Genomic DNA, 112,840 nt, shown 5'->3' with positions numbered 1-112,840 from the left:
CAGCGTCACGACGTACGCACCCGGCGAGCGGTACACGTGGGTGGCGGTCGACTCGTAGTCCTGCGGGCTGCGGGTCCCGTCGCCCCAGTCGAAGGCGAAGGACGTGACCTCCACGTCGTCGGTGGAGCCGGACCCGTCCGCGGTGACGGTGAGCGGGGCGATGCCGGCCGGTGGGTTCAGGACGAGGTCGGCCACCGGTGGCGCCGACACCGCCGCCGCGGGACCGGAACTGCCGACCAGCAGCGCGGAGGGTACGAGCACCACCACCAGGGCGGCCACGACGGCGGCGATGACGGGGTTGTTCCGGACGGCGGTCGACATGGGGACCTCGATGCGTGTCGGTGTGGCACCGGTGTCCTGCTCGGTCCGGTCCCGGGCGCTGCTGCGGAGAGGCCCGGTCGCCCCGTGCTGGAGCTGCCGTGCCGGGCGGCCGCCGTGTCCGGTGGCGGCATCCCTCGCATCCTGGAGGACGCGGTGTCCCGGGCTCCCGGGTGACCGGGGCAGGAGGAGCGAGCCCCGGTACGCGGCGCGCCGGCTGGATCTGCTCCCCGGTGACCGCCGGTCGCTCGCAGGAAGCGCCGTCGCGGCCGATCGATGTCACCCACAGTGAACTCCCGTGTCACCGGCCGGTCAAGGGACCCGAGCGGTCCGGTCGGGAGCCGCGGAACCGGCCGGAGGCTCAGGCCGGTTCCACGGGCAGCCACAGCTCGGTCGTCGCGACGCCGGAGTCGGCGCTGCGTTCGAGCACCGCGACGATCTCCGGTCCCGGCCGCAGGCGCCAGCGGTTGGAGGGGAACCACTCCGTCGCGGTGGCGGCCCAGGTCCGCTGCAGGGTCTGCGGGTGGGGCCCGGCGCTGCGGAAGGCCGCCCACGCACCGGCCGGCACGTCGATGACGTCCAGCCCTGCGGGGACGGGTGTGCCGTGGTGCAGGGCGACGCCGTGCAGGTAGGTCAGCTCGCTGCCCTCGGCGCGGTCGGGGTCGAGGTCGTCGCAGACCGCGAGCAGGCCCGCGGGTTCGGTCTGGCTCAGCGCCTTCAGCCGCTGGTGCTCCGCTGCGGGCAGGGAGGCGACGTGCTCGGCGATGTGCGGGTTGGTGCCCTGGTGGACCAGGGGCACGCGCGCCGCGCGGCCCACGAGCCGGAAGGCCGGGCGCTGGAGGATGTGGACGTCCACGGGGTTGCTCCCTCTCACGGTCAGGTGGAACGACAGCCGGGGTTGTGTGCGCAGGGGGCCGCCGTCGCGGCGCGCCTGTCCGGGGGCGGTGCCGTGCACCGCCCGGAAGGCACGGCCGAACGCCTCCGTGGAGCCGTAGCCGTGGCGGACGGCGATGGTGAGCAGGTCCTCCTCGCCGCTGAGGACGTCGGCGGCGGCCACGGTCATCCGCCGACGGCGGACGTACTCCGACAGCGGCACACCGGCCAGCGAGGAGAACGTGCGGCGCAGGTGGTGCTCGCTGGTGCCGAGCCTGCCGGCCCAGGCGCCGACGTCGATCTCGCCGGTGAGGTTCTCCTCGACGAGGTCCACGAGCTGGTTGAGCGCTGCGATCACGGGGCCTCCTTCCCGGTGTCCACCCTGGCCCAGGCCACCGCCCGCGCGCCCGACCGTCGCGGCCCGATCCGGTCGGCCGCTCGCGGCGGCAGGGCCGGCCGTGCCCACCCGCCGGAGCCGTCAGCGTCCTGACGGCCCGTGCCGGGCCGAACCCGCCGGACCCGGTGACCCGCGCCGAGCACGGGGAGATGCCGGGTCGAGGCGGGCTGTTCCGCCTGAATCCGCCGCGCCCGCCTCCGGGCCCCACCGAAACGGACACCACCCCGCACCCCGCTCGAAACAATGTCCGGGACGCGATCCGCGACCATTTCTCCTGGAGTTGACAATGCGGAAGCCGGGCGAGAAGACTCCCGGCCAGGCAACATCGGGCTGACGGAAATCTGTCCGCGGCCGGCCACGGCGCCGGACGTGGGTCGCGACGTCGAGCAGGCGGTGCCGGGCGCGCCCGGGGCGACCAGGTGTGGCTCTGTGTCCCATCGCAAAGGAGCGGTGTCGATGGCAACCAACGTGGAAGTCGCGGGGGTCGACGCGGAGGACAGGCGCCGGCCGCTGATGACGAGCGGCAACATCGCCTGGATGAATCTCGGGTTCTTCGGCGTGCAGTTCAGCTTCGGGCTCACCCAGACCGCGGTGAACCCGTTGTTCCTGCTGCTGGGCGCGGATGCGCACAGCCTGCCGATCCTCAACATCGCCGGTCCGATCACCGGCCTGCTCATCCAGCCGTTCATCGGGGCCATGAGCGACAAGACGTGGAGCCCGAGGTGGGGGAAGCGGAAGCCGTACGTGCTCGGCGGCACCCTGCTCATGATCGTCATCCTGTTCCTCTTCCCGCTCGTCTCCGCCCTGTGGATGGCCGTGCTCTGCCTCTGGCTGGTGGACGCCGGGAACAACTCCGCGATGGAGCCGTACCGGGCGCTGATCTCCGACCGGCTGCGCAAGCTGCAGATCCCCAAGGGTTTCCTGATCCAGAGCATGTTCACCGGTGCCGGGGCGGTGCTGGCGAACGTCTCGCTGTACGTGATGCAGAAGCTGGTGACGGGGGCCACCGACGCCAACGTGCCCTACTGGGTCTTCGTCTGCTTCTGGCTCGGGGTGGTCTGCGCCATCGTCACGGTCGGCCTCGCCATGATGAGGACCAAGGAGGTCGAGCCGACCCCCGAGGAGCTGGCGCACATCAAGTCGCAGTCCAAGGGACCGGTCGCCACCATCGCCGAGATCGCCGAGGCCGTGAAGGTGATGCCGATCGGCATGCACAAGATCGGTCTGGCGTTCCTGTTCCAGTGGTACGCGATGTTCATCTACTGGCAGTTCGTGAGCGTCAGCGTCGCCGAATCGGTGTGGAACACCACTCCGGACACCCCCCTGTACGAGGAGGCGGCCGGCTGGAGCGGCCTGATGAACGGCGGGTACAACTTCATCACGATGGTCTCCGCCATGTTCCTGCTGCCGCTGTGCAGTCGCTTCGGCGGCAAGAAGGTGCACGCCGGAACCCTGGCGCTGGCCGCCCTCTCCCTGGCCTGGCTGTCGACGATCGACACGCAGTGGCTGACGCTCCTCCCCATGATCGGTCTCGGCATCTGCTGGGCCAGCATGGTCGGTGTCCCGTACCTGATGGTGGCCAGCATGGTCCCCCGGGAACGGACCGGCGTGTACATGGGAATCCTGAACATGATGATCGTGGTTCCGATGCTGATCCAGACGCTCACCTTCGGCTGGATCTTCGAGAACCTGCTCGGCAGCCACGGGACCAGCGCGATCCTGCTCGCCGGCGTGCTCCTCGGTTGCGCCGCCATCGCCATCCTGTGGGTCAACCCGCCGAGGGCCGACGAGGAGTCCTCGGTCATGCCGCTCGGCGCGCACCGCGACATCACGGTCTACGACCGCGTCATCGTGGGCTCCGACGGCTCCGCCTCCGCCCTGTACGCCGTCGCGAGGGCGCACGAGGTCGCCGCGGCAGCCGAGGCCAGGATCGTCGTGGTCAGCGCGTTCGAGCCGGGCGGTGCCGCACAGCAGCAGCAACAGGTGGACGGCCGCACGCTGCTGTACGGCGAGGAAGCGGCGAGGGCGGCCCTGCGCAGGTCGGTGGAGGATCTCACCTCGGACCGCATCCGCGACGTCGAGCAGGTCGTCGTCGCCGGCGCACCCGCCGAAGCGCTGCTGCGGGTGGCGGCCCAGAACCCGGCCAGCCTGATCGTCGTGGGCAACCGCGGTCTCGGCGCGCAGCCGGGCGAAGCGCTCGGCTCCGTTCCCAGCGAGATCGTGCAGAAAGCCCACTGCGACGTGCTCGTCATCCAGACCTCGGCCCTGTCCGGGCACACCCTGGACGAGGCTGCCGAGCGGGCCCGCCTGGCCGGCAGGAGCGGGACCACCGTGCGCCACACCGCCGAGGGGTAGGAGCGTCATGTCCGGGATCAAGCTGATCGTCGTCGGCGTGGACGGGTCCGACAGCAGCCGAGCGGCCCTGCAGTGGGCCTACGACGAGGCCGCACACCACGGCGCCGCGCTCACCGTGGTCTCCACCTGGCACCCTCCGGCGCTGCCCATGACCCCGCCGTACGGGACGATCCCCCCCGAGGGCTACGGCGACCAGCCCCGGAAGGAAGCGCTGGACCTCCTCGACCGGTTCACGGGTGCGCTCGCGCCCCGGACGCCGGCGGTGGACGTGCGGACGTCGGTGGAGGAGGGGAACCCGGCCGCGGTGCTGATCGAGCGGTCCAGGGAGGCGGACCTCCTGGTGGTCGGGTCCCGCGGTCACGGTGGCTTCGCGGGGATGCTGCTGGGTTCGGTCAGCCAGCACCTGGTGGCCCACTCGGACTGCCCGGTCGTCGTCGTCCGCTGACGCGGCGGTGGCGGGGGGTCCCGGCGCCTCCCCGGCGCCGCCCACGCGAGAGGCCCAGGCTCAGCGATCCTGCCGCTGGCCTGGGCCTCCGTCTGTGGGCGGGTGACGGGAATCGAACTCGCACGAACCGGTGGGCGACGCACGACAAGCTTGCGCTCTAGCGTCGGGGCATGGAGATCGCCGGTGGTGCTGCGCTCCCCCCGCCTCGGCCGGTGCGCGCCCCGCCGGCCGCCCGTCCCGTCCCGCTCGCGGATCGGGCGCTGGCCCCGGACGTCGCCCGGGGGTTCATGCTGCTGCTCATCGCGCTGGCCAACGCCCACCTCTACCTCCGCGGCCACGCCACCGGTCTGCACGGCTACCCGGTGCCGGAGTCGGGCGGGAGGGCCGACCGCGTCGTCACGGCCGTGCAGCTCGCGCTCGTCGACGGTCGCGCCTACCCGATGTTCAGCTTCCTGTTCGGCTACGGGATCGTGCAGTTGGCCCGGCGGCGGGAGCGTGCCGGTGACGAACCTGGTGCGGTGCGCCGCCTCGTGCGCCGCCGCGGCTGGTGGATGCTCCTCATCGGCCTCGTCCACGCCCTGCTGCTCTGGTCCGGCGACATCATCGGCGCCTACGGCCTGCTCGCGGTGCTGTTCGCCGGTTTCCTCGTCGGCTCCCGCCGCGGGGCGGGAGTTCTCTTCGGTGTCGGTCTGGTCCTGCTGGCGATGTTCGCTCTGGTCATGAGCGTCGACGCGAGCGGGTCCGGTGCTCCCACGGCCTCCGGTGAGGAGGAGTCGTACCTCGCCTCGATGGGCCGGCGGGCGGTGGACTGGGGCGTGCAGCTCCTCCTCACGCCGTTCGGTCTCACCGTCCCGGCGCTCGTCGGTGCGTGGGCCGCCCGGCGGAGGTTGCTCGACGAGCCGGGGCGGCACCTGGTGCTGCTGCGGCGCGCCGCCGTGGTGGGCTTGGGCCTGGCCGTCGCCGGGGGCCTGCCGCTGGCGCTGGCCGCGGCCGGCGTGTGGGAGATCGCGCCGGGGTGGCCCTCGTCCGCCATCGGCGCCGCGCACCTCGTCTCCGGCTACGCGGGCGGCATCGGCTACGCGGCGCTCTTCGGGGTGCTGGCTGCGCGTGCCCGGCGAGGTGCGGGGCCGCTGCTGCGGGCGCTGGCGGCGGGCGGGCAGCGGTCGATGACGTGCTACCTCGGGCAGTCGGTGGTGTTCTGCGCGCTGCTGCCGGCGTGGGCGCTCGGGCTGGGCGAGGGCATGGGGGTGGCGAGCGCCTCGGCGCTGGGGGTGCTGACGTGGATGTCGCTGCTGGCGGGCGCGAACGTGCTCGCCCGAGCCGGCCGCCGCGGCCCGGCGGAGGTGCTGCTGCGCCGCCTCACATACGGCCGCGCGAAGGCATAGCGCAGGGTGGCTGTCCTCCCGCAGCGGCGCCGGCGCAGGAAACCGCTGCTGACGAGGGCTCGGTGTGCGGAGGGCGCGGCGCGTCGTGCGGGTTCACACGGCCTCGCGTGCGCTTCGCAGGCGGATGGCGACACGTCAGCGCCCTCCCGGTCGTGCTCTCAGGCACGTAGCGGGCGCGCCGCCTGGGCGCGGGTGGATGCGACGAAGGCCCAGTGTCAGCGATCATGCCGCTGGCCTGGGCCTTCGTGGTGGAGCGGGTGACGGGAATCGAACCCGCGCTATCAGCTTGGGAAGCTGAAGTTCTACCATTGAACTACACCCGCGAGCGCCCACAGGGGACGTCTGGGCCTACTGTAGCCGAGGCTCCGGGGTGCGTGGGCCACCCCCGCACACCCCGCGCCACGGCCCGCCGGTGCCCGCCGCGCGGTGCTCCCCACCCTCCCCGCACCGGGACGGGTACCGTGATCGTGTGCTGCTCTCCGACCGTGACATCCGGGCCGAGCTGGCCAGGGGACGCGTCCGCCTGGACCCCCTCGACGAGTCGATGGTGCAGCCCTCCAGCGTCGACGTGCGCCTCGACCGGTACTTCCGGCTCTTCGACAACCACAAGTACCCGGTGATCGATCCGGCGGAGGAGCAGCCCGAGCTGACCCGCCTGGTGGAGGTGGACTCCTCCGAGGCCTTCATCCTGCACCCGGGGGAGTTCGTGCTGGCCTCGACGCTGGAGCAGGTGACGCTGCCGGACGACGTCTCCGCGCGCCTGGAGGGCAAGAGCAGCCTGGGCCGTCTCGGGCTGCTGACGCACTCGACGGCCGGCTTCATCGACGCGGGCTTCTCCGGGCACGTGACGCTGGAGCTGTCCAACGTCGCGACCCTCCCGATCAAGCTGTGGCCGGGCATGAAGGTCGGGCAGCTCTGCTTCTTCCGGCTGTCGAGCCCGGTCGAGCATCCCTACGGCAGCCCGGGGTACTCCTCCCGCTACCAGGGGCAGCGCGGCCCGACGCCGAGCCGGTCCCACCTGTCCTTCCACCGGACCGAGATCTAGCCTCCCGCCGGCCACCGCGCCGGCGCGGGTGACGAGGAGCTGACATGGGTGTGCTGGGGCAGTGGGTGCGGCAGCTCGGCGGCGACGGGGACCCGGCGCCGGAGGAGCTGGCGGGCATGCACCTGCTCCTGCTGCCGGAGGCGGTGCCGCAGCCGGACATCTCCGCGGCGGTCCGCTGCCGCCATCCGGAGGCGCCCTCCCGCGGCCGGGCCCTGGTGCTGGACGAGCAGGCCGGCGGCGAGGCCGCGCTGCTGTTCGGCGCGGTCGACCTGACCCCGCGCCGGGCGGCGCTGGCGGGCGTGCCGCGCCCGTGGCGGCGGGTGGTGGCCCTGTCGGCGCCGCGGCGGCGTGCGCCGTTCCCCCCGCCGGAGGCGGACCGGGACGGGCTGCACCACGCGTTCCCCGAGGGCCTGCCCACGGGCACCGAGGGCGAGGGGGTGCGGCTGCTGCTGGCCCTGGCGCGGCGCTTCGGCGGGGCGGTGCGCGTCGCCGGGTCCGGGGAGGTGCTGCGGCCGGACCGCTCGCGGACCGTGGACCACCTCGTGCGGACCACGACGTGGCTGGAGCCGGAGGAGCTGCTGGAGGCCCTGGGGGACCTCCTGCCGGACGCGGAGGCCGCGCGCTCGGGCGACCTGGAGGAGCTCGTCGACGGCGGCCCGGTCCCGCTCGGGGAGGGGGACGCCGGGACCGGTACGGGCGAGGGCCCGCCCGTGCCGGAGCCGTACGTCGTCTCCGCCGCCCTGGACGGTGTCGACGTGCTGCTGCTGGTGCACCCGGAGGAGGAGGACCCGGTGCCCGCCCCGACGTCCGCCGGGGGCGCCGGGGTCACCACGTACGAGGTGCGCTGGGACCCCGCCGACGGCGGCGAGCGCTTCGCGGAGGACCCGGGGGAGCAGCACCGCGCCGAGCGGACCCGCGCGCAGGCGGTCGTGGCGCGGGTGAGCGCCGCGGTGCTGGACCGCACCGGGGGGATCATCCTCGACGAGGACCTGCTGCCGGTGGTGCTGGTGGGGCCGCCCCCACAGCGGGGGGCGCGGTGACCGGCCCCCGGAGAGCTGCGGACCCGCTGGCGGCGGCCCCACCGGTGGAGCCGCACGGGCAGCTGCCGGGGCACGTGCCGGTGCGGGTGGGCAGGCAGGGCATCTACGACGTGCGGCGCACCCTCGTCGCCTACGAGCTGCTGTTCCGCGCGCACGGCGGGCAGCACGCGGGGCTGACGGACCAGGACCAGCAGGACCGCGCCACCTCCCAGGTGATCAGCGCGACGTTCGGCGACTTCGGGGTGGACCAGATCGCCGGCTCGATGCCCCTGTTCATCAACCTCACCCGGGGCTTCTTCACGGGGGAGCTGCCCATCCCGTGCACACCCAGCCAGGTGGTGCTGGAGCTGCTGGAGGACATCACCGTCGACGAGGAGGTGCTGGAGGGCCTGCGGGAGCTCCAACGGCAGGGCTACCGCATCGCCGTGGACGACTTCGCCGGTGAGGAACACCGCTTCGACGCCGTGCGCCTCGCGTCCTACGTGAAGATCGACCACTCCGCGACGGGGGAGTCCTTCGAGGAGGTGCTGCGCCTGGCGAGGGAGCTGAACCCGCAGGCGCAGGTCGTCGTGGAGCGCATCGAGGAGGAGGCGGTCTTCGCGGCGTGCCGCGACCTCGGCGTCGACCTCTTCCAAGGGTTCCTGCTGCAGCGGCCGGTGACGCTGGAGCGGACCAGCCTGTCCCCCTCGCAGGTGGTGTGCCTGCGGCTGGTGCGGGCGCTGACCGGCGAGGAGGCGCCCATCGAGGAGATCGAGGAGCTCGTCGCGTCGGACCCCGGGCTGAGCGTGCGGGTGCTGCGGACGGTGCGCTCCGCCGCGCACGGCACCGTGCAGGAGATCACCTCGCTGCGGCAGGCGATCGCGCTGCTGGGGCGCCGGCAGCTGTGCTCCTGGGTGGTGCTGCTGCTGCTGGGCGGGGTGGCCCGCTCGGACCGGGAGCAGTTCGTCCTGGTCCTGGCGCGGGCCGCGGCGTGCGCGCGCCTGGTGCGGCAGGACGTCGACGTCGCCTACACCGTGGGCCTGCTGTCGGGCGTGTCGAAGGTGCTGGGCGTCGGGGCGGGGGAGCTGGTCGAGACGACGGGGGTGGCGCCGAGCGTGCGGGCGGCGCTGCTGGACCACGAGGGCCCGGCCGGCCGGGCCCTCGCGGCGGTCCTGGCGTACGAGGAGGAGGACCCGGCGGGCGTCAGCGCCGCGGGGCACGAGCTGTACGAGGTGTCCCGGGTGTACCTCGCGGCCCTCAGCGGCGCCATGACCTCGGTGGAGGTGGTCACGGAGGGCTCGGCGGCCTGAGCGGCGTGCCCGGCGGGGCGGGGCCGCCACCGGGCACGCCGCCCGGGTGGATCAGGTGGGGCCGTGGCCCATGCCGGGCGGGCGCGCGCCGACGGCCTTGCGGTAGTAGGCGGCGGCCTGCCGCTCGGCGATCAGCCGCGCGATGCCGATGACGGCACCGGAGGCCAGCGCCCACAGCACGGCCTCCTTCCAGCCCACGTCCGGGTCCTCCGGGTTGTCCGGCGGGTTGGTGCCCGTGGCGAGCTTCCAGCCGCGCTTGGTCACCGCGTTGGCGAGGGCGCCGGCGCCGACGGCGGCACCGGTCCCGAGGAGTTTCCACAACATCGCGTTCATGGTCCGCACCCTGCCCTACAGGACATCGGCGAGCCAGCGCAGCACCGGCACCAGCGCGGTGGCCGACAGCGCCAGCATGCCCAGCGCGACGACCAGGGCCACGAGCCGCACCCCGCGGGAGGGTCCGCCGGTGTCCGGGTCGCGCAGCATCCTCAGCACGGTGCACAGCCTCGCAGGAGCACGGCACGGCCTCGCAGGAGCACGGCACAGCCTCGCAGCAGCACGGGGCACAGCCTCGCAGGTCCGGGCCGGTGCCGTCCCGCCACCACCGCGGGACGCCGGGACCGGCCCGGCGTCCGGTACCGTCAGCAGCACGACAGGGGAGCGCCGCGGGGCGCTGAGAGTGCGGGAGACCGCAGACCCTCGAACCTGACCCGGTTAGCACCGGCGTAGGGAGTCGGGCCGTCTCGACCGGGGCTCACGGAGAGCACCCGGTCCCCCTCCTGTGTACCGGGAGGACATGTCATGACCGCGCACACCCCCCAGACCGGCCGGGCGGGCACGCCGCCGGTGGAGCGGGAGGCCGACGGCGGCAGCGTGCTGGCGCGCCGGCCGCTGACGCGCTGGCGGACGGTCGACCTGACCACCGCCGCGATGCTCGGTGCCGCCTTCGGTGTCGTGTTCTGGGGCTGGGACCAGCTCTACTACGCCCTCTCCCCGACCCTGACCGCGCTGTTCCCGCCGGTGACCGCGATCGTCGCCGGCGTCTGGCTGCTGCCCGCCGTGGTCGGTGCCCTCGTCATCCGACGCCCCGGTGCCGCGCTGTTCGTGGAGGTGCTGGCCGCGACCATCGAGGCGCTCCTGGGCAACGTGTGGGGCACGAACGTCCTCATCTCCGGGTTCCTGCAGGGCCTGGGGGTCGAGATCGTCGTCGCCGCGGTGCTCTGGCGCCGCTTCGGCCCGGCCGTCGCGGTGCTCGCCGGGGTGGCCGCGGCGACCCTGGAGGTCACCGCCTGGGAGTGGCACTCCTACGTCGCCGACTACTCCTGGACGTGGAAGCTGCTGTACCTGCTGTTCTTCGCCGTCTCCGGTGCCGTCGTCGCCGGTCTCGGCGGGTCCGCGCTGGTGCGGGCGCTGGCCCGCGCAGGCGCGCTGCGCTCCTTCCCCGCGGGGGCGGAGGCACGCCGCGCCCGCACCGGCGCCTGACGCCCACCGTGCCCGGCGTCCCGGCCCGGGGGGGCACCGGCGGCGCCGCGCTGCGCGTGCGGGGCCTGACGTGGCACCCGCACGGCGCGGCGCGGCCGGTGCTGTCCGGGGTGGACCTGGACGTGGGACCGGGGGAGCGGGTCCTCCTGGTGGGGCCGAGCGGGGCGGGCAAGTCCACGCTGCTGCGGGCCCTGGCCGGGCTGCTCGGCGACCACGAGGGCGACGCGGCCGGGGAGGTGCTGCTCGACGGGGCGCCGGTGCGCCGGGGTGCTGCGGGCCTGGTCCTGCAGGACCCGCTGGACGCGGTGGTCGCAGCGAGCGCCGGGCGGGACACCGCGTTCGGCCCGGAGAACCTGGCCCTGCCGCGGGAGGTGATCTCCGAGCGGGTGGCCGGGGCGCTGCGGGCGGCCCGCTTCCCCCACGGGCCGGGACGCTCGACGTCGGAGCTGTCCGGTGGGGAGCTGCAGCGCCTGGCGCTGGCGGGGGTGCTGGCGCTGCGGCCGCGGCTGCTGCTGCTGGACGAGCCGACCTCGATGCTGGACGCGGCCACGGCGGCGCTGGTGCGGGACGCGCTGCTGGAGGTCGCGGGGGACCGCACGCTCGTGGTGGTGGACCACCACGTGGGGGCCTGGGCGGACGCGGTGGACCGGGTGGTGGCGCTGGACGCCGCGGGGGAGCTGCTGGCGTCCGGCCCGGCGGGGGCGGTGCTGCGGGGGAACGCGGCGGCGCTGACCGCCGCGGGGGTGTGGCTGCCGGGACTGCCCGGGCCCGCCCCGGTGCTCGTGCCGGCGGAGCTGGTGGAGCCCTCGACGCCCGTCGCGGAGGGGACGACGGTGCTGCGGGGGCGGGCCCTGGAGGTGGTGCGCCGCCGCCGGGGCCTGCGGCCGGCTCCGCCGGTGCGGGTGCTCAGCGGGGTCGACGTGGACGTGCCCGCGGGGGCGCTGACGGCGCTGACCGGGGCGAGCGGTGCGGGCAAGTCGACGCTGGTGGCGGTGCTGGCGGGTCTGCTGCGGCCCACCGGCGGGGAGCTGGCGGCCGCGGCGGGGCTGGCGCGGGGCGCGGGGGCGCACCCGTGGCGGTGGACCTCCCCGCAGCTGGCGGCCCGGGTCGGCTGGGTGCCGCAGCACCCCGAGCACGGGTTCGTGGCGCACACCGCGCGCGAGGAGGTCCGCGCGACCCCGGAGGTGCTGGGGCAGGGGGAGCGCGGGCGGCGGCGCGCGGACGCGCTGCTGGAGCTGGTCGGGCTCGCGGGGCGGGCGGACGTCGAGCCGCACTCGCTCTCCGGCGGTGAGCAGCGCCGCCTCGTGCTGGCCGCCGCCCTCGCCGCGGGGGCGGGGGTGCTGGCGGCGGACGAGCCGACGGTGGGGCAGGACCGCGGCACGTGGGCGCTGGTGGCGGGGGCGCTGGCGTCGGCGGCCGCGGCGGGTGCCGCGGTGGTGGCGGCCACCCACGACGGTGCGCTCGTGCGCGGGGCGCGGCACCGCGTGCACCTGGACGCGGGGTCGCTCGCGGCCCCCGGTCGGGCGGAGGCCGTGGCGTGAGCGCGCCCGCCGTCGCAGCTCGCGCCCGCACCCGGCTCGTCGCCCGGTGCGGGCCGCTGTCGCTGCTCGCGGTGTCCCTGGCCGCCGCCGTCGGGGCCCTGTTCGTGGACTCCTGGCGGGTGGGCCTCGTGGCGCTCGGCGTGCAGCTCGCGCTGGCCCCGTTCGCGGCCTCGGGGGTGCGCGCCACGCTGGTGCGCCTGGTCCCCCTCGGCATCGGCGCGCTGTCCGTGGCGTGGTCCACGTGGCTGCTGGGGGAGGGCGGCCCGGACCGGCTGGAGGTGGCGGCCGGGGCGGCGCTGCGGATCGTCGTGCTGGTCCTGCCCGGCGCGCTGCTGCTCGGCTGGATCGACCCGAGCCGGCTGGGGGACCACCTGGCGCAGCGGCTGCGGCTGCCCGCGCGGCCGGTGGTGGCGGCCTCGGCCGCGCTGCAGCGGTTCGAGTCCCTGCACGAGACGTGGGACTCCCTGGCGCGGGCGCGGCGCGCGCGGGGTCTGGGGCCCTCGCGCTCGCCGGTGCGGCGCGCGGGGTTCTTCGCGGCGATGACGTTCGGGATGCTGGTGGCGGCGCTGCGCTCGGCGGAGCGGATGGCCGTGGCGATGGACGCGCGGGGTTTCGCGGACTGCTCGCGGCGGACGTGGGCGGAACCGGCGCCGTGGACGGGGGCCGACTCGGCCCTGGTGGCGGTGGGGGCGCTGGTCGCGGCGGTCCCGGCGGTGGCGGGCGTCCTGCTGCCCTGAGGGTGCGGCGCCTACGATCGGACGGGGTGCACCGCGACGACAGGGGGCCACGTGATCGGCACAAGGCTCGGGGCGGCGCTGGCGGGGCTGGTGGTCCCGGTGCTGCTGCTCACCTCGTGCGGTGGCCCCGCCGGGGAGGGCGAGGAGCGCAGGGGCACCGTGGGGATCGCGATGCCCACGCGCACCTCGGAGCGCTGGGTCGCCGACGGCGCGAACATGGTGGAGCAGTTCGAGGCGGCCGGGTACGCCACGGACCTGCGCTACGCCGAGGACGACATCCCCGCGCAGCTGGAGCAGGTCGGGGCGATGGTCGAGCGGGGCGTGGAGGTGCTGGTGGTCGCGGCCATCGACGGCCGCAGGCTGGCGCCGGTCCTGGAGCGGGCGCAGGAGGCGGGCATCCCCGTCATCTCCTACGACCGCCTGATCCTGGACTCCCCGAACGTCGACTACTACGCCACGTTCGACAACCTGCAGGTCGGCCGCCTCCAGGGCGCCCACATCCGCGACGCCCTGGACCTGGACACCGCGCCGGGCCCGTTCGAGCTGGAGGTCTTCGGCGGCTCCCCGGACGACAACAACGCCTACTTCTTCTTCCGCGGGGCGATGGAGGTCCTGCAGCCCCACCTGGACTCCGGCAGGCTCCGCGTGCGCAGCGGGGAGGTGACGATGGAGGAGTGCTCGACGCTGCGCTGGTCGGGGCGGACCGCGGGGGAGCGCATGGCGCGGCTGCTGGCGGAGCACCACGCCCGGCCGGGCGAGGAGGTCGACGCGGTGCTCTCGCCGTACGACGGCATCAGCCGGGGTGTGCTGGAGGCGCTGCGGGAGGCGGGGTACGGCACGCCGGGCAGGCCGCTGCCGGTGGTGACGGGGCAGGACGCGGAGCTGGAGTCGGTGCGCTCCATCGTCGCGGGGGAGCAGGCGCAGACCGTCTACAAGGACACCCGGGAGCTGGCGAGGGTGGCGGTGCGGATGGCGACGGCCACCCTGGAGGGGCGCCGGCCGCCGCTCAACGACGAGCGGACGTACGACAACGGCGTGAAGGTGGTGCCGTCGTACCTGCTGCCGCCGGTGTCGGTGGACCGCTCGAACTACCGGCAGGTCCTCGTCGAGGGCGGCTACTACACGGCGGAGCAGGTCGGCGGCTGAGGGCCCCGGTGGTGCCGCCCCGGTGGTGCCGCCCGGTGGCGGGGACGTTCGGCGCGTGGCGCGCCGGCGTGTCGGGGCGGAACGTCCCCGTCGGGCTCGGCCGTTGCCTTGGCGGGGACGTTCCGCGGGCGGCGCGCGGGCGTGTCGGGGCGGAACGTCCCCGTCGGGGACAGGGCAGCAGCCAGGGCAGCCAGGGCAGCAGCCAGGGCAGCCGGGCAGCGTGCGGCCCGGGTGCGCGCGGTCAGGGTGGGACCAGGGTGGGACCAGGGTTCGGCCGGGAACACGGGGAGGCCACCGCCCGTTGAGTTGAGCGACACCGACTCAAGACCACTGAGGCTCCGCTTGACAAGGCCGGAGGCCCGTGGAGACTTGAGCCAGGAACGCTCAAGCGGCCCGCCGGGCCGCTCCACCAGCTCGACCCGAAGGAGCACGCACCATGGCACGAGCCGTCGGCATCGACCTCGGCACCACCAACTCCGTCGTCTCCGTCCTGGAGGGCGGCGAGCCCACGGTCATCGCCAACGCCGAGGGCGGCCGCACGACCCCCTCCGTCGTGGCCTTCGCCAAGAGCGGCGAGGTCCTCGTCGGCGAGATCGCCAAGCGCCAGGCCGTCACGAACGTCGACCGCACCACCCGCTCGGTCAAGCGCCACATCGGCACCGACTGGAACATCGGGATCGACGACAAGAAGTACACGCCGCAGGAGATCAGCGCCCGCATCCTGCAGAAGCTCAAGCGCGACGCGGAGAGCTACCTCGGCGAGTCCGTGACGGACGCCGTCATCACCGTCCCCGCGTACTTCAACGACGCCCAGCGCCAGGCCACCAAGGAGGCCGGTGAGATCGCGGGCCTCAACGTCCTGCGCATCATCAACGAGCCCACCGCCGCGGCCCTGGCCTACGGCCTCGACAAGGGCAAGGAGGACGAGCTCATCCTCGTCTTCGACCTCGGCGGCGGCACGTTCGACGTGTCCCTCCTGGAGGTCGGCAAGGACGAGGACGGCTTCTCCACCATCCAGGTCCGCGCGACGTCCGGCGACAACCACCTCGGTGGCGACGACTGGGACCAGCGGATCGTGGACCACCTGCTGCAGAAGGTGAAGCTCACGACGGGCATGGACCTGTCCAAGGACAAGATCGCCATGCAGCGCCTGCGGGAGGCCGCCGAGCAGGCGAAGAAGGAGCTCTCCAGCTCCACCGCCACCGGCATCTCCCTGCAGTACCTGTCGATGACGGAGAACGGCCCCGTCCACCTGGACGAGCAGCTCACCCGCGCGCAGTTCGAGCAGCTGACCTCGGACCTGCTGGAGCGCACCAAGAACCCGTTCCACCAGGTCATCAAGGACGCCGACGTCTCCCTCAAGGACATCGACCACGTCGTGCTCGTGGGTGGTTCCACCCGCATGCCGGCCGTGGCGAACGTCGTGCGCGAGCTGACCGGTGGCCGCGAGCCCAACAAGGGCGTGAACCCCGACGAGGTCGTCGCCATCGGCGCGGCCCTGCAGGCCGGTGTCCTCAAGGGCGAGCGCAAGGACGTCCTGCTCATCGACGTGACCCCGCTGTCCCTCGGCATCGAGACCAAGGGCGGGATCATGACCAAGCTGATCGAGCGGAACACGGCCATCCCGACCAAGCGCAGCGAGGTCTTCACCACCGCCGAGGACAACCAGCCGAGCGTGCTCATCCAGGTGTTCCAGGGCGAGCGCGAGCTGGCCCGGGACAACAAGCCCCTGGGCACCTTCGAGCTGACCGGCATCGCCCCCGCCCCGCGCGGCGTGCCGCAGATCGAGGTCACGTTCGACATCGACGCCAACGGCATCGTGCACGTCAACGCGAAGGACCGCGGCACCGGCAAGGAGCAGTCGATGACCATCTCGGGCGGCAGCGCGCTGTCCAAGGAGGACATCGAGCGCATGGTCCGGGACGCGGAGGAGCACGCGAACGAGGACAAGCAGCGCCGCGAGGAGGCCGAGGCCCGCAACCAGGCCGAGGGTCTCGTCTACTCCACCGAGAAGTTCCTCAAGGACAACGAGGACAAGCTCCCCGCCGAGGGCCGCACCGAGGTGGAGAACGCCATCGCCGACCTGCGCAAGGCCCTCGCCGGCACCGACGCGGAGGAGATCAAGGCCAAGACCGAGGCGGTCGCCCAGGCCAGCCAGAAGCTCGGCTCGGCCATGTACGCGAACGCCGAGGGTGCCTCCGCCGGCACGGCCGGTGCGGGCGCGGCCGGTGCGGGCGCCGGGACGCCGTCCTCCGACGACGACGTCGTGGACGCCGAGGTCGTCGACGACGAGAAGGACCGCTGATGGCGGAGGAGACCGGCACCCGCGAGGACCAGGAGCAGCCGGGTCCCGTCGTGCGGGACCGCCGCCGCCTGGACCCGCAGACCGGGCAGGTGCGGGAGGAGCCGGCCGGCGCGGCCGGCTCCCCCTCCCCGGAGGAGCCCCTGGCGTCCTACCCGGCGGACGTGACCGCCGCCACGGAGGCCGCCTCGGTCGACCTGCTGGCGGCGCAGACCCTCGCGCAGGAGCGGCTGGAGGACCTCCAGCGGCTCCAGGCGGAGTACGTCAACTACCGCCGCCGCGTCGACCGCGACCGGGACGTCGCCCGCGACAGCGCCCTGGCCGGTGTGGCCGAGTCGCTGCTGCCGGTGCTCGACGACATCCACCTGGCCCGCCAGCACGGGGACCTGTCCGGGCCGTTCGCCGCCATCGCGGACAAGCTCGAGGCCACCCTCAAGCGGTTCGGGCTGGAGCGCTACGGCCAGAACGGGGAGCCGTTCGACCCGGCGGTGCACGAGGCGCTCATGCACGCGCACTCCGACGAGGTGGAGGTGGCGACGTGCACGCAGATCCTCCAGCCGGGGTACCGGTTCGGGGAGCGCGTGCTGCGGCCGGCCCGCGTCGCGGTCGCCGACCCGCAGTGACACGCAGCGGTCGCCGGACCGCGGTGAGGGACGGCGGTCGCCGGACCGCGGGAACGAGCGAGGACCACCGGGCCGCCAGGGTCCGGGGAACCGGGAGGAGGGGACGCGTATGAGCATGCAGGACTGGGCCGAGAAGGACTTCTACGACGTGCTCGGCGTCCCCCACGACGCCGACGCGGCCACCCTCAAGAAGGCGTACCGGAAGAAGGCGCGGGACCTGCACCCCGACGCCCGGCCCGGCGACGCCGACGCGGAACGGCGCTTCAAGGAGGTCGGTGAGGCGTACTCCGTCCTGTCCGACCCCGACAAGCGCCGGCAGTACGACGGCATCCGGGCCATGGTCGGCGGGGGCGCGCGGTTCACCGCCGGCGGGCCCGGCGGCGCCGGCCCGGGTGCCGGGTTCGAGGACCTGCTCGGCGGGCTGTTCGGGCAGGGCGCCGGTGGCGCGGGCGGGCGCGTGCGGTTCGGCACCCCCGGTGCCGGACAGGGCGCGGGGTTCGAGGACCTGCTCGGCGGGCTGTTCGGGCAGCAGGGCGGGTTCGGCCCGGCGCCCGGTGGTTACGGCGGCACCGGGGGTTTCGCCGGACCCGGCCCCGCCGGCGGCGGTTTCGGGACCGGTGCCCCGGCCCGCGGCACGGACCTGGAGGCGACCTGCCGGGTTCCCTTCCGGGATGCCCTGGAGGGCGCCACGGTCACCCTCAAGGTGCCCGACCCGCGCGGTGGGCCCGTCCGCACCCTCACGACCCGGCTGCCCGTCGGGGTCCGCGACGGCCAGCGCGTCCGCCTGCGCGGCAAGGGCCTGCCCGCCGCGGGCAGCGGTCCCGCCGGTGACCTGCTCGTCACGGTCACCGTCGAGCCGCACCCGGTGTTCCGGCGCGAGGGCGACGACCTGCGGATGACCCTGCCCGTCACGTTCCCCGAGGCCACGCTCGGCGCCACGGTCGACGTGCCCACCTACGACGGCAGGAGCGTGCGGGTGAAGATCCCCGCGGGGACCCCGACCGGGCGCTCCCTGCGCGTGCGTGGCCAGGGTGCCCGCCGGGCCCGGTCCGACGACGCGCACGGCGACCTCCTCGTCACCGTCGAGGTCGTCGTCCCGCAGCGCCTGGACGACGAGGCCCGCCGGGCCGTGGAGGCGTTCGCCGAGGCGACCGCGCAGGACGACCCCCGCGCCGGGCTCGCGGAGCGGGCCGCGGGCTGAGGAGGGACGGATGCACGACGACGACGCCCCGGTCTTCGTCATCTCCGTGGCCGCCGAGCTCGCGGGGATGCACCCGCAGACGCTGCGGCAGTACGACCGGCTCGGGCTCGTCTCACCGCAGCGCGCCCCCGGCCGCGGCCGGCGCTACTCGGCCCGGGACGTCGCACGGCTGCGCGAGGTGCAGCGGCTGTCCCAGGACGACGGCGTCAACCTCGCCGGCATCAAGAGGATCATGGACCTGGAGAAACAGGTCGAGCTGCTGACCGACCGGGTCCACGTCCTCGCCGAGGAGGTCGTCCGCCTCCGGCAGGCGTCCGGCAGGGTGTTCGCCGCCGGCGCGGCGGGCGACATCGTCGCCACCACCGCGGGGCGCCGGCCCCCCTCGCCGGCGCGGTCCCGCGCGCTGGTGCTGTGGCGGCCGGGGCTCGTACCCGGCGAGCGCAGGAGCTGAGCACGACAGGACGGCCCACCCCCTCCGGAGGGGGTGGGCCGTCCTCGTCGTGTCCGCCGGGTGGGCGCGGGTGCTCCGCGTGGTCCCCGCACCGGACGGGGGGACGTCAGAAGTCGAACTCGTCGATGTTCGCGGCGTCGAACGTGGTCGGGGGCCCGAGCACGACCTCGCCGTCGGCGCCGATCGTGTACTCCCCGAGCCGGCCCGCCTCGAACGTCTCGCCCTCCGCGCCGGTGATCCGCCCGGCGGCGAGCGCGGCGCCCGCGTGGGCCGCGAGGTAGCCGATGTCGGCGGGACTCCAGAGGGCGAACTCCTTCACCGTGCCGTCCTTGACGTACTCGCGCATCTGGTTGGGCGTGCCGAGGCCCGTGACGGCCACCTCGCCCTTGTAGTCGCTGGTGGAGATGTAGCGGGCCGCGGCCGAGATGCCCACGGTGGTCGGGGACACGATCGCCTTGAGGTTCGGGTACTTCTGCAGCAGCGCCTGCGTCTGGGCGAACGACTTCTGGTCGTCGTCGTCGCCGTAGGCCACCTCGACGAGCTTCACGGCCGCGTACTCCGGCTTGGCGAGCTCCTTCTTCATGACCTCGATCCAGGCGTTCTGGTTCGTGGCGTTCGCGGTCGCCGAGAGCACCGCGACCTCGCCGCCGCCGGACAGCTCCAGCGCCTGCTGGGCGAGGGTCTGCCCGATGCCCTCGGTGGTGGCCTGGTTGATGAACACGTCGCGGCAGTCGGGGCTGGCGTCGGAGTCGAAGCTGACGACCTTGATGCCCTTGCCGCGGGCCTGGTTCAGCGAGGGGCACACCGCGTTCGGGTCGTTGGCGGCGATGTTGATGACGTCCTGCTGCTGCTGGATGAGGGTGTTGATGTAGCTGACCTGGCTGGAGGCGCTGGCGTCGTTGGGGCCGACGAGGCTGTACTCGCCCTTCAGCTCCTCCACGCCCTCCTCGCCGCCCGCGGCCGTGATGTCGCTGTAGGGGTTGTTCAGCTGCTTGGGCAGGAAGGCGATCTTCAGGCCCTCGGGGATCTCCGCGGACGGGTCGGCGGAGGCCGCGGCCGAGGAGGACGCCGGGGGAGAGGCCGGGGCGGGCTGCTGTCCCTGGTTCTCCCGGGTGGTGCCACCACCGCAGGCCGTCAGGGCCACGGTCAGCCCGAGGCTGCCGGCGAGGACGAGGGTGAGGCCACGGCGAGCGGGCATGGTGTTCCTCCAGTTCTGCGCCCCGGGTGGGGCGTCGGCGCGCGGCGTCGTCGGTGGCGCCTGGCGTGGTGGGTGCGGGTGGCGCTGTGCGGCGGAGAGGTGGTCAAGTGGCCCGGGCCGCCCGGGCGGCTGCACCCCGTCGGCGCACGGCGCGCAGGACGTTCGGCGCGAGGACGGAGACGATGAGCAGGCTGCCGGTGACGACGGTGAGCGCCTCGTTCGAGACGTTCTCCAGGCGCAGCGCGTTCTGCAGCGACGCGAGCAGGACGACGGCGGCGACCACCCCGGGCAGGGTGCCGCGGCCGCCGAAGATGGACACGCCGCCGAGCAGGACCGCGGCGACCACGGCCAGCTCCAGCCCGACGCCGTTGTCGGCGCGTGCGCTGGAGTAGCGCAGCGCCCACAGCACCCCGGTGAGCGCCGAGACCACCCCGGACAGGACGAAGAGCGAGAACTTGATGCGCAGGGTCGACAGGCCCGCGAACCGCGCGGCGGTGTCCGAGGCCCCGGTCGCCACGATCCCGCGCCCGGTGGGGGTGGCGTGCAGGGCCACGCCGAAGGCGACGGCGGCGACCACCAGCGGCAGCAGCAGGTTCGGGACCCAGCCGCTCCCGGTGGCGCCGCCGACCGTGCCGGTGACCCAGCCGGTGTAGGCGAGGGGGAAGTCCGCCACCGCGGTGCTGCCGAGGACCACGTAGGCGAGGCCCCGGTAGAGGGCCAGCGTGCCGATCGTCACCGCCAGGGACGGCAGCCCGACGACCGTGGTGAAGAAGCCGTTGACGGCGCCGAGCACGGCGCCGAGCACGAGGCACAGCGGGATGATCGTCTCGATCGCCATGCCGCCCACCCACAGCGACCCCATGACGGCACCGGTCAGGCCGAGGGTGCTGGCCACGGACAGGTCGATCTCACCGGTCATCACGATGAGCGTCATGGGCAGCGCGATGAGCAGGACCGGGGCGATGTCCAGGAGCAGGAACACCGCGTTGCCGGCGTTGCCGAAGCCGTCCACCGTCAGCGAGGCGACCACGAGGACGAGCACGGTGAGCGCGACGATCGAGGCCTCCCACGAGGCCAGCGCCTGCAGGCGACCGGGCCGGGCGGGGCGCGGCGCCCCCCCGGTGGCAGCGGTGCTGCCGGGGACCTCAACGGCCATGGGAGTTCCTCCTCCGCAGCTGCGCGGCGAGCCGGGTGGTGAGCACGCGGTCGGTCGAGATGGCCAGCAGGATGAGCGCGCCGACGATGGCCTGCTGCCAGAACTGCTCGATGCGCAGCACCGGCAGGGCCGAGTTGATGACGGTCAGCAGCAGGGCACCGAGGGCGGCGCCCCACACGGTGCCGCTGCCGCCGGTCACGACGACACCGCCGACGACGGCCGCGGCCACCACGGTCAGCTCGTACCCGGTGCCCGCGGCGGCGTCCACGGTGCCGAACCGCGCGGCGTACAGGGCGCCGGCCAGACCTGCGAGGGTGCCGGAGACGACGAAGGCGGTGAGGAGGCGGCGCCCGACGGGGATGCCCGCCAGCACCGCCGCGTCCGGGTTGGACCCGATCGCGTACAGGTCGCGGCCGGCGCGGTAGCGGCCCAGCACGACGCCGGCGGTGACGAGCACGACGACGGCGACGAGGACGAGCAGGGGGATCCCGAGGATCGATGCCGTCCCGAACGCCAGGTAGCTCCGGGGCATCTCGTCGGCGGTGATCTGCTGGCCGCCGGTCCAGGAGAACGCGATGCCGCGGAAGACGTACATCGTCCCCAGCGTGACCACGAGCGCCGGTACCCCGCCGAAGCGCACGAGGACGGCGTTGAGGAGCCCGCACGCGGCGCCCACGAGCATCGCCAGGGCGATCGCGAGGACGACCGGGGTCCCCGGCGCGCTCTGCAGGAGGCTGCCCGCCGCGTACGCCGACAGCGCCAGCACCGACCCGACGGAGAGGTCGATGCTGCGGGTCACGACGACGATCGTCTGGCCCACCGCGAGGATCGCCAGGATCGCGGTGCCGAGGGCGATGTCCCGCACGCTCTGCCCGGAGACGAACAGGGGGTTCGCGCCCGCCGTCACCGCCACGAGGACGACGAGGGCCAGGACGATGCCGAGGGAGCGGGCCCGCAGGACCCGTTCGACGGGCGAGGTGCCGGGCGCGGCGGAGCCGGGGGCACCCTGCCTCGGCTGCGCGGTGGCGGTGCTCACGCCGCACCCCCCAGGAGGGTGTCCTGGCCGGTGGCGGCGAGCATGATGCTGCGCTCGTCGGCCTCGGCCCGGGGGATGTCGGCGGTGATGCGCCCCTCGTGCATGACGAGGACCCGGTCGGCCATGCCGAGGACCTCGGGGAGCTCGGAGGAGACCATCACGACGGCGAGCCCTCCGGCGGCGAGCGAGGAGATGAGGCGGTGCACCTCGGCCTTGGTGCCCACGTCGATCCCGCGCGTCGGCTCGTCGATGAGCAGGACCTCCGGGTTCGTCGAGAGCCACTTGGCCAGGACGACCTTCTGCTGGTTCCCGCCCGACAGGGTGCCCACCGGGTCGGTGATCCGGTGGAACCTCGTCTGCAGCCGGCGGGTCCACTCGGACGCCGAGGCCCGCTCGCTCCTGCCGGTGAGCAGCCCGAGACGGGCGAGCCGGCGGGAGCGGGGCAGGGTGGTGTTGCGCTCGATGGACATCTCCAGGACGAGCCCCTGCTGGCGGCGGTCCTCGGGGACCAGCGCGAGACCGGCGGCCATCGCGGCGCGGGGGGAGCCGAGCCGCAGCGGGCGCCCGGCGACGCGGACGGTCCCGGTGTCGGCCCGGTCCACCCCGAAGACCGCCTGCACGACCTCCGAGCGTCCCGCCCCCACGAGCCCGGCCAGCGCCACGATCTCCCCGGCCCGCACGCTGAACGAGACGTCGCGGAACCAGCCCGCCCGGGTCAGGCCCTCCACCTCGAGGACCACCTCCCCGGGGGTCACGTCCTGCTTGGGGAAGAGCGTGGTGACGTCGCGGCCCACCATGCGCCGGACGATCTCGTCGACGGTGAGGTCGGCCGTCAGGTCGGTGGAGACCCACGCCCCGTCGCGCATCACGGTCACCCGCCGGCACAGGGCGGTGATCTCCTCGAAGCGGTGGGAGATGAACAGCACCGCGGCCCCTGCCGCCGTCAGGCCGCGGGTGACACCGAAGAGGCGCTCCACCTCGTGGCCCGACAGGGCCGCGGTGGGCTCGTCCATGACGATGACGCGGGCGTCCAGCGAGATCGCCTTGGCGATCTCCACGAGCTGCTGGTCGGCGATGGACAGGCCGCGCGCCGGGCGGGAGGGGTCCACCGGCGCGTCCAGGCGGCGGAACAGCTCCGCCGCCTGCGCCTCCATGGCGCGGAAGTCGACGGCCCCACCCCGCCCGCGGGGCTGGCGTCCGATGAAGATGTTCTCCGCGACCGACAGGTCCGGGAAGAGCGTCGGCTCCTGGTAGATGATCGCGATGCCGGCGGCGCGGGCGTCGGCCGGGCCGCCGAGCACCAGCGGGGCGCCGTCGAGGACGACCTGCCCGGTGTCGGGGCGGTGGACGCCCGCGAGCACCTTCACGAGGGTCGACTTCCCGGCGCCGTTCTCCCCGACGAGGCCGTGGACCTCGCCGGCGTAGAGGTCGAGCCGGCCGTCGCGCAGTGCGCGGACCGCGCCGTAGGACTTGCCCACCCCGTGCAGCGAGAGCAGGGGGGTGGACTGGGGTGCGGCCACGTTGCCTCCCGTGAAACGATTCAGTGAGCGGAACGCTAGACCTCCGCCCCGGGAGCGTCAAGCACCGTTCCTGCATCGTCGTACAGCGCGCCGGTGCGGTGCCCCGCCGCGGTCCGTCCCGGTCCGCGCGCCGGAACCGGTTGTGCCCGAGGAGGATCGCCCGACCTGCCCGTTCCCGTCCGCCGCCGCGGCCGTCGCTGCTACCGTGACCGCCCCTCCACCCCCTCACCAGGGAGCGCGATCGATGGTCAACCGGGTGTTCCTGCTGGCCCGCCGTCCCGACCTCACCCCCGAGCAGTTCAGCGACTACTGGAGGAACGTCCACGGCCCGCTCGTCGCGGCCGTCCCCGGCATCACCGGCTGCGTGCAGCACCACGCCACCGAGGAGGGCCCGTACGACGGGGTCGTCGTCCTGGAGTACCCGGACGAGGACGCCGTCGCGGCCTCCGAGGCGAGCCCGCAGTGGGCCGCCGTGATCGAGGACTGCGCGAACTTCCTGGACCTGGACCGGATGGGCGGCATGCGCGTCACCCTGCACACCGTGGTCTGAGCCGGGGGGCTCACCGGTTCCCGTCGCGGCGTGCAACATCCCGGCCCCTCCCCGCGTCTGCAGGGGGCGCCGACACCCGGCGCGGGGGAGGACGGGATGGCACGGGACGACGACTGGGACGAGGCCCTCGGCCGCGCGCTGGGCGCGGCGGGGCAGGAGGACCCCCGGACCGACGTGGACCGGCTCCTGGCAGGTGCGCACCGGCGGGCACGGGTGCACCGGGGACGGCGGCGCTCGACGCTGCTCGCGGTGGCCGCCGCGGCGCTCGTCGCGCCGTTCGGGCTCCCGGGTTCCTGGCCGGTGCCGGAACGCTCCGGGCCCCTGGTGACCCAGCCGGCCACCACGCCCGCACCGCAGGAGCGCCGGGCCGGGCTGCTCGCGGACGCCGACGTCCGGGCGGTCCTGCCCGGGTTGCTGCCCGTGGGCCGGACGGAGGGCGTGCCGTCGCAGGTGCCCGCCGGGCTGTGCGACGACGGCCCCGTCGACGCCGGCGGCGTGGTGCTGCGCGACCTGGGCGGGATCTGGGCGGCGCCGCACCCGGGCGGCACCGTCCTGCCGGAGGGCGTGTCCGAGCGGGTCTGGGTGTTCTCCGACCCGGCCGCCGCGGAGGGCTTCCTGCACCAGGTCCGGGTGGACTCCGGCGCGTGCCCGCACGAGGCGCAGGAGTCCGGGGTGTGGCAGTACGACGACACGGAGAACTACCCCGCCGCCGACGTCGTCGCCGGGTTCGCGCCCGCCCTCGCCGACGGCTCGGCCTGGAACACCGCCGCCCTCCTGCGCGAGGGCGAGGTCGTCGTGCAGGTCCACGCCACCGTGGGCGGGGACCAGACCCGTGCTCTCGACGCGCTGCGCGCGCTGTCCGCCCGGGCGCTGGAGCGGGCGACGGCGGTGGCACCGTGACCGCCGTGACCTCGCGGGAGGCGCGGGAGGCGCGGCCCGCCCCGGGGTTCGAGGAGTTCGTCGTGGTCCGCGGGCCCGCCCTGCTGCGGATCGCCCGCGGGCTGCTGCGCGACCCCGGGGCCGCCGAGGACGTCGTGCAGGACGTCCTCGGGCGGGCACTGCTGCGCTGGGACCGCATCAGCGCCACCGACGACCCCCGCGCCTACGTCAACCGCATGGTGGTCAACGCCTGCACGTCCTGGTGGCGCACCGCCGCCCGCCGCGAGCGCCCCGCCCGCGCGGACCTGCCCGACGTGCCCGACCCGGCGCGCCGCCCCGAGGACGTGCTGGCCGACCGCGACCTGCTGCTGCGGGAGCTGCGCAGGCTGCCACCCAGGCAGCGCGCCGCGCTGGTGCTGCGGCACTTCGAGGGCATGGGCGACGAGGAGATCGCCGCGGCGCTGCAGGTCAGCGAGGTCACCGTGCGCAGCAACGCCTCCCGCGGCCTGGCCGCGCTGCGGCGGGCACTCGTCGGCGGGGCCTGAGCGCCGCGCCGCTCAGCGCCGCGGCGGGACCTCGACCACGTCCAGGTCGGAGGCCACCACGACCTCGGTGTCCCCGCCCGCGTCCCGCACCGCCAGCGTCGCCTCGGCCACGAACTCCCCCGGGTCCGGGTAGCGCTGCGAGAAGTGCGTCAGCACCAGGCGCCGCACCCCCGCCGCGGCCGCCACGGTCGCCGCCTCGCGGGCCGTCATGTGCGCGTACCGCTGCGCCAGGTCCGCGTCCCGGTCCAGGAACGTCGACTCGCACACCAGCAGGTCCACGCCCCGCGCCAGCTCCTCCACCGCCGGGGACAGCCGCGTGTCCATGACGAACGCGAACGACTGCCCCCGCCGGCTGACGCTCACGTCCGCCACCGTCACCCCGCGCAGCTCGCCCAGCTCGGCGAGGAGGCGCACGTCCGGCCCGCTCACGCCGGCCGCCGCGAGCAGCTCCGGCACGAAACGGCGGCTCGGCGGCTCGTCCAGGCGGTACCCCACCGCGGGGACCCGGTGGTCGAGGTAGCGCGCGCTCAGGCGGGCACCGGCGACGGTGGCGACCTCCACGTCCTGCCCCGGGGCCGGGTCGCAGCCCAGCACCTCCACGTCGAGGGAGACGTCCGCGACGGCCACCAGCGCCCGCAGGTGCTCCACGGCGTGCACCGGCCCGTGCACCGGAACCCGGCGCGTCACCCCCTCCAGCGCCATCCGCGCCAGCACCCCGGGCAGGCCCAGGGCGTGGTCGTTGTGGGCGTGGGTGACGCAGATGCGCCCGATGCGGGTCACGGAGACACCGGCGTGCACCACCTGCCGCTGCGTCCCCTCCCCGGGGTCGAACAGGACGCCGTCCCCGTCCCAGCGCAGCAGGTAGCCGTTGTGGTTCCGGGTACGGGTCGGTGCCTGGCTGGCGGTGCCGAGGACGACGAGCTCGCGTGCGGACACACCGGAAGCATCGCAGGGGCCCCGGACGGCCGGTGCGACCCGCCCCGGCCCCGCGGGCTCAGCGTGCGGGGGCGGCCCCCGGCAGGCCCCGGGCCGCCAGCCGCGAGCGGACGTCCGCGACCGCACCCGCACCGAAGACGTCCCGGTGCACGTCGATGACGCACAGGCCCCGGCCGGCGACGGACACCCCCTCGTCCCCGTCCAGGGGCAGCGCCCCGACCACCTCGTCCCACGCGATGAGGTGCTGGTCCCCGTCGGCGTCGCGCAGCCCCAGCGCCTCCTCGCCCAGCACGAGCTGCCGGCGGGCGCCCCTCGCGAACAGCCGCGCCAGCGCGTTCGGCCGGTAGCTGCGGCCCGCCGGCAGCTCCCCGCCCACCCGGCACCACGTCCGCTCCGCGATGCCCCGCCCCCGCAGGTGCTCGCCCTGCGGGACGGTGACGAGGGCCCCGCGCCGCGCCCCGGCCAGCACGTCCGCCACCTGCGCGGCCGTGACCCCGCGCACCTGCGCGGCCAGCTCGCGCACCGGCCGCAGCCGCGCGCCGGCCACCGCGGCGGAGGCCGCGCGGGGCGCCTCCGCCTCCAGCACCTCCGGGTCGGCGGGGTCGGTGCGCCGGAGCACGCCCCCCACGGCGTGCGCCAGCTCCCCGGCGGCCGGACCCCGCTCCGCCAGGTCCGCCAGCTCCGCCCACACCAGCCCCGCGACGTCGCTGACCCTGCCCTCCCGCGCGTCGACGGCGACGCTGACCAGGTCGCGCCCGCCCACCGCGAGGACCTCCACCCGCACCGAGTAGCTCAGGCCGTGCCGGGTGCGGGCCACGTCCTGCAGCCGGTCCACGAGCACGTCCACCGCCACCACGGCCACCGGGTCCTGCGCGTCCTCCACCTCCAGCAGCAGGCCGACGCCGCCGTAGGGGCCCTGCACCCACTGCGGGCCGTCCTGCTCCCGCGCCGGCGGGTCCGTCCGCACCGGCCGCCCGCCCCGCGGCAGCGGCAGGCGCAGCCCCTCCGGCAGCGGGCCCACGACCGCGACGGCCGCGTTGCCCGAGACGAACCACCGGCGGGCGTGCGCGAGGACCTGCTCCGGTGTCAGCGCCTCCGGCCCCGCGCCGCGGGTCGCGGCCAGGCCGGGGCCGGCGAGGCCGTAGCGGGCCGCCCACGCCGCGGCCATGGTGAGGTCCGCCCCGGCGCAGTCCTCCGCGAGGAGCACGCCGACCTCCCGCTCCACCCGCTCCAGCGGCAGGTCCCCCAGCGCGCGGCACACCGACTCCAGGAACGCGCCGACCTCCTGCGGGCGGCCGGTGGCGTGGAAGACGGTGCGGTCGACGTCGACGCCGGCGTTGCTGTCGAGGTGGGACCTCGGCAGCGTCCCCATGGCCAGGTGCTCGACGAGGTGGGTGACGCCCACCTGCATGAAGGTCTCGTCCCGCAGGCCGACACCGACCAGGAGCGCCGCGGTCGTCCTCGCCGGGCCCTCCGCGTGGAAGACCCGGACACCGTCGACGAGCAGTTCACGCACCCGGGCACCGTAGGTACTCACCGCTCCCGGCGCAGGGGTTCGCCCGAACGTCACCCGCACGGGCGACCGCCCGTCGCGGCCGGGCCCCTCAGCCCTCAGCCGCCGTGCCGCCGCACGGCCGCCGCGATGAGCCGCGCGGCCTCCCGCAGCTGGTCCGGGCCGGTCGCGGCGTACCCGAGCACGAGCCCGGGCGGCCCGGGCCGCAGGCGGTGCAGCGACAGCGGCTGCACCCGCACCCCGCCCGCCGCGAGGTCGGCGACCACCGCCGCCTCCACCGCGGCCGCGTCCCCGGTGCCCGCGCCGCCGGGGCCCGCGTCCTGCGCCCCCGGGTGCCCGGGCAGGGTGACGAGCAGGTGCAGCCCCGCGGGCACCCCGTGCACCCGTGCGCCCGGCAGGTGCTCGCGCAACCCCGCCAGCAGCGCGTCGCGCCGCGCGCGCTGCCGCTGCCGCACCAGGCGCAGGTGCCGCTCCAGCGCACCCGAGGCCAGCAGGTGCGCCAGGACGAGCTGCGGCAGCACCGGGCCGCAGATGTCGCTGGCGTGCCTGGCGGCCACCAGGTCCGCCCGCAGGTGCGCCGGCGGCACGAGCCAGCCCAGCCGCAGGCCCGGCGCCAGGGTCTTGGACGTGCTGCCGGTGTGCGCCACCAGCTCCGGGGCGGCGGCCTGCAGCGCGGGCACGGGCCGGCGGTCGTAGCGGTGCTCGGCGTCGTAGTCGTCCTCCACGACGAGGCCCTGCCGCGCCGCCGCCCACGCCAGCAGCTCCTGCCGCCGCCGCGGCGCGAGGACCACCCCGGTGGGGAACTGGTGGGCCGGGGTCACCACGGCCGCGGCGACCGGCGCCCGCTCCAGCTCGGCGACGTCCAGGCCGTCCGCGTCGACGCCCACCCCCACGGGGGCCAGCCCCCAGTGGGCGAGCTGGTCGCGGGCGCCGCGCGAGCCGGGGTCCTCCACGGCGACCCGCTCGTGCCCCCGGGCGCGCAGCACCTGCCCCAGCAGGGCGAGGGCCTGCGCCACACCCGTGACGACGAGCAGCTCGTCGGGGCCGGTGCGCAGGCCCCGCGTGCGGGCCAGCCAGGCCGCGAGCTCCGCCCGCAGCACGGCGCTGCCACGGGGGTCGCCGTAGCCGAGGTCGCGGGCGGTGGCGGTGGCCAGGACGGCGCGCTCGGCCCGCAGCCACGCCGCGCGCGGGAACGCGGCCAGGTCCGGGACGCCCGGCCACAGGTCCAGCCGGGCCGGGTCGGTGCGCGGCGCGCCGGGGTCCGGGGTCCGCGCGGGCGCAGCGCCGGGAGCGGAGGGCGGCGGCGCGGGGGCACCCGGTGACGTGACGCGCGTGCCGGAGCCGACGCGGCCGGTGACCAGGCCCTCCTCGCCGAGGCGCCGGTACGCCTCCACCACGACACCGCGGGAGGTCCCGAGGTCCCGCGCCAGCGTGCGGGTCGCGGGCAGCGCGGTGCCCACCGCCAGGCGGCCGTCGAGCACCGCGGCGCGCAGCGCGGACGTCAGCCAGCCCGTCAGCTCCCGGCCCGGCACGTGTGCGGCGTCGAGCTGCAGGAAGTCCGCGCCGCCACCGGGGCGGTCGATCGGTCCACCGGACGGGGCGGTCATTGGTCCTTCATACCGGACCGATCGGGCTCCAGGATCGGGACGTGACCCTCACCGGCGACCGCCCGCACCGCCCTCCGGACATCCCGCCGCACCGCCCCCCGGACATCCCGCCGCCCCGCCCCCCGGGCGCCCCGCCGCAGCCACCGCCGGGCGGCGCCCTCGTGGCCGCCGTGCTGGCCGGGGCGGGGGCCATGGCGTTCGTCGGGGGCAGCACCGGGGTGTCCGCCGTCCTCGCGGACGCACCGCTCGCCGCGGCGCAGGCCCTGCGCTACGCCGTCGCCTGCGCGCTCCTCGTGACGGCGGCCCGGCTCGGCGGCCGGGTGCTGCGCCGCCCCCGCGGCGCCGAGTGGGCCTGGCTCGCCGCCGTCACCGGCACGGGACTGGTCCTGTTCAACCTCGCCCTCGTCCGCGGCTCCGAGCACGCCGACCCCGCGGTGTTCGGGGTCGCCGTGGCCGGCGTGCCCCTCGTCCTGGCCCTGGCGGCGCCCCTGGCGCAGCACCGGCGCCCCGCGGCGCGCGCGGTCCTCGCCGCCGGGGTCGTCACCACCGGCGCCGTGCTCGTGGAGGGCGCCGGGCGCAGCGACGCCACCGGGCTGCTGTGGGCGGTGCTCGTGCTGGCGTGCGAGGTGGGCTTCACGCTGCTCGCCGTACCCGTCCTGCGCCGGCACGGGCCGTGGGGGGTGTCCGTGCACACGACGTGGATGGCGGCGGCGGGGTTCGGGGCGTGGGCGCTCGCCGACACGGCCCGCCACGGGAGCGACGCGGCCCTGCGGCTGGGCGGGGCGCACCTGCTGGCGGTGGCGTACCTGGCCGTGGCCGTCACCGCCGTGGCGTTCGTGCTCTGGTACTCCAGCGTGCGCGCGCTGGGCGCGGGCCGCGCGGGACTGCTCACCGCGGTGGCGCCGGTGTCCGCCGCGCTCAGCGGGACCGTCCTGGGTGGGCCGCTGCCGGCCGCGCCCGTCTGGGCGGGCATCGCGGTCGTGGGGCTGGGGCTGGCGCTCGGGTTGCGGGCGGCCCGGCCCGGGCGCTCCTGAGGACGCCGGCGGGCCCGCGGGCAGACCTCGGGCGCGCAGGTCCCGGGCGGGCAGTCTCAGGCGTGGAGCGCGCCGCCCCCGCGGGAGCGGCGCAGCGAGCGGGCCACGAGGCGGGCGCCGCAGGCCGCGAGGAGCGCGAGCAGCAGCGCCCCGCCGAGGCGCAGCACCAGCGGCCCGCGCCCGCGGTCCACCGCCACCGCCTCGCGGACCGGCTCCTCGCCCAGTGCACCGGCCGCGACCTGGAGCCTGCCGGCGCCGAACTCGCCGGTGACGGGCAGGCTGCTCACCGGCGCGGAGGCCCCGGTCCCCACGTCGAGGACCTCGATGCGCAGGGCGCCGGCGTAGGAGACCTCCTCCCCGCCGGTGTCCGGGCGCGAGAGCAGGACGCGCCCGGGGCCCGCCCAGCCGAGGAAGCTGCTGCCCCCGCCCGCCGGGGGCAGCGCGCCGGGTGCCGCCCCGGGGTCCACCGGGACCAGCGCGAGCGGCCGGACACCGCAGGTGGAGAACCCGGGACCGCAGTACCCGGCGACACCGGTGCCCGTGGTGAGGGCCCGCCCGTCGGGGGTCCAGGCGCCCGGGCCCGCCAGGCGCTGCCCGGCGGGCACGCCGACGTGCTGCCGCGGGGTGCCGGTGCGGTCGAGCACCAGCACCTCCGGGTCGGGCACGGAGACCGGCGGCGCGGCCGGGTCCTGCCCGGCGGGATACCCGTCCCCGACCGCCTGCACCGCCACCCGGGTGCCGTCGGGCGACCAGGCCGCGACCGCCACCGGGGCCGGGGCGTCGGGGGTGCTCACGTGCCCGGTGCGCAGGTCCAGCAGGTGCAGCGCCGTCGCCCCCGACCCCGGGGGCGACGCGGCAGGCGCCACGGTCACCGCCAGGACGGCGCCGTCGGGGGACAGCGCGAGGGGTACGACGCGCCCCGCGCCCGCCAGCGGCCAGGTCCGCACCCGCCCGGTGGCGAGGTCCTGCACCGCCACGTCGGCCGTGGCCGCGCCCCAGGTGCCGACGGCGACCGTCCGCCCGTCCGCCGAGAGCAGCATCGGGGCCGGGTCGCCCTGCGCGCCCTCCCCGGCGCGGCGCTCCGCGAGGTCGACGCGGCGGTAGGTGTCCGCCGTGGCGCCGACCGCGACGGCCTGCGGGAAGTCCACCAGCTCGACGCCCCAGCCGTGCTGGAAGAGGGCGACGGCCGGGCCCGCCGGGTCGTCGGAGACGCTGCCGGTGCGGTGCGAGTAGCCCGCGAACCGCTCCGGCAGGCTCGCCGGGCCCGGTGGCGGGGCGGTCGGGCCGGACGGCAGGAGCGCCACGAGCAGCCCCACGCCCAGGGCGGTGACCCCCGCCGCACGTCCCGGCCGGTTCCGGCCACCCGCCGCGAGGACCCGGCCCCAGAGGCGGCTCCCGGCGAGCAGCAGGTCGGCGCGCTCGGCGGCGGTGGCGCGGTGCCGGCCGGGTGCGGCGGCCTGGAGCAGGACCGCGACCAGCTCGTCCTCGCGCTCGCGCCGGTAGCGCGGCGGGTACCAGCGCAGCACCCGCCGGTAGGAGCGCTCCAGGGGCGACGGTGCGCCGCTCACGCCGGCCGTCCCCGCAGGCCGGCGGCCGGGCCGAGCCGCCGCAGCGCCGCCTCGGCCTGGGCCCGCCGCCGCTGCGCCTCGGCCGCCAGGCGCTCGGCGCCCGTGGCGGTGAGGCGGTAGTAGCGGCGCAGCCGGGAGTCCACGACCTCCTCGCGGTCCACCTCGACGAGCCCCTCCCCGGTGAGGCGGTCCAGGGCGCCGTAGAGGGTGCCGACGCGCAGCACGACCGCGCCTCCGGAGAGGGCCTCGACGTCCTTGAGGATCCCGTAGCCGTGCTGAGGGCCGGTGGCCAGGGCGGTGAGCACCAGGAACGAGGGTTCCTGCAGTCGTCTGCTGGTCACGCCGCGACGATACTTCCGTCACCGGAGCATCCGCCAGGGCCGCGGCAGCCCTTGCGGACCACGCCGCCCGGCTGCTGGGCTGGGCGCCGACGGGCAGGGCTACCACGGGAGGCCGGTGTGACGATCCTCGTGACCGGTGCCACGGGCAGCGTCGGGCGCCTCGTGGTCGACGAACTGCTGGTCCGCGGCGCGAGCGGGGTGCGGGCCCTCACCGTGAACCCCGCCCGCGCGGCGCTGCCGCAGGAGGTGGAGGTCGTGGTCGGCTCCGTGCGCCGGCCGGAGGGGCTCGGCCCGGCCCTGCGCGGCGTGGAGCGGATGTACCTCGCACCGGCCCCGGACACCGCACCGCAGGTGCTCGCCGCCGCCCGCGAGGCCGGGGTCCGGCTCGTCGTGGACCTCTCCGGGGAACCGGAGAGCTGGTGGGGCGGGGTCACCCGCGCCGTCGAGGCGTCCGGCCTGCCGTGGGTGCACCTGTGGCCCGGGGACTTCGCCGAGAACTGCCTCGTGTGGGCCGCGCAGGTCCGCGGCGACGGGTGCGTGCGGGAACCGTGGCCCGAGGCGGCGAGCGCGCCGATCGCCATGCGCGACGTGGCCGCGGTCGCGGCGGCGGTGCTGCTGTCGGCAGAGCCGTCACCGGGAGGGCACGAGGGGCGGGCGTACGGGCTCACCGGCCCGCAGGTGCTGACCCGCCGCGAGATGGTCCGCCTCGTCGGCGAGGCACTCGGGCGGGACGTGCCGTTCGTGCAGGTCGGGCGGGACGAGGCCGTGGCGCTGCTGGAGCCGGTGATGGGGGAGGGGGCCGCCTGGTACCTCGACGAGGCGGTCGGGGCGTACGGGCAGCACCCGCCGGAGGCGAACCGGCTCGTGGAGGAGCTGACCGGCCGGCCCGCCACGACGTTCGCGCGGTGGGCGCGGGAGCACGCGGACGCCTTCCGCTGAGGACTGTGCCCGGGTGGGGCTGTGCCCGGGTGGGGCTGTGCCCGGGTGGGGCTGCTCCTGGGTGGAGGCTGTTGCTGGGGTGGGGCTGCTCCTGGGGCGGGGCTGCTCCTGGGGCGGGGACGTTCGGCGCGGACACGCCCGCGTGTCGGGCGCAGAACGTCCCCGCCGCCCCCGGGTGCACCCGCCCGCACGGCTGGGAGTCCTCCTGGTGGGCTGCGCCACAACGGGTCCACCGGTGCGGGAACAGGCGCCAGGATGGTCGTGGAGGGATCGCCGTGCAGGTTGTCGCCGACCCGGTCTGGCCCGTCGTCGTCCTGGCGCTGGTGCAGCTCGCCGATGCCGCGCTCTGCGTGCGGCCGGCGGACTTCGTCCGCCGGTGCCTGGAGGACGTGCGCTTCCCGCGCCGGTTCTGGCGGGTGCTGCCCGTGCTCAAGGTCGCCGCCGCGGCCGGGCTCCTCGCGGGGTTGTGGATCCCCTTCCTCGGGGCCCTCACGTGCGCCGCTCTCGTCGCCTACTTCCTCGTCGCGATCACGATGCACGTCCGGGCCCGGGACCTCGGGCGGAACCTGTTCGTCAACGCCACCGGGATGCTCCTCCTCTGCGCCGGCACCTGGGTCGTGAGCTTCGCCTGACGGGTGGACCCGGGCGTGTCCGCCGCGCGGCTCGCGCCGGTGCCGCAGGCGGGGTTCCCGAGGGAGCGGGACGGTGAGGTGCGGGCCTGGCGGACCACGGCGGGCGGGCGACGTGCGCGCCGGACCGCGCACGCGCCGTCGTCCCGGCGGGCGGAGCGGGGAGGCGGGCTGTAGGAACTGCGGGTGAGCACACTCTCCACACGCCCGGGCGGCCCCGGCCTGCAGCGCGCCATCAGCGGCAGGCTGCTCTACCTGTTCATCCTCGGCGACGTCCTGGGAGCCGGGATCTACGCCCTCGTGGGGGTGCTGGCGCAGCGGGTGGGTGGTGCCCTCTGGATGCCCCTGCTGGCCGCGCTGCTGCTCGCCCTGCTGACGGCCGCCTCCTACGCCGAGCTGGTCACCAAGTACCCGAAGGCCGGTGGTGCGGCGGTCTTCGCCCAGCGCGCCTACGGCCGTCCGCTCGTCTCCTTCCTCGTGGGTTTCTCCATGCTCGCGGCGGGCGTGACGAGCGTGGCGGGTCTGGCCCTGGCCTTCTCCGGCGGCTACCTCTCCGAGCTCGTCGACGTCCCGGTCCTGCCCGCCGCGCTCGTCTTCCTGGCCGCGGTGGCCGTGCTCAATGCCCGCGGCGTCAAGGAGTCGCTGCGCGCCAACGTCGTGATGACGGTGGTCGAGGTGAGCGGGCTCGTCCTCGTCGTGGTCCTGGCCGCGCTCGTCCTCGGGCGCGGTGACGGCGTGCCGGGCCGAGCGCTCCAGTTCGCCGGGGACAGCTCCCCGGCACTCGCCGTGCTAGGTGCCGCCGTCCTCGCCTACTACTCCTTCGTCGGGTTCGAGACGTCGGCGAACATGGCGGAGGAGGCGATCGACCCCAGCCGCACCTACCCGCGCGCCCTGTTCGCGGGGCTCCTCACCGCGGGTGTGGTCTACGTGGCGGTGGGCCTGGCGGTGTCCACGGCCGTGGCGCCGGAGCGCATCGCGGGTTCCGACGGCCCGCTGCTGGAGGTCGTCGCCGTGGCGGACGTCGGGATCCCCGGGTGGCTGTTCGCGGTCGTCGCGCTGGTGGCGGTGGCCAACGGGGCGCTGCTCACCTCCCTGATGTGCAGCCGCCTGACGTACGGCATGGCCACGGAGGGCCTGCTGCCCGCGGCGCTGGCGACGGTGCTCCCGCGCCGGCGCACGCCGTGGGTGGCGATCGTGGTGACCACCCTCGTCTCCATGGCCCTCGTGCTCAGCGGTGACCTCGACACCCTGGCCGCCACGGTCGTGCTCCTGCTGCTGTTCGTCTTCATCAGCACCAACGTCGCCGTCCTGGTGCTGCGGCGCGACCACGTGGAGCACCGGCACTTCCGGGCACCGACCGCGCTGCCCGTGCTGGGGGTGCTGTCCTGCGTGGTGCTGCTGACGCAGCAGGAGGCGGGCGTGTGGGCACGGGGCGGTCTGCTGCTCCTGCTCGGGGTCGTGCTCCACGGGCTGTCGCACCTGGCCGCCCGCCGGGCGCGCCGCTGAGGACGTCCGGCGGACCCGCGCCCACCTCGAGGCCGCCCACGGACCGCCGGGCCGGCGCACGACGGGCCGGGCGGAGCGGGCGGCGAGCCGGGCCGCCGGCTCACGTCCGGGGCCGGTCCTCCCGCCCGGCGGCGGCCTCCTCGGCCGCGGCCTGCACGACCGGCAGCACGGCCTCGGCGATCAGGGCGTAACCCGCGCCGGAGGGGTGGAACCGGTCGGCGCTGAACAGGGCCGGGTCGGCGGCGAAGGCGGCGGTCACCGCGGGGCCGGGGTCGGCGGTGCGGGCGCCCTCCGCCGTCGCGGCGCGGGCCTGCGCCGTGCGCAGGACGGCGCTGGCCGCCTGCACGAGGCCGCGCAGGGCCGGTGGGACGTGGGCGACCACGCTGAGGTCGGGGGCGGGCACGACGACGACCCGGGCTCCGAGCTCCCGCAGGGCGCGCGCAGCCCGGCCCAGGGCGGCCGCCGCCTCGTCCGGCGGCACCAGGTGCCTGAGGTCGTTGCCGCCGATGACGACGAGGGCGACATCGGGCCGCCACGGGGCGGCGGTGGACACCTGGGCCGCCAGGGCCTCGCTGCGGGCGCCGGGGACGGCGAAGACCCGGGCCTCCGCGGGCAGTCCCGAGGCCGACAGGGCGGCGGCCAGCCGCGGCGCGAGCGTGTCGGCGGCGCGGGAGGCGCCGGTGCCGGCGGCGAGGGAGTCCCCGAGCAGGGCCAGGCGCAGTGCCACCTGCACCAGTCAACCCCGGGGGGGCGCCGCCCGCCCACCCGGGGCGCGGGACGGGAGCAGGACGGGAGCGGGACGGGACGGGGACGTCGCGCGGCGCAACGCCCGCGTGTCGCCCACGGAACGTCCCCGCCCCGGGGCCGGGTGCTCCCCGGGTTCGCACCTGAGCCACCGATGCGTCACCATGTTGAGCGGAACAAACTCAACTCTGGAGCGTTGTACCGGACAGCCGTCCACGTCACCGCCGCAGAAGGGAGAACCCGTGGACCTGAAGCTCACCACCCGCGCGCAGGAGGCCCTCTCCGACGCCGTGCACCGCGCCACCACCGCGGGTCACGCGCAGGTCGAGCCGCTGCACGTGCTCGCCGCGCTCCTGGAGCAGGCGGGCGGTGTCGCGGGCGTCCTGCTCGACAAGCTCGGCGCCGACCGCCGCGCCGTCCTCGACCGGGTCAAGGGCGCCCTGGCCTCGCTGCCCAGCGCGTCCGGCTCCGCCGTCGCCCAGCCGCAGCTCTCCCGTCCCGCCCTGCAGCTCATGCAGTCCGCCGGGGACGAGGCGCGCGCCCTCGACGACGCCTACGTCTCCACCGAGCACCTCCTCCTCGGCGCCGCCGCCGGGCAGTCGGCCGCCGGGGAGGCGCTGCGCTCCGCCGGCGCCACCCGCGACGCGCTCCTCGACGCCCTGCCGTCGGTGCGCGGCGGGCAGAAGGTCACCACGCCCGACCCCGAGGGCACCTACCAGTCCCTGGAGAAGTACGGCGTCGACCTCACCGCCCAGGCGCGCGAGGGCCGGCTCGACCCGGTCATCGGCCGCGACTCCGAGATCCGCCGCGTCGTCCAGGTCCTGTCCCGGCGCACCAAGAACAACCCGGTCCTCATCGGTGAGCCGGGTGTCGGCAAGACCGCCGTCGTGGAGGGCCTCGCGCAGCGCATCGTCGCCGGCGACGTGCCGGAGTCGCTGCGGGACAAGCGGCTGATCTCCCTCGACCTGTCCGCCATGGTCGCCGGGGCGAAGTACCGCGGGGAGTTCGAGGAGCGCCTGAAGGCCGTGCTGGCGGAGATCCAGCGCAGCGAGGGCCAGATCGTCACCTTCATCGACGAGCTGCACACCGTCGTCGGCGCCGGTGCCGCCGAGGGCTCCATGGACGCGGGCAACATGCTCAAGCCCATGCTCGCCCGCGGCCAGCTCCGCCTGGTGGGCGCCACCACCCTGGACGAGTACCGCGAGCGCATCGAGAAGGACCCCGCCCTGGAGCGCCGCTTCCAGCAGGTCTACGTGGGCGAGCCGAGCGTGACCGACACCATCGCCATCCTGCGCGGGCTGCGGGAGCGCTACGAGGCGCACCACAAGGTCGCCATCGCCGACTCCGCCCTCGTCGCCGCCGCGGCGCTGTCCGACCGCTACATCAGCGGCCGCCAGCTCCCGGACAAGGCCATCGACCTCGTCGACGAGGCCGCGTCCCGGCTGCGCATGGAGATCGACTCCTCGCCCGTCGAGATCGACGAGCTGCGCCGCGCCGTGGACCGGATGCTCATGGAGGAGCTGGCCCTGGCCAAGGAGGCGGACGACGCCTCCCGCGACCGGCTGGAGACGCTGCGCGCCGCCCTGGCCGACAAGCAGGAGCAGCTCGCCGCCCTCACCGCCCGCTGGGAGGAGGAGAAGGCCGGGCTCAACCGCGTCGGCGAGCTGAAGCAGCAGATCGACGAGCTGCGCTCGCAGGCCGAGCGGCTCCAGCGCGAGGGCGACCTCGGCCGCGCCAGCGAGATCCTCTACGGGCGCATCCCCGGCCTGGAGCGCGACCTCGCCCAGGCCCAGGCCGCCGAGTCGGCCGGGACGCACAAGCCGATGGTCGCCGACGAGGTCGGCCCCGACGACATCGCCGAGGTCATCTCCGGCTGGACCGGCATCCCCGCCGGCCGGCTGCTGGAGGGGGAGACGGAGAAGCTCCTGCGCATGGAGGAGGTCCTCGGCTCCCGGCTCGTCGGGCAGCACCGCGCCGTCGGCGCCGTCTCCGACGCGGTGCGCCGCTCGCGCGCGGGCGTCAACGACCCGGACCGGCCCACCGGCTCGTTCCTGTTCCTCGGCCCCACCGGCGTCGGCAAGACGGAGCTGGCGAAGTCCCTGGCGGACTTCCTCTTCGACGACGAGCGCGCCATGGTCCGCATCGACATGAGCGAGTACTCCGAGAAGCACGCCGTCGCCCGTCTCGTCGGTGCACCTCCCGGCTACGTCGGCTACGAGGAGGGCGGCCAGCTCACCGAGGCCGTGCGGCGCAGGCCGTACTCCGTGGTGCTGCTGGACGAGGTGGAGAAGGCCCACCCCGAGGTGTTCGACGTCCTCCTGCAGGTCCTCGACGACGGCCGGCTCACCGACGGGCAGGGCCGCACCGTGGACTTCCGCAACGCGATCCTCGTGCTGACCTCGAACCTCGGCTCGCAGTTCCTCGTGGAGCCCGGGCTGTCGCAGGAGGCCAAGCACGAGGCCGTGATGGCGGCGGTGCGGGCGTCGTTCAAGCCGGAGTTCCTCAACCGGCTCGACGACGTGGTCGTCTTCGACCCGCTGTCCACGCAGGACCTGTCGTACATCGTGGAGCTGCAGGTGCAGCGTCTCGCGAGGCGGCTGTCCGACCGGCGCCTGACGCTGCGGGTCACGGACGCGGCGAAGGACTGGCTGGCCCTCACCGGGTACGACCCCGCGTACGGCGCCCGGCCGCTGCGCCGCCTCGTGCAGCGCGAGATCGGCGACCGCCTCGCCCGCTCGATCCTGTCCGGCGAGGTCCGCGACGGCGACACCGTCGAGGTGGACGTCCAGCCCGGCGCGTTCGGCATCGAGCTCTCGAAGGAGGGGGACGCGCCCTCGCGGGAGGCCGCCGGCGCCAGCCTGGGCCTGGTGGTCCGCCGCGCGGAGCAGCCGGTCGGCGCCTGACGGGCGGCTCTCGACGGTCGCCGTCCGACGGCGCTGAACGCGGAACGGCCCCGGTCCTGGTGGACCGGGGCCGTCCGTCGTGCGGGGGTGCGGGGCCTCGCGGCCGTGCGGGGCGTCAGAGGGTGCGGGCCCGGGGGTCCCAGTCCTCCGGCAGCGCCGGCGGCACCTCGACGGTGCTGGTCACCTCGACGGGAGCGCGGTTCTCCGAGGACTCGATCGCCGACTGCATGACGTCCAGGACGTGGAACGCCAGCTGCGCCGAGGCCCGCTCCGGCACGCCCGCGCGGATCGCCCGCGCCAGCTCCAGCACGCCCGTGCCGCGGGTCGTCGTCGAGCCCTTCGCGGGGAACGTCACGACCTCGTCGTCGCCCCGGTGCACGAGGACGTCGCCCTCGAAGGTGTTCGGGTCCGGCACGACGAGGGTGCCCTCCACGCCGGCCACCTCGAACTGCGTGCGGTTGACCTTGGAGTCGAAGCTGTACACGCTCTGCGCGCTCTGCCCCGACTCGAACTCGAGGAGGACGCCGACGTGCGTGGGCACCGTCACGTCGAACTCCTGGCCCGCCAGGGGACCGGAGCCGATCGTGCGGGTCGGCTTCGCCTTCGACGCCAGCGCCGTGACCCGCTGGACCGGCCCGAAGAGCTGCACCAGGGCGGTGATGTAGTACGGGCCGATGTCGAACAGCGGCCCGGCGCCCTCCTGGAAGAGGAACGCGGGGTTCGGGTGCCAGGACTCCGGGCCGGGGCTCTGCAGCAGGGTCAGCGCGGTCATGGGCGTGCCGACCTCACCGGCCTCCAGCAGGCGGCGTGCGGTCTGGATGCCCGCGCCGAGGAACGTGTCCGGCGCCGCGGCCGCCCGCAGGCCCGCCGCCTCCGCCGCCTCCAGCAGCTCCCGGCCGCTGTCGCGGTCCAGGGCGATGGGCTTCTCGCTCCACACGTGCCTGCCGGTGGCGAGGACCTGCCGGGCGACCTCGACGTGCACCTTCGGGATCGTCAGGTTGACGACGATCTCGATGGCGTCGTCGGCGAGGAGCTCCGCCACCGTGCCGGAGCCGGGCACGCCGAACTTCTCCGCCTGCGCCCTCGCCCGCTCGGTGTCCAGGTCCGCGACGAAGCGCACGTCGAGGTCCGGGAAGGAGGTGAGGTTCTCCAGGTACTGGTTGCTGATGACGCCGGCGCCGATGACGCCCACGCCGACGGGACCCGTGCGGGGAGTGCTCATGCCAGCCCCTCCGCGGTCAGCCAGGCGAAGCTGTCGGCGACGGCCTGGAACCGGTCGTCGCGGGAGTCGTCGAGCTCCACGACGCGCAGCGCGTGCGGGGCGGCCTCGACGATCCGGTGCACCGGCAGGGAGCCGCGGCCGACGGCCACCTGGTCCTTGGTGTCCTTCGTGGCGGGCCCGTCCTTGACGTGCAGGGCGACGACGCGCTCGCCGAGGCGCTGCAGCAGGGCGACGGGGTCCTGCCCGCCGACGGCCACCCAGTAGGTGTCGACCTCCAGGGCGACGGCGTCGTCGAGGTGCGCGGCGAGGACCTCGAAGGCGGTGGTGCCGTCGAGGACGCTCTCCAGCTCGTGGGCGTGGTTGTGGTAGCCGACCCGCACGCCGTGGCGCTCGGCGATGCGTGCCGCGGCGTTGAGCTGCGCGGCGACCTCCTGCACGTCGGCCACCGAGGTCCAGCGCTCGGCGGGGACGTGCGGGTCGATCACGGTGCGCACGCCGAGGCGGGCGGCGGTGGCGAAGACCGCGTCGAGCTCGTCGTCGGACCTGCCCACGAAGAGCTCGTGGGTGGTGGGGGCCGACAGGCCGGTCTCGCGCAGGGCCGGCGCGAGGGCGTCGGCGTGCGCGGTGAGGCCGAACGGCTCGACCTGGGTGAACCCGATGTCCGCCAGGCGCCGCAGCGTCCCGGGCAGGTCCTCGGTGAGTGCTTCTCGGACGGTGTAGAGCTGTACGGACAGCTTGGTTCCGGTCACGCTTCTCCCTGGAACGGTGGGTTGTCGCTCGGTACGGCCCTGTGCCGAGGGGTCAACGCCGGCCGGGTCAGGAGCGGAAGGGTCACGCTAGCGCGCGGGTGAGAGCGATCTCGCCGGGGCCAAGCGTACAACTTAACCGTTTAAGCCGGGAACCGTGCCGCATCCGGCGCGGGGCGTGCGCGGGAGGTCAGTGCGGGACGCGCTGCCCGGGCACCGAGCGCAGGTCCACCGGCAGGCCGCCCACCGCGCGCGAGCGCGAGCGCCGCCACGCCCCCAGCAGCGACTCCACCGCCTCCGGGTCGCCCGCGCAGCCGAAGATCCCGCGCCCGAACACCCGTGCCGCCGTGCCGATCTCCCCGTGCCAGGCGAACGCCTCCCCGAGGAACAGGTGCACCTCCGCGTTGCCCACGTGGTCGGCCGCGACCCGCTCCGCCAGCTCCCACGCCTCCGCGGCACGCCCGCACGCCAGCAGCGCGGAGACCACGTAGCAGCGGGTGTCCGGCGGCACGTCGTCGCCCATCGACACGGCCCGCTCCGCCAGCCGCAGCGCACCCTCCGCGTCGCCCGCGTACACGCGGTGCTCGCTCGCGGCCACCAGCAGGCGGGCCGTCGAGACCGAGTCGTCGGGCTGGGGGGTGCACGCCCAGGCCTCGAAGAGGTCCGCGAGGGCCTGCTGCGCGCGGGAGTCGAGGGAAGCAGCCACCTCGGCGTCCTCGACGTCACTGCTGGTCACGGGTTGGCGCACGTGAGCGACAGTAGTGAGCGGCCGCTCCGGAGTCGCGCTCCGCTACCCGTTCGGCGCAGTCACGTGCGCGGGGCTCCACCAGGTGCCGGAACGGGCGCTCCGGAGGGTGCCGGAACGGGTGCTCCAGCGGGTGCCGGGCGCCCCGCGGCAGGCCCGGCCGGGTGCTCAGGCGGACAGCTCCACCACGACCGGGGCGTGGTCCGAGGCGCCCTTGCCCTTGCGCTCCTCCCGGTCGATCCGGGCCCCGCTCACCCGGGCCGCCAGCGCCGGCGAGCCCAGGACGAAGTCGATGCGCATGCCCTGGCGCTTCGGGAAGCGCAGCTGCTGGTAGTCCCAGTACGTGTAGACGCCCGGCCCGGGTGTGTGCGGGCGCACCACGTCGCGGAAGCCCGTCTCCTCCAGGGCCCGGAACGCCGCCCGCTCCGGCTCCGAGACGTGCGTGGCGCCCTCGAAGACCGCCACGTCCCACACGTCCTCGTCCAGCGGGGCGATGTTGAAGTCCCCGCACAGCGCCACCTGCGCCGCCGCGTCCTGCGCCAGCCACCGCTCCCCGCCGGCGCGCAGCGACTCCAGCCACGCCAGCTTGTACGGGTAGTGCGGGTCGTCCAGGCCGCGGCCGTTGGGGACGTACAGGCTCCACACCCGCACCCCGCCGCACAGGGCGCCGACGGCCCGGGCCTCCACCACCGGCGGGTCCCCGAACGGCGGGCAGTCCTCGGCGAACGTCCGCTGCACGTCCTCCAGGCCCACCCGCGACAGCAGCGCCACGCCGTTCCACTGCGACAGGCCGTGGTGGGCGACCTCGTAGCCCAGGTCCTCGAACACCTGCGCCGGGAACTGCGCGTCCTTGCACTTGGTCTCCTGCAGGGCCACGACGTCCACGTCGCTGCGCTCCACCCAGGCGGCGATGCGGTCGACGCGGGCGCGGGCGGAGTTGACGTTCCAGGTGGCCAGGCGCACGGCGGTGAGGCTACCCGCGTGCTGCGACAGCGCCTCCCGGAGCGCCCGCGCCGCTCCCGCCCTGCTCCGGGTCCGGGCGCGTGGACGGTCGCCCCCCTCCCGCCCTTCTCCGGGTCCGGGCGACGAGCAACCGGTTTCTTGGCGCCGAGACCCGGAGAAGGGCGGGGGTGCGANGGCAGGGTGGGCGGGCGCGACGGCGGCCGTCGGGCGCGCTCAGGCCGTCCAGGTCGCCGGCCGCCGCCGCCCGGCCCCGTGCCGCGTCCCCGAGCGCAGCTCCTCCACCCAGCCGTGCAGCCGCCGCACGAGCGCCGGGTACTCCTCCTCCGCCGGCGTGCACGGCAGCCGCAGGAACCGGTCGTGCGTGCCGCCCAGCCCGAACCGCGGCCCCGGCGCCAGCCGCACCCCGTGCCGCGCCGCCAGCTCCGCCAGCGCCGTGCTCAGCGGCGCGCCCAGGTCCACCCACAGCACCAGGCCCCCCGCCGGCGGCGTCACCCGCCAGTCCGGGGCGTGCTCCGCCAGCGCCGCCAGCGCCGCCGCCCGCCGCCCGCGCAGCACCGCACGCCGCTGCGCCACCAGCTCGTCCGCGCGCGCCAGCACCGCCACCGCCAGGAGCTGGTCCAGCACCGGGGAGGCCAGGTCCTGGCCGCCGCGCACCGTGGCCAGCCGCCGCACCACGTCCTCCGGTGCCCGCACCCAGCCCGCCCGCAGCCCCGCCCACACCGACTTGCTCAGCGAGCCCACGGTCAGCACCCGGCCCGGCGCCGCGAGGGCGGCCAGCGGCGGCGGGGGGTCCCCGTCGAGCAGGTCCACGAACGTCTCGTCCGAGACCAGCGTCGTCCCTGGCAGCGCCGCCAGCAGCTCGCGCCGCTGCTCCACCGAGGCCACCAGCCCCGTCGGGTTCTGCGAGTCCGGGGTCACGTGCGCCAGCACCGGTGCTGGGCCGGGTGCCGGCAGCGACCACCCCTCCGCGCCCACGGGCAGCGCCACGGGACGCGCGGCCCGCGCCAGGGCCGCGTCCACCACCGACGGGTAGCTCGGCTGCTCCACCAGCACCCGCGCCCCCGGCCGCGCCAGCGCCCGCAGCACCAGGTCCCAGCCGTGCAGTGCGCCGGAGGTGACCAGCACCTGCTCCGGGCCCGTGGGCAGGCCCCGCGCGCTGAGCCGCGCGGCCACCGCCTCGCGCAGGTCGGGCAGGCCCATCGGGTGCAGCCCGTGCCCGGCCATGGCGGACGGCAGGGCGTCGGCCGCCTCGTGGGCCAGCTCGGCCAGCACCGAGGGCGCGGGCAGCGCGGCCACCGCCAGGTCCAGCACCGGCGCCCCGTCCGGCGCGGTGCCGCCCGGATCCGGCGCAGAGCCCGGCACCACCGGCCGCACCGCCCGCGAGTCCGGCAGCGCGAGCGTGCTGCCCGCTCCGCGCCGGCTGCGCACGAACCCCTGCTCGCGCAGCACGTCGTAGCCGGCGGTGACCGTGGTGCGGCTCGTGCCCAGGGCGGACGCCAGGTCGCGCTCGGAGGGCAGCCGGGCGCCGGAGGGGATGCGGCCGTCGAGCAGCAGCGCGCGCAGGCCCGCCGCCAGGCCCGCGTAGGCCGGGCCGCGCCGCAGCCAGGGGTGCAGCATCCGCGCGGCCTGTGCGGGGGCGAGGGTGTCCACGGTTCCTCCCGGAGCGTGCCGCCAGGCCAATCGGTGAGGATTGGCTCTGTCCTGACCAGGCCAATGCTGGCACGGTCGGAGCATGAACCGCGTCCTGCTGCCCCTGCCCGGCGACCGCCTGCCGCTGCGGACGGGCGTCCTGCTCGCCGGCCTGGTCCTCTTCGGGGCCAGCGACGCGATGCTCCTGCTCGCCGGCCTGGGGGCGCCGCCGTGGACCGTGCTGCACCAGGGCCTCAGCCGGAGCGTGGGGCTGCAGGTCGGCACCTGGGCGATCGTCGTCGGTGCCCTCGTGCTGCTGGCGTGGATCCCCATCCGCCAGCGGCCCGGCGTCGGGACGCTGGCCAACGTCGTCGTGGTGGGCCTCGCGATCAACGCCACCCTGGCCCTGGTGCCCGCCCCCGGCGGCACCGCCGGGCGCGGCGCGTTCCTCCTCGGCGGCATCCTGCTCAACGCCGTGGCCACCGGCGCCTACATCGGCGCCGGGCTCGGGCCCGGCCCGCGCGACGGGCTCTCCACCGGCATCGCCGCGCGCGGGCACTCCCTGCGCACCGTCCGCACCCTCGTGGAGGTCACCGTCCTCGCGCTGGGCTGGTTCCTCGGCGGCACGGTCGGCGCCGGCACGGTGCTCTTCGCCCTCGCGATGGGGCCGCTGACGCACCGCACGATCCCCGCCCTGCGCCTGGCGCCGCGGCCCCGCCCGGCCGGGCCCGAGCCGCTGGCGGCGTGACCGCCCGGCCGGCGCCGCCGTCCTGACCGCCCATCTCCGGGTCCGGGCGCGCGGACAGGTCGGATCCGCGCCCGGACCTGGAGATGGGCGGGGAGGAGGGTGCCCGGGAGCGCCCGGACCCGGAGATGGGCGGGGAGCGGGGGGCCCGGGAGCGCCCGGACCCGGAGATGGGCGGGGAGCGGGGTGCCCGGGAGCGCCCGGACCCGGAGATGGGCGGGGAGCGGGGGGCCCGGGAGCGCCCGGACCCGGAGATGGGCGGGGAGGAGGGGCGGGGCCCGCCGGGGGAGCGCCGCGGCGGTCCGGTGAGCGGGTGCCCGGCCGGCGCTCCCGCGGCAACTACGCTTCGGCACCGTGAGCGCCTCTCCCGCACAGCCCAGCGCCTCCCCCTCCACCACCGACGCCGGCACCGCGCGCGAGCGCCTCGCCGCCCTCGTCGCCGAGCGCGCCGTCGTGCGCGGCCGGGTCACCCTCGCCTCCGGCAAGGAGGCCGACCACTACGTCGACCTGCGCCGCACCAGCCTCGACGGCGAGGCCGCCCCCCTCGTCGGGCCGGTCATGCTCGACCTCGTCGCGGACTGGGAGTTCGACGCGGTCGGCGGGCTCACCCTGGGCGCCGACCCCGTCGCCCTGGCCATGCTGCACACCGCGAACGCCGCGGGCTGGGCCGCGGCGCACGGGGGGCGGCCCCTGGACGCCTTCGTGGTCCGCAAGGCCGAGAAGACCCACGGCCTGCAGCGGCGCATCGAGGGCCCGGACGTCGCCGGGCGCCGCGTGCTCGCCGTGGAGGACACCTCCACCACCGGCGGCTCCGTCCTCACCGCCGTGGAGGCGCTGCGGGAGGCGGGCGCGACCGTCGTCGGTGTCGCGGTGATCGTCGACCGGGACACCGGCGCGCGCGAGCGCGTGGAGGCCGCCGGGCTCGAGTACCGCGCCGCGTTCGGGCCGGCCGACATCGGGCTGGGGGCCTGAGACCGTGGACACCACCGGCACCGTCGTCCTGATCGTCGTCCTGCTCCTGCTGCTGCTCCTCCTCGCCTGGGGGCTGACCACCCGCTCCGCGCTGCAGCGGATGCGCGAGCTCGCCACCGGCGCCGCCGCGCAGGTCGAGCGGCAGCGCACCCGCCGCGACGAGCTGCAGGCCGCCACCGCCGCGGCCCCCGACGACACGGGGGCGCGCCGGGCGCTGGTGGACTCCCAGCGCCGCCTCGACGGGGACGTCGCCTTCCACGTCGCCGGGGTCCGCGCCTACAACGCCCGACTCGGCAAGGCGCCCGCCTCCCTGGTGGCCTCCGTCGCCGGGCTGCACCCGCTGCCCGAGCCGGACGTGGCCGCGCCCGCGGTCGTGGCACCCGCCGAGCCCCGTGCCGCCGAGCCGCGCGCCGCGGAGCAGCGTGCCGCCGAGCCGCAGGCCGGGGGTGCCACCCGTGCCGCCGAGCCCCGTGCCGCCGAGCCGCGCGCCGGGGGTGCCACCCGCGCCGACGCGCCGCGCGACTGAGAGCCCCTCAGCCCGTCGGGCCCGCGCCGTCCCCGGCGGCCGCACGGGCCCGGCGCGCGGCCCTGCGTGCGACGCCGCGCCGCACCAGGGCCGCCACCGGCCCGACGAGGGAGGCGAGGATCGCCACGGCGGCCACCACGTACGCCAGCGTCTTCAGCCACGGCACCGAGTGCGTGGCGTACCCCGTCAGCGTCAACCCCGTCGCCCACAGCAGCGCCCCCACCACGTTCGCGCTGAGGAAGCGCCCGTACGGCATGCGCGCCGTGCCCGCCACGATCGGCGTGAACGTGCGGATCCACGGGAAGAAGCGGCACGCCACGACGGCACCCCAGCCCCAGCGCTCGTAGAACGCCTCCGCCTTCGGCAGGTGCCGCGCCGCCCTGCCCGCGCGCCGCAGCAGCCAGGGCCTCCCCAGGCGCCGCCCGCTCCAGTAGCCCACCGCGTCGCCGAGCACCGCCGCCACCGTCACCCCGACCACCAGCACGGGCGCCGACAGCGGGCTGCCGTCCTCACCGGCCAGCAGCCCCGCCGTGAACAGCACCGTGTCCCCGGGCAGGAAGAAGCCCAGCAGGATGCCCGACTCGGCGAAGATGATCCCGAAGACCACCGCGTAGAACGCCAGCGCGCCCACCCCGGCGAGGTCCCCGGACAGCACGCCGGTCAGCCAGTCCGACACGGGCCGGGCCCCTCAGCCGTCCGCCGGTCGCCGCGCGCCCCGGCGCAGCGCGGGGGGCTCGTCCCGCAGCGCCTCCAGCTGCTCCCGCTGCGCCGCGTCCAGCCGGCGGGGCCGCGCCGCGGCGAAGTCGTAGGACACCAGCGCGGTGCTGGCCCGCAGGTACACCGGCCCGGTGCCCGGCTCGCGGACCTCGTAGCCCACCTCGAAGCTCGCGCCGCCGACCGCGTGCACCCACAGGTCCACCGCGACCGGCTCCGGGCGGTAGTCCAGGGTCGCGAGGTACTCCACCTCGTGCCGGGCCACCACCATGCCGGTGGCGAGCATGCCCTCACCGCCGGAGCCCAGCGGCTGGCTGAACACGCGCACGCGCGCCTCCTCCAGCACGCGCAGCAGCTCCACGTTGTTGACGTGCCGGTAGGCGTCCATGTCGCCCCAGCGCAGGTGGATGAGCAGACGCCGACGGGCCACGGCCCCATCCTGCCCGGTGGGGTCCGCGGCCCGTCGTGGTGGTCCCGCTCGTCAGGGGCGCGTGACGTCCTCGTGCTCGCCGGCCCTGCCGCCGCGCACCTCGTCGCGCACGTCCGGGACGACGTCCGCGACGACGTCCGCCACCGAGGTGTGCTGCGCGGTCCTGCCCGCGGCCCGGTTGCGCAGGTGGGCCTTGAGGACCTCGACCACGACGGGGAGGACGGAGACGGCCACGATGAGCAGCAGCCCCGCCTCGATGTTCTCCTTCACGAACGGGATCCCGCCGAGCAGGTAGCCCAGGATCGTCACACCCGTCGCCCACAGCACCGCGCCCACGGCGCTCCACACGAAGTACACCCGGCGCGGCATGCGCGCGGCGCCCGCGGTGACCGTGATGAAGGTGCGGACGATCGGCACGAAGCGGGCCAGCACGATCGCGCGGGCCCCGTACTTCTCGAAGAAGGCCGACGTCTTCTCCACGTGGTGCTTCTTGAAGAAGCGCGAGTTGGGCCGCTCGAACACCGCCGGCCCGGCCCGGTGACCGATCTCGTAGCCGACGACGTTGCCGAGGAACGCCGACAGGGTCAGCACCACGCACGCCACCCACAGGGGCAGGGTGATGTACCCGCTCTCGATGAACATGCCCACCGTGAACAGCAGCGAGTCACCGGGCAGGAAGAAGCCGATGAGCAGGCCGCACTCGGCGAAGACGATGAGGACGGCGGCCCAGAAGGCGTGGTCACCGAACTGCCGCAGCAGCGAGTCCGGGTTCAGCGCGTCGGGCAGGAGCGCCGGCATCGCGGCCGGTGCGGCGGCGACCACGGAGGACGCCAGGTCGGCGACGGGCAGGCCGGAGAGGAGGGGCACCCACCCAGGGTAAGCGGCGCGCCCGACAGGTCCTGTGCGGTTCGTGCGGAGATCCCCGGAACGGCGGAGGGCGCGGCGGCGACGCCCCGGGCTCCGGGCGGGGCGCCCGCCTCAGCCCGACGGGTCCCGCGGCAGCGCCGCCAGGTCCAGCACGAACGCCGCCGCGGAGCCGTCCGGCGCCACCAGCCGCGGCGCCCGGCCCGTCCCCGACGTGCGCCGCAGCACCTCCAGCAGGGCCCGCACCCCCGCGCTCGCCAGGTGCGTCACCCCGCCCAGGTCCACCACCGCCTCCGCCGCGCCGCCGCGCGCCACCCGCAGCACCTCCGCCTCCAGCAGGTCCGCGCCGCCGGCGTCGACCGCGCCCCGCACCCGCAGCACCGGCGGGGTCGCCGCCAGCAGTTCCAGCCGCAGGGCGTCCCCGGCCGGTTCCGCCCCGGGCCTGCCGCCGCGGCTGCCCGAGCCCACCGGCCTGCGCACCGTGCGCCGGAACGACACGCACGTGCCGGCACCGGCCCGCTCCAGCACCAGACCGGAGCCCACCGCCGAGATCATGCTGAGCCCGCGGCCGGAGTCGCCCGGCACCGCCCCCGGCGGCGCCCACGTCCCGTCGTCCTCCACCCGCACCGCCGCCGTGCCGTCCGGGCACAGCTCCAGCGTGGCCCGCACCCTCCCCGCCGGGCTCCCGCGGTAGGCGTGGGCCACCGAGTTCGCCAGCGCCTCGCTCACCCCCAGCTCCAGCGCCAGGACGTCCTCCTCCACCACGCCCAGCCCCGCCAGCCACCCCCGCACCCGTCGGCGCGCCACGGACAGCGACTCCGCGAGCGCGGGCAGGTCCAGGCGCAGCGGGGCCACCGGGTCGCGCAGCTGCGCGGCCAGGACCGTCACGTCGTCGTCGCCGCCGCGGCGCCCCAGCAGCTCCACCGAGTGCGCGCACACCCGCGCCGCCGACGGCGGGGTCCCCCGGGGCAGGGCGCGGTCGGCGGTGGCGTCCGCGGCGACCCGCGCGAGCGCCGCCAGGCCCTCCTCGTACGGGCGCCCGGGCCGCTCCACCAGGCCGTCGCTGAACAGCACGAGGACCTCCCCGGTGCGCAGCCGCGCCGTCCCCGTGCCACCCGCCACGCCCGAGCCGAGCGGGCCGCCCCCGGTCGCCGCGAGGTGGCGGCTGCCGTCGGGGCCGGTCACCAGCGGCGGCGGGTGCCCGCGCGTGCTGTACTCCACGTCGCCCGTCGGCGGGTCCAGCACCGCCACGCACACGGTGGTGCCGACCGCCCCGGGGATCCGTCCTGCCGCCGCCTCCAGGTCGGCCAGGGCCTGCCCGAGACCCGCGCCGGCGTGCAGCCGTTCCGCGAGCACCGCGCGCAGCTGGCTCATGACGGCGGCCGCCGCCACCCCGCTGCCGACCACGTCGCCGACGACCAGCGCGAGCCCGCCGGAGCTCCGGACCAGGGCGTCGTACCAGTCGCCGCCGGCGGCGTGCTCGGCCGCCGCCACCCGGTAGTGCGCGGCGAGGTCCGCGCAGGGCAGCACCGGCAGCGAGCGCGGCAGCAGCGCCTCCTGCAGCTCCGCCACGACGTCCAGCGCCCGCCGGTACAGGCGCCCGGCCTCCGCCGCCGCGCCCAGCGCCCGCCGCCGCGCGGGGGCCTCGCCGGTCACGTCGTCCCCGTGCAGCACGACCCCCCGGGCGGCCCCCGAGGCGTCGTGCCAGCGGGTGAGGGTCCAGCCGGGGAACGGCTCCTCCGGCTCCCCGTCCCCGTCGACGTCGCCCTGCGGGCCCCAGGCGTCGGCGGAGGACGGGGAGCCGGTGCGGTAGACGTCGTCGAGCAGGCCGGACAGGTGCCGGCCGCGCAGCCCGGGCCAGACCTCCTCCGCGGTGCGGCCGAGGACGCCGGGGCGGGAGGACAGGGCCCGGGCGGCGGCGTTCACCGCGACGACGCGGTGCTCCGGTCCCTCGAACACCCACCACGGCCCGGGGGCCTCCTCGAAGGCGCGCGCGACGGCCCCGGGGTCGTCGCCGCCGCTCCCGCCGTCGGGCACGTGCCACCTCCGCTGGTCGCCCGGCACGGCGGCCGCCGCACCGGCAGTGACCGGGCCGTCAGCCGCTGAGGGCGCGGGGCAGGCTCGGGAAGAGCGTCAGGCCGTGTGCGGTGGTCAGGCCGGGTCCCGGGGCGCTCGGCGCGACGATGCGCAGCGGGGTGGCCGCCGCCTCGCACCGCCGGTTGGCGACCGCGAGCATGGCGATCCCCACCGACCCTAGGTGGGTGGCCTCCCGCAGGTCCACCACCACCGGCGCCGGGGCGCGGCCGGCGGCGACGAGGTGGTTCAGGGCGGCGGAGAACTCCGGGGCCGTCGACAGGTCGACCTCCCCGGAGACGCGCAGCACGGGGATGCGGCCCTCCGTGGACAGCAGCGTGCGGAGCCTCTCGCGCCGGTCCTGCGGGCTGCCGTCCCCGTCGGTGTCCGCCCGGCTCCCGTTCCGGCCGCCGTTCTGGTCCTGGTCCTGCCGGCCCGTGAGCATCCCGGAGATGACGTCGTCGACGCGGGCGCGGGCGGTGGGACCGAGGTCGAGGCCGTCCCGGACGGCGTCGAGGAGCTGCTCGGCGAGGGTCGTGAGCTTGACGTTGCCGCGCTGGGAGGCCCACCGCAGGAGGCTGAAGGCGTCGTCGCCGCTGGTGCGGTAGACGACCATGAGCACACCCTTGGCCTGGTCGATGATCTCGCGGGAGGCCAGTGCGCGGGTGACGTGCCAGTTGGCCTGGTCGGCCACGGCGCGCTGCTGCTGGCTCGTCACGTCGACCACCCAGCCGCGCACCACGTCGCCGGCCCCGTCGCGCTCGCCGTCGGGCTGGTCGCGCTCGCCGTCGAGCTGGTCGGGGTCCTCGCCGAGCCAGGTCACCCAGCGCTCCTGCCCGCCCGCGTCGACGAGGCGGTTCAGGCACGCGAAGGGCCGGCCGTCGCGCAGGTGCCCGTCGAACAGCGACTGGAAGCGCGTGCGGTCCTCGGGGTGCTGGTGGTGGGTCACGAGGGCCGCCGTCGGCACCACCTCGCCGGGCGCGAAACCGAACAGCTCGTACATGCCCTCGGACCACCACCACTGCCCCGCCGAGCGGTCGTAGCGGTACCGCCCGATCGGCACGGACACCTCGGCCCCCACCTGTGCCTCCCCTCGAACCCCCCGGTCCAGGGAGGCGACCCCTCCCGCGGCGGGCCGACGGAACGGCTCGGAGGTGGAGGGGGTGGGGGCTGGCTGCTCAACGCCCGGCGCTGCCGCCTGGCTGACCCGTGTCCACCTCGGGGCGTCCATCGGGTGGGTCAGGCGCCAGACGACTCTAGACCATGGTGCCGACGCGCCGCCCCGGGGTGGAAGCGCGTTCCGCCGGCACGCCGGACCGAGGGGCAACGTCCATGGATCGCCCCGCGACCGGGTCGGCACAGGCCGTCCGGAGCCCGCCCCCGGACCGCGTCCGGCCGCCTCCCGGCCACCGCCACGTCACCGCGGTACCCCGGCGTGCGGGCGGCCGCCCGCCGCGGCATGGTCGCCCCCGTGCCCGGAGCGCCCGGGCCGCGGCCGCGTTGCGCGGCACGGGGAGGAGGCGGACGTGCCCGGGTGGATCGAGGCCGCCGGCTGGGGCCTGCTGGGCGGCTCCGCGCTGCTCGTCGGTGCCGCCCTCGCGTGGGCGGTGACCGTCCCGCCCCGCGTCGTCGCGGGGATCATGGCCTTCGGCGCGGGCGTGCTCGTCTCCGCGCTGGCCTTCGACCTGACCGCCGAGGCCGCGGAGAGCGGCGGCCTCGGCGCCACCGTCGCCGGGTTCCTCGGCGGCGCCGTCGCCTACGTCCTCGCCAACGTCGCCCTCGCCCGGTCCGGGGCGCGGCACCGCAAGCGCTCCGGCGGGCAGCAGCCGTCGGAGGAGGAGGCGTCCGGCAGCGGCGCCGCGATCGCGGTGGGGGCCCTGCTCGACGGCGTGCCCGAGTCCGTGGTGCTCGGCGCCAGCCTGCTGGGCGGGGGCGGGGTGAGCACGGCGGTCGTCGCGGCGGTGTTCATCTCCAACGTGCCGGAGGGGCTCTCCAGCGCCGCGGGCATGAAGCGGGCGGGCCGCGGCGCCGGGTACGTGTTCGGGGTCTGGGGAGGCATCACGCTGGCCAGCGCCGTCGCGGCGGGCGTCGGGTACCTCGCCCTGGGCGGCGCTTCGCCCCGCACGGTCGCGGTCATCACCGCCGTCGCGGCCGGCGCCATCCTCACCATGATCGCGGACACGATGATCCCCGAGGCGTTCGAGCGCACCCACCTGGCGACCGGGCTGATCACCGCGCTGGGTTTCCTCACCGCCTTCGCCCTCGGTCACGCCGGGGGCTGAGCGGCCCGCGGGAGCAGCCCGGCGGAGCGCTCCCGGCGGTCCGTGCGAGCATCGGGCCGTGCCACGGCAGGACCCCTCCCGGCGCCCCGCGGGCGCGGTGCGGCAGGGCGTCGCCGTGGGCGTCGCCACCGGCCTGTACGGCATCTCCTTCGGCGCGCTCTCCGTCGCGGCGGGCCTGTCCGTGGCCGAGACCTGCGCCCTCAGCCTGCTCATGTTCACCGGCGGCTCCCAGTTCGCCTTCGTCGGCGTGGTGGCGGCCGGCGGCTCCGGTGCCGCCGCGACGGCCGGCGCCGCGCTGCTCGGCGTGCGCAACGGGTTCTACGGCCTGCGCCTCAGCCCCCTGGTCCGCCCGCGCGGGTGGTGGCGGCTGCCGGCCGCGCACCTGACGATCGACGAGTCGGCGGCCGTGGCCACCGCCCAGGACGACGAGGACGAGCGGCGCCGCGGTTTCTGGGCGGCGGGGCTGTCCGTGTTCGTGTGCTGGAACGCCCTCACCCTGGCCGGTGCGCTGCTCGGGGACGCCCTGGGCGACCCGGGCCGCTGGGGGCTGGACGGCGCGGCGGCCGCGGCGTTCCTCGCGCTGCTGTGGCCGCGGCTGCGGCGGCGCAGGGCGCGGGCCGTGGGGGCGCTGGCCGCGCTGGTGGCGGTGCTGCTGGTGCCGGCCGCCGCGCCCGGGGTCCCGGTGCTGGCCGCCGCCGTGGTGGCCGCCGCCGCGGCGCTGCTCACCGGGCGCACCCGGCGGGGGCCGCGGCGGCGCGGGGTGCCGCGGTGACGGGCTGGCTGCTCCTGGCGTGCGCGGTGTGCGCGGCGCTGAAGCTGGCGGGCTGGCTGGTGCCGGCGTCGGTGCTGGCCGACGAGCGCGTCGCGGACGTGGTGGACCTCGTGACCGTGGGCCTGCTCGCGGCGCTGGTCGCGGTGCAGACCGTGGGCGGCGCCGGCGGGCTGGTCCTCGACGCGCGGCTGGCGGCGCTGGTGGGGGCGGCGGTGGCGCTGGCGCTGCGCGCGCCGTTCGTCGTGGTGGTGCTGGTGGGCGCGGCGGTGGCGGCGGGGTGCCGGGCGCTGGGCTGGGGCTGAGCGGCAGGACGGGCGCACCCGGCCGTCCCTAGGGTCGGGACATGCTGGTCGTGGAGGCGGTGCACCGGCGCTTCGGGGCGCGCACGGCCCTGGACGGCGTGAGCCTGACGGTGCCGCGGCGGCGCACCGCGGAGCTGCTGGAGCGCCTGGGGCTGGCGCAGCGCGCCCGCGAGCCCCTGGAGTCGCTGTCCCTGGGGAACCAGCAGCGGGTGCAGATCGCCGCCGCGCTGGTGCACGACCCGGAGCTGCTGGTGCTGGACGAGCCGTTCAGCGGCCTGGACCCCCTGGCGGTGCAGGCCGTGGCGGAGCTGCTGCGCGAGCGCGCCGCCGCCGGGGTGGGCGTGCTGTTCTCCAGGCACCAGCTGGACCTGGTGGAGCGGCTGTGCGACGAGCTGGTGGTGCTGCGCGCGGGCCGGGTCGTGGCGGCTGGGGAGCCGGGGGTGCTGCGCCGGGCCGGTGGGGCCGCGCGGCACGTCCTGGAGGTGGACGGGGACCTCGGGTGGCTCGCGCGGGTGCCGGGGGTGCGGGTGGTGGAGGTGTCCGGGGGCCGGGCGGTGTTCGAGCCCGCGGCGCCGCACGTCGCGCAGGACGTGCTGGCCGGGGCGCTGCGCCGGGGGCCGGTGCGGGCCTTCGCGCCGCTCCTGCCGACCCTGGGGGAGCTGTTCGCGGAGGTGGCGGGGTGAGCGCCGCCCGGGGGGTGCGGGGGGTGCGGGGGCTGTGGTGGCTGGTGGCGCGCCGGGAGGTGGCGGTGCGGGTGCGCGACCGGGGGTTCGTGGTCTCCACGCTGCTGATGCTGGCGATCGTGCTGGGCGCGGTGCTGGTGCCGCAGCTGCTGGCCGGTGGCGTGCAGCGGTACGAGGTGGCGGCGGTCGCGGGCACGGCGCCCCTGCTGGCGGGGGGCGGGGACGGCGCGGGCGGCGCGGTGGTCGCGGTGCGCCGCGTGCGGGACGTGGCCGGGGCCGAGGCCCTGGTGCGCGCCGGCTCGGTGGACGCGGCGCTGCTGCCAGGTGCCGCCGGGCGGGTGGAGCTGGTGGGGGACGGGGCGCTGCCGCCGGGGCTCGTGGCCGCCGTCGCGGAGCGGGCGCGGGAGGCGCAGGTGCTGGCGGGTCTCGCGGAGGCCGGGGTGCCCCGGGAGCGGGCCGCGCGGTTGCTGGCGACCCCGGCGCCGGCGCAGCGGCTGCTGGCGCCGGGGGCGGTGGACCCGGCCACGGTGCTGCTGCTGGGCCTGGCCTCCGCGGTCCTGTTCTCCCAGGTGGTGCTGGTCTTCGGCTTCGGCTTCGCCATCGCGCAGAGCGTCGTGCAGGAGAAGCAGACGCGGGTCGTGGAGCTGCTCGTGACGGCGGTGCCGGTGCGCCTGCTGCTCGTCGGGAAGATCGTGGGCAACGGGCTGCTGGCGCTGGGGCAGCTGGCGCTGCTGGTGGCGGCGGGGCTGGCGGGGGTCGCGCTGGGCGGCTCGGGGGCGCTGCGGGACCTGCCGGCGCTGCCGGTGGCGGCGCTGTGGTTCCTGGTGTTCTTCGCGGTGGGCTTCGCGATGCTGTCGTGCCTGTGGGCGGCGGCGGGGGCGATGGCCAGCCGGCTGGAGGACCTGACGTCGACGGCGACGCCGGTGCAGCTCCTCGTGCTGGTGCCGTTCTGCGCGGCGGTGCTCGTGCAGGATCCTGGTCCGGTGCAGACCGTCCTGTCCTACGTGCCGCTGTCGTCGCCGCTGGTGATGCCGCGGCGGGTCCTGTCGGGCGACGCGGCGGCGTGGGAGCCGTTCGCGGCGCTGGCGCTGGTCGCGCTCACGGCGTGGGTGCTGGTGGTGGTGGCGCGGCGGCTCTACGAGAACTCGCTGCTGCGCACGGGCCGGGCCCTGGGGCTGCGCGCGGCGTGGGCGCGGCCAGAGTGAGCGGGGAGCCGCACGGGGTGAGCGAGCAGGACGGGCTGGACGCCGTGCCCTCCCGGTCCGGCCCGCCCGGCGGGCCCGACCCCGGCGCGGAGCGCGTGGTGGGGGTCGGGCCGTGGCCGGGCGGGCCGGCCGCGTGGCCCGGCGATGCCCGTTTCGACCCCGAGTTGCTCGCAACGGGCGACCGCCGGAACGTCGAGGACCGCTTCCGGTACTGGTCCAACGAGGCGATCGTCGCCGAGCTGGACCGGACGCGGAACGCCCTGCACGTGGCGGTGGAGAACTGGCAGCACGACGCGAACATCGGCTCGGTCGTGCGGACCGCGAACGCGGTGAACGCCGCGGGGGTGCACGTGGTGGGCCGCCGCCGCTGGAACCGGCGCGGCGCGATGGTCACCGACCGCTACCTGCACGTGCGGCACCACGCGGACGTGGGGGAGCTGGCCGCGTGGGCGCGCGGTGCAGGCCTGACCCTGGTGGGGATCGACAACGTGCCCGGGTCGGTACCCCTGGAGACGTTCGACCTGCCCCGGGACGCGCTCCTGCTGTTCGGTCAGGAGGGGCCGGGGCTGTCGGCCGAGGCGCTGGCGGAGTGCGCCGCGGTGCTGGCCATCGGCCAGTTCGGCTCCACCCGCTCGATCAACGTGGGCGCGGCGGCGGCGGTGGCGATGCACGCCTGGGTCCGCCGGCACGTCTTCGGCCAGGTGCCGTAGCACTCCCCGGCGCCGCCCCGCCCGGCGCGGGGACGTCCTGCCGCGCGACACCGGGGTGTCGCGCCCAGGACGTCCCCGTTCCCGCGGGGTGGGTGGGGCTCAGGGCAGGCGCAGGACCTGGCCGACGCGGATGGCGCCGGGGTTGGCGCCGATGACGTCGCGGTTGGCGTCGTACACCGCACGCCAGCCGCCGCGCACGCCGTTGCGGGTGGCGATGCGGTACAGGGTCTCGCCGGGGGCGACGGTGTGGGTGCGGGCGCCGGCGAGGTGTGCGGGCGCCGGGGCGGGGGCCGCCGCGGGAGCGGGGGCCGGCGCCGGGGCGGGGGCCGGGCGGCCCAGGAGGCGGGCCTCGGCGCCGACCGGGTCGGCCGCACCGCGCAGGCCCAGCTTGCGGGAGCACGAGGGCCACGCACGCCAGCCCTGGCGGGCCAGGGTGCGCTCGGCGACGACGATCTGCTGCTCGCGGGTGGCGCGGTCGGCGCGGGGGGCGAACTGCCCGCCGCCGAAGGCGTTCCAGGTGCCGCGGCTGAACTGCAGGCCGCCGTAGTAGCCGTTGCCGGTGTTGATGTGCCAGTTGCCGCCGGACTCGCAGCGGGCGAGGCGGTCCCACTCGGACTCCGCCGCGGCGCTGGCGCTGCCGGCCGAGGAGACGATCATGGTGGCCCCGGCGGCGCCGGCGGCCAGGGTGAGGGCGCCGCGGCGGGCGAGGGCGGCGGTGACCGGCGCGGACTCGGCGCGGTGGCGGGGGGTGTGCTTGGGGGTGCGGGCGCGCGGGAACGCAGACATGACGGATGACCTCCAACGCCTGCGAGGTCAGCTGTCGGGTTCGGGTCGAAGGTTGTTGACCCGGCCGCCGGGAGGCGGCTTCACCCCGAGGACGCACCGCAAGCGGTGTGTCCGAGGAACCTGTGGGTCCCCCGCTCCTGCCCGTTCTCGACTCCTGTGCCGGTCGCGGCGGGCAGGACTCGGCGTGTCCGCGACCGTGCCCCGTCGTCGACGGGGCAGGGCGAAGGTAACAAGTTCGCAAGGATCCGTACACATCGGAGACGTTTGTCACACCACGACTGCGCACAGTTGACAAGCGGTGTGACGGACGGGGCGCGTGTGGGGACCGACCCCCGCGCGCCCCGACCGGTCCGCTCCCGGTGCGCCGTGCGGCCGCTCAGCGGCCCCGCGCGGCCCCGCGCGGCCCGACGGGCCCGTCGGCCGCCTCCGACTCCGCCAGCAGCTTCACCACGGCGTCCTGGATGCGCGGGGTGAACGACGAGGCCTTCTCGCCCGGCACGCCCCGCAGCGGCTCGCCGAAGCGCACCGTCACGCGGGGGCGGCCCGGTGCCGGCCAGTTGCGCCTGGGCGGCATCGCCTCGTACGTGCCCCGCAGCGCCACCGGCACGACGGGCACGTCGTTCTCCAGGGCGACGTACGCGGCGCCCTTCTTGAACTCCCGCAGCCTGCCGTCGTAGGAGCGGCCCCCCTCGGGGAACCAGATGAGGTTCCAGCCCTGCGCCAGCAGGTCCGCCGGGGTGCTGGAGACACCGCCCCGGCGCTCCAGCGGGAAGGTGCCGATGACCAGGCCCGAGGCCGTGGCGCGCCACCACACGTCGAAGAAGTAGTCGGCCGCGGCCGCGGCCGCCGTGCGCCGGCGGCGCCTGCCCGGCAGCGCCCGCAGCAGCACCGCGGTGTCCAGGTGCGAGGAGTGGTTGGCGACGATCACGACGGGGCCCTCGATGCGGTCGAAGACGTCCGCGCCGAACACGTCGGTGGCCACCTCCGCACGCAGCACCGGGAACAGCAGCCCCCGCTGCAGCCCGGTGCGCACCGCGGTCGCCGGCCGGGTGCGCACCCAGTCGTTGGAGTGCACCCGCTTCGGGCGCCGCTCACCCCCCGGGCCGCCGGGGCCCGCGGACCCGCCCGCACCCGGCGACCCGCCCCGCAGGCGCTGCACGAGGGCCAGCAGGCGGGAGGGACCGGGCGTCGACATCAGCATGGTCATCGGCGGGCCTCCTCGCCCTGGGCCGTCGCGGCGGCCGGTGTTCCCGCAGCGGCGGTGTGTGTCTCGGCCGCGTCCGCGGCGCGTGGGGTGGCACGGGGCACGCCGCGCATCCAATCACGGAACCCCCGGCGGGGCCGGTCGCCGCCGCGCGGGCGGCGACCGGGCCGCCGCGGGACCGGTCGCGGGGTCAGTCGCGGCCCGCCAGGATGCGCTGCGGCAGGCGCAGCCGGCTGCTGGAGGCGTCCGTCGTCCAGTCCACCACCGGCCAGCGGGCCGCCCGCGCCGCCCGGAACAGCGGCACGTCCGGGGACACCGCCGCCGGGGAGCCCACCGTGCGAAGCAGCGGCAGGTCGGAGTGGGAGTCCGCGTAGGCGTGGCCGGCGGCCAGGTCCGCGCCCTGCGTCTCGGCGTACCGGCGCAGCCACGCCGCCCGCGACTCGCCCACCAGCGGCGGGGAGGTCAGGAAGCCCGTCGCGCGCCGGCGCCCCTCGCCGTCCAGCCGCTCCTCCAGCTCCGTGCACACCACCTCGTCGAACAGGCCCGTCAGCGGCCGGGTGATGGGCCGCACGTCGCCGGTCATGAGGATCGTGCGGTGCCCCGCCTCGCGGTGGGCCGAGATGCGGCGCAGCGCGTCGGAGCTGATCTGCGCGAGGAGCTGCGGGCCCACCACGTCGTCCACGTACGCCTCGAGCTCGTCGAGGTCCACGCCGGCGTAGCCGCGGAACAGCGAGCGCAGGAAGCTGCCGCGGTCGCGGCGCTCGGCGCCGATCCACCCCGGCAGGCGGCCGCTGATCCGCGCGAACTCCCGCACCCGCGCGCCGGCGTCGAGCTGGGACAGGCGCAGCTGCAGGTACGTGTCCACGACGGTGCCCGGCTTCAGGGTGCCGGCGAGGTCGAACACCGCCAGCACGGGCGCGTCCCCCTCCGCCACCGGCCTGAGGGGGCGCAGCCCCGAGGCGGCCTCGCCCTCCTTGCGGCGGCGGCGGATCTCGTCGTACTTGCGCATCTGCGCCGTGACGGAGGGGCAGTGGATGTCCTCCACGTACTCCCGCCAGTCGATCACCGCGGTGTCGAAGCCCCACGCGTCCACGTCCGCCGGGTCCAGGGAGCGGTGCAGGGCGAGGGTGTTGTCGTCCGCGAAGCGCAGCTCGGCCTGCGTGTAGACCTGGTACAGCTCCATGTAGCGGCGCAGGAACTCCAGCTGGCGGCGCTGCTTGTCGAGCTTGCCGGCGGTCTCGCGGGCCCGGCGGCTGCGCGGGGCCACGCCCAGGGCGCGGTCGGCCAGCCGCAGGGCCAGCTCGCCGCGCACGAGCTGCTTCTCCACCTTGTCGGCGCCGGGGAAGGCCCACACCGGCAGCTCGGCGGGAGCCCGGTCGAACGGGTGCCGGCCGAAGTAGGCGCGGATGTGCTCGTACAGCGTGCGCAGCGTCACGGGGTTCCGGGCGCCGGAGCTGACGTGGTAGTACGCGGGCGCACCCAGCGCCGGCGGCGTGGCGGCCACCTTGAGGATCGCGTTGACGACGTGGTCGATGGGCACGACGTCCATCACCGAGTCCGGCGCGGCGGGGAACTCCGGCAGCTCGCCGCGGCCGTAGGCCAGGATGATCGGCTCGGCCATCTTGAAGCCCTCGATCCACCCCGGGTGCGGGTGCTTCAGCGCCGACTCGATGATGCTGGGCCGCACGATGCTCGTGGGGACGACCGGCGCGGAGAGCTGCTCGACGACCCGCTCGCCCATGGCCTTGGTGAACGTGTAGACGTCCGTCCAGCCCAGGGTGCGGGCGCGCTCGCGGCCGGCGGCCTTCTGCTGCTCCACCACCCACTCGCAGCGGCGGCGCTCGGCGTCGGCGGCGGCGGTCAGCGGCCCGGCGTGCCCGTGCTCGCGCTCGGCCTCCCGCAGGAACCGCGTCAGGTGCTCCTGGGTGCGGGAGAGGTCCTCGATGCGCGCGGCGACCCGCTCGGCGGCGGCGGTCTCCACGGACCGGTCGACGGTGTGGTCCACGGCGCGCTCGGGCACCGAGCCGCGTCGGCGGCCGCCGACGTAGGCGGTGGAGATGTGCACGTAGTGGATCTGCGAGGCGGTGCGCCCGTCGGCCTCCAGCACGCGCTGCACGAGGCGCTCGGTGCCCAGGACGTTCGTGCTGAACGCCTCCTGGATCACCGGGTCGAAGGAGACGTCCCCGGCGCAGTGGATCACCACGTCGAGGTCGCCGGGCAGGGCGGGGACGTCGTCGAGGTCGGCCTCGAAGACCTCCAGCCGCTCGGCGAGGACCCGGTCGGCGTCGAGGCCCGCGAAGATGGGCTTGCGCAGCAGCTTGCGCATGCGGTCCTCGCCGGACTGGCCCGGCTTGGGGCGGACGAGGGCGACGACCCGGGTCCCGGGCAGGTCCACGAGCAGGCGCTGCAGCAGGGCCTCGCCCACGAATCCGGTGACACCCGTCAGGAAGAGGCGCTTGCCGTCGAGCTCGTCAGCCAGTCTCACGAGGAGGAATCCAACCACGTCACCGGGACGGGGCCGTCCGCCCGCGGCGCCGCCCGGACCCGTCCGGGTGGTGCCGCGCGGCCTGTCCGCGTGACACGGGGGGACGCGGGAGGCCAGGATTCGCGCGGGGCGGCCAGGCAGCGGCGCCCCCGTCGCCACGGCGGGTGCGGCGGCGCCGCGCGCTCACAGGGTCGTGGGCGCACGGGGCCACGGGCCGGCACCGCCGGGCGGCGCGGACCGCACGAGGAGGCGGCTGTGTCCACGACCACCAACCCACCCGGGGGCGGCACCCCGACCCCACCCGGGGGCGGCTCCCACACGCCCGGCGGGTCCGGCCCCGCCGGCGCCCCGTCGAGGCGGCGGCCGACGGCGGGGGGCATCGCGCTGTGGACGGCGGTGTCCCTGCTGGGCGCCACCGCCTGGACCGTGCTCGCCCTCTCGCGCGGGGAGCGGGTGTCGGCGCTGTGGATCCTGTTCGCGGCGCTGGCGTCCTACGCGATCGCGTACCGGTTCTACGCGCGGTTCATCGCCACCCGCGTCCTGCAGGTCGACGACCGGCGCGCCACCCCGGCCGAGCGGCTGGAGAACGGCCTCGACTACGAGGTGACCGACCGCCGGGTGCTGTTCGGCCACCACTTCGCGGCCATCGCGGGCGCCGGGCCGCTGGTCGGGCCGGTGCTGGCCGCGCAGATGGGCTACCTGCCCGGCACGATCTGGATCGTCGTCGGCGTCATCTTCGCCGGTGCTGTGCAGGACATGACGGTGATGTTCTTCTCCCTGCGCCGCGACGGGAAGAGCCTCGGGCAGATGGTGCGCGAGGAGATCGGCCCGGTGGGCGGCGCCGCGGCCCTCGTCGCCGTCTTCGCCATCATGATCATCATCCTGGCGGTGCTGGCGCTCATCGTCGTCAACGCCCTCGCCGAGTCCCCCTGGGGTGTCTTCTCCATCGCGCTGACCATCCCGATCGCCCTGTTCATGGGCCTGTACCTGCGGGTGCTGCGGCCGGGCCGGGTCCTGGAGGCCACGGCGATCGGCGTGGTGCTGCTGCTGCTGGCGATCGTCGGCGGCGGGTACGTGGAGCAGCTGGGCCTGGCGGAGAGCCTGACCCTGTCCAAGGAGGCGCTCGTCGTGGCGCTCGTCGTCTACGGCTTCGTCGCCTCGGTGCTGCCGGTGTGGCTGCTGCTGACCCCGCGCGACTACCTCTCGACGTTCATGAAGATCGGCGTCATCGTCCTGCTGGCCGTCAGCCTGCTCGTGGCGCGGCCGCTGCTGGCCAACGACGCGGTGAGCCCCTTCGCCCTGTCGGGGACGGGGCCGGTGTTCGCGGGCTCCCTCTTCCCGTTCGTCTTCATCACCATCGCGTGCGGTGCCCTCTCCGGTTTCCACGCGCTGATCGCCTCCGGCACCACGCCGAAGATGATCCAGAAGGAGAGCCAGGTCCGGCTCATCGGGTACGGCGGCATGCTCATGGAGTCCTTCGTCGCCATCAGCGCGCTCATCGCCGCCTCGGTCATCGACCAGGGCGTGTACTTCGCGATGAACTCCCCGGCCGGCGCCACGGGTGGCACCCCGGAGTCCACGGCGCAGTTCCTCGCCGGCATCGGCATCAGCACGACACCGGAGACCCTGGCCAGCACCTCCGCGGCCGTGGAGGAGCAGATCATCTCCCGCACCGGCGGGGCGCCGACCCTGGCGCTCGGCATCGCGCAGATCTTCTCCAGCGCCTTCGGCGGCACGCTGATGGCGTTCTGGTACCACTTCGCGATCATGTTCGAGGCGCTGTTCATCCTCACCGCCGTCGACGCCGGCACCCGCGTGGGCCGCTTCATGCTCCAGGACACCGTCGGCAACGTGTGGAAGCGGTTCGGCGACCTGTCCTGGCGCCCGGGCACCTACCTCGCCAGCGCCGTCGTCGTCGGGGCGTGGGGGTGGTTCCTCTACCTCGGCGTCACCGACCCCCTCGGCGGCGTCAACCAGCTCTTCCCGCTGTTCGGCATCGCCAACCAGCTCCTCGCGGCCATCGCGCTGACGCTGGCGACGACGCTGCTCATCAAGCACGGCCGGGCGAAGTGGGCCTGGGTGCCGGGGATCGCGCTGGTCTGGGACCTGGTCGTCACGATGACGGCCAGCTACCAGAAGATCTTCTCCGACAACCCCAAGATCGGGTACTTCTCGCAGGCCTCGCTCTACCGCGACACCCTGCAGTCCCAGGGGCTGCTCGCCCCGGCGAAGACGCCGGAGCAGATGGAGCAGATCATCCGCAACTCCACGATCAACGGGTTCCTCCAGACGCTCTTCGCCCTGCTCGTGGTCGTGGTCCTGGTCAACGCCGCCGTCGTCGTCGCGCGGGCGCTCAAGGCGGGTTCCCTGCCCACCACGGAGGTGCCGGCGGTGGAGTCCCGCATCGTCGCCCCCTCCGGGCTGTTCCCCACCGCCGAGGAGAAGCAGGCGATGGCGCGGCAGCAGGAGACGGCACTGCGGTGAGCGCGCTGCTCCGGCTCCTGCGGGGGGTGCGCTGGTACGCCCGGGCCCTGGCGGGGGAGACCCGCTGGGACGAGTACCTCGCGCACTGCACCGAGCACGGCCACGAGCCGGTGTCCCGGCGGGAGTTCGAGCGCACCCGCGCCGACGCCGCCGCGGCGCGCCCGCAGTCGCGCTGCTGCTGAGCAGCACCCGCAGTCGTACTGCTGCTGGCCGCAGCCGTGGTCCCCGCCCCCGCCCCGGGAGCGGGGACCACGCGCGTGCGGGGCGGGGGAAACGGCCGGGCAGGTCCGGGCGGGCGTGCCGTATCGTCGCCACCCGTCCCGGCGGGCCCCGTCGACCGGTCCCGGTCGGGCGCCCCGGGCCCGAGATCGGAGGATCGTGAAGGTCGAGGCGACGCCCCCGCGCGGCTTCCGGGACCTGCTGCCCGCCGACGTGGCGCTGCGCTCGCAGGTGCTGGGCACCATCACCCGCGCCTACACCGCCGCCGGGTTCCAGCAGGTGGAGACCCCCGCCGTGGAGGCGCTGCACCGCCTGCAGTCCGACTCCGGCGGCGAGAACGAGAAGATGCTCTTCCGCATCCTGCGCCGCGGCCTCGACGAGGACGCCCCCGTGCTGCCGGCCGACGCGTGCGACCTCGGCCTGCGCTACGACCTCACCGTGCCGCTGGCGCGGTACTACGCGGGCAACCGGGCGCAGCTGCCCAGCCCGTTCCGCAGCCTGCAGATCGGGCCCGTGTGGCGCGCCGAGCGCCCGCAGAAGGGCCGCTTCCGCCAGTTCGTGCAGTGCGACATCGACGTCCTGGGGGAGGCGTCGGTGCTGGCCGAGGCCGAGCTGTGCGTCGCGACGCTCGGCGTGCTCGGCGAGCTGGGCCTGAGCGGCTGCGTGCTGCGCGTCAACGACCGGCGGATCCTCGCGGGGATGCTGGAGACCGCCGGGGTGTCCGCCGCGCTGCACGGGCGGGTCCTCGTCGCGGTGGACAAGTACGACAAGGTCGGCGCCGAGGGCGTGGCCGCGGAGGTGCGGGCCCTGGCGGGGCTGGAGCCGGCGGCGGCCGAGGCGGTCGCCGCGCTCGTGGCCGGTTTCGCGCCCACCGGCCCCGGTGGGGCGCTCATGCCCGCGGGCGCACCGGCCGAGGCGGCCGAGGGCATCGCGGTGATCTCCGACGCGGTGCGCCGCCTCGTCCCGGGCGCCGCCGTCGTCTTCGACCCCACGCTGGTGCGCGGCATGGGCTACTACACCGGGGCGATCTTCGAGGTGTCGCACCCGGCCTCCCGCAGCTCCATCGCGGGCGGCGGGCGCTACGACGGGCTGATCGGCAAGCTCGGCGGCGTGGACGTGCCCGCGTGCGGGTTCTCCCTCGGCTTCGAGCGGATCATCGAGCTCGTCGACGCGGCGGCGCTGCTGCCCACCCCGCGGGTGCTGGCCCTGCTGCACGAGGACGCCGGGGCGGTGACGCTCGGGCTGCTGCGGCAGCGCCTCGTCGCCGAGGGCTGGACGGTGCGGGCGGTGCGCCGGGCCAAGAACGTGCGCCGCCAGCTCGACGAGCTGCGGGCCGCCGGTGCGACCCACCACGTCTCGGTGCGCGGGGACGACCCGGAGCAGGAGCTGCCGCTGCGGGAGTTCGCCGGGGCCTGAGCCCCCGGCCGCGCCCCGTCCCCCCGCCTGGTCCCCCCGCCTCGTCCTCCCGCCCCGTCCTCCCGCCCTTCTCCGGGTTTCGGCGGGTTCGACGGTGCCTGTCGTCGCCCATCTCCGGGTTTCGGCGGGCTCGACGGTGCCTGTCGTCGCCCTTCTCCGGGTTTCGGCGGGCTCGACGGTGCCTGTCGTCGCCCTTCTCCGGGTATGGGCGGGCCGGAGTGGTCTCCTGGCCGCCCGTACCCGGAGATGGGCGGGCGGGCACTCCCGCGTCCCCGCCCACACCCGGAGATGGGCGGGCGGGCACTCCCGCGTCCCCGCCCACACCCGGGGATGGGCGACGACGACACTCCCGCGTCCCCGCCCACACCCGGGGACGGGCGGGCCGGGGTGGCTCCCTCCCCGCCCGGGCCCGGAGGAGGGCGCGTCGGAGCCCCCGGCTAGCGTCCGCCGGGTGCTCGGCTCCTCCCACGCCACGACCGGTCTCGCCGCCGGCGCCGCCCTGCTGCCCCTGGCGCCCGTCGCGGGCACCGCGGAGCAGCTGGCCTGGGTCGCGGCGTGGGGCGGTTTCGCGCTGCTGCCCGACCTCGACCAGGGCGGCATCGACTGGCGCCGGGGCCTGCCGCGGCTGACCGGCTCGACGGTGGCGACCATGTGGGGGCCGGTCACCACGAGCCTGTCCGGTGCGGTGTCCCGCCTCGCGCGCGGGCACCGGCAGGGCACCCACGACGTCCTCCTCGCCCCGCTCGTCTTCGGCGGGATCACCGCCCTGGCGGCGCTGTGGCAGTGGACGGCGATCGCGGCCCTGGCCCTGGCCCTCGGGATGGCGCTGCGGGCCTGCCACGCGGTGATCCCCGGCCGGGTGGAGACCACGGTCGTCGGCAACGCGGTCCTCTCCTGGGGCCTGGCGTGGTGGCTGACCACCCGCGAGCTGGGCGAGGTGACGTGGCTGCCGTGGGCGGTGGCCGGTGGTGTGGTCGTGCACATCCTCGGCGACCTGCTCACCCGCGGCGGGGTGCCGGTGCCGCTGAGCTGGCTGGGCCGGCGCCGGCGCGTGTCGCTGAACCTCTTCCGCACGGGCTCACCGGTCGAGCACCGCCTGGTCGTGCCGCTGGCCTCGGTCGCGGCGGTGTGGCTGGTGCTGCTGCACACGGGGGCGTGGGCGCGGGTGACCGGCTGACGGCCGCGCGGAGCGCGGCACCGGCTGATCGGGCAGGGTGTGCCCGTGGTGGAGATGTCCCGGGAGGAGTTCGAGGCGGCCGTCGCCGACGCCCTCGACGCCGTGCCGGAGGAGCTGGCGCGCGCCATGAGCAACGTGGTCGTCCTCGTGGAGGACTCCCCGCCGCCGGAGCAGCCCCCGGACCTGCTGGGGCTGTACGAGGGCACGCCCCTGACGGAGCGGGACTCCTGGTGGGCCGCCGGGGCGCTGCCCGACCGCATCACGATCTACCGGCTGCCGACGCTGGCGGTCTGCGAGGACGCCGAGGAGGTCGTCGACGAGGTGCTCACCACCGTCGTGCACGAGATCGCGCACCACTTCGGCATCGACGACGAGCGGCTCCACGAGCTGGGCTGGGGATGAGCACACCGATGAGCACACCGATGAGCACACCGATGAGCGCACCGGTGGGCGGGGGCGCGCACCCGCCCGTGCGCTGGCTGCTGGTCGCCGCGATGGCCGCCGAGGCCGTCCACCTGCCCGCCCGGCACCCCGCGGTGCTGGACGTGCTCGTCACCGGCATCGGCAAGGTGAACGCCGCCTCCCGCCTGGCGCACCGGCTCGCGCGGCTGGAGGCCACCGGAGGTGCGGAGGGCGTGGGCGTCCTCAACGTGGGCACCTGCGGCGGGCTGCGCGACGGCGTGCGCGGGGTGCTCGCGCCGTCGGAGGCGTGGGCGTGGGACGTCGGGCGCGTCGCGGTGCGCGCCCTGCCCGGCGAGGTGCCGCGGGAGTCCTACCCGCTGGTGCGGGGGGACGGCAGCACGATCGCCACGGGGGACTCCTTCGTCGCCGACGGGGCCCGCCGGGAGCTGCTGGCGCAGCGGGCGCACGTGGTGGACATGGAGTGCGCGGCGCTGGCGCAGACCTGCGCGCAGAGCGGGGTGCCGCTCGCGGCGCTGAAGTGGGTGAGCGACACCGCCGCCGAGGGCGCCCTCACCGACTTCGCCCGCCTCCTCGACCGCGGTGCGCGCGAGCTCGGCGCCGCCGTGCAGGCCTTCCTCGACGCACCCGCCTGAACCCGCACCCGCCTGAACCCGCGCCCGCCCGGGCCCGGACCCGCAGGCCCGTCGCCGCGCCCGGCCGCGCTCAGCGCAGCCCGGGGACCTTCGACTCCGCCTTCACCCGGTACATCTGCGCGTCGGCCTGCTCCAGCAGCTCCGCGGCGGTCGTGGTGGCGCAGTCGCTCAGGCTCAGGCCGATGCTCACGCCGACCCGCACCTCCTCGCCGGAGTGCAGCGCCACGGGGGAGCTGACCGCCGCGCGGATGCGCCCGGTGATCGAGTCCGCGGCCGCCGGGGAGTCCAGGTCCTCGCAGAGGATGACGAACTCGTCCCCGCCGAGGCGGCAGACGGTGTCGGCCGGGCGGACGCTCTCCCGGATGCGGGTGCCGATGACCCGCAGCAGCTCGTCCCCCGCCGCGTGCCCGTACGTGTCGTTGACCGGCTTGAAGCCGTTGAGGTCGCAGAACAGCACCGCCAGCGGCCGGCGGCTGCGGCGCGCACGGTTGACGGCCAGCTCCAGGTGGTCCATGAGCAGCACCCGGTTGCCCAGCCCGGTCAGGGGGTCCTGCAGCGCCAGCGCCGCCAGCCGCTCCGTCTCCGCGTGCCGGTCGGTGATGTCGGCGGTCTGGGTCACGGCGTAGTACGGGGTGCCGTCGGAGTGGGTCACGACGGCGGTGGACACCGACACCCACACGACGCGGCCGGTGGCGTGCAGGTACCGCTTCTCGTACGTCACCGAGCCCGCGCCCTCGGACAGCAGCTGCTCCCGCGCCTCCTCCTCGCGCTGGAGGTCGTCGGGGTGCGTGAGCTGCTGCACGCTCATCGTCAGCAGGTCGGCCTCGCTGCGCCCGAGCATCGCGCAGTACGAGTCGTTGACCCGCAGGACGCGGCCCTCCCGTCCGGGGGTGAGGTCGGTGAGGACCATGCCGACGGGGGAGCGGTCGAAGGCGTGGCGGAAGCGCTGCTCCGCCTCGCGCAGCTCGTCGGCGGCCTCGCGGGCGTCCGTGACGTCGCGCAGGACGCTGATCGTGCGGTCCAGGGCGCCCGTGACGTCGCGCACGGCGACGGTGACGCACTCGGCGATGCGGGTCGCGCCGTCCGCGCGGCGGAACAGGAAGTCGCCCGTCCACAGGGGGTGGGACTCCAGGTGCAGGTTCACGGCGCGGCGGCGCGCCTCCTGCGTGGCGGGGTCCTCCAGGCCGACGCCAGCGTCGCAGCCGCCGAGGAGCAGCACCTCCCGCGGGAGACCGGTCATGTCGGCCATCGCGGGGTTGCAGTCCAGCAGGGTCCCGTCGGCGGAGATGATGAGCACGGCGTCGTGGATGGCGTCGAACACCGCGGCCTGGCTGCGCAGCTGCTCCTCGACGTAGCGCTGGCGGGTGATGTCCTGCACGTGCCCGACGAGGTGCTGCGGCTCGCCGTGCTCGTCGCGCACGAGCGCCACGGCGGCCTCGACCCACACGGTGTACCCGCCCGCGTGCAGGTACCGCTTCTGCAGGGCGTAGTCGTCGACGTTCCCGGCGACCAGGTGCTCGACGAGGCCGACCTCGCCCTCCACGTCCTCGGGGTGGGTGATGTCCTGCCAGGTGCGGGTGCGCAGCTCCTCCTCGCTGTAGCCGAGGATGCGGCGCAGCGCCTCGTTGGAGTGCAGGAAGGTGCCGTCGAGGGCGGTCAGGACGATGCCCACGGGGGCGTTGTCCAGGGCGAGGCGCCAGCGGGTCTCCGCCTGCTCCAGCCGGACCCGGGTGCGGCGGCGCTCGGTGACGTCGTGGAAGACCGCCACGGCCCCGTGCAGGCCGGCGCTGGTGTTCAGGGGCCGGCCGGAGACCGCCAGGACCGTCTCGGCGCCCTGCCCGGTGTCGCGGAGGAGGACCTCGACATCGTCGGTGCTCTCCCCGGCGATCGCGCGGGCCAGGGGGGTCTCCGAGCGGCGGAACCGGCTGCCGTCGGGGTGCAGGACGCGGTAGCCCTCCAGCCAGAGGGCGGGGTCCTCGCAGGTCCCGGCGGGGTCGAGCACGGCCCGGGCGGCGTCGTTGTGCAGCAGCGGGCTGCCGTTCTCGTCGACGACGACGACGCCGTCGCTGATGCTGTTCATCACGGCGCCGAGCAGGGCGCTCTGCTGGCGGGCCTCGGCCTCCGCCGAGCTCAGCATCGTGTTGAGGGCCTCGAGGGCGTTCTGCTGCTCGCGGCGGCCGGAGACGTCGCGCAGGAACGCGTGGCACCACCAGCCGTCCCCGACCGCGAGGGTGCTCAGGGACATCTCCACGGTGAGGCGGCGGCCGTCGCGGTGCAGGGCGGGCAGCTCCAGGGTGCGGGCGGTGAGGGAGCGCTCGCCGGTGGCGGCGAAGCGGGCCATGCCGCGGCGGTGCGCCTCGCGCAGCTCCTCGGGGACGATCAGCTCGGCGAGGTCGCGGCCGACGGCCTCTGCGGCGCGGAAGCCCAGCATCTGCTCGGCCGCGGGGTTCCAGTGGGTGACGGTCCCGGTGGTGTCGGTGGCGACGAAGGCGTCGGGGCTGGCGGCGAGCATGGCGGTGAACAGGTCGCCGCCGTGCTCGCCGGCCGGCCCGCTCCGCCCGTCCGCCTGCCGCCCGGCGGCGCCCAGGACGTACCGCACGGCGACGGCGGCGAGCGCGAGGTGGACGAGGAGGAGGCCGCCGAGGACGGCGAGGGGCAGGGCACCCGTCAGCGGGGTGCCCGTGAGCTGGGTGCCGGTGGTCGCGGGGGTCCCGGCGGCGAGGGCGACGAGGACACCGGCGCCGGTCGTGGCGGCCCCGGTGAGGGCGGCGAGCAGCAGGGCCCCGCCGCGCGCGGGCAGCGCCGAGGCCGGGGCGGCGCACCGCACCCGGGGAGTCGGCTCGTCCGGCATGCAGGTGTTGTCGTCCCGGACGGGGCCGCACTTGACGGCCGCCGCGCGCCGGGGCGCCCGGGCGGGGCGACATCACCCGCCCGGGTGTGCGGGCGGGGGTGCGCGGTGACCCGGCGGTGACCCGGCGGTGGCTCAGACGAGCGGGACGACGTCCGCGATGGTGTCCACCACCCGGTGCGGCCGGAACGGGAAGCGCTCGACCTCCTCGCGCCGGGTGGAGCCGGTGAGCACCAGGAACGTGCGGAGCCCGGCCTCGATCCCGGCGACGACGTCGGTGTCCATCCGGTCGCCGATCATGGCGGTGGACTCCGAGTGCGCCTCGATGCGGTTCATCGCGGAGCGGAACATCATCGGGTTCGGCTTGCCGACGAAGTAGGGCTTGGCGCCGGTGGCCTGGGTGATGAGCGCCGCGACGGAGCCCGTGGCCGGCAGCGGCCCCTCGGCGGAGGGGCCGGTGACGTCGGGGTTGGTGGCGATGAACCGCGCGCCGCCGCCGATGAGCCGGATGGCCCGGGTGATGGCCTCGAAGGAGTAGGTGCGGGTCTCGCCGAGGACGACGTAGTCGGGGGCGGTGTCGGTGAGGATGAACCCCGCCTCGTGCAGGGCGGTGGTGAGCCCGGACTCCCCGATGACGTAGGCCGAGCCGTTCGGCATCTGCCGGGACAGGAAGTCCGCCGTGGCCAGGGCGGAGGTCCAGATGGCCTCCTCGGGGACCTCCAGGCCGCTGCGCGAGAGGCGGGCGGCGAGGTCGCGCGGGGTGAAGATGGAGTTGTTCGTCAGCACCAGGAACCGCCGCCCGGTCTCGACGAGGCGGGAGAGGAACTCCGCCGCACCGGGCAGGGCCCGTTCCTCGTGGACGAGCACGCCGTCCATGTCGGTCAGCCAGCACTCGATGCCCTGCTGCTCGCCCTGCGGTCCGGACACGGGTCTCCTCGGCTCGTCGGTGCGCTCCCGGCCGCTGGTGCGGCCGCTCACGGGGTGTCCCAGCCGTCGAGGACGGCGCGGGTGCCGGACAGGCCGAGGCGGGTGGCGCCGGCCTCGATCATCGCGCGGGCCTGCTGCGCGGTGCGGATGCCGCCGGAGGCCTTGACCCCGAGGCGCCCGCCGACGGTGGCGGCCATCAGGGAGACCGCGTGGACGCTGGCACCGCCGGCGGGGGAGAAGCCGGTGGAGGTCTTCACGAAGTCGGCCCCGGCGTCCTCGGCGGCGCGGCAGGCGCCCACGATCGCCTCGTCGGTCAGCGCGGCGGACTCGACGATCACCTTGAGGACGCCGGGGGCGGGCACGGCGGCGCGCACGGCCAGGACGTCGCGGCGCACGGCCTCGAAGTCCCCGGCGAGGGCGGCGGCCACGTCGATGACCACGTCGACCTCCTGCGCACCGGCGGCGACGGCCTCGGCGGCCTCGGCGGCCTTGACGACGCTCGTGTGCTTGCCGGAGGGGAAGCCGCAGACGGTGGCGACGACGAGGCCGGTGCCGTCCACGGGCAGCATCGAGGGGGAGACGCAGACGGCGAGGACCCCGAGGTCGCGGGCCTCCTCGCACAGGGCGGCGACGTCCGCGGCGCTCGCGTCGGGCCTGAGCAGCGTGTGGTCGACGAGGCGGGCGACGTCGGCGCGGGTGAGGGCTGCGGTCACGGCGCGATCCTGCCAGGTGGCCGCCCGTGCCCGTCGGCGGCGTGCCCGTCGGCGGCGCACCCTCCGGTGCCGGAGCGTCCGGGAGTACGCTCCGGCGACCCGGACCTCCCACCGCGTGACCGGATCCCGACGGGGGAGCCGCCCCGGTGGCCGCCGGCCCCGCCGGAGGGGGTGTGCGGTCCGGCCGGGGCACAGGGGCCGTGCGGCACCGGCAACCCGGCGCACGCCCGTGAGGCCCGGGATCCCGGACGAGCCGCGGCGGACGGCCGCCGGCTCGGGGAGGGGCCGTGCGCCGGCGCCCGGGCGCGGGCGGGGCGAGGGGAGGACAGGCACGTGAAGGCACCCCAGCGGGCGGTCGAGGTCCTCGTGGAGCTGGCGGACACCCTCGTGACGCCCTTCGACGTCATCGAGATGCTCCAGGTCCTCGTCGAGCGCTGCGTCGAGCTGCTCGACATCGACGCCGCCGGGCTGGTCGTGCCGGACGACGGCGGCCGGCTCCAGGTCGTCGCCGCCTCCTCCGAGGAGGCGTTCGTGCTGGACCTGCTGGAGCTGCAGGGGGAGGAGGGCGGCCCGTGCGTCGTCTGCTTCACCACCGGCGAGCAGCAGGTGAACCTCGGGCAGGCGGAGCTGGTGGCGCGCTGGCCGGTCTTCGCCGAGGCCGTCGGCAGGGCCGGTTTCCGCTCGGTGCACTCGCTGCCGCTGCGGCTGCGCGAGGAGGTCGCCGGGGCCGTCAACCTCTACTGCGCGCGGGCGCAGCGGCTGGAGCCGCAGGACGTGGCCCTGGGGCAGGCCCTGGCCGACATGGCGACCATCGCGATGCTGCAGGAGCGGGCGCTGCGCCAGCGGGAGATGCTGGCCGAGCAGCTCCAGCACGCCCTCGGCAGCCGCGTCCTCATCGAGCAGGCCAAGGGCGTGCTCGCCGAGCGCTACGGCACGGACATCGACACCGCGTTCCACGTGATGCGGGCGCACGCGCGGCGCACGGGTCACCGCCTGACGGACGTCGCGCGCGTCGTCGCCCACGGCGGGCAGCTCCCCCTGGGGCCGGTCCGCTCCTGAGCAGACCATGAAGTGCTAGCCCGCAGTGCACGACTGCTCTACGCTGAGTGTGCACTCGCTGCCCGAGACCCCGGTGGCCCTCCCTCCAGCCACGACTCCGGAGTCCACCGTGCCCGAACGCCGCCCAGCGCCGCCCGCACCCCCGGGCGGCGCGGCGTGAACCAGCAGCGGCTCACCGCAGTCCTCGCCGAGTTCGCCCGGACCCTCCTCACCGACTACTCGGTGGAGGCGATCCTGGAGCACCTGGTGCTCCGTGTCGCGGAGGTCGTGTCGGTCAGCGGCGCCGGCGTCGTGCTCCTCGAGGGGAGCAGGCCGCACTTCGTGGCCGCCACCGACTCGGTGCTCCCGCAGGTGGAGACCCTCCAGGACCTCTACGACGAGGGACCCTGCCTGGAGGCCTGCCGCACGGGCCAGCCGGTCCTGGTGCCCGACCTCACCCGCGACGAGCGCTTCCCCCGCTTCGCGCCGGCCGCGGTGGCCGCCGGGCTCGGCGCCGTCTTCACCTTCCCCCTGCGCTGCGAGGGCCGGCTCCTGGGGGCGCTCGACCTGTACTGCTCGGACCCCCGCGAGCTCACCGGCGCGGAGTTCGGCGCCGCCCAGCTCCTCGCCGACGTCTCCGCCGCCTACGTCGCCAACGCCCGCTCCCGCGTGGAGGCGCACGCCACCGCCACCGAGATGGAGCGGCGCAGCCTCCACGACCCCCTCACGGGGCTGGCCAACCGCGCGCTGCTGCTGGACCGGCTGACGAGGGCGCTGCTCCTGGCCAAGCGCTCGCAGACCTCCGCCGGGGTGCTCTTCGTCGACCTCGACGACTTCAAGCGCGTCAACGACCACCACGGCCACCACGTGGGCGACGAGCTCCTCGTCGCGGTCGCCGGGCGCATGCAGGGCGTCCTGCGCCCGGGGGACACCCTGGCGCGCCTGGGCGGGGACGAGTTCGTCATCGTCTGCGAGGGGCTCTCGGGCGCCGGGGAGCTGGACGGCGTGGTCGCCCGCGTGGTGGCCGCGTTCAGCCGGCCGTTCCGCATCGCCGGGCACGACCTCGACGTCAGGTCCAGCATCGGCACGGCCGTGGGCGGCGCGGCGGACGAGGCCCCGCACCAGCTCCTGGAGGCGGCGGACCGCTCGATGTACCTGCACAAGGGACCCGGCCCGCACTCCGGGACCGGCCGCGGCGTGCGCGGCCCGGGGCCGCGGGGTCGCCGGCCCCTGTTGGAGCACGAGCTGGGCGAGGTGATCGCCGACGGCTCCCTGCGGCTGGCCTACCAGCCCGTGGTGGACCTGGCCACCGACACGTGGCTGGGGGTTGAGGCCCTGGTGCGCTGGCCGCGGCGGCTCGGCGGCGACGACGTCGGCGCCGCGGACATCGTGGCCGCCGCGGAGCGCGCGGGGCTCATGGTGCCCCTGGGGGCGTGGGTCCTGGCCCGCGCCTGCGCCGACGTGCGCAGCTGGCAGGACGTGCCCGGCGCGCCGACCGGGGTCTCCGTCAACGTCTCGACGACCCAGCTCGCCCACGCCGCGTTCGCCGACATCGTGCAGGACGTGCTGCAGCGCAGCGGGACGGCGCCGGGCGACCTCTGCCTGGAGATCGCCCGGCCGCGGGCGGTGGAGGAGGTGCCCGCGCAGGCGCTGCGCACCGTGGGCCGCCTGCGGGAGGCGGGGGTGCGCATCGCGGTGGACGGCTTCCTCGACCGGCGCAGCGCGTTCGGGCCGGGGGCGCGGATCCCGCCGGACGTCGTGAAGATCGGGCGCCCCTACGTGGGCGACCTCGGCCGCGAGCCGGTGGGGGAGGCGGTGGTCACCTCGATCCTGAGCCACTGCGCGCGCATCGACGTGCGGGTCATCGCCGAGGGCATCGAGACGACCGGGCAGCTGCGGCGGCTGCGGGACCTGGGGTGCCTGGAGGGGCAGGGCTACCTGCTGGGCCCGCCCCGCTCGCTGGAGGAGCTGCGCCGCGACCTGGTCTCGGTGGGGGACCCGGCCCCCGGCGGGTGAGCCGCCCGCAGGACGTCCCCACCCCGGGTGCGCGGGCCGGTCGCGGGGACGTTCAGCGCCGCGACGCCGGCGCGCCGCCTGCGGGACGTCCCCGCGGCGGGGGACCGGTGTGCGGCACGGCGTACCGGACGAGGACGAGGTGCGCGCACCACGCCACCGTCGCGCCGAGGTAGAGGACGAGCAGCGCCGCGAACGCCAGCGACAGCCGGCCGCTGCCCGTGGCGGCCGCGTGCACGGTCAGCGCGCAGGCCGCGGCGGCGAAGGCCAGGGTCGCCGCACCCAGGCCGAGGACGTCGTCGCGCAGCCGCCGGCGCAGCTCCGCCTCGTGCTCCGGGGACTTCCAGTACGCGGGGGAGGGCACGTTCACCAGCTGCAGCGGCACGCGCGCCGTCAGGGCCGCCAGCCCCGCGAACAGCCCGGCGAGCAGCGCCGCGACGAGCGCGTCGGCGAGGAGGAGCTCCCCGCGCTCGCCCCAGCGGTCGGCGTGCAGCCCCGCGCCGAAGTGCAGCGGGACCCGCTCGGGCAGGACCACGGCGGCGACGGCGAGGACCACGGCGTGCAGGAGCGCGCTCGCCAGGAAGGCCGCGCGTGCCATGCCGCCAGCCTGCCACCGGCGCGGCCCGCGGCGCACCCCGTCGCGAGGGTTCCCGCGGACCCGGTGCGGCGGTGCAACCCCGGCCCCGCCCGGCGCGTAGAGGAGGGCAGGAGGTGGTCCGGTGCGCGAGGACCTGGAGGCGTCGTTCGACGCGTTCGCGGCGGCGGCGATGCCGAGGCTGCGGCGGCTGGCGTACGCGTGGTGCCGCGACTGGCACCGCGGCGACGACCTGGTGCAGGACACCCTGGAGCGCCTGTACGCGGCGTGGCCGCGGGTCCGGCAGGACGGGGAGCCGTTCGGTTACGCCCGCACGACGATGCTGCGGCGGCTGCTGTCGGAGGAGCGCAGGCCGTGGCGGCGGCGGGAGGTCGGCGGGTTCGTCGCCGGGCCCGGTGACCCGGCCGCGCGGGGCGCCGACCCGGTGGTGGGCCTGGACCTGCTGGAGGCGCTCGCCGCGCTGCCCCCGCGGCAGCGGGCGGTGTTCCTGCTGCGCTACGTGGAGGACCTGGACGTGGCCGAGGTCGCGGACGTGCTGCGCTGCAGCGAGGGGACCGTGAAGAGCCAGGCCCACCACGCCCGGGCCGCCCTGCGCGCGCGGCTCGGCGACGCCTACGACACCGCGCGCGCGGCCGGAGCCGGCAGCGGCGGGACGGGAGGACGACGGTGAACCGCAGCGTTGACGGGACCCGGGACCGCACGGGGGAGGGGCCGGAACCCGACGGGCTGACCCGCGCGGTGGCCGCCGCGGTGGCCGCCACCCCGCTGCCGCCTCCGTTGGTGAACCTCGCCGGGGTCCGCCGCCGGGGCCGCGCCCGCCGCACCGCGCGGCGGGCCGCGGTGGCGGTGCCGGTGTGCGCGGCGCTGCTGGCGGCGGGCGGGCTGGCGTGGCAGCAGCCGTGGCAGCAGGGGACCTCGACCGCCCCGGCGGCGCCGGTGCCGGCGGACGGCGCCCCGGCGGCGCCCGACGCGGACGGGCCCGCGGGGTCGTGGATGATCACGGACGGGGTAGTCGTCGCGCTCGTCGAGGCCGACCCGGCGTTCCCCGGCGAGAGCCCGCCGAGGACCGAGCTGTCCGTCGACGGGACGGACCCGGCGGTGTACACCGTCGTCGTGGACGACCCCCGGCAGGGCCCGGGCACCCGCGTGGTCGTCACCCTGGAGGACGCTCCGCCGCAGCGCGGGGGGGACAGCGTCCTGCGGGAGGTGACCTGCGGGACCGCTCCCGGGCCGGAGGTGGTCTCCTGCGAGCACGAGGTGCTGGCCGAGGGGGTGCACGTGGTGACCGAGGAGCGCCGGGTGGCCCCGTCCTCCGGGGAGGGGCAGGAGGTGGACGTCCCGTCCGCGCGGGCCGTCCACCCCCGCGGCCGGGTGCTGCGCGCCTCGGCCTACCTGGCCGACGACGCACCGCCCGGCAGCCGCCCGAGCTTCACCGCGGCACAACTGCGCACCGTCGTCCTGCACCCCCGGCTGGTCCACGTCGACCTCCCGTGAGGGCCCGGGCGTCCCGTCCCGGGGCGGCGGTGGGACGCAACTACAGTCGTGCCGTGCCGGGAGACCCCGACGAGCGCGAGGCGTGGCGGGAGCGGCGGCGGGAGGCGGCCGACGCCCACGCCGCCGCGGCCGAGCGCGCGTGGGCGCGCGAGCACGGGCGGGCGCGGGAGCTGCTCGTGGGGTTCGTGGCGGAGCTGCGCCGGCGCGGGGTGGCGCCGGTGCCGCTGGAGGCCAGGGCGGGCGGCGCGCGGCTCCGCACGGACCTGAGCGGCTGGTACCTCAAGCGCGACCGGAGCCTCGCGGTGACCCCCGAGGGCGACTACTACGTGCTGGCCGTCGCGCTGGACCTGCCCTCGCGGCTGCGGGCGCGGCTGCGCGGGGTGCACCTGGAGCCGACGGACCCGCCCCTGCAGGTGGGGCGGGGGGCGAGGGACGGGGAGTCGGTGGAGCTGGTGGAGCTGCTGCGGATGCGGCTGGCCGAGGTGGCGGAGGGTCCGGGCCGCTGAGGCGAGGGGTGCCGGAGCCAGAAACATCACTGTGCGTATTTCCAGGAGTTGCTTGCTGTAGTGACCCCAATGGGTGAACCTGAATCACGGACCGTGACGACGACGCCGGTCCGTCACTCGAACGGGGAAACCATGAAGTCGCTGACGCGTGCCGTTGTCACGGTGGTGGGCACCACGGGCCTGGTGCTGGCGGGAGCGCTGCCCGCGCAGGCCGCCGGGACCGTGGACACCGGTCCTGCCGAGCGCGGGAAGAGGATCGAACGGCCCGTGGTCGTCGCCTCCGGCGGTGTCGGCAGTTCCCTGCGCACCGTCGCCGACACCTCCGGCGCGCAGCGGTTCGTCGTCGACCACACCCTCGGCACGTGGGGCGGGCAGACCTACGTGCACTCCGCCCTCACCGGCAGGGTGACCATCGCGTGCTTCCGCGACGGCGCGCCCGTGGCGGGGACGGTCACGTCGCTGGGTGAGCGGACCGTCGGCACCGTCTCCCCCGGGCGCGGGCAGGCCAGCTACGTCGACTACGTCTCCCTCGACCCCGTCGCCCCCTCCGCCGCCACCACCCGCGGCACCGCCGACGTGTTCCACGAGGCGATCTGGCGCTCCGCGCAGGGCGCACCGGGAACGCTGACCTGCCCCGAGGGCTCCACGGCCGACTTCCACACCTGGCGGGTCACGCGGCTGGAGTCCCGCCGCTACACCGACGCCACCGGCGCCCTGACCGGTTCCACGAGCCGCCGCGTCCAGGGCACGCTGTCCCTGCGCAGCCCCGCCTGAGGAACCGGCCGCGTCCGGCCGCCCCGGGTCAGGAACCGCCCTGCGCGCTGAGGTAGAGGCGTCGCACGACGTCCTCGACGTCCGGTTCCTCCACCGCCAGGTCCCGCACCGCCGCGCGCCGCGACACCTCCGCCAGCACCGCCGCGGCCGTCGCGCCCTCCCCGAGCGCCAGCCGCTGCCGCGCACCGCCCGCCTCCGCGGACACCAGCGTCGTCCCCGGCACGTCGCGCAGCTCCGCCGCGGGGCCTTCGAGGTCCACCACCAGGACCCGCTGCGCACCCACCCGGCGCACCAGCCCCGGCAGGTCCCCGGCGTAGGCGAGCCGGCCGGCGTCCACGACGAGCACCCTGTCGCACAGGCGTTCCACGTCCCGCATGTCGTGGGTCGTCAGCAGCAGGGTGGTGCCGTGCGCGGCGCGCTGCTCGCGCAGGAACACCCGCAACCGCTCGCTGGACAGGACGTCCAGCCCGATCGTGGGCTCGTCCAGCAGCAGCAGGGGCGGGGAGTGCAGCAGCGCCGCCGCGACCTCCCCGCGCATCCGCTGCCCCAGCGAGAGCTGCCGCACGGGCGTGCCGAGGAACCCCGCCAGGTCCAGGCGCTCGACGAGCTCCTCGCGCCTCGCCGCCACCGCCGGCGCGGGGAGGCGGTGGATCGCGCCGAGCAGCCGGAAGGAGTCCGCGAGCGGCAGGTCCCACCACAGCTGGGAGCGCTGCCCGAACACCACGCCGATCGAGCGGGCCAGCTCCCGGCGGCGGCGCACCGGGTCCAGGCCGCACGTGCGGACCGTCCCGGAGGTCGGCACGAGGATCCCGGTCAGCATCTTCACCGTCGTGGACTTGCCCGCCCCGTTGGCGCCGATGAGCCCGACGGACTCCCCGGCCCCCACGGCGAAGGAGATCCCGTCGACGGCGGCGCGCACGGTGCGCTCGCGCCGCAGCCGCCCGGCGCGCCGGTGCACGACGTACTCCCGGCGCAGGTCGCGCACCTCCACCAGCGGGCCCGCCGAGGACCCGTCCCCCCTCACGACCCCGCCCCCGTGTAGTGCCGCACCCCGCTGCGCCACACCAGCAGCGCCACGCCCCAGGAGGCCAGCGCGAACAGCGGCCCGCACCAGCCCAGCCACGCGGGCGTCCCGGGCGGGCCGGGCAGCTCCAGCAGCGCCAGCACCGGCAGGTACGCGGTGGCGGTGGCGGGCACGACGTACGTGAACAGGTACCGCAGCCCGCTGCCGTAGGCGGCGGCCGGGAACTGCGCGGCGAAACCGCCGCCGTAGGTGAAGGAGTTCACCACCTCCCGGCCCTCGACGAGCCAGAACTGCAGCGCGGCGGCGACGACGAACAGCGCGGCGAACACCGCGGCGCCGGTCAGCGGCGCGCTCGCGAGCAGCACCACCTTGGCGGGGGTCCACTCCACCCCCGCGCGCGGCAGGACCACCACGAGGACGGCGACGGCCATGCCCACCCGTCCCAGGCGCCGCAGGGACACGTCGCTCGTGACGAGCTGGCCCAGCACGGAGGCGGGGCGCAGCAGGAAGGCGTCGAGCGTCCCGGTGCGCAGGTAGGTGGGCAGCGTGTCGACGTGGCCGACGACCATGTCGGCCAGCGCGAACCCCGCGTTGGCCACCGCGAAGACCAGCCCCGCCTGCCACGGGTCCAGGCCGCCCAGGGTGCTGACGTGGGTGAACAGGACGTACACGGTGACCAGCTCGACCAGGCCGAAACCCGTGTCCGCCAGCACGGCCACCGCGAACGAGGAGCGGTACTGCAGCTGCGAGCGCAGCCGCGAGGCGATGATCGCGGGGTAGGGGGAGCGGACGCGCTCAGCCACCCTGCACGACCAGCCTGCGGGTCCCCGCGGCGAAGGCGGCGCGCCCGGCGAGCAGGAGCACCACGAGCCACAGCACCTGCACGCCCACCGCCGACAGGGCCTCCGCGCCGGCCAGGCGGCCGGTGAGGACGTCCACCGGCGTCTGCAGCATCGAGGGGAACGGCGTCGCCAGCGCCACGGCGCGCAGCCCGTCCGGGAACCAGTGGACCGGCAGGGACAGGCCGGTGAGCACGAGGGCCAGGACGGTGTAGAGGGCCAGCGGCCCGCGCACGTCGAGCAGCCTGAACGCCAGGCAGTTCACGATCCACTGGGCGGCGAAGGAGACCGAGGCGGCGAGCGCCAGCGCCACGATCCCCAGCAGGTAGGCGGAGGGGGCGTCCGGCAGGACGAGGCCCGTGACGAGGGCACCGACGAGCAGGGGCGGCCCGCCGCGCGGCAGCAGCGTGAACGCGGCCCGGCCGAGGTCGGCGGCCCACGCCGCGAGCTGGGGGTCCACGGGCCGGGCGAGGTCCACGGCGACGTCGCCGCTGCGGATCCGCTGGGCGAGGTCGTCGCGGCCGAAGACGGCGACGGGGGAGATGCACGCCTGGCTGACCCAGGCGTACGTGGCGGCCTGCGCGGCGTCGTACCCGGCGACGGAACCACCGGCGGCACCGACGGTCGCGGCGACGACGGCCGCCTTCAGGAGGCCGAAGACGACGTTCGCGGCGGCGCTGGCGACCATGGCGAGCCGGTAGGAGGACCAGCGCCGGAACCCGGCCGCCGCGAGGGCGGGGTAGGGGCCGGCGGACACGATGGCCGATGCTATCCAGCGCGGGGCCCCGCCTGGGGTTCCGCTCCGGCCGACCGCAGGGAGCCCTCCGTGCCGTACTTCGTCGCCACGTACACCTACACCGACGACCCCGCCGCCCGCGACGCCGTGCGTCCCGCGCACCGGGAGTTCCTGGCGCGCTTCGCCGGGGAGGAGGGCCTGCCGGAGGTGGTGCTGGTGCTGTCCGGTCCCACGGACGACGGCGGGGCGGTGCTGGTGTTCGAGGCGACGTCCCCGACGGCGGTCGAGCGCGTCCTGGACGCCGACCCGTTCACGACGGAGGGCGTCGTCGCCTCCCGGCGCGTCGTGGGCTGGAACCCGGTGCTGGGGCGGCTGAAGGACCAGGTGGGGTTCCTGGGGCTCCCCGGCTGACCGGCCGTCACGGCGGCGGGGCCGCAGGTCCGTTCGGGTGCAGGCATGACCCTGGAAGAGTGACGTTCTGTCACAACAGTGATGCGGGGTGTCAACCTCGGGGTGACCCGCCCACCACCCCGAGGAGTTCCGCCATGGCCCAGCACCGCACCCGCACCGACGAAGGCTTCACGCTCGTCGAACTGCTCGTGGTCCTGGTCGTCCTCGGCGTCCTCGCGGCGGTCGCCGTGCCCGTGTACCTCGGCCAGCGGGGGCAGGCGTGGGCGACCGCCGCCGCCAGCGACGCCCGGCAGGCCGCGACGATCGCCGCCACCGCCTCGCCGGACGCCTCCTCCTTCGCCGCGGTCGCGCTGCGGGAGGACACGCAGATCGCGGCGCTCGGTGCGCCGTTCGACGAGTTCCGCCGTTCCGCGGGCGTCCGCACCGAGGTGCTCGCCGCCCCGACCGACGCGGCCACCGGCGCGCCCGCCGGGTTCTGCGCGGTGGCGTTCCACGAGCGCGCCGGGACGTTCGCGCTGCACGACAGCGTCGACGGCCCGCTCGGGCGGACGCTGCGCGCCGCCGACGTGGCCGGCCTCGGCACCTCCCTGCCCGCCACGGCTCCCTGCGCGCGGACGCAGGCCGGGTGGGCGGCGTTCGTCGCCTCCGTCGCGGGCGGCGGGAGCACGGGCGGCACGGGTGCGACGGGCGGCACGGGTGCGACGGGCGGCACGGGCGGCAGCGGCGCGACGGGCGGCAGCGGCGCGACGGGCGGCAGCGGCGCGACGGGCGGCAGCGGCGCGACGGGCGGCAGCGGCGCGACGGGCGGCAGCGGTGCGACCGGTGGCAACGGTGCGACGGGCGGCGCGGGTGGCAGCGGCGCGACCGGTGGCAGCGGTGCGACCGGTGGCAGCGGTGCGACGGGTGGCAACGGTGCGGCCGGTGGCAGCGGTGCGACGGGCGGCAACGGCGCGACCGGCGGCAACGGCGCGACGGGTGGCAACGGCGCGACGGGCGGCGGGAACGGCAAGGGCGGCGGCAAGCAGGGCTGACGTCCGGTGGCTCTCCGTCAGTGCAGTCCAGCTGCACGTGAGGTGCCGGGGCGGACGGGCGGAGCCGCGGGCCCACGGGGGTGACGTGGGCCGGGGAGGTGCCCGGGCCGTTGCCACGCTGGCGGGCCACGTCCCCGTCCCCCGGGAGAACCACCCGTGCACCACCCGACCGCACCCCGCCCGACCGGACGCCCCACCGGACGCCCCACCGGACGCCCTGACGAGGGCACCACGCTCGCCGAGCTCCTCGCCGGCGTCGCTGTCCTCGGCGTGCTCGTGACGGCGGCCGTCCCCACCTACCGCGGGGCCGTCGACCTGGCGCTGTCGACCGCGGCCACCAGCGACGCGCGGCAGGCCGCGACGATCGCCGCGGCGGCCGGGCTGGAGGGCGGCTCGCCGGTGCCCACCACCGTCCTGCTCGACGACGAGGCCGTCATCGCCGCGCAGCCGTCCCCGTTCGACGAGTTCCGCCGCTCCGGGGGCGTGAGCACCCGGGTGTGGACGGTGCCGGAGCACGGCGGCACGCGCGCGCCCGCGGGTTTCTGCGTCGTGGCCCACCACTCCGCCGCGGGCACCTTCGCGCTCTTCGACAGCGTCCACGGGCTGGTCGGCCGGGCGCTGGAGCGCGCACAGCCCGGCCGCGCCGTCCCCGCACTGCTGCCCACCTCGCCCTGTGCGCGCACCGCCGCGGCCTGGGCCCCGTTCGTCGCGCCGCCCGCGCCCGGGGGTGGCACCGCCTGAGCTCTCGCGGGACGTGGGGCGCGTCACCCGGGCGGCCCGCCGGGGATGCCCTCGGCACCCCCGGGTGCTTGCGACACTGGGGGTGTGACCACCCACCCGTCCTCCGCCCCCGCCGGTGCCCCCGGCCCCGTGGAGGTTCCCGTCGCCCCCCGCTCGCGCGACGTCGCCGGCACCGGCAGCGGCCCCACCGCCGGCGCAGGCCGGGAGCTGGAGGACCTGCGCCGCCGCCTCGCCGCCGCGCTGGGCCCCGGCGGCGGGTCGCAGGTGGACGTCTCCTCCCGCCGCCGCGCCGAGTACACGACCGACGCGTCGAACTACCGCGTCGTCCCGCGCGCCGTGCTCTTCCCCCGCTCCGCCGACGACGTGGCCGCCGCGTTCTCCGTGTGCCGGGAGCTGGGGATCCCCCTCACCAGCCGCGGCGGCGGCACCTCCGTGGCGGGCAACTCGATCGGCCCCGGCGTCGTGCTGGACTTCTCCCGGCACCTGAACCGCGTCCTGGACGTCGACCCGGCCGGCCGCTCCGCCGTCGTCGAGCCCGGCGTCATCCTCGACACCCTCCAGCGGCACGCCCGCCCGCACGGGCTGCGTTTCGGCCCGGACCCGTCCACGCACGCCCGCTGCACCCTCGGCGGCATGATCGGCAACGACGCCTGCGGCCCGCACGCCCTCGCCTCCGGGCGCACCAGCCACAACGTCGTCGGGCTGGAGGTCCTCGACGGTCACGGCCGCCGCTTCGGCACCGACGCCCCGCCCGCCGAGCTCGTCACCGCGCTGGAGCGCGTCGCCGCGCAGCACCTCGCGACGATCCGCACGCGGTTCGGCACGTTCGGCCGGCAGGTGTCCGGCTACGCGCTGGAGCACCTGCTGCCCGAGAACGGCGGCCCGCGCGGCACGAACCTGGCGCGGCTCCTCACCGGTTCCGAGGGCACGCTCGCGACGATGCTGCAGGCCACGGTGCGGCTCGTGCCGGAGGCGCCCGCCACCACGTTCGTCGTGCTCGGCTACGCGAGCATGGCCGACGCCGCCGACCACGTGCCCGCGCTGCTGGAGCACTCCCCGCAGGCCGTGGAGGGCATCGACCGCCGCCTCACCGACGCCGTCGCCCGCCGCGGCGGTTCCGTGGAGGGCCTGCCCCGCGGCAACGGCTGGCTGTTCGTGGAGATGGGCGGGCAGACCCCGGAGGAGTCCCTCGCCGCGGCCCGCACGATGGTCGCCGGCTCCGGCGCCCTGGACTCCGTCGTCATCGCCACCGCCGCCGACGCCCGCAAGCTGTGGCGCATCCGCGAGGACGGCGCGGGGCTGGCGGGCCGCTCCCCGGAGGGCCTGCCCGCCTGGCCGGGCTGGGAGGACGCCGCGGTGCCGCCGGCGCGGCTCGGGGCGTACCTGCGCGAGTTCGACGCCCTCATGGCCTCCCACCGCGTCGACGGCCTGGCGTACGGGCACTTCGGCGACGGCTGCATCCACGTCCGCATCGACTTCCCCCTCTACGAGGACGGCGGCGCCGCGCGCACGAGGGCGTTCCTGGAGGACGCCGCGCGCCTCGTGGCCTCCCACGGCGGGTCGCTGTCCGGGGAGCACGGTGACGGCCGCGCCCGCGGTGCGCTGCTGCCGCTGATGTACGACGCGGACGCGATCGCCGCCTTCGAGCAGGTCAAGGCCGCCTTCGACCCGGCGGACCTGCTCAACCCGGGCGTGCTGGTGCGCCCGAACCCGCTGGAGGCGGACCTGCGGGTTCCCGCGGCCCGGCCCGCGGTGGAGATCGGCACCCGCACGAAGCTCCAGTTCGCCTACTCCAAGGACTCCGGGGACCTGACCCGCGCGGTGCACCGCTGCGTGGGTGTGGGCAAGTGCCGCGCGGACTCCGGCGGCGTGATGTGCCCGAGCTACCTGGCCACGGGCGACGAGAAGGACTCCACCCGGGGCCGCGCACGCCTGTTGCAGGAGATGGCCAACGGGACCCTCGTGACGGACGGGTGGCGCTCCCCGGAGGTCCGCGAGGCCCTGGACCTGTGCCTGTCCTGCAAGGGCTGCTCGGTGGACTGCCCCGCCGGGGTGGACATGGCGACCTACAAGTCGGAGTTCCTCGACAAGCACTACAGCGGGCGCCTGCGCCCGCTCTCGCACTACTCCCTGGGCTGGCTCCCGCGCTGGTCCAGGATCGTCGCGCTCGCCCCGCGGGTCGTCAACGGCCTGCTGGCGCTGCCGCCGGTCGCGCGGCTGGCGAAGCTCGGCGCGGGCGTGGACTCCCGCCGGCCGCTGCCGCGCTTCGCGGAGCAGACGTTCCGGGCGTGGTTCGCGGCCCAGGAGGCGGGCCGGCGGCTGCGCAGCGGCGGGGAGCCGGTGCTGCTGTGGGTGGACAGCTTCACCGACCACTTCACCCCCGAGGTCGGCGTGGCGGCCGTGAAGCTGCTGGAGCACCTCGGCTTCTCCGTGCGGATCACGCGGGAGCGGGTGTGCTGCGGTCTGACGTGGGTGTCCACCGGTCAGCTCGACGGCGCCAAGCGGCAGCTGCGGGCCAGCCTGGACGCCCTGGGCGACGACCTCGACGTGCCGGTCGTGGGCCTGGAGCCGAGCTGCACGGCCCTGCTGCGGGAGGACGCGGCCGAGCTGCTGCCCGGTGACGGGCGCGCGCGGGCGCTGCACGGCCGGGTCCGCACGGTGGCGGAGCTGATCGCCGAGCGCCGCCCCGACTGGCAGCCGCCGCGGCTGGACACCGCGGCCGTGGTGCAGCCGCACTGCCACCAGCACGCCGTGATGGGCTTCGGCGCGGACCGGGCGCTGCTGGCGAAGGCGGGCGTGGAGGCGGAGGTGCTGTCGGGCTGCTGCGGCCTGGCGGGCAACTTCGGCGCCGAGGCGGGGCACTTCGAGGTGTCGGAGAAGGTGGCCGAGCACAAGCTGCTCCCCGCGCTGCGCGCGCACGAGGACGCCCCGTTCATCGCGGACGGCTTCTCCTGCCGCACGCAGGCCGAGCACCTGGGCGGCCGGACGGGGGCCCGCTACGGACGGCACCTCGTGGAGCTGCTGGCCGAGGCGCTGCCGGAGGACTGAGCGCCGCGGGGGAGGCGGGGCGGACCCCCCGCCTCCCCCGCGGAGCACGGCCCGAAACCCGCGTGACGAACGTTCACCCGTTCGCCGCACCCTTGGGGCGGAGACAGTGGTGACGCGTACTCCCCGATGCACAGAACACACACCTGGTTCTCGTTGCAAAGGGTCCTCCGATGTCGATGCCGTCCCGCGTTCCCGCCCGTTCCCGCCTCGCCGCCGTCCTCACCTCCCTCGCGCTCACGTCCGTCGTGACCGCCGGCGCGGTGGTCGTGCCGGCCGCCGCCTCCCACGCGGCGACCGTGAACCCGTGGATGAGCTACGCGGGCGTCAGCATCAGCAACACCACCGTCCCGGCGGACGTGCTGCCCGTCACCACCATCACGGCCGTCGCCTACGACAGCGGGATCTACACGGTCGGCGGGGTGGAGAAGGGCCGGATCACCTCGGTGACGACGACCGCGGACAACGACTACGTGGGCACCGGCGCGGTGGACCTGCGCGGCCTGAGCGGCACGGTCACCCTGTACGCGAAGCTGTACCGCGGCAAGTACGTCGTGCAGAACGTGCAGAAGAGTTTCCGCGTCGCCGCCACGACCACCGCGACGCCCACCCCGACGCCGACCGCGACTGCGACGCCGACTGCGACGCCGACCGCGACTGCGACGCCGACCGCAACCCCGACTGCGACGCCGACCGCGACTGCGACGCCGACCGCGACGCCGACTGCGACGCCGACTGCGACGCCGACCGCGACTGCGACGCCGACCGCGACGCCGACTGCGACGCCGACTGCGACGCCGACTGCGACGCCGACCGCGACCGCGACGCCCACCGCGACCGCGACCCCGACCGCCACCGCCACCGCGACCGCGACCGCCACCGCGGCGCCGGCCGCGACGCCCACCCCGACCGCGACGTCCACCACGCTGAACCCGTGGATGAGCTACGCGGGGGAGACCCTGAACCGCGCGAACGTGCCGGGGACCGTCGTCGACATCACCACGCACACCACCGTCCCGTTCGACTCCGGCGTCTACAGCATCAACGGGGTCGTGCGCGGGCAGATCACCTCCGCCGCCTTCGGTGTCAGCGGCTACTGGTCCGGCCGCGGCGCGGTGGACCTGAAGGGCCTCAGCGGCTCGGTGACGCTCTACGCCAAGCTCTACCGCAACGGCCTGGTCGTGCAGAACGTGTCCAAGGGCTTCCGCGTGATCCCGACGGTGGAGAGCCCCATCCCCGCCGGGTACCCGACCGCCGCCACCACCGGCGTGCCCGCCGGCACGGTCCTCGTGCCCTCCGGTGACCTGTTCATCACCACCCCCGGCACCGTGGTCGACGGCTACGACATCCGCGGCTGCGTCACCGTCCGCGCGGCCAACGTGACGATCCGGAACTCCCGCATCACCTGCACCCGGCCCGGCACGATGCTCGCCGTGGCACTGCAGGCCGCGCCCGGGTTCCTCCTGGAGGACTCCGAGATCGACGGCGGCGGTGTCACCAACGTCGCCGTGGGCTGGTCCGACTACACCCTGCGCCGCGTGAACATCCACCACACCTGGGACGGCCCGCGCCTGGGCAGCAACGTCACCGTCGTCGACAGCTACATCCACGACGTCGTGCGGGACGAGTCGATCCACCCGGACGGCATGCAGTCCACCTCCGGCACGAACATCGTGGTGCGCCACAACACCATCGACCCGCGCACCCCGGACTCCGGCGACTTCATGAACGCCGCCGTCCAGCTCGGGTCGGAGACGACGGGCCTGCTCAAGGACGCCCTGTTCGAGGACAACTTCCTCAACGGCGGCAACTACTCCGTCAACGTCCGCTGCGACACCACCGTGCAGAACGTCGTCTTCCGCAACAACCTGTTCGGCCGCAACAACCGGTACGGCGCGGCGATCGCCCCGGCGTCCGTGGCCTTCACCGGCAACACCTGGCGCGACAACGGCGGCGCCATCACCGTCGCCCCCTGCGTCTGACCCGCACCACCAGCACGAGGCGGGGACGTGCCGGTCAGGACCCCGCGACCTCCCGCAGCGCCGGGATGATCTCGGAGGCGGACACCCGCAGGAACTCCTCCTGGTGCTCGCCGCCGATCTGCACGAGCGCGAGGTCGGTGAACCCCGCCTCGAAGAAGGCCCCCGCGGCCTCGGCGATCGCCCCGACGTCGTTCCCGCACGGGATCTGCCCCGCCACGTCCTCGGGCCGCACGAACTGGGACGCACCGGAGAAGCCGGCCGTCGTCGGCAGGTCCGCGTTCACCTTCCAGCCGCCCGCGAACCAGCGGAACTGCTCGTGCGCCCGCTGCACCGCCGCGTCCCGGTCGGCGTCCCAGCACACGGGGAGCTGGCCGACCTTGCGGGCGGGGGCCTTGCCGCTGGCCTCGTCCCACATCCGCCCCAGGGACTCCTCCGGCTCCACCGCGACGAGGAAGTCGCCGAGCGGGGCGAAACGGGGCGCGGACTGCGGCCCGGAGACGGCGATGCCGATGGGCACCCGCTGCTCGGGCAGGTCCCACAGCCGGGAGGAGTCCACCCGGAAGTGGTCCCCGGCGTAGGTCAGCAGGTCCCCGTCGAACAGCGCGGAGATGATCTCCACGGCCTCCTCGAGCATGTCCTGCCGCTCGTCCACCGCCGGCCAGCCCATCCCGACGGTGTGCTCGTTGAGGTTCTCCCCGGAACCCAGGCCCAGGGAGAAGCGCCCGCCGGAGAGGATCTGCACGGTCGCGGCCTTCTGGGCCACCACCGCGGGGTGGTAGCGCATCGTCGGGCACGTCACGTACGTCATCAGCTCCGCGCGGGACGTCACCTGCGTGACCGCACCCAGGACGCTCCACGCGTAGGGGGCGTGGCCCTGCGACGTCAGCCAGGGCGAGTAGTGGTCGGAGAAGACGATCAGGTCGTAGCCGGCCTCCTCCGCGGCCGCGGCGTCCCGCACGAGCGCGCGGGGGCCGGCCTGCTCGCCCATGCAGGTGTAGCCGATGCGGCGCTGCACGCCTGTGGTGGCGCCGGTGGTGGCGCTCACGTCAGGCCCCCGCCGTGTGCACGGTGGCCGCCGCGTGCGCGGCGTGCTCGACGAGCGCGGCGCAGAACGCGTCCAGGTCGTCGGGCCTGCGGCTGGTGATCAGGGGGCCGGGGCCGTTCGTGTCGACGACGAGCTCCTCGTCCACCCACTCCGCGCCCGCGTTGCGCAGGTCGGTGGCCAGGCTCGGCCAGGAGGTGACGCGGCGCCCGCGCACGGCGCCGGCCTCCACGAGGGTCCACGGCGCGTGGCAGATCGCCGCCACCGGCCGGGTGGAGGCGGTGAACTGCTCCACGAACGCCACGGCCGCGCGGTCGGTGCGCAGGGCGTCGGGGTTGGCGACGCCCCCGGGCAGGACCAGCGCGGCGTACTCGCTGACGGAGGCGTCGGAGACGGGCAGGTCGACCGGGAACGTGTCGCCCCTGTCGAGGTGGTGGAAGGCCTGGACCTCGCCGGGTGCGGTGGAGAGCAGGACGGGCTGCCCGCCCGCCGCGGTGACCACCTGCCACGGGGCGGTCAGCTCGACCTGCTCGATGCCCTCCGGTGCGACGAGGAAGGCGACCTTCGTGCCGTTCAGCTGCGCATCGCTCATGGCCGCAACGCTGGCACGCGGGCACCGGCCCGCAACCCGGGACGCCGGGGCGCTCCCCCGCGGAGGGGCGCTCGTGCCAGGATCGGTCCCGCCAGTCCCGCCGTCAGCAGGAGACCTCACATGCCCATCGCCACCCCGGACGCCTACGCCGAGATGATCGACCGCGCGAAGGCCGGTGCCTTCGCCTACCCGGCGATCAACGTGTCCTCCTCGCAGACCCTGAACGCGGCCATCCGCGGGTTCGCCGAGGCGGAGAGCGACGGCATCGTCCAGATCTCCACCGGCGGCGCGGAGTACGTCTCCGGCCCGACCGTGAAGAACATGGTGACGGGGTCGCAGGCCCTGGCCGAGTTCGCGCACCACGTCGCCAAGGGCTACGGCGTGACCATCGCCCTGCACACCGACCACTGCCCGAAGGACAAGCTGGACTCCTTCGTGCGCCCGCTGCTGGCGATCTCCCAGGAGCGCGTCGCCTCCGGGCGCGACCCGCTGTTCCAGTCCCACATGTGGGACGGCTCCGCGGTGCCGCTGGAGGAGAACCTGCGCATCGCCGAGGAGCTGCTGGAGGAGTCCGCGAAGGCGCGGACCATCCTGGAGATCGAGGTGGGCGTCGTCGGCGGCGAGGAGGACGGTGTCGCCCACGAGATCAACGACAAGCTGTACACCACCGTCGAGGACGGCCTGGCCACCGTGCGCGCGCTCGGCACCGGGGAGAAGGGCCGCTACCTGACGGCCCTGACCTTCGGCAACGTGCACGGCGTCTACAAGCCCGGCAACGTCAAGCTGCGCCCGGAGATCCTCCAGCAGATCCAGCAGGAGGTCGGCGCCGAGGTCGGCAAGGACAAGCCGTTCGACCTGGTCTTCCACGGCGGCTCCGGCTCGCTGCTGGAGGAGATCCAGGCCGCGGTCGACCACGGCGTCATCAAGATGAACATCGACACCGACACCCAGTACGCCTTCACCCGCCCCGTCGTGGAGCACATGTTCCGCAACTACGACGGCGTGCTGAAGGTCGACGGGGAGGTCGGCAACAAGAAGCAGTACGACCCGCGCGCGTGGGGCAAGTCCGCCGAGGCCGGGATGGCCGCGCGCATCGTGGAGGCCTGCCAGCACCTGCGCAGCGCCGGCACGACGATGGCCTGACGCCCCCGGGCGANNCGCGTCCGGCTCAGGCCGGCTCGGGCCCGGGGTCGGCGGTCTGCGCCGGCGAGGGCTCCTCGTCCACCACGTCGAGGAGCTGGACGATGTTGGTGGTCTCGATGAGGAAGCGCACCACCGCCGGCGGGCGGATCAGCGTCACGCGCCGTCCCCGCGAGCGCGAGGCCAGCCGCGCCAGGAACGCCAGGCCCGTGGAGTCCATGAAGGTCACGTGGTGCGCGTCGACCTGCAGGGGGCGGCCGGAGGACAGCGCGTCCTCCGCGGCCTCCAGCAGGTCCGGCCCCAGCTCCGCGTCGATCTCGCCCGTCAGCACGACCCGCGTCGCGCGCGGCTCGTAGAGCACGTGGACGGAGCCGGGGTCCACAGCGCGGATCTCCGGCCGGCCGTCCGCACTGCCCTCGCCCGGAGGCGTCGTCTCCCTCGCCATGTCCCCTCCGCCACGCGCTCGCGACAGCGGTGCCACGCCCGGACGAGCCGCCGTGCCCCCGCCGCGGCCCGCGCACGGACGCGCGTGCCGCAGCCGCACGGTAGAACATGGGGGCCGGTCGTGGGAAAGCGGCCACCTCCAGCGGTGCGCGGAGGCTCGCACGGGCGAGGAGTGACGGAGTGGTTGCGGAGCGCATGGAAGCGCCCGAGGTGGTGGGGCGCGAGGTCCCCCCCGCCCTCGCGGTGCTGCGGGCCCGTGCCGCGGCCGACCCGGCCGCCGCCGACATCGCCCTCGTCGTGACGGACCCCCGCCGGCCGGGCAACCCCCTGGTCTGGGTGAACGAGGCGTTCACCCGCACGACCGGCTACACCGCCGCCGACGTCCTGGGCCGCAACTGCCGCCTCCTGCAGGGCCCCGGCACCGACCCCGGGGCGGTCGAGCGGCTGCGGCACGCCGTCGAGCACGGCGAGGCGGCGACCGTCACGCTGCTGAACCACCGGGCGGACGGCACCCCCTTCTGGAACGAGATGTCCCTGACGCCCGTGCGGGACGCCGCGGGTGAGGTCGTGAACTTCGTGGCGGCGCTCAGCGACGTGAGCGAGCGCGTGCGGGCCGAGGGCGAGCTGGAGCGCGCCCACGGCGCCGAGCGGCGGGCCCGGGCGCAGCTGTCGCTGCTGCTGGAGGTCGGCGGGGCGGTCGCGGGCCTGGACCCGGCCGCCGCCCTCGGGGAGCTGGCCCGCCTGCTGGCCGGCGACGTCGTCGACTGGGCCGTCGCGCTGCGCGCGGACCCCGACATCGAGGTCGTCGCCGTCACCGGGTCCCTCGCGGGCGCCGCGGACGGGCTGACCGGCCGCCGGCTGCCCGCGGAGGCCCGCGAGCGGTGGAGCCCGGACCCCCTCACGGCGCTCCTGACCGGCACCGGCCCCGCCGCGGTGGACCTGGACCTGGACCGGCTGCCCTCCGCCCAGGAGGGCCCCCTGACGTCGTGGCTGGGCAAGCTCCTGGCCGCGCACGTCTCCGGCCGCGCCACGGTGGTGGCGGTGGCCGGCCACCACACGGGCACCGGCCGCGGGGGCGTCTTCGGCCTGCTCGCCGTCGGCGCCCACCGGGGACCGGGCCCGCAGGCCGCCGGGGGCGCCCCGCGGGCGGTGCCGGGCGGGGCGGGTGAGCGGCGCGCGGCGGCGCCGCCGGGCCCCGAGGACGCGGCGCTCGTCGCGGAGGCCGTCCGCCGCACCGGCCTGGCCCTGGAGAACACGCGCCTGCGCGCGCGGGAGAAGGCCCTCGCGGAGGCGCTGCAGCACAGCATGCTGCCGCAGGGCATGAGCGTGCAGGGCCTGGACGTGTGGGCGCACTACGAGCCCCACCACGACCACGCCCAGCTCGGCGGCGACTGGTACGACGTGCTCCAGCTCGCCGACGGCGTCGCGGGCGTCGTGATCGGCGACGTCGTCGGGCACGACGTGGAGGCGGCGGCCGCGATGGGGCAGATGCGCTCGGTGGTGCGCACCTACGCCGCCGGGCTCGACCAGCCCGGCAGCGTCCTGCAGCGCGTGGACCGGATGGCCACGGCGATGAGCGTGCCCCGCATGGCGAGCGTCGTGTACGCGGTGCTGCGCCGCCTCGACGACGGGGACTGGGAGCTGTCCTGGTCCAGCGCCGGGCACCTGCCCCCGCTGCTGCTGCGCCCCGCCGCAGCCGGCAGGCGGGCGCGGGTGGAGGTGCTCAGCGAGGCCACGGGCACCCTCGTGGGCCTCGGGGACCGGCCGCGCCCCACCCGGGAGCGGTCGCTGTCCCCGGGCGACGTGGTGGTCTTCTACACCGACGGCCTCATCGAGCAGCGCCAGCGCCCGATGCGCGACGGCCTGGGGGCGCTGGTGGCGGCCCTGGAGGGCGCCACCGCCGACGACGCGGCCGCGCTCGGCGCGGAGCTGGTGGAGGCGCTGGGGCAGGCACCGGAGGACGACAGCGCCGTCGTGGTGGTGCGCGTGCCGCACCCGCCGGCCGCGGGCGCCCCCGGCCCCGGCGGGCCGCGCCGGCGCAGCTGGGAGCTGCCCGGGGAGCCCTCGTCCATCGGCAAGGCCCGGCACGCCACGCTGCGCGCCTGCGCGGCGTGGGGCCTGGCCCTGGGGTCCCGCGCGGAGATCGTCGTCTCGGAGCTGGTCGCCAACGCCGTCCTGCACGGCTCGGGCCCGGTGGACCTGCGCCTGGCGGAGACCGCGGGCGGCCTGCGGATCGAGGTGGAGGACCGCGACCCGGTGGGCCCGCGCGTGGTGGCCCCGCGCCCCGACGGCGGCGGGGGCCACGGCATGCGCCTCGTGGAGCAGCTGGGCCGCTGGGGCTGGGCGCCGGTGCGGGGCGGCAAGGTGGTGTGGGTGGAGCTACGGTCGACCCCGCCGGGCGAGCAGCCCGGCCCGGCGGGCACCTAGCGGCCCGCCCGGCCCCGCACGCGAGAGGACACCACGGTGGCCCACCCGCCGCACGGCAGCCTGCTGCCCGGACCGCCCCCCACGCACCTGCCCGCCGACCCCGCCGTCACGGACGCCCTGGCGCAGGGCACCGACCCGGAGCAGGTCGCCGCCGCGCACCCGGCCTCGTCGCTGGCGTGGGCGCTGCTGGCCGAGCGGGCGCTGGCGGAGGGCGAGACGATCACCGCCTACGCCTTCGCCCGCACCGGGTACCACCGCGGCCTGGACGCGCTGCGCCGCTCCGGCTGGCGCGGCGCCGGGCCGGTGCCGTGGGCGCACGAGCCGAACCGCGGGTTCCTGCGGGCGCTGGCGGCCCTCGGGCACGCTGCGGCCGGCATCCGCGAGGACGAGGAGGCGGAGCGCTGCCGCACGTTCCTCGCGGACTGCGACCCCGAGGCCGCCCGGGTCCTGGGGCGGTAGGGGTGGCTCGACCGCCGGCTCCCGTCGTGGTGGTGGGCGCGGGGATCTCCGGGGCGGCGTGCGCGCGGGTGCTGACCGGCGCCGGGGTGCCCGTGCGGGTGCTGGACCGCGGCCGGGTCCCGGGCGGGCGGATGGCCTCGCGGCGCCTGCCCGTGCCCGGCGGGGAGGGGGTGCGCCCGGTGGACACCGGGGCCCGCTACCTCACGGTCTCCGACCCGGCGTTCGCGGCGGTCGTGGACGGGTGGGAGGCGCGCGGCCTGGCCCGCCGCTGGACGGACCGCTTCGCGGTGGTGACGGGCGCCGCCCGCGACGGCGTGCGCGGCGGGGAGGTGCGGACCGGGCCGGTGCGCTGGTCCTCCCCGGCGGGCATGCGCGCCCTCGTGGTGGACCTGCTCGCGGGCCTGGAGGTGGAGCAGGACCACGACGTGGAGACCGTGCACACCGGCCCCGGCGGCCCGCTCGTGGACGGCGAGCCCGCGGCGGCGGTGGTGCTGGCCATGCCCGACCCGCAGGCCGGCGACCTGCTGCCCGCCGGGGTCGCGGCCCGCCTGGGCGTGGGGCAGCGCTGGGACTGGGAGCCCTCCCTCGCGGTGTGCGCGGGCTGGGGGCGGCGCTGGTGGCCGGAGCTGGACGGGGTGTTCGTCAACGGCTCGCCGGTGCTGGCGTTCGTGGCCGACGACGGCCGCCGCCGCGGGGACGGCGCGCCCGTGCTGGTGGTGCACACCCCGCCGGAGCTGTCGGAGGACCACCTCGACGCCCCCGACCGCGCGGCGGAGCCGGTGCTGGCGGAGCTGGGCCCGCTGCTGGCGGGGACGCCGACGCCGGAGCCGGAGTGGGTGAAGGTGCAGCGCTGGTCGCTGGCCCGGCCCGCGCAGCAGCACGAGGAGCGCTTCGGGTACGACCCCGCGGCGCGCGTGGGCGTGTGCGGGGACGCGTGGGGGCCGGCGTCGAAGGTGGAGACGGCGTACCTCTCCGGCCGCGCCCTGGGGGAGGAGCTGCTCACCCGGCTGGTGTGAACCCGCCGCCCGCACGGGCCCCTCCACAGGTGCCGGGTGCCCGGCACGCGTGCGGGTAGGCTCTTCCGGGCCCCGCGGCGGCCCCGGAGGACCCCGGGCGCCGGCGCACGCAGGGGCCGGTGCGCGCGGGACGGTCGCGCAGTCCACCCAGAGGGAAGCAGGGGATCTCATGCCCGCGATCGTGCTCGTCGGTGCCCAGTGGGGCGACGAGGGCAAGGGCAAGGCGACCGACGCGCTCGGCGCGCGGCTCGACTACGTCGTGAAGTTCAACGGCGGCAACAACGCCGGGCACACGGTCGTGGTGGGCAGCGAGAAGTACGCCCTGCACCTGCTGCCCTCGGGGATCCTCACCCCGGGTGTGACGCCGGTCATCGGCAACGGCGTCGTCGTCGACCTGTCGGTGCTGTTCTCCGAGATCGACGGCCTCACCGCCCGCGGGGTGGACTGCTCGCGCCTGCTGGTCTCGGCGAACGCGCACGTCATCGCCCCGTACCACCGCACCGTCGACAAGGTCACCGAGCGCTTCCTCGGCAAGCGCCGCATCGGCACCACCGGCCGCGGCATCGGCCCCACCTACGCCGACAAGATCAACCGGGTGGGCATCCGGATCCAGGACCTCTTCGACGAGAGCATCCTGCGGCAGAAGGTCGAGGGGGCCCTCGACCAGAAGAACCACCTGCTGGTCAAGGTCTACAACCGCCGCGCGATCACCGTCGACGAGGTCGTCGACGAGCTGCTCACCTACGCCGAGCGCCTGCGGCCCATGGTCCGCGACACCGCGCTGGAGCTGGTGCGGGCCCTGGACCGCGACGAGATGGTGCTGTTCGAGGCCGGCCAGGCCACGCTCCTGGACATCGACCACGGCACGTACCCGTTCGTGACGTCCTCCAGCGCGGTCTCCGCGGGGGCCTGCACGGGCAGCGGTGTGCCGCCGAACCGCATCGACCGGATCATCGCCGTCGTCAAGGCGTACACCACGCGCGTGGGGGAGGGGCCCTTCCCGACGGAGCTGCTCGACGCCGACGGGGAGCGCCTGCGCGCCGAGGGCCACGAGTACGGCACCACGACGGGCCGGCCGCGCCGCTGCGGCTGGTACGACGCGCCCATCGCCCGCTACGCCGCGCGCGTCAACGGCGTGACGGACTTCGTGCTGACGAAGCTGGACACCCTGACCGGCTGGGAGCGCATCCCGGTGTGCGTGGCGTACGACGTGGACGGCGTCCGGCACGACGAGATGCCCATGTCGCAGTCGGACTTCCACCACGCGCGGCCGGTGTACGAGTTCCTCGACGGGTGGACGGAGGACATCTCCGGAGCCCGCTCGATGGACGACCTGCCGAAGGCGGCGCAGCGCTACGTCGAGCGCATCGAGGAGATGAGCGGGGCGCGGATCTCCGCGGTCGGGGTGGGCCCGGACCGCGAGCAGACCGTGGTGCGCCACGACATGCTCGGCGGGTGAGTCCCGCGCTGCGGGCGGCGCCCCTGGACGAGGTGCCGCCCCGCACCCTGTACGCCGTGCTGCGGTTGCGGGTGGACGTGTTCGTGGTGGAGCAGGACTGCCCCTACCCGGAGCTGGACGGCCGCGACGCCGAGCCCGGCGCGCTGCTGCTGTGGGCCGAGGCCGAGGCCGAGGCCGAGGACGGGGCCGAGGACAGGGCCGGGGCCGGGGCCGAAGCCGGGGCCGGGGACGGGGCAGGCGAGGGCCGCGGTGCGGTGCTGGGCACGGCGCGGCTGCTGCGGGAGCCGGGCGGTCGCGCCCGCATCGGCCGAGTCGCCGTCGCGCCCGCCGCGCGCGGGGCGGGCCTGGCCGGGCTGCTGCTGGAGCGGGCGCTGGAGCTGGCGGGGGACGTCGACGTCGTGCTGGACGCGCAGAGCCACCTGGTGGCGCTGTACGCCCGGCACGGGTTCGCGGTGGCCGGGCCGGGGTTCGTGGAGGACGGCATCCCGCACGTGCCGATGCTGCGCCGGGCCTGAGCTCGCGCCGGGCCCTGGGCTCGCACCGGCCCTGGGCTCGCGCCGGCCTTCATCGCGGGGACGTTCCGCCCGCGACACGCCGGCGTGCCCGCGCACAACGTCCCCGCGACGGCCAGGTCCCGCGAGCGCGGGGACGTCGCGTCGCGCCACGCCGGCGTGTCGGCTGCAGAACGTCCCCGCGACGGCCCGGTCCCCGCGACGGCCTGGTCCCCGCGACGGCCCGGCCCCCGCGAGCGCGGGGTTCGGTCCGGTGCCGGTCCGCCGCGGTTCACCCGGGGTTCGCCGGTCCGTGCGCGCCCGCTCCTACCGTCGGTCGCGTGCGAGCCCGACGACTCCTCCTCCCCGCCGCCCTCACCGCTGCCCTGCTCGGTGGGACCGCGCCCGCCGCGGCAGCACCGCCGGAGCAGTACCCGGTGCTGCAGATGAACCTGTGCCTGTCCGGGCTGGCCGGCTGCTACCCGGGCACGCGGTACCCGGCCGTCGTGGACGAGGCCGTCGCGACGATCCGCGCCGTGCAGCCGCGCGCGGTCACCCTGAACGAGGCGTGCAGCGGTGACGTGGAGCGGATCGCCGCGCAGACCGGGATGGAGCACCGCTTCGCCACCGTCCTGTACCGCGGCGCCCCGCTGCCGTGCGTGAAGCCGGGTGGGCGCGGCGTCTTCGGCAACGCGGTCCTGGTCGGCGACCGGATCACGGGCTCCGAGGACCGCGCGTTCACCGCGCAGCTCGGCGCGGAGGAGCGGCGCTGGCTGTGCGTGTCCACCGACGCCGGGGTCCGGGTCTGCACCTCGCACCTGAGCGTGGCCGGCACCGAGGCGCAGGCCGCGACGAACGAGGCGCAGTGCGCCGAGCTGCGGGAGGTCCTGGCGGCCGGGCCGCGGCGCGAGCCGGTCGTGTTCGGCGGGGACGTGAACCGGCAGGACGGGTGCGCGCCCGCGGGTTCCTGGACGCTGCGCGACGACGAGGCCACCCAGGCGCCGGGGATCCAGCACGTCTACGGCAGCCGCGGCGGGCTGCTGCAGCCGCACGCGGAGGTCGTGCCCCTGACCTACACCGACCACGACGCCCTGGTGGCCCGCACGCGGCTGAACCCCGCGGCCGGCACCCGCTGAACGCCGCGGCCGCCGCCCGCTGACACCCCTGCTGCACGGCGGCCGAGGAGCGCCGCCGCTGCACCGGGGAGCGGCGGCGCGCCGCGCGGGCGGTGCAGCGGGAGTGTCACCACACCCCACCCGGGAGGGTGCTCAGCGCCCTGCGCCACCACCCGCGTCGTCCTCCTGGATGAGGATCACGGTGTTGCCGTGCGGGTCGTCGAGGGTGAACATCGGCGGCGCGAAGTCGGTGTGCAGGACCTCCTGGTGCGGGGCGCTCCCCGCCGCGGTCAGCGCCCGGTGCGCCCGGTCCGCGTCGTCGGTGGCGTAGCGCACGCCGATCGGCAGGCCGCCGTCGCGGGTGAGGAGCGCGATGCCGACGGGTGAGCCGGGAGGGGCGACCTCCACCCACCGGGCGCCGGGCCAGATCTCGACGTCGGCGCGCACCTCGCAGCCGAGGACGTCGCGGTAGAACGTGAGGGCCTCGTCCTGGTCGGGAACCTCGACCGAGACGCTCGTGACACGGGTGACGATGCTCATGCCGGTCAGACCCCTCGCCGGCGGTGGGCTCATCGCTGCCGTCGGGAGCGGCCCGCGGCCCCGGACGGCGGGTCACCAGGGGATGGGCCCGTCGTCGTCGAAGTAGCCGCCGCTGGGGCCGCCGTCGGGCAGGGTCGCGAGCCGGATCGCGATGGCCGCGCCCTGCTGCGGGGTGCGGGTGCCCCGGAAACCGTTGAGGTCGGTGGCGACGAAACCGGGGCAGGCCGCGTTGACGAGGATCCCCGTCCCCCGCAGCTCCTTCGCGTACTGGACGGTGAGGGCGTTGAGGAACGTCTTCGACGGCGAGTAGGCGGCGGAGAGCGGCCCGGTGTCCGACCCCGGCGCCGACTGCCGGGTGAGGGAGCCGACGCCGCTGGACATGTTCACGATCCGCGGGGACGGCGAGCGCAGCAGCAGCGGCAGCACCGCGTTGGTGACGCGCAGGACCCCGAGCACGTTGGTCTCCACCACCTCCCGGATCGTCGCGGGGTCCACGGTGGTGGGGGTCTGCGGCATCCCGCCGGTGATTGCGGCGTTGTTGACGAGCACGTCGAGACCGCCGGCGTGCTCCTCGACCAGGCGGGCGGCCGCGGCGGCGCTCGCGTCGTCGGTCACGTCCAGCGGCACGGCGAACGCCTCCGCCCCGTCCGCGCGCAGTTTCGCCACGGCCTCCTCGCGGCGCCGCGCATCGCGGGCACCGACACCCACCCGGTGGCCGAGGGCGCCCAGGCCCGCCGCGATCTCGTACCCGATCCCCTTGTTCGCGCCGGTCACCAGCGCGGTCCGCTTCTCGCTCATGCCCGCGATCCTGGCTGCGGCCCCGCTCCCGCGGCCAACACCGATCGGGTGGGCGGCGATACCGCACGGGTATCGACGCGCCTCGGGAGGGATACCGTGGCGGCGTGGAGACGCGGGAGCTGCGGTACTTCGTCGCCGTCGCCGAGGAGCTGCACTTCGGCCGGGCCGCCCGGCGGCTCGGGATCGCGCAGCCTCCGCTGTCGCGGGCGATCGGCCTGCTGGAGCGGCGGCTGGGGGCGACGCTGCTGGAGCGCTCCAGCCGCGCCGTCGCCCTGACGGAGGCGGGTGCGGTGCTCCTGCGGGAGGGCCGGGCGGCGCTGGAGGCGGTCGAGGCCGCCGAGCGCCGCACCCGGCGTGCCGCCGCGGCCGTCGGCGGCAGGGCGGAGGTCGTCCTGGTGACGAAGGCGGGCGCGTCCGGCGAGCTGCTGGCGAAACTCCTCGACGCCTACGCCGCCGAACCCGGGGCGGCCGGGGTCGAGGTGCTCCTGTGCGGGATCGGCCAGCAGGGCGGGATCCTGCGGGACGGTCGCGCCGACGTGGCCCTGCTGCACCTGCCGTACGACTCCACGGCCGGCCTCGACACCGAGGAGCTCCGCACGGAGGGGCAGGTCGCGCTCCTGCCCGCGGGGCACCCCCTGACGGCCCGCGGCTCCCTGCGGGCGGCCGAGGTCGCCGGCCTGTCCGGTCTTCCGCTGCCGCGCTGGCCGGGCCCGGACGGGACGTACCCGGACGGCCCGGGGCCCGAGGTCCGCGACCACGCGCAGCTGCTCCAGCTCATCGCGCTCGGGCGCACCTGCGCCGTCCTGCCGGAATCGGTCCGGGGCCTGCTGCGCGACGACGTGACCGCCGTGCCGGTGCCCGACGCCCCGGCGGTCACGACGGTCATCGCGTGGCCCCCGCACAGCCGCTCCCGGGCCGTCGCGGACCTGGTGCGGACCGCGGTGCGCCTGTGACGGGACCGGTCCGCGCCTCCTGCCCTGCGCGGGCGGGGGAGGGGTGACACGGTGGGCCCGGACCGGCACCCGCGCCGACCCCGACCAGGAGCCGCCCCCGTGAGCACCCCCGACGCGACCACCCCCGACGCGACCACCCCCGACGCGACCACCCCCGCTGCCGCGGCCGCGCTGCGCGCCCTGGGCGCCGAGCGGTTCGTCTCCCTGACGACGTTCCGCCGCGACGGCACCCCCGTCCCCACCGCCGTCTGGGTGGCGCCCGACGGCGACGGCCTCGTCGTCACCACCCCGGCCGGCAGCGGCAAGGTGAAGCGGCTGCGCAACGACGGGCGGGTCGAACTCCGTCCCTGCGACCGCACCGGCCGCGTCGCCGACGGCGCCGCGGTGGTCGCGGCCCGGGCGCGGGTGCTGGGCCCGGAGAGCGCCGAGCGCCGCCGCGCCGACCTGATCCGGGCCAAGTACGGCGCGGAGTACCGCGTGGTGGTGGTGGTGGAGCGTCTCGTGGGCCTCGTCCGGCGCGTGCGCCGCGGCGCCTCCCCGCAGCGGCGGGACCGGCTGATCCTGCGCCTCGCCGCCGCCTGAGCCGGCGGGCGCTCCTACCTGCGGGGCCCGCGGCGCACCCGGAGGAACCAGACGAGGCCCGCGAGGACGTGCATCGCGGCGAGCGTCACCTGGGTCCCGGTCCCGGCGGCCGTCGAGAACGGGGCCGGGGTGGTTGCGAGGCCCACGACGAGCCCGGCGATCGCGAGGGCCGTCCAGGCCCGGGGTCCCCGGTTGCGCAGCACCAGCAGCAGCAGCGCCCCGGCGGCGAGCCCGACGAGGGTCGCCACCACGACGTGGACCACCCCGATCGTCTGCGCCGCGGCACCGGGCTGCCGGACGACCATGTCCGCTCCCGCGAACCGGCCGGCGACGAGCGCGATCAGGTTGGCGGTCACGGCGAGCGCGGCGGTGGGGACGAGTCCCCGCAGGACGTCGACCGCCCGGAGCCCCTGCCTCGGCGGTGCGCCCGGGGCGGTGGTGGCGCTGGAGGACGTGGACATGGTGGACCTCCTGAACTGTTGAGCACATCAAGTGATGTTCGAGGCTCCCGCAGATCGTTGAGGACGTCAACCACCGCGCTAGGGTCGTCCCATGGCTCTCCCACCGGCCGGCCCGACGCTCGAGGAGGCCAAGGCGCTGACGATGCGGCTGTACCGCGTCGCCGACCTCGCCCGGGCCGACTTCACCGCCGTGGTGGGTGAGCTCGGGCTGACCTCCCTCCAGGCGCGNGTCCTCCTGCAGCTGCAGGAGGACGCGCCCATGCGCGGCCTCGCCGAGCAGCTGGGCTGCGACGCCTCCAACGTCACCGGCATCGCCGACCGGCTCACCGCCGCAGGTCTCGTCGAGCGCGTCGAGGGCCGGGACCGGCGGGTGAAGCTCCTGCGGCTGACGCGGGAAGGTGCCCGGGTGCGCGCGCAGGTGGCCGAGCGCGTCGCCTCGGGGGCGACGGTCACGGCGAAGCTCGACGCGACGGAGCGGGCGCAGCTCACCGCGCTGCTGGACAAGCTCCTCGCCTGACGCCCCGGGGGCCGTCCCGGCGGCTCAGCTCCCGGCGGAGGCCGTGAGGACGGCGAGGTCCAGGCGGCGCTCCACCACGGCCAGGGCGACGTCGCGCAGTCCCTGCCCGTGGTGGCGGGCGTGCCTGCGCAGGACCTGGAACGCGGCGTGCATGTCCGGGGCGCCCTGCTGGGCGAGGACGCCCTTGGCCTGCTCGATGACGACGCGGCTGTCGAGGGCCTGCCGCAGCTGCGCGCCCAGCTCGGTGCTCTGGCGCAGGTTGCGCTGCTGGAGGATCGAGATCGTGGCCATGTCGGCGAGCGCCTGCGCGAGCAGGACGTCCTCCGGGGGCAGCGCGCCGGGCCGGTCGCGGAACAGGTTGAACGCGCCGACCGTCTCCTGCCGCAGGCGCATCGGCACGGCGTGGACGGAGCGGAAACCGTACTCGTAGGCGCCGGCCTGGAACTGCGGCCACCGGGGGTCGTGCGCGGCCACGGGGCTGATGTCCTCCATGTCCACGGCGACACCGCTGGTGTAGGCCTCCGTGCACGGACCCTGGCCGGTGCGCAGCTGCAGCAGCTCCAGCAGCTCGGAGGCCTCGCTGGTGGAGGCGATCGTCTCCAGCCCGCCGCGCGGGTCGCGCAGCACCAGGCCGGCGGCGCTCGCGTCGAGCAGTTCCACGCCGCGCTCGGTGAGGGTGTGCAGCATTTCGACCAGGTCGTAACCCTTGACGAGGGTGTCGGCCAGCTCCACGAACACCTGGGAGACCAGGGACTCACGCGACGCGGCCGTCATCGGATCAGCCTAGACGGCCGTCGCGGTGCGGGCCGGTCGGCCGCGGCGCCGGGTCCGTCACCGGTGCTCGTCGAAGCGCAGGCGCCGGGCCACGACGTCGCGGGCGACCTCGCGCATGGACCTCTCCTCCGAGAAGGCCCGGGCCCGCAGCAGCGCGAAGGCCTGACCGGCGTCGACGTCCAGCTGGGCGAGGATCATCCCGGTAGCCTGGTGCACCTCGCGGCGGGAGTGCGCGTGCTGGTCGTGCCAGCCCTCCGCGTCGGTGCCGACCTCGCCGATCAGCCGCGCCAGGACCACGTCGGCGAGGGCGGCGGCGAGGGAGGAAGCGGCCGCGATCTCGTCGTCCCGCAGCGGTCCCGGGGTGCTGCGGTACAGGTCCAGGGCGCCGATGCCGACGGATCCCACGCTCAGCGGGAAGGCGAAGAGGGCCGCCGCACCCGCCTCACCCGCCGCGGTGGTGAAGACCGGCCAGGAGGAGCCCTCCGCACGCCGCACGTCCGGCACGAGCACCGGGCGGTAGGAGTCCAGGGCCTGCCAGCAGGGTCCTTCGCCCAGGTCGAACTGCAGCTCGTCGAGGCGGGCCGCGACCGCGTCGCTGGCGCACACGGTCGAGGGGTTGCTCGTCGTGGTGAGCACGGAGACCGCCGCGCCCGTGACGGGCAGGACGTCCACGCACGGAGCGCACAGGTCCCCGGGGTGCCGCGCCGCCCGGATCGCCGCCCGCGCCGCGCGCAGGGTGTGGCGCTCACGCACGACCGGTACCGCCCGTGCGAGCGGCGCGCCGGGGGAGGGGGCCCGCGCGCCGGGAACGCGTGCGGTCTGGGCGCACGACGGCGGGGGCGGTCACCGCTCTGCGGACAACGGATGAGCGGACAACGGATGAGCGGACAACGATCTCGCCAGGCCTTCGGTCGCCGTGCTCGGGGCCGTGCACCGGGACGCGTGCTGCACCACTGGGCCGGGAACCGCTGGAGGCGCCACGTCGGGTGGCGTCCCGGTGCCGATCCTACGCCCGCGCGCCCGGACCGGGCCGGTGGAGCCCCGTTATCCTCGCGCCATGGCCTGCCGGATCAGCGAACTGGTTCTCGACTGCCGCGACCCGCACGCCCTCGCGGAGTTCTGGTGCGCCGTCCTGGGTTTCGTGGTGCTCGACGAGGAGGACGGCGCGGTGGAGATCGGGCCCGCCTCCGGGTTCGGCGGGGCGCAGCCGACGCTGATCCTCTCCCCGTCCCCGGACCCCCGGCAGGCCAAGCTCCCGCTGCACCTGGACGTCAACCCCACCGACCGCGACCAGGACGCGGAGCTGGAGCGGCTGCTGGCCCTGGGGGCGCGCCCCGCCGACGTGGGGCAGGGGCCCGACGTGTCCTGGCACGTCCTCGCCGACCCGGAGGGCAACGAGTTCTGCCTGCTGCGCCGCCGCCTCGACCCGCTCTGAGGGCACCGGCTCCCACCGTCGCGGCCCCGCCCGCGCGGAACGGGCGGGGGACCACCGGACCCGGCGGGTCTCAGTCCTCCGCGGTGGCGGTGCGGACCGTCAGCGAGTCCAGGTAGGAGCTGACGTTCGCGCGGACCTGCCCGACGGTGTCGCCGCCGAACTTCTCCAGCACCGCGTCCGCCAGCACGAGCGCCACCATCGCCTCGGCGACGACCCCGGCGGCGGGCACGGCGCACACGTCGCTGCGCTGGGCGATGGCCTGGGCCTTCTCGCCGGAGGAGGTGTCCACGGTGTCCAGGGCGCGCGGCACCGTGGAGATGGGCTTCATGGCCGCGCGCACGCGCAGCACCTCCCCGTTGGACATGCCGCCCTCGATGCCGCCCGCGCGGTCGGTGCGCCGCCGCACGACGAGCCCGTCGGGGCCGGTGCCGTCGTCGACGCGCTCGATCTCGTCGTGCGCGGCCGAACCCCGCCGGCGGGCGGTCTCGAAACCGTCGCCGACCTCGACGCCCTTGATCGCCTGGATGCCCATGAGGGCGGCGGCCAGGCGCGCGTCGAGCTTGCGGTCCCAGTGCACGTAGGAGCCCAGGCCCGGCGGCAGGCCGTGCACGACGACCTCCACGACACCGCCGAGGGTGTCGCCCTCGGAGTGCGCGGCGTCCACCTCGGCGACCATCGCGGCGCTGGTGGCCGGGTCGGTGCAGCGCACCGGGTCCGCGTCGACGCGCTCGCGCTCGCCCCGCCCGGGCCAGGTCCCGCCGGGGACCTCCACGGTGCCCAGGGACACCACGTGGCTGACGACCTCCGCGCCCACGGCCTGGGCGAGGAACTGCCGCGCCACCTCCCCGAGCGCGACGCGGGTCGCGGTCTCGCGGGCGCTGGCGCGCTCCAGCACGGGGCGGGCGTCCTCGAAGCCGTACTTCTGCATGCCGGTCAGGTCGGCGTGCCCGGGGCGGGGCCGGGTGAGGGCGGCGGAGCGGCCGCGGTTGGGCAGCCGGCCCGGCTCGTCGTAGCGGCGGCCCTCGGCGTCGGCCGGGTCGGCCGCCATGACCTCCTGCCAGCGCGGCCACTCGCTGTTGCCGATGCGCAGCGCGACGGGCCCGCCCTGGGTGCGGCCGTGGCGGACACCGCCGATGATCTCCAGCTCGTCCTGCTCGAAGCCCATGCGCGCGCCGCGGCCGTAGCCGAGACGACGGCGGGCCAGGGCGGCGGAGATGTCGGAACTCGTGACCTCCACCCCGGCGGGCATCCCCTCGAGGATGCCCGCGAGAGCCGGTCCGTGGGACTCACCTGCAGTCAGCCAGCGCAGCACGCCGCCGATTCTCCCAGACCGCACCAGGGATGCCGAACGTGGTCCCCGTGCCCTAGAGTGGGCAGATTTCGCCGGATTCGAATTCCAGCCTCTCCCCGACTTTATTCTCGGGCAATTCCCGGGAAGATCGCAACGTTGAGAAAACCCGGAATTCCGAGCAGCATTCCTGCGGTGATCCCGCGCGTTCCCCCCGGTGTCCCGCCCGCAGATCCCCCCGAACCCCCCGGCGTCCTCGCCGCCGAGCAGCGCCACCTCGACCGTGCCCGCGCCGAGCTCGCCCGCATGCGCGAGCACACCCTGTCCCTCGTCCCCGACGGCGGTGACGCGATCGCCGACGAGGCGCTGGGCCACGCCCTGCACCGCCGCGCCCTCAGCCTCGTCGACGACCCCGCCACCACCCTCTTCTTCGGCCGCACCGACCACGACTCCGGCGAGGTCCTGCACATCGGCCGCCGCCACGTCACCGACGCCGCCGGCGACCCCGTCGTCGTCGACTGGCGCGCCGGCGTCTCCCGCGCCTTCTACCGGGCCAGCCGCACCGAGCGCGCCGGCGTCGTGCTGCGCCGCAGGTTCGGGGTCGAGCACGGCCGGCTCACCGCCTACGAGGACGAGCACCTCGACGGGTCCGGCGCGGACGGGGACCCCGACGCGCCCGGCGGCATCCTCGCCCGGGAGATCGAGCGCCCCCGCTCCGGTCCCATGCGCGACATCGTCGCCACCATCCAGCCCGAGCAGGACGTCCTCGTGCGCGCCGACCTCGCGACCAGCGTCTGCGTGCAGGGCGCACCCGGCACCGGCAAGACCGCCGTCGGCCTGCACCGCGCCGCGTGGCTGCTCTACGCCCACCGCGAGCGCCTCACCCGCCAGGGCGTCCTCGTCGTCGGGCCCAACGAGGCGTTCCTCGCCCACATCGGCGCGGTGCTGCCCGCGCTGGGGGAGGGGGCGGTCGCCCACACCACCGTCGACGGCCTCGTGCTGGGGGCGAACCGGGCCGGCACCCGCGTGCGGGGGAGCGACCCCGTGCCCGTGGCGCTGCTCAAGGGCGACGCCCGCACGGCGCGGGTGCTGCACGCGGCCGTGTGGTCCGCGGTGCGCGAGCCCGCCGAGGTGCTGGACGGCGGCGCGCTCGTCGTCACCCGCGGCTCGCGGCGCTGGCGGGTCCCCGGGTACGCCGTGCGGGACCTCCTCGACGAGCTGCGCGGGCGCGGGGTGCGCTACGACGCCGCCCGCGCCCTGCTGCCGCACCGCCTCGCCCACGCCGTCCTGCAGCAGATGGAGGCCGCGGGGGACTCCCCCGACGACCGCGTCGCCGACGCCGTCGCCCGCAGCGCCGAGGTGCGCCGCGCGGTGAAGGCGCTGTGGCCGCCGCTGGAGGAGGCGAAGGTCCTGCACCGGCTGCTGTCCGACGCGGAGTTCCTGCACGCCTGCGCCGACGGCGTCCTCGACCCCGCCGAGCAGGAGCTGCTGCTGTGGCCCAGCCCGCCGCGCACCCCCGGCTCCGCACGGTGGAGCCCCGCCGACGCCGTCCTCCTCGACGAGATCGCGGACCTGCTGCGCCGCACCCCCTCCGCCGCGCACGTCGTCCTCGACGAGGCGCAGGACCTGTCCGCGATGCAGCTGCGGGCCGTCGCGCGGCGCTGCTCCACCGGGTCCGTCACCGTCCTCGGCGACATCGCGCAGGGCACCACGCCGTGGTCCGCGCGCTCCTGGGAGGACGTCCTGGCCCACCTCGGCAAACCCGACGGGCGGCTGGAGGTGCTCGACCGCGGTTTCCGGGTGCCGGCCGCGGTGCTCGACTACGCCACCCGGCTGCTGCCGCACATCGCCCCCGGCCTCAGCCGCCCCCGCGCGGTGCGCCGGGACCCCGGCTCGCTGGAGGTGCTCGCCACCGGCGACCTGTGGGCGGGGGTCGCCGCGGCGGTCCGGCGCGCCGCCGCCGCCGAGGGCTCCGTCGGTCTCGTCGTGGCCGGGCCCGACGTGCCCGCCGCCCGCGCCGCGCTGGCCGGGATCCCGCACGACCTGCTCGGCGCGGGGGAGGGGGTGCCCGGCCGGGTCCAGCTCGTCCCCGCGCCGTTGGCCAAGGGCCTGGAGTTCGACCGGGTCGTGGTCGCCGAGCCCGCCGCGGTCGTCGCCGCCGAGCCCGACGTGCGGACCGGGCTGCGGCGCCTCTACGTGGTGCTCACCCGCGCCGTCTCCGGCCTGGCGGTCGTGCACGCCCGGCCGCTGCCCGAGGCGCTCAGCGCCCCCTGACCCCCGGCACGCTCAGTGCTCCTGCCCCGTGAGGGAGTCCAGCAGCGGGTCCACCCGGTAGGGCACCAGCTCCCGCATCGCCAGCGACGTCTTCGTGCGGGTCACCCCGTCCAGCGCGAGGACCTGCTGCCCCACCTGGTACAGGTCGTCGGCGTCGCGGGCCACCACCCGGCACATCAGGTCCCCCTCCCCGGTGATGCCGTGCACCTCCAGCACCTCCGGGATCGCCGAGAGCCCGGCCAGCACCACCTCCTGGCTGCGCTGGTGGATCTCCACGACCACGAACGCGGTCACCGAGTAGCCCAGCGCGGACGGGGCCAGCCGCCGGGAGAAACGCGCCAGCACCCCGTCGCCCTCCAGCCGCTCCAGGTGGGCCTGCACGGTCCCGCGGGCCAGGCCGAGGCGGCGGGAGAGGCCGAGCACGGTGGCGCGCGGATCGGAGTCGAGGGCGAGCAGGATGCGGGCGTCAGTCGTGTCGAGGCGGCGCACGCCCATCATCCTGCCGGACCCGCGGGGCCATCGCCGGGCGTTCTGCCCAGCGACCGGCCCGTCGCGCGGTATCGCCTACCGTGGAGGGGTGCAGGTGGGGGCCGTGCTCGGCGAGGAGGGGTGGCGTGCCCGCGAGGCGGCCCACGCCGCGCGCGCCGACGCCCTGACCGCCGCGGCCCGCGAGCGCCGCGCCGCCGGGCAGGCGCACGCCGTGGAGGACTTCCTCTACACCTACTACCCGTGGCCACCCGGCCGGCTGCGCCGCTGGCACCCCGGCGTCGGCGTCGAGCTGGCGGGGGCGCACGAGCGCGCCGGGTGGGCGCACTACAGGCGCACCGCCGCCGGGGCCGCCGTCGACACCGCCGGGCTCGCCGCCGCCCGCGAGGCGACCGTCCGCCTCGCCGCCGCCGTGCTCGCCGCGACCCTGTCCCGCCCGCCGTTCCTGGGCTGCTTCGGGCTGCACGAGTGGGCGATGGTGCACGGCACGCCCGCGGAGGAGATCCGCCACTCACGGTTGCCGCTGCGGCTGGGCAGCGCCGGGACGGACGCCGTCGTGGAGTCCGCGCGCATCCGGTGCAGCCACTTCGACGCGTTCCGGTTCTTCACCCCCACCGCCGTGCCCCGCAACGAGCTCCAGCCGCGGCGCGACACCCAGCCGGAGCTGGAGCAGCCGGGGTGCCTGCACGCCACGATGGACTGCTACCGGTGGGCGCTGAAGCTCTCGCCCGCCGTGGAGGGGGAGCTGCTGCTGGACTGCTTCGAGCTGGCCCGCGACGTGCGGGTCCTCGACATGCGCGCCTCCCCCTACGACGTCGGCGGCTACGGGTACGAGCCGGTGCGCATCGAGACCCCGCAGGGCAGGGCGGAGTACGTGGCGGCGCAGCGGGGGTTCGCCTCCCGCGCCGAGCCCCTGCGCCGGCGGCTGCTCGCCGTCTGCGAGGAGCTGCTCGCCGCCCTGCCGGGCGCGCCCGCGGTGGGGGAGCCCCTCTCAGCCGACCGGTGAGAGGTCCTGCTCGTCCGCCTCGACGGCCTGGTTCCACCCGGGTTTCTCCGCGCGCCAGTCCTCGTCGGTGCGCCCCCGGCGCCAGTAGCCGGACGCCGACAGCAGCTCGCGCGGCACACCCAGCTCCGCCCGCGCCCAGCGCCGCAGCCGCCGCACCACGTCGGCCTCCCCGTGCAGGAACGCGTGCGGCGTCCCGGCCGGCAGGTCGAGGTCCCGCGCGGCCCGCACCAGGGCCTCCGGGCCGCCCCCGGCGCTGCGGTGCACCCAGCGCACCACGGCGTCGGCGGCCGTGGGCAGGGGCTGCTCGTCCCCCGGGCCCGCCACCTCCACCACGACCCGCGCGGGCACCCCGGCGGGCAGGTGCCCCAGGGCCGCGGCGATCGCGGGCAGCGCGCTGTCGTCGCCCACGAGCAGGTGCCAGTCCGCCGCCGGGTCCGGCAGGTACGACCCGCCCGGGCCGAGGAGGTGGACGACGTCGCCGGGGCGCGCGGCCGCCGCCCACGGGCCCGCCAGGCCCTCGTCGCCGTGCACGACCACGTCGAGCGTCAGCTCCCCGCGGCCGGCGTCGAAGGCCCGCACCGTGTACGTCCGGGGGCGCGGCCAGTGCTCGCGCGGGTGCGTGCGGCGCACCTCGGCCACGTCCAGCGGCTCGGGGTACGCCACGCCCGGCACGCCGAACAGCAGCTTCACGTAGGAGTCGGCGAAGCCCGGCGCGAAACCCGCCAGGTCACCGCCCAGCACCAGGCGCACCACGTGCGGGGTGAGGTCCTCGCGGCGCAGCACCACGGCGCGGCGGGTGCGCCCGCCCTTGCCCGCGGGAGCGGCGGCGGGTGCGGGGACCGTCACTGCTCGGCCCGGCCGGCGCGCCAGTAGCCCATGAACGCCACGCACTCCCGCGGCAGGCCCACCTCGCGCACGAGGTGCCGGCGCAGCTCCCGGACCGTCCCCGCCTCGCCGGCGAGCCAGCAGTACAGCCCGTCCTCGCCCGCGGCGGCGGCGACGTCCGGCACCTCCCACAGCAGGCAGGTGTCCACGTCGACGTCCTCCAGCACGGCGTGGCGCTCGGGGCTCACCCCGCGCAGCGCGGCCGTGCGGCGGCGCACCGCCGCGGCCAGCAGCTGCCCGTGGGCGCTGCGGTGCCCGCTGCGCGGCAGCCACTGGATCTCGGCGGTGGCGCGGGTGCTCAGGGCGACGATGTCCCCGGCGTGCGGCACCTCCAGCAGCGCGGTCACCACCGCCTCGGCCGGCAGCGCCTCCAGGATGGCGGCGACGGCGGGCACGGCGGTCTCGTCCCCGGCCAGCAGCAGCGAGCGGGCGGCGGGCGGCGGGGCGAACTCCACACCCCACATCCGCCCGGTGCCCGGCGCGGTGGGGCCCAGGACGACGACCGGGTCGCCGGGGCGGGCGCCCGCGGCCCACGTGGCGGCCGGGCCCGCGTGCGCGGTGGGCGTGCCGTCGGCCGCGATGCCGTGCAGGACGACGTCCACGTCCAGCTCGCCGGGGCGGTGCGCGCGCACGGTGTACGTCCGCATCACCGGGCGCCGCTCCTGCGGCAGCGCGCGCCACCAGCCGAACCAGTCCGCCGGGGCCTGCGCCCAGTCCACCCCGGCGCGCGGCAGGACCAGCTTGATCCGCTGGTCGGAGCCCGCGGCGGCGAAGGCGGCCAGGTCGTCCCCGCCCAGCGTGAGGCGCAGGTAGCTCGGCGACAGCCGCTCCGCGCGCAGCACGTGCAGGGCCAGGGGCCGGTAGCACGGGTCGCTGACCACCGGTGCGGTGTCGGCCTCGAGAACGCTCACGGGATCCCCCCGGTCGGCGGTCCGCACGGACGGTGCGGTGAGGCAAGGCTAACCTGCGGCGCCGGGGGGTCGTCCAGGGCACGGGCACGTGAGGCGGGCCACTCGGGGGCGGGCCGCCCGTGCGGTGCTCAGCCGATCCGCACCGGTGGGGTGTGGCCCCACACCGCGACGGAGTAGCGCAGGCCGTCGTCCACCAGGACGTGGAGCCGGGAGGGCGCCCCGATCTGCGCGGTCGGGTAGGTGCCGACGTTGGCGCCCGCGCCGCCGCAGCCGGAGGCGACCTGCGCCGGCCACACCTGGGTGGCCGTGCCGAAACCGGCGATCCAGGACGCCCCGCCCTCCAGGTCGGAGCAGGAGATGCCCACGGTCAGGGACTCGTAGCCGGAGACGTCGGGGAGCTCGAAGACGGAGGAGCCGGTGTGGACCTCGTCGAGGACGACGGTGCCCTCGCGCGCGACGTCGGGGGCGAGGTCGGGGTGCTCCTGCCAGTACGCGGCCAGCGACAGGTCCCGCCCCGGGGCGGGCGGGGTGCTCCGGTCGCCGGCCGAGCAACCGGTCAGCAGCAGGGACACCGTCAGGAAGGCGGCGCTGCGGCGGTCGGGCATCGTGGGTCCTCGTCGGCGTGCGGGGTGCGGGGAGCGCACCGTGGGGGATCACCGTAGACGGCCGGTGCGGGCGGCGGGCCACGACGGCCCACCTCCTCCCGCCCCGCTCCCGCCTGGTCCTGCCCCGCCCGTCAAGCAGCCCGCCCGTCCGGACGATGCCCAGGCGTGAGCAGCACCCCGTCACGCCTCGTCCTGACCGCCCTCGCCGCGGCCGCCGTCGCCCTCCTCGCGGCCCCGGCCCTGCTGCCGGCCGCTCCGGCGACCGCGGCACCCGGCCGCGAGGTCAGCGCCTACGTCCCCACGTGGGCGGACCAGCACGCCGTCCTCGCCACCGCCGTCGCCTCCCGCGGACTCGTCCGCACCGTCAGCCCCGTCTGGTGGTCCGCCTTCGACGGCGGGCGCCTGCAGGCCCGCACCGGAGCCTCCGACGCCGACTTCCTCGCCACCGCCGCGCAGGCCGGGATCGCCGTGGAACCCGTCGTCTCCCAGGCGTTCGACGCCGCCGAGGCCGTCGCCCTGCTCACCGACCCCGCACGCCGCCGCGCCCACGCAGACGACCTCGTCGCCCTCGGCTCCGCCCCCGGCGTGAGCGGCCTGCAGCTCGACTACGAGAACATCGCCCTCGCCCCCGCCGCCGACGTGGCCCGGCTGCGCGACGGCTTCACCGCCCTCGTCGCGGACCTCTGCGGGCGACTGCACGCCGTGCGGCGCACCTGCTCCGTCGCGGTGATGGCCCGCACCTCCGACGCCGAGGCGCTGTGGCGGGGGCGTTTCGCCACGGGC

The 112,840-nt window shown here is 76.3% G+C and carries 109 protein-coding genes, 1 tRNA gene and 2 riboswitches (2 of these 112 running past the window's edge); of the genes, 62 read left to right on the top strand and 48 right to left on the bottom strand.

The window, feature by feature from the left end; genetic code table 11:
• Together ACYQBY_RS19320 and ACYQBY_RS19315 are read right to left on the bottom strand one after the other, a co-directional pair.
• Positions 1–321, bottom strand: the 5' end (the start) of a protein-coding gene (locus ACYQBY_RS19320) for a PKD domain-containing protein (protein ID WP_459645516.1). The gene continues 1,467 nt to the left of window position 1, outside the view; only the first 321 of its 1,788 coding nucleotides appear in the window; its start codon is at positions 319–321; its stop codon lies beyond the left edge, outside the window.
• 358 nt (positions 322–679) lie between these two features.
• Entirely contained in the window at positions 680–1,549 is an 870-nt protein-coding gene (locus ACYQBY_RS19315) for an AraC family transcriptional regulator (RefSeq protein WP_459645515.1), read from the bottom strand.
• A 495-nt stretch (positions 1,550–2,044) separates the two neighbouring features.
• On the opposite strand from ACYQBY_RS19315, the gene ACYQBY_RS19310 reads away from it, so the two are divergent.
• The 3 genes from ACYQBY_RS19310 to ACYQBY_RS19300 all read left to right on the top strand — a co-directional run bounded on the left by ACYQBY_RS19310 (position 2,045) and on the right by ACYQBY_RS19300 (position 5,773).
• The gene (locus tag ACYQBY_RS19310) at positions 2,045–3,943 is read left to right on the top strand and encodes an MFS transporter (protein ID WP_459645514.1); all 1,899 of its coding nucleotides are present in this window, start codon (positions 2,045–2,047) and stop codon (positions 3,941–3,943) included.
• Between the two features lie 7 nt (positions 3,944–3,950).
• A complete protein-coding gene (locus ACYQBY_RS19305; protein ID WP_459645513.1) occupies positions 3,951–4,388 on the top strand; it encodes a universal stress protein in 438 nt (145 codons plus the stop codon).
• 170 nt (positions 4,389–4,558) lie between these two features.
• The gene (locus tag ACYQBY_RS19300) at positions 4,559–5,773 is read left to right on the top strand and encodes a DUF418 domain-containing protein (protein ID WP_459645512.1); all 1,215 of its coding nucleotides are present in this window, start codon (positions 4,559–4,561) and stop codon (positions 5,771–5,773) included.
• Between the two features lie 249 nt (positions 5,774–6,022).
• Here ACYQBY_RS19300 and ACYQBY_RS19295 read toward each other — a convergent pair.
• Positions 6,023–6,096: transfer RNA gene (locus tag ACYQBY_RS19295), tRNA-Gly, on the bottom strand.
• A gap of 146 nt (positions 6,097–6,242) precedes the next feature.
• Here ACYQBY_RS19295 and dcd point away from each other — a divergent pair.
• From dcd to ACYQBY_RS19280, 3 genes are read left to right on the top strand one after another with little or no spacing between them, the layout of a single operon-like run.
• Positions 6,243–6,818: a dCTP deaminase gene (gene dcd / locus ACYQBY_RS19290; RefSeq protein WP_459645511.1), complete on the top strand. Its 576-nt coding sequence runs from the start codon at positions 6,243–6,245 to the stop codon at positions 6,816–6,818.
• Positions 6,819–6,862: 44 nt separating this feature from the next.
• Positions 6,863–7,858, top strand: a complete 996-nt coding sequence (locus tag ACYQBY_RS19285) for a hypothetical protein (RefSeq protein ID WP_459645510.1) — start codon at positions 6,863–6,865, stop codon at positions 7,856–7,858.
• Entirely contained in the window at positions 7,855–9,147 is a 1,293-nt protein-coding gene (locus ACYQBY_RS19280) for an EAL and HDOD domain-containing protein (RefSeq protein WP_459645509.1), read from the top strand. The genes ACYQBY_RS19285 and ACYQBY_RS19280 overlap by 4 nt, the downstream gene beginning before the upstream one ends.
• A gap of 51 nt (positions 9,148–9,198) precedes the next feature.
• Here the strand turns inward: ACYQBY_RS19280 and ACYQBY_RS19275 are convergent, their stop codons facing one another.
• Together ACYQBY_RS19275 and ACYQBY_RS19270 are read right to left on the bottom strand one after the other, a co-directional pair.
• Positions 9,199–9,480, bottom strand: a complete 282-nt coding sequence (locus ACYQBY_RS19275) for a DUF4235 domain-containing protein (RefSeq protein WP_459645508.1) — start codon at positions 9,478–9,480, stop codon at positions 9,199–9,201.
• A gap of 15 nt (positions 9,481–9,495) precedes the next feature.
• Positions 9,496–9,630 (bottom strand): hypothetical protein, encoded by a 135-nt coding sequence (locus tag ACYQBY_RS19270; protein ID WP_459645507.1) that lies wholly within the window; start codon positions 9,628–9,630, stop codon positions 9,496–9,498.
• A gap of 158 nt (positions 9,631–9,788) precedes the next feature.
• A riboswitch (TPP riboswitch) is annotated at positions 9,789–9,893 on the top strand.
• Between the two features lie 52 nt (positions 9,894–9,945).
• On the opposite strand from ACYQBY_RS19270, the gene ACYQBY_RS19265 reads away from it, so the two are divergent.
• The 8 genes from ACYQBY_RS19265 to ACYQBY_RS19230 all read left to right on the top strand — a co-directional run bounded on the left by ACYQBY_RS19265 (position 9,946) and on the right by ACYQBY_RS19230 (position 18,627).
• Positions 9,946–10,626 (top strand): ECF transporter S component, encoded by a 681-nt coding sequence (locus ACYQBY_RS19265; protein WP_459645506.1) that lies wholly within the window; start codon positions 9,946–9,948, stop codon positions 10,624–10,626.
• Between the two features lie 8 nt (positions 10,627–10,634).
• A complete protein-coding gene (locus ACYQBY_RS19260) occupies positions 10,635–12,167 on the top strand; it encodes an ATP-binding cassette domain-containing protein (protein WP_459645505.1) in 1,533 nt (510 codons plus the stop codon).
• Positions 12,164–12,904, top strand: a complete 741-nt coding sequence (locus tag ACYQBY_RS19255) for an energy-coupling factor transporter transmembrane component T family protein (protein WP_459645504.1) — start codon at positions 12,164–12,166, stop codon at positions 12,902–12,904. The genes ACYQBY_RS19260 and ACYQBY_RS19255 overlap by 4 nt, the downstream gene beginning before the upstream one ends.
• A gap of 51 nt (positions 12,905–12,955) precedes the next feature.
• Complete coding sequence (chvE, locus tag ACYQBY_RS19250) at positions 12,956–14,050, top strand: multiple monosaccharide ABC transporter substrate-binding protein (protein ID WP_459645503.1); 1,095 nt, start codon at positions 12,956–12,958, stop codon at positions 14,048–14,050.
• Positions 14,051–14,486: 436 nt separating this feature from the next.
• Positions 14,487–16,355, top strand: a complete 1,869-nt coding sequence (dnaK, locus tag ACYQBY_RS19245; RefSeq protein ID WP_459645502.1) for a molecular chaperone DnaK — start codon at positions 14,487–14,489, stop codon at positions 16,353–16,355.
• Positions 16,355–16,975 carry a nucleotide exchange factor GrpE gene (grpE, locus tag ACYQBY_RS19240; protein ID WP_459645501.1) on the top strand — a complete coding sequence of 207 codons (621 nt, stop codon included), beginning with the start codon at positions 16,355–16,357 and terminating at the stop codon, positions 16,973–16,975. Before dnaK ends, grpE begins: the two co-directional genes overlap by 1 nt.
• 109 nt (positions 16,976–17,084) lie before the next feature.
• Positions 17,085–18,176, top strand: a complete 1,092-nt coding sequence (locus tag ACYQBY_RS19235; RefSeq protein WP_459645500.1) for a DnaJ C-terminal domain-containing protein — start codon at positions 17,085–17,087, stop codon at positions 18,174–18,176.
• Between the two features lie 10 nt (positions 18,177–18,186).
• Positions 18,187–18,627 (top strand): heat shock protein transcriptional repressor HspR, encoded by a 441-nt coding sequence (locus tag ACYQBY_RS19230; RefSeq protein WP_459645499.1) that lies wholly within the window; start codon positions 18,187–18,189, stop codon positions 18,625–18,627.
• 106 nt (positions 18,628–18,733) lie between these two features.
• Here ACYQBY_RS19230 and rhaS read toward each other — a convergent pair whose 3' ends face one another.
• From rhaS to ACYQBY_RS19210, 4 genes are all read right to left on the bottom strand, one after another.
• On the bottom strand, positions 18,734–19,825 hold the full coding sequence (rhaS, locus tag ACYQBY_RS19225) for a rhamnose ABC transporter substrate-binding protein (RefSeq protein ID WP_459645498.1): 1,092 nt from the start codon (positions 19,823–19,825) through the stop codon (positions 18,734–18,736).
• A 103-nt stretch (positions 19,826–19,928) separates the two neighbouring features.
• Positions 19,929–20,981 carry an ABC transporter permease gene (locus ACYQBY_RS19220; RefSeq protein WP_459645497.1) on the bottom strand — a complete coding sequence of 351 codons (1,053 nt, stop codon included), beginning with the start codon at positions 20,979–20,981 and terminating at the stop codon, positions 19,929–19,931.
• Positions 20,971–22,017: an ABC transporter permease gene (locus tag ACYQBY_RS19215; RefSeq protein ID WP_459645496.1), complete on the bottom strand. Its 1,047-nt coding sequence runs from the start codon at positions 22,015–22,017 to the stop codon at positions 20,971–20,973. The genes ACYQBY_RS19220 and ACYQBY_RS19215 overlap by 11 nt, the downstream gene beginning before the upstream one ends.
• A complete protein-coding gene (locus tag ACYQBY_RS19210; protein ID WP_459645495.1) occupies positions 22,014–23,537 on the bottom strand; it encodes a sugar ABC transporter ATP-binding protein in 1,524 nt (507 codons plus the stop codon). The genes ACYQBY_RS19215 and ACYQBY_RS19210 overlap by 4 nt, the downstream gene beginning before the upstream one ends.
• A gap of 244 nt (positions 23,538–23,781) precedes the next feature.
• On the opposite strand from ACYQBY_RS19210, the gene ACYQBY_RS19205 reads away from it, so the two are divergent.
• From ACYQBY_RS19205 to ACYQBY_RS19195, 3 genes are all read left to right on the top strand, one after another.
• On the top strand, positions 23,782–24,087 hold the full coding sequence (locus tag ACYQBY_RS19205; protein ID WP_459645494.1) for an EthD domain-containing protein: 306 nt from the start codon (positions 23,782–23,784) through the stop codon (positions 24,085–24,087).
• 96 nt (positions 24,088–24,183) lie between these two features.
• A complete protein-coding gene (locus ACYQBY_RS19200; RefSeq protein ID WP_459645493.1) occupies positions 24,184–24,987 on the top strand; it encodes a hypothetical protein in 804 nt (267 codons plus the stop codon).
• On the top strand, positions 24,984–25,511 hold the full coding sequence (locus ACYQBY_RS19195; protein WP_459645492.1) for a SigE family RNA polymerase sigma factor: 528 nt from the start codon (positions 24,984–24,986) through the stop codon (positions 25,509–25,511). The genes ACYQBY_RS19200 and ACYQBY_RS19195 overlap by 4 nt, the downstream gene beginning before the upstream one ends.
• 12 nt (positions 25,512–25,523) lie before the next feature.
• Here the strand turns inward: ACYQBY_RS19195 and ACYQBY_RS19190 are convergent, their stop codons facing one another.
• The 3 genes from ACYQBY_RS19190 to pdxR all read right to left on the bottom strand — a co-directional run bounded on the left by ACYQBY_RS19190 (position 25,524) and on the right by pdxR (position 29,567).
• Positions 25,524–26,447 carry a ribonuclease Z gene (locus ACYQBY_RS19190; protein WP_459645491.1) on the bottom strand — a complete coding sequence of 308 codons (924 nt, stop codon included), beginning with the start codon at positions 26,445–26,447 and terminating at the stop codon, positions 25,524–25,526.
• A 58-nt stretch (positions 26,448–26,505) separates the two neighbouring features.
• Complete coding sequence (locus tag ACYQBY_RS19185) at positions 26,506–27,963, bottom strand: peptidase M16 family protein (protein ID WP_459645490.1); 1,458 nt, start codon at positions 27,961–27,963, stop codon at positions 26,506–26,508.
• Positions 27,964–28,058: 95 nt separating this feature from the next.
• Positions 28,059–29,567: a MocR-like pyridoxine biosynthesis transcription factor PdxR gene (gene pdxR, locus ACYQBY_RS19180; protein ID WP_459645489.1), complete on the bottom strand. Its 1,509-nt coding sequence runs from the start codon at positions 29,565–29,567 to the stop codon at positions 28,059–28,061.
• A gap of 41 nt (positions 29,568–29,608) precedes the next feature.
• Between pdxR and ACYQBY_RS19175 the strand changes: the two genes are divergently transcribed.
• Positions 29,609–30,601: an EamA family transporter gene (locus ACYQBY_RS19175; RefSeq protein WP_459645488.1), complete on the top strand. Its 993-nt coding sequence runs from the start codon at positions 29,609–29,611 to the stop codon at positions 30,599–30,601.
• Positions 30,602–30,657: 56 nt separating this feature from the next.
• On the opposite strand, the gene ACYQBY_RS19170 is transcribed toward ACYQBY_RS19175, so the two are convergent.
• Positions 30,658–32,169 carry a hypothetical protein gene (locus ACYQBY_RS19170; protein WP_459645487.1) on the bottom strand — a complete coding sequence of 504 codons (1,512 nt, stop codon included), beginning with the start codon at positions 32,167–32,169 and terminating at the stop codon, positions 30,658–30,660.
• Positions 32,166–32,495, bottom strand: a complete 330-nt coding sequence (locus tag ACYQBY_RS19165) for a PadR family transcriptional regulator (RefSeq protein ID WP_459645621.1) — start codon at positions 32,493–32,495, stop codon at positions 32,166–32,168. Before ACYQBY_RS19165 ends, ACYQBY_RS19170 begins: the two co-directional genes overlap by 4 nt.
• Before the next feature lie 132 nt (positions 32,496–32,627).
• Here ACYQBY_RS19165 and ACYQBY_RS19160 point away from each other — a divergent pair, with 132 nt between their 5' ends.
• The 3 genes from ACYQBY_RS19160 (at position 32,628) to ACYQBY_RS19150 (ending at position 35,584) form a co-directional block, all read left to right on the top strand.
• Positions 32,628–33,449 carry an NAD(P)H-binding protein gene (locus ACYQBY_RS19160; protein ID WP_459645486.1) on the top strand — a complete coding sequence of 274 codons (822 nt, stop codon included), beginning with the start codon at positions 32,628–32,630 and terminating at the stop codon, positions 33,447–33,449.
• A gap of 275 nt (positions 33,450–33,724) precedes the next feature.
• Positions 33,725–34,081, top strand: a complete 357-nt coding sequence (locus ACYQBY_RS19155) for a DoxX family protein (protein ID WP_459645485.1) — start codon at positions 33,725–33,727, stop codon at positions 34,079–34,081.
• A gap of 183 nt (positions 34,082–34,264) precedes the next feature.
• Entirely contained in the window at positions 34,265–35,584 is a 1,320-nt protein-coding gene (locus ACYQBY_RS19150; protein ID WP_459645484.1) for an APC family permease, read from the top strand.
• 100 nt (positions 35,585–35,684) lie between these two features.
• Here the strand turns inward: ACYQBY_RS19150 and ACYQBY_RS19145 are convergent, their stop codons facing one another.
• Positions 35,685–36,311 (bottom strand): SGNH/GDSL hydrolase family protein, encoded by a 627-nt coding sequence (locus ACYQBY_RS19145; protein ID WP_459645483.1) that lies wholly within the window; start codon positions 36,309–36,311, stop codon positions 35,685–35,687.
• 259 nt (positions 36,312–36,570) lie between these two features.
• Here ACYQBY_RS19145 and clpB point away from each other — a divergent pair, with 259 nt between their 5' ends.
• Positions 36,571–39,231, top strand: a complete 2,661-nt coding sequence (clpB, locus tag ACYQBY_RS19140) for an ATP-dependent chaperone ClpB (RefSeq protein ID WP_459645482.1) — start codon at positions 36,571–36,573, stop codon at positions 39,229–39,231.
• Between the two features lie 115 nt (positions 39,232–39,346).
• On the opposite strand, the gene ACYQBY_RS19135 is transcribed toward clpB, so the two are convergent.
• The 5 genes from ACYQBY_RS19135 to yczR form a co-directional block, all read right to left on the bottom strand.
• Positions 39,347–40,453 (bottom strand): Gfo/Idh/MocA family protein, encoded by a 1,107-nt coding sequence (locus tag ACYQBY_RS19135; RefSeq protein WP_459645481.1) that lies wholly within the window; start codon positions 40,451–40,453, stop codon positions 39,347–39,349.
• Positions 40,450–41,202, bottom strand: a complete 753-nt coding sequence (locus ACYQBY_RS19130) for a sugar phosphate isomerase/epimerase family protein (protein ID WP_459645480.1) — start codon at positions 41,200–41,202, stop codon at positions 40,450–40,452. Before ACYQBY_RS19130 ends, ACYQBY_RS19135 begins: the two co-directional genes overlap by 4 nt.
• 187 nt (positions 41,203–41,389) lie before the next feature.
• Positions 41,390–41,947 (bottom strand): tetratricopeptide repeat protein, encoded by a 558-nt coding sequence (locus ACYQBY_RS19125; protein WP_459645479.1) that lies wholly within the window; start codon positions 41,945–41,947, stop codon positions 41,390–41,392.
• Positions 41,948–42,112: 165 nt separating this feature from the next.
• A complete protein-coding gene (locus tag ACYQBY_RS19120; RefSeq protein WP_459645478.1) occupies positions 42,113–42,907 on the bottom strand; it encodes an exodeoxyribonuclease III in 795 nt (264 codons plus the stop codon).
• A gap of 213 nt (positions 42,908–43,120) precedes the next feature.
• Positions 43,121–44,557 (bottom strand): MocR-like transcription factor YczR, encoded by a 1,437-nt coding sequence (yczR, locus tag ACYQBY_RS19115; RefSeq protein WP_459645477.1) that lies wholly within the window; start codon positions 44,555–44,557, stop codon positions 43,121–43,123.
• Between the two features lie 82 nt (positions 44,558–44,639).
• Here yczR and yczE point away from each other — a divergent pair, with 82 nt between their 5' ends.
• The 3 genes from yczE (at position 44,640) to ACYQBY_RS19100 (ending at position 46,779) form a co-directional block, all read left to right on the top strand.
• Complete coding sequence (gene yczE, locus ACYQBY_RS19110) at positions 44,640–45,284, top strand: membrane protein YczE (RefSeq protein WP_459645476.1); 645 nt, start codon at positions 44,640–44,642, stop codon at positions 45,282–45,284.
• A 351-nt stretch (positions 45,285–45,635) separates the two neighbouring features.
• Positions 45,636–46,253 (top strand): orotate phosphoribosyltransferase, encoded by a 618-nt coding sequence (pyrE, locus tag ACYQBY_RS19105; protein ID WP_459645475.1) that lies wholly within the window; start codon positions 45,636–45,638, stop codon positions 46,251–46,253.
• 4 nt (positions 46,254–46,257) lie between these two features.
• Entirely contained in the window at positions 46,258–46,779 is a 522-nt protein-coding gene (locus tag ACYQBY_RS19100) for a hypothetical protein (RefSeq protein ID WP_459645474.1), read from the top strand.
• 7 nt (positions 46,780–46,786) lie between these two features.
• On the opposite strand, the gene ACYQBY_RS19095 is transcribed toward ACYQBY_RS19100, so the two are convergent.
• From ACYQBY_RS19095 to ACYQBY_RS19075, 5 genes are all read right to left on the bottom strand, one after another.
• Positions 46,787–47,455 (bottom strand): DedA family protein, encoded by a 669-nt coding sequence (locus ACYQBY_RS19095; RefSeq protein ID WP_459645473.1) that lies wholly within the window; start codon positions 47,453–47,455, stop codon positions 46,787–46,789.
• 12 nt (positions 47,456–47,467) lie between these two features.
• A complete protein-coding gene (locus tag ACYQBY_RS19090) occupies positions 47,468–47,923 on the bottom strand; it encodes an acyl-CoA thioesterase (protein WP_459645472.1) in 456 nt (151 codons plus the stop codon).
• A 51-nt stretch (positions 47,924–47,974) separates the two neighbouring features.
• A complete protein-coding gene (locus ACYQBY_RS19085; RefSeq protein ID WP_459645620.1) occupies positions 47,975–48,721 on the bottom strand; it encodes a DedA family protein in 747 nt (248 codons plus the stop codon).
• A 180-nt stretch (positions 48,722–48,901) separates the two neighbouring features.
• Positions 48,902–50,824, bottom strand: coding sequence for a SpoIIE family protein phosphatase (locus ACYQBY_RS19080; protein ID WP_459645471.1), 1,923 nt, complete (start codon positions 50,822–50,824; stop codon positions 48,902–48,904).
• A 58-nt stretch (positions 50,825–50,882) separates the two neighbouring features.
• The gene (locus ACYQBY_RS19075) at positions 50,883–51,941 is read right to left on the bottom strand and encodes an ANTAR domain-containing protein (RefSeq protein ID WP_459645470.1); all 1,059 of its coding nucleotides are present in this window, start codon (positions 51,939–51,941) and stop codon (positions 50,883–50,885) included.
• Between the two features lie 445 nt (positions 51,942–52,386).
• On the opposite strand from ACYQBY_RS19075, the gene ACYQBY_RS19070 reads away from it, so the two are divergent.
• From ACYQBY_RS19070 to ACYQBY_RS19045, 6 genes are read left to right on the top strand one after another with little or no spacing between them, the layout of a single operon-like run.
• Positions 52,387–53,142: a ZIP family metal transporter gene (locus ACYQBY_RS19070; RefSeq protein WP_459645469.1), complete on the top strand. Its 756-nt coding sequence runs from the start codon at positions 52,387–52,389 to the stop codon at positions 53,140–53,142.
• A 58-nt stretch (positions 53,143–53,200) separates the two neighbouring features.
• A complete protein-coding gene (locus tag ACYQBY_RS19065) occupies positions 53,201–53,914 on the top strand; it encodes an AzlC family ABC transporter permease (protein WP_459645468.1) in 714 nt (237 codons plus the stop codon).
• Positions 53,911–54,216, top strand: a complete 306-nt coding sequence (locus ACYQBY_RS19060) for an AzlD domain-containing protein (protein ID WP_459645467.1) — start codon at positions 53,911–53,913, stop codon at positions 54,214–54,216. Before ACYQBY_RS19065 ends, ACYQBY_RS19060 begins: the two co-directional genes overlap by 4 nt.
• Positions 54,217–54,257: 41 nt before the next feature.
• Entirely contained in the window at positions 54,258–54,899 is a 642-nt protein-coding gene (locus tag ACYQBY_RS19055) for an ABC transporter ATP-binding protein (RefSeq protein WP_459645466.1), read from the top strand.
• On the top strand, positions 54,896–56,104 hold the full coding sequence (locus ACYQBY_RS19050; protein ID WP_459645465.1) for an ABC transporter permease: 1,209 nt from the start codon (positions 54,896–54,898) through the stop codon (positions 56,102–56,104). Before ACYQBY_RS19055 ends, ACYQBY_RS19050 begins: the two co-directional genes overlap by 4 nt.
• A 44-nt stretch (positions 56,105–56,148) precedes the next feature.
• Positions 56,149–56,814 (top strand): TrmH family RNA methyltransferase, encoded by a 666-nt coding sequence (locus tag ACYQBY_RS19045; RefSeq protein WP_459645619.1) that lies wholly within the window; start codon positions 56,149–56,151, stop codon positions 56,812–56,814.
• A gap of 99 nt (positions 56,815–56,913) precedes the next feature.
• Here the strand turns inward: ACYQBY_RS19045 and ACYQBY_RS19040 are convergent, their stop codons facing one another.
• From ACYQBY_RS19040 to ACYQBY_RS19030, 3 genes are all read right to left on the bottom strand, one after another.
• A complete protein-coding gene (locus tag ACYQBY_RS19040; RefSeq protein WP_459645464.1) occupies positions 56,914–57,600 on the bottom strand; it encodes a LysM peptidoglycan-binding domain-containing protein in 687 nt (228 codons plus the stop codon).
• A 1-nt stretch (position 57,601) separates the two neighbouring features.
• Positions 57,602–57,781: riboswitch (cyclic di-AMP (ydaO/yuaA leader) on the bottom strand.
• A 195-nt stretch (positions 57,782–57,976) separates the two neighbouring features.
• Positions 57,977–58,807, bottom strand: coding sequence for a lysophospholipid acyltransferase family protein (locus tag ACYQBY_RS19035; RefSeq protein ID WP_459645463.1), 831 nt, complete (start codon positions 58,805–58,807; stop codon positions 57,977–57,979).
• Between the two features lie 187 nt (positions 58,808–58,994).
• Positions 58,995–61,289, bottom strand: coding sequence for an SDR family oxidoreductase (locus ACYQBY_RS19030; RefSeq protein WP_459645462.1), 2,295 nt, complete (start codon positions 61,287–61,289; stop codon positions 58,995–58,997).
• A gap of 378 nt (positions 61,290–61,667) precedes the next feature.
• On the opposite strand from ACYQBY_RS19030, the gene ACYQBY_RS19025 reads away from it, so the two are divergent.
• The 6 genes from ACYQBY_RS19025 (at position 61,668) to ACYQBY_RS19000 (ending at position 67,640) form a co-directional block, all read left to right on the top strand.
• The gene (locus ACYQBY_RS19025) at positions 61,668–63,773 is read left to right on the top strand and encodes a carbon starvation CstA family protein (RefSeq protein ID WP_459645618.1); all 2,106 of its coding nucleotides are present in this window, start codon (positions 61,668–61,670) and stop codon (positions 63,771–63,773) included.
• Complete coding sequence (locus ACYQBY_RS19020) at positions 63,770–63,955, top strand: YbdD/YjiX family protein (RefSeq protein WP_459645461.1); 186 nt, start codon at positions 63,770–63,772, stop codon at positions 63,953–63,955. Before ACYQBY_RS19025 ends, ACYQBY_RS19020 begins: the two co-directional genes overlap by 4 nt.
• 196 nt (positions 63,956–64,151) lie before the next feature.
• Positions 64,152–65,408 (top strand): histidine--tRNA ligase, encoded by a 1,257-nt coding sequence (gene hisS / locus ACYQBY_RS19015; RefSeq protein WP_459645460.1) that lies wholly within the window; start codon positions 64,152–64,154, stop codon positions 65,406–65,408.
• A gap of 451 nt (positions 65,409–65,859) precedes the next feature.
• On the top strand, positions 65,860–66,585 hold the full coding sequence (locus ACYQBY_RS19010) for a metal-dependent hydrolase (RefSeq protein ID WP_459645459.1): 726 nt from the start codon (positions 65,860–65,862) through the stop codon (positions 66,583–66,585).
• A gap of 54 nt (positions 66,586–66,639) precedes the next feature.
• Positions 66,640–66,987: a metallopeptidase family protein gene (locus ACYQBY_RS19005; RefSeq protein ID WP_459645617.1), complete on the top strand. Its 348-nt coding sequence runs from the start codon at positions 66,640–66,642 to the stop codon at positions 66,985–66,987.
• Between the two features lie 32 nt (positions 66,988–67,019).
• Positions 67,020–67,640 carry a nucleosidase gene (locus ACYQBY_RS19000; RefSeq protein ID WP_459645458.1) on the top strand — a complete coding sequence of 207 codons (621 nt, stop codon included), beginning with the start codon at positions 67,020–67,022 and terminating at the stop codon, positions 67,638–67,640.
• A gap of 70 nt (positions 67,641–67,710) precedes the next feature.
• On the opposite strand, the gene ACYQBY_RS18995 is transcribed toward ACYQBY_RS19000, so the two are convergent.
• From ACYQBY_RS18995 to deoC, 3 genes are all read right to left on the bottom strand, one after another.
• Positions 67,711–70,491 carry a PAS domain S-box protein gene (locus ACYQBY_RS18995; protein ID WP_459645457.1) on the bottom strand — a complete coding sequence of 927 codons (2,781 nt, stop codon included), beginning with the start codon at positions 70,489–70,491 and terminating at the stop codon, positions 67,711–67,713.
• Between the two features lie 132 nt (positions 70,492–70,623).
• The gene (locus ACYQBY_RS18990) at positions 70,624–71,364 is read right to left on the bottom strand and encodes an HAD-IIA family hydrolase (RefSeq protein WP_459645616.1); all 741 of its coding nucleotides are present in this window, start codon (positions 71,362–71,364) and stop codon (positions 70,624–70,626) included.
• A gap of 98 nt (positions 71,365–71,462) precedes the next feature.
• Positions 71,463–72,128, bottom strand: a complete 666-nt coding sequence (gene deoC, locus ACYQBY_RS18985; protein WP_459645456.1) for a deoxyribose-phosphate aldolase — start codon at positions 72,126–72,128, stop codon at positions 71,463–71,465.
• 333 nt (positions 72,129–72,461) lie between these two features.
• Here deoC and ACYQBY_RS18980 point away from each other — a divergent pair, with 333 nt between their 5' ends.
• On the top strand, positions 72,462–73,187 hold the full coding sequence (locus ACYQBY_RS18980; protein WP_459645455.1) for a GAF and ANTAR domain-containing protein: 726 nt from the start codon (positions 72,462–72,464) through the stop codon (positions 73,185–73,187).
• A gap of 156 nt (positions 73,188–73,343) precedes the next feature.
• Complete coding sequence (locus ACYQBY_RS18975; protein WP_459645454.1) at positions 73,344–75,182, top strand: putative bifunctional diguanylate cyclase/phosphodiesterase; 1,839 nt, start codon at positions 73,344–73,346, stop codon at positions 75,180–75,182.
• 52 nt (positions 75,183–75,234) lie between these two features.
• Here ACYQBY_RS18975 and ACYQBY_RS18970 read toward each other — a convergent pair whose 3' ends face one another.
• Positions 75,235–75,777: a DUF1648 domain-containing protein gene (locus ACYQBY_RS18970; RefSeq protein WP_459645453.1), complete on the bottom strand. Its 543-nt coding sequence runs from the start codon at positions 75,775–75,777 to the stop codon at positions 75,235–75,237.
• A 121-nt stretch (positions 75,778–75,898) separates the two neighbouring features.
• Here ACYQBY_RS18970 and ACYQBY_RS18965 point away from each other — a divergent pair, with 121 nt between their 5' ends.
• The 4 genes from ACYQBY_RS18965 to ACYQBY_RS18950 all read left to right on the top strand — a co-directional run bounded on the left by ACYQBY_RS18965 (position 75,899) and on the right by ACYQBY_RS18950 (position 78,548).
• Entirely contained in the window at positions 75,899–76,444 is a 546-nt protein-coding gene (locus ACYQBY_RS18965; RefSeq protein ID WP_459645452.1) for an RNA polymerase sigma factor, read from the top strand.
• Positions 76,441–77,268, top strand: a complete 828-nt coding sequence (locus ACYQBY_RS18960; RefSeq protein WP_459645451.1) for a hypothetical protein — start codon at positions 76,441–76,443, stop codon at positions 77,266–77,268. The genes ACYQBY_RS18965 and ACYQBY_RS18960 overlap by 4 nt, the downstream gene beginning before the upstream one ends.
• 53 nt (positions 77,269–77,321) lie before the next feature.
• Positions 77,322–77,774 carry a hypothetical protein gene (locus ACYQBY_RS18955; protein ID WP_459645450.1) on the top strand — a complete coding sequence of 151 codons (453 nt, stop codon included), beginning with the start codon at positions 77,322–77,324 and terminating at the stop codon, positions 77,772–77,774.
• Between the two features lie 132 nt (positions 77,775–77,906).
• Positions 77,907–78,548: a hypothetical protein gene (locus tag ACYQBY_RS18950; protein ID WP_459645449.1), complete on the top strand. Its 642-nt coding sequence runs from the start codon at positions 77,907–77,909 to the stop codon at positions 78,546–78,548.
• Positions 78,549–78,576: 28 nt separating this feature from the next.
• Here the strand turns inward: ACYQBY_RS18950 and ACYQBY_RS18945 are convergent, their stop codons facing one another.
• From ACYQBY_RS18945 to ACYQBY_RS18935, 3 genes are read right to left on the bottom strand one after another with little or no spacing between them, the layout of a single operon-like run.
• Positions 78,577–79,572 (bottom strand): ABC transporter ATP-binding protein, encoded by a 996-nt coding sequence (locus tag ACYQBY_RS18945; RefSeq protein WP_459645448.1) that lies wholly within the window; start codon positions 79,570–79,572, stop codon positions 78,577–78,579.
• Positions 79,569–80,375, bottom strand: a complete 807-nt coding sequence (locus tag ACYQBY_RS18940; protein ID WP_459645447.1) for an ABC transporter permease — start codon at positions 80,373–80,375, stop codon at positions 79,569–79,571. The genes ACYQBY_RS18945 and ACYQBY_RS18940 overlap by 4 nt, the downstream gene beginning before the upstream one ends.
• Complete coding sequence (locus tag ACYQBY_RS18935) at positions 80,368–81,168, bottom strand: ABC transporter permease (protein ID WP_459645446.1); 801 nt, start codon at positions 81,166–81,168, stop codon at positions 80,368–80,370. Before ACYQBY_RS18935 ends, ACYQBY_RS18940 begins: the two co-directional genes overlap by 8 nt.
• A gap of 69 nt (positions 81,169–81,237) precedes the next feature.
• Between ACYQBY_RS18935 and ACYQBY_RS18930 the strand changes: the two genes are divergently transcribed.
• The 5 genes from ACYQBY_RS18930 (at position 81,238) to ACYQBY_RS18910 (ending at position 88,357) form a co-directional block, all read left to right on the top strand.
• Positions 81,238–81,558, top strand: a complete 321-nt coding sequence (locus ACYQBY_RS18930; protein ID WP_459645445.1) for a YciI family protein — start codon at positions 81,238–81,240, stop codon at positions 81,556–81,558.
• 134 nt (positions 81,559–81,692) lie between these two features.
• Complete coding sequence (locus ACYQBY_RS18925; RefSeq protein WP_459645444.1) at positions 81,693–82,589, top strand: prepilin-type N-terminal cleavage/methylation domain-containing protein; 897 nt, start codon at positions 81,693–81,695, stop codon at positions 82,587–82,589.
• A gap of 156 nt (positions 82,590–82,745) precedes the next feature.
• On the top strand, positions 82,746–83,330 hold the full coding sequence (locus tag ACYQBY_RS18920; protein ID WP_459645443.1) for a type II secretion system protein: 585 nt from the start codon (positions 82,746–82,748) through the stop codon (positions 83,328–83,330).
• Between the two features lie 207 nt (positions 83,331–83,537).
• On the top strand, positions 83,538–86,378 hold the full coding sequence (locus ACYQBY_RS18915) for an FAD-binding and (Fe-S)-binding domain-containing protein (protein ID WP_459645615.1): 2,841 nt from the start codon (positions 83,538–83,540) through the stop codon (positions 86,376–86,378).
• Positions 86,379–86,548: 170 nt separating this feature from the next.
• Positions 86,549–88,357, top strand: a complete 1,809-nt coding sequence (locus ACYQBY_RS18910; RefSeq protein WP_459645442.1) for a right-handed parallel beta-helix repeat-containing protein — start codon at positions 86,549–86,551, stop codon at positions 88,355–88,357.
• 34 nt (positions 88,358–88,391) lie between these two features.
• Here the strand turns inward: ACYQBY_RS18910 and ACYQBY_RS18905 are convergent, their stop codons facing one another.
• Together ACYQBY_RS18905 and ACYQBY_RS18900 are read right to left on the bottom strand one after the other, a co-directional pair.
• Positions 88,392–89,402, bottom strand: a complete 1,011-nt coding sequence (locus ACYQBY_RS18905; protein WP_459645441.1) for a TIGR03557 family F420-dependent LLM class oxidoreductase — start codon at positions 89,400–89,402, stop codon at positions 88,392–88,394.
• A gap of 1 nt (position 89,403) precedes the next feature.
• A complete protein-coding gene (locus tag ACYQBY_RS18900) occupies positions 89,404–89,991 on the bottom strand; it encodes a type 1 glutamine amidotransferase domain-containing protein (protein WP_459645440.1) in 588 nt (195 codons plus the stop codon).
• A gap of 120 nt (positions 89,992–90,111) precedes the next feature.
• Between ACYQBY_RS18900 and fbaA the strand changes: the two genes are divergently transcribed.
• Positions 90,112–91,134 carry a class II fructose-bisphosphate aldolase gene (fbaA, locus tag ACYQBY_RS18895; protein ID WP_459645439.1) on the top strand — a complete coding sequence of 341 codons (1,023 nt, stop codon included), beginning with the start codon at positions 90,112–90,114 and terminating at the stop codon, positions 91,132–91,134.
• Positions 91,135–91,159: 25 nt separating this feature from the next.
• Here fbaA and ACYQBY_RS18890 read toward each other — a convergent pair whose 3' ends face one another.
• Positions 91,160–91,576, bottom strand: a complete 417-nt coding sequence (locus ACYQBY_RS18890) for an STAS domain-containing protein (protein WP_459645438.1) — start codon at positions 91,574–91,576, stop codon at positions 91,160–91,162.
• Positions 91,577–91,770: 194 nt separating this feature from the next.
• Here ACYQBY_RS18890 and ACYQBY_RS18885 point away from each other — a divergent pair, with 194 nt between their 5' ends.
• The 6 genes from ACYQBY_RS18885 (at position 91,771) to ACYQBY_RS18860 (ending at position 98,563) form a co-directional block, all read left to right on the top strand.
• Positions 91,771–94,002 carry an ATP-binding SpoIIE family protein phosphatase gene (locus ACYQBY_RS18885; protein WP_459645437.1) on the top strand — a complete coding sequence of 744 codons (2,232 nt, stop codon included), beginning with the start codon at positions 91,771–91,773 and terminating at the stop codon, positions 94,000–94,002.
• A gap of 36 nt (positions 94,003–94,038) precedes the next feature.
• Positions 94,039–94,461 (top strand): DUF3151 domain-containing protein, encoded by a 423-nt coding sequence (locus ACYQBY_RS18880; protein WP_459645436.1) that lies wholly within the window; start codon positions 94,039–94,041, stop codon positions 94,459–94,461.
• Between the two features lie 2 nt (positions 94,462–94,463).
• Positions 94,464–95,477 carry an NAD(P)/FAD-dependent oxidoreductase gene (locus tag ACYQBY_RS18875; protein ID WP_459645435.1) on the top strand — a complete coding sequence of 338 codons (1,014 nt, stop codon included), beginning with the start codon at positions 94,464–94,466 and terminating at the stop codon, positions 95,475–95,477.
• Between the two features lie 169 nt (positions 95,478–95,646).
• On the top strand, positions 95,647–96,936 hold the full coding sequence (locus tag ACYQBY_RS18870) for an adenylosuccinate synthase (protein WP_459645434.1): 1,290 nt from the start codon (positions 95,647–95,649) through the stop codon (positions 96,934–96,936).
• A complete protein-coding gene (locus tag ACYQBY_RS18865) occupies positions 96,933–97,451 on the top strand; it encodes a GNAT family N-acetyltransferase (RefSeq protein ID WP_459645433.1) in 519 nt (172 codons plus the stop codon). Before ACYQBY_RS18870 ends, ACYQBY_RS18865 begins: the two co-directional genes overlap by 4 nt.
• 317 nt (positions 97,452–97,768) lie before the next feature.
• On the top strand, positions 97,769–98,563 hold the full coding sequence (locus tag ACYQBY_RS18860; protein WP_459645432.1) for an endonuclease/exonuclease/phosphatase family protein: 795 nt from the start codon (positions 97,769–97,771) through the stop codon (positions 98,561–98,563).
• A 132-nt stretch (positions 98,564–98,695) separates the two neighbouring features.
• Here the strand turns inward: ACYQBY_RS18860 and ACYQBY_RS18855 are convergent, their stop codons facing one another.
• Both ACYQBY_RS18855 and ACYQBY_RS18850 read right to left on the bottom strand, forming a co-directional pair.
• Positions 98,696–99,082 carry a VOC family protein gene (locus ACYQBY_RS18855; RefSeq protein WP_459645431.1) on the bottom strand — a complete coding sequence of 129 codons (387 nt, stop codon included), beginning with the start codon at positions 99,080–99,082 and terminating at the stop codon, positions 98,696–98,698.
• A 72-nt stretch (positions 99,083–99,154) separates the two neighbouring features.
• Positions 99,155–99,880, bottom strand: coding sequence for an SDR family oxidoreductase (locus ACYQBY_RS18850; RefSeq protein WP_459645430.1), 726 nt, complete (start codon positions 99,878–99,880; stop codon positions 99,155–99,157).
• A 104-nt stretch (positions 99,881–99,984) separates the two neighbouring features.
• Here ACYQBY_RS18850 and ACYQBY_RS18845 point away from each other — a divergent pair, with 104 nt between their 5' ends.
• The gene (locus tag ACYQBY_RS18845; protein WP_459645429.1) at positions 99,985–100,833 is read left to right on the top strand and encodes a LysR family transcriptional regulator; all 849 of its coding nucleotides are present in this window, start codon (positions 99,985–99,987) and stop codon (positions 100,831–100,833) included.
• A gap of 99 nt (positions 100,834–100,932) precedes the next feature.
• Positions 100,933–101,415: a PPOX class F420-dependent oxidoreductase gene (locus tag ACYQBY_RS18840; RefSeq protein ID WP_459645428.1), complete on the top strand. Its 483-nt coding sequence runs from the start codon at positions 100,933–100,935 to the stop codon at positions 101,413–101,415.
• Between the two features lie 14 nt (positions 101,416–101,429).
• Here ACYQBY_RS18840 and ACYQBY_RS18835 read toward each other — a convergent pair whose 3' ends face one another.
• Entirely contained in the window at positions 101,430–101,876 is a 447-nt protein-coding gene (locus ACYQBY_RS18835; protein WP_459645427.1) for a DUF6069 family protein, read from the bottom strand.
• Positions 101,877–101,967: 91 nt separating this feature from the next.
• On the opposite strand from ACYQBY_RS18835, the gene ACYQBY_RS18830 reads away from it, so the two are divergent.
• Entirely contained in the window at positions 101,968–102,393 is a 426-nt protein-coding gene (locus ACYQBY_RS18830) for a MarR family winged helix-turn-helix transcriptional regulator (RefSeq protein WP_459645426.1), read from the top strand.
• 24 nt (positions 102,394–102,417) lie between these two features.
• Here ACYQBY_RS18830 and ACYQBY_RS18825 read toward each other — a convergent pair whose 3' ends face one another.
• Both ACYQBY_RS18825 and ACYQBY_RS18820 read right to left on the bottom strand, forming a co-directional pair.
• Positions 102,418–103,167 carry an ANTAR domain-containing protein gene (locus ACYQBY_RS18825; protein WP_459645425.1) on the bottom strand — a complete coding sequence of 250 codons (750 nt, stop codon included), beginning with the start codon at positions 103,165–103,167 and terminating at the stop codon, positions 102,418–102,420.
• Between the two features lie 57 nt (positions 103,168–103,224).
• The gene (locus ACYQBY_RS18820; protein ID WP_459645424.1) at positions 103,225–103,920 is read right to left on the bottom strand and encodes a GAF and ANTAR domain-containing protein; all 696 of its coding nucleotides are present in this window, start codon (positions 103,918–103,920) and stop codon (positions 103,225–103,227) included.
• A 304-nt stretch (positions 103,921–104,224) separates the two neighbouring features.
• On the opposite strand from ACYQBY_RS18820, the gene ACYQBY_RS18815 reads away from it, so the two are divergent.
• Entirely contained in the window at positions 104,225–104,602 is a 378-nt protein-coding gene (locus tag ACYQBY_RS18815) for a VOC family protein (protein WP_459645423.1), read from the top strand.
• 70 nt (positions 104,603–104,672) lie between these two features.
• Here ACYQBY_RS18815 and aroC read toward each other — a convergent pair whose 3' ends face one another.
• Positions 104,673–105,914, bottom strand: a complete 1,242-nt coding sequence (aroC, locus tag ACYQBY_RS18810; protein WP_459645422.1) for a chorismate synthase — start codon at positions 105,912–105,914, stop codon at positions 104,673–104,675.
• A gap of 171 nt (positions 105,915–106,085) precedes the next feature.
• On the opposite strand from aroC, the gene ACYQBY_RS18805 reads away from it, so the two are divergent.
• Complete coding sequence (locus tag ACYQBY_RS18805; RefSeq protein WP_459645421.1) at positions 106,086–108,164, top strand: HelD family protein; 2,079 nt, start codon at positions 106,086–106,088, stop codon at positions 108,162–108,164.
• 12 nt (positions 108,165–108,176) lie between these two features.
• On the opposite strand, the gene ACYQBY_RS18800 is transcribed toward ACYQBY_RS18805, so the two are convergent.
• Entirely contained in the window at positions 108,177–108,659 is a 483-nt protein-coding gene (locus ACYQBY_RS18800) for an Lrp/AsnC family transcriptional regulator (RefSeq protein ID WP_459645614.1), read from the bottom strand.
• Positions 108,660–108,741: 82 nt separating this feature from the next.
• On the opposite strand from ACYQBY_RS18800, the gene ACYQBY_RS18795 reads away from it, so the two are divergent.
• Positions 108,742–109,656 carry a 3-methyladenine DNA glycosylase gene (locus ACYQBY_RS18795; RefSeq protein ID WP_459645420.1) on the top strand — a complete coding sequence of 305 codons (915 nt, stop codon included), beginning with the start codon at positions 108,742–108,744 and terminating at the stop codon, positions 109,654–109,656.
• Here ACYQBY_RS18795 and ACYQBY_RS18790 read toward each other — a convergent pair.
• From ACYQBY_RS18790 to ACYQBY_RS18780, 3 genes are all read right to left on the bottom strand, one after another.
• On the bottom strand, positions 109,642–110,442 hold the full coding sequence (locus ACYQBY_RS18790) for a siderophore-interacting protein (protein ID WP_459645613.1): 801 nt from the start codon (positions 110,440–110,442) through the stop codon (positions 109,642–109,644). The two genes, ACYQBY_RS18795 and ACYQBY_RS18790, sit on opposite strands and share 15 nt — an antisense overlap.
• A 56-nt stretch (positions 110,443–110,498) precedes the next feature.
• Positions 110,499–111,452: a siderophore-interacting protein gene (locus ACYQBY_RS18785; RefSeq protein ID WP_459645419.1), complete on the bottom strand. Its 954-nt coding sequence runs from the start codon at positions 111,450–111,452 to the stop codon at positions 110,499–110,501.
• Between the two features lie 128 nt (positions 111,453–111,580).
• Positions 111,581–112,057: a hypothetical protein gene (locus ACYQBY_RS18780; RefSeq protein WP_459645418.1), complete on the bottom strand. Its 477-nt coding sequence runs from the start codon at positions 112,055–112,057 to the stop codon at positions 111,581–111,583.
• Positions 112,058–112,222: 165 nt separating this feature from the next.
• Here ACYQBY_RS18780 and ACYQBY_RS18775 point away from each other — a divergent pair, with 165 nt between their 5' ends.
• Positions 112,223–112,840, top strand: the 5' portion of a protein-coding gene (locus tag ACYQBY_RS18775; protein WP_459645417.1) for a glycosyl hydrolase family 18 protein. The gene runs 507 nt beyond the window's last position; 618 of the gene's 1,125 nt are visible here — the first part of the coding sequence; it begins with the start codon at positions 112,223–112,225; its stop codon lies beyond the right edge, outside the window.

Source organism: Kineococcus anabasis, from assembly GCF_054590795.1.
This window is presented reverse-complemented; position numbering and strand designations above follow the sequence as displayed.

What these genes read in the sequence shown, in the direction of transcription:
- ACYQBY_RS19310 (WP_459645514.1), top strand. Translation starts at nt 2,045, where the DNA reads ATGGCAACCAACGTGGAAGTCGCGGGGGTCGACGCGGAGGACAGGCGC.
- ACYQBY_RS19305 (WP_459645513.1), top strand. Translation starts at nt 3,951, where the DNA reads ATGTCCGGGATCAAGCTGATCGTCGTCGGCGTGGACGGGTCCGACAGC.
- ACYQBY_RS19300 (WP_459645512.1), top strand. Translation starts at nt 4,559, where the DNA reads ATGGAGATCGCCGGTGGTGCTGCGCTCCCCCCGCCTCGGCCGGTGCGC.
- ACYQBY_RS19285 (WP_459645510.1), top strand. Translation starts at nt 6,863, where the DNA reads ATGGGTGTGCTGGGGCAGTGGGTGCGGCAGCTCGGCGGCGACGGGGAC.
- ACYQBY_RS19275 (WP_459645508.1), bottom strand. Translation starts at nt 9,480, where the DNA reads ATGAACGCGATGTTGTGGAAACTCCTCGGGACCGGTGCCGCCGTCGGC.
- ACYQBY_RS19270 (WP_459645507.1), bottom strand. Translation starts at nt 9,630, where the DNA reads ATGCTGCGCGACCCGGACACCGGCGGACCCTCCCGCGGGGTGCGGCTC.
- ACYQBY_RS19265 (WP_459645506.1), top strand. Translation starts at nt 9,946, where the DNA reads ATGACCGCGCACACCCCCCAGACCGGCCGGGCGGGCACGCCGCCGGTG.
- dnaK (WP_459645502.1), top strand. Translation starts at nt 14,487, where the DNA reads ATGGCACGAGCCGTCGGCATCGACCTCGGCACCACCAACTCCGTCGTC.
- grpE (WP_459645501.1), top strand. Translation starts at nt 16,355, where the DNA reads ATGGCGGAGGAGACCGGCACCCGCGAGGACCAGGAGCAGCCGGGTCCC.
- ACYQBY_RS19235 (WP_459645500.1), top strand. Translation starts at nt 17,085, where the DNA reads ATGAGCATGCAGGACTGGGCCGAGAAGGACTTCTACGACGTGCTCGGC.
- ACYQBY_RS19230 (WP_459645499.1), top strand. Translation starts at nt 18,187, where the DNA reads ATGCACGACGACGACGCCCCGGTCTTCGTCATCTCCGTGGCCGCCGAG.
- rhaS (WP_459645498.1), bottom strand. Translation starts at nt 19,825, where the DNA reads ATGCCCGCTCGCCGTGGCCTCACCCTCGTCCTCGCCGGCAGCCTCGGG.
- ACYQBY_RS19220 (WP_459645497.1), bottom strand. Translation starts at nt 20,981, where the DNA reads ATGGCCGTTGAGGTCCCCGGCAGCACCGCTGCCACCGGGGGGGCGCCG.
- ACYQBY_RS19205 (WP_459645494.1), top strand. Translation starts at nt 23,782, where the DNA reads ATGGTCAACCGGGTGTTCCTGCTGGCCCGCCGTCCCGACCTCACCCCC.
- ACYQBY_RS19200 (WP_459645493.1), top strand. Translation starts at nt 24,184, where the DNA reads ATGGCACGGGACGACGACTGGGACGAGGCCCTCGGCCGCGCGCTGGGC.
- pdxR (WP_459645489.1), bottom strand. Translation starts at nt 29,567, where the DNA reads ATGACCGCCCCGTCCGGTGGACCGATCGACCGCCCCGGTGGCGGCGCG.
- ACYQBY_RS19135 (WP_459645481.1), bottom strand. Translation starts at nt 40,453, where the DNA reads ATGAGCACTCCCCGCACGGGTCCCGTCGGCGTGGGCGTCATCGGCGCC.
- yczE (WP_459645476.1), top strand. Translation starts at nt 44,640, where the DNA reads ATGAACCGCGTCCTGCTGCCCCTGCCCGGCGACCGCCTGCCGCTGCGG.
- ACYQBY_RS19085 (WP_459645620.1), bottom strand. Translation starts at nt 48,721, where the DNA reads ATGCCGGCGCTCCTGCCCGACGCGCTGAACCCGGACTCGCTGCTGCGG.
- ACYQBY_RS19055 (WP_459645466.1), top strand. Translation starts at nt 54,258, where the DNA reads ATGCTGGTCGTGGAGGCGGTGCACCGGCGCTTCGGGGCGCGCACGGCC.
- ACYQBY_RS19040 (WP_459645464.1), bottom strand. Translation starts at nt 57,600, where the DNA reads ATGTCTGCGTTCCCGCGCGCCCGCACCCCCAAGCACACCCCCCGCCAC.
- ACYQBY_RS19035 (WP_459645463.1), bottom strand. Translation starts at nt 58,807, where the DNA reads ATGACCATGCTGATGTCGACGCCCGGTCCCTCCCGCCTGCTGGCCCTC.
- ACYQBY_RS19005 (WP_459645617.1), top strand. Translation starts at nt 66,640, where the DNA reads ATGTCCCGGGAGGAGTTCGAGGCGGCCGTCGCCGACGCCCTCGACGCC.
- ACYQBY_RS19000 (WP_459645458.1), top strand. Translation starts at nt 67,020, where the DNA reads ATGAGCGCACCGGTGGGCGGGGGCGCGCACCCGCCCGTGCGCTGGCTG.
- ACYQBY_RS18995 (WP_459645457.1), bottom strand. Translation starts at nt 70,491, where the DNA reads ATGCCGGACGAGCCGACTCCCCGGGTGCGGTGCGCCGCCCCGGCCTCG.
- ACYQBY_RS18990 (WP_459645616.1), bottom strand. Translation starts at nt 71,364, where the DNA reads ATGGACGGCGTGCTCGTCCACGAGGAACGGGCCCTGCCCGGTGCGGCG.
- ACYQBY_RS18970 (WP_459645453.1), bottom strand. Translation starts at nt 75,777, where the DNA reads ATGGCACGCGCGGCCTTCCTGGCGAGCGCGCTCCTGCACGCCGTGGTC.
- ACYQBY_RS18950 (WP_459645449.1), top strand. Translation starts at nt 77,907, where the DNA reads ATGAAGTCGCTGACGCGTGCCGTTGTCACGGTGGTGGGCACCACGGGC.
- ACYQBY_RS18925 (WP_459645444.1), top strand. Translation starts at nt 81,693, where the DNA reads ATGGCCCAGCACCGCACCCGCACCGACGAAGGCTTCACGCTCGTCGAA.
- ACYQBY_RS18910 (WP_459645442.1), top strand. Translation starts at nt 86,549, where the DNA reads ATGTCGATGCCGTCCCGCGTTCCCGCCCGTTCCCGCCTCGCCGCCGTC.
- ACYQBY_RS18900 (WP_459645440.1), bottom strand. Translation starts at nt 89,991, where the DNA reads ATGAGCGATGCGCAGCTGAACGGCACGAAGGTCGCCTTCCTCGTCGCA.
- fbaA (WP_459645439.1), top strand. Translation starts at nt 90,112, where the DNA reads ATGCCCATCGCCACCCCGGACGCCTACGCCGAGATGATCGACCGCGCG.
- ACYQBY_RS18890 (WP_459645438.1), bottom strand. Translation starts at nt 91,576, where the DNA reads ATGGCGAGGGAGACGACGCCTCCGGGCGAGGGCAGTGCGGACGGCCGG.
- ACYQBY_RS18885 (WP_459645437.1), top strand. Translation starts at nt 91,771, where the DNA reads ATGGAAGCGCCCGAGGTGGTGGGGCGCGAGGTCCCCCCCGCCCTCGCG.
- ACYQBY_RS18870 (WP_459645434.1), top strand. Translation starts at nt 95,647, where the DNA reads ATGCCCGCGATCGTGCTCGTCGGTGCCCAGTGGGGCGACGAGGGCAAG.
- ACYQBY_RS18855 (WP_459645431.1), bottom strand. Translation starts at nt 99,082, where the DNA reads ATGAGCATCGTCACCCGTGTCACGAGCGTCTCGGTCGAGGTTCCCGAC.
- ACYQBY_RS18850 (WP_459645430.1), bottom strand. Translation starts at nt 99,880, where the DNA reads ATGAGCGAGAAGCGGACCGCGCTGGTGACCGGCGCGAACAAGGGGATC.
- ACYQBY_RS18835 (WP_459645427.1), bottom strand. Translation starts at nt 101,876, where the DNA reads ATGTCCACGTCCTCCAGCGCCACCACCGCCCCGGGCGCACCGCCGAGG.
- ACYQBY_RS18825 (WP_459645425.1), bottom strand. Translation starts at nt 103,167, where the DNA reads ATGACGGCCGCGTCGCGTGAGTCCCTGGTCTCCCAGGTGTTCGTGGAG.
- ACYQBY_RS18815 (WP_459645423.1), top strand. Translation starts at nt 104,225, where the DNA reads ATGGCCTGCCGGATCAGCGAACTGGTTCTCGACTGCCGCGACCCGCAC.
- ACYQBY_RS18800 (WP_459645614.1), bottom strand. Translation starts at nt 108,659, where the DNA reads ATGGGCGTGCGCCGCCTCGACACGACTGACGCCCGCATCCTGCTCGCC.
- ACYQBY_RS18780 (WP_459645418.1), bottom strand. Translation starts at nt 112,057, where the DNA reads ATGCCCGACCGCCGCAGCGCCGCCTTCCTGACGGTGTCCCTGCTGCTG.